Source organism: Nibrella saemangeumensis, assembly GCF_039541915.1.
GTDB lineage: Bacteria > Bacteroidota > Bacteroidia > Cytophagales > Spirosomataceae > Nibrella > Nibrella saemangeumensis.
This window is the reverse complement of the sequence record NZ_BAABHD010000021.1, coordinates 1-115,343: the sequence shown is the minus strand read 5'-3', so window position 1 is coordinate 115,343 and position 115,343 is coordinate 1. Positions and strand designations below refer to the sequence as shown.

Here is a 115,343-nt window from a genome sequence, read left to right as displayed (position 1 = left end):
CATGTCTCCGGCGCAACTGGACCAATATCTGCAATACGAAGCCGATCTGGTCAAAACGCCTTACCTCATCATCGGACTGGTGGTTACGGCGGTTATGGTGCTGTTTCTGTTTACCAAAATGCCGGAGTTCAGGGAGGGGGGGCATACGGGTAGATCGTCGTTGCGGACCGCCTTACGGCATCGGCATCTGAGCCGGGGAGTTCTGGCGCAGTTCTTTTACGTAGGCGCACAGGTATGCGTTACCAGCTTTTTTATCCGGTTTGCGAAATTCACCAGCGATGTGCCTGAGAAGGAAGCGGCTCTCTGGCTGGGTATGTCTATGTTCGGCTTTATGATCGGCCGCTTTGTGGGTACCTTCCTGACCCGCTACATAGCCGCCAACCGGCTGCTGATGATTTATTCGCTTATAAGCATGGGATTACTTGCGGTGGCTTTGACGGTGCAGTCGCAACTGGCCGTATGGGCGCTGTTTGCCGTGCCCTTCTTCGAGTCGATCATGTTCCCAACCATTTTTGCCCTGGCCATCGATAAGGTCGACGAGGACCGTGAACTGGGTTCTTCGCTGTTGGTAATGGCTATTGCGGGCGGAGCGCTGTTCCCCCTGATTATGGGCTGGATTTCTGACCAGAGCAACATCCAGGTGTCGTACATTGTGCCGCTGTTGTGCTTCCTGGTGGTAGCCTATTACGGCTGGAAAGGGTATAAAGTGCAAACCGAAACTGTTCGTTGAGCTATGCGCTATTGCCTGTCCCTTGACCTGAAAGATGATCCGGCCTTGATTGCCGAGTACGAGAAGTACCACGAAAAAATCTGGCCGGAGATTGAAGACAGCATCCGCTCCGCCGGGATTACCAGTATGGAGATCTACCGGATCGGTAACCGGCTTTTTATGATCATGGAAACCACAAACGACTTTTCTTTTGAGCGAAAATCTGAAATGGACGCAGGCAACAGGAGAGTACAGGAGTGGGAGGAACTGATGTGGACCTACCAGCAGGCCCTGCCTCAGGCCAAACCGGGCGAGAAGTGGCTGCTGATGGACCGGATCTTCAAGCTATAACATAAGCCGAAGCGCCTGCGTTGTAGCTATGTTATGAAACATTTTCTATGGCTACTGACGCTGTGGCTGAGCACCGTGTATGCCGCGCAGGCGCAAAAAATCACCGTTCTGACCTACAACATCCACCATGGCGCGAATGAGCAGGGCCGGCTCAATCTGATTCGGGTCGGTCAGCTTATCCGGGAACATAAGCCCGATCTGGTCGCGCTACAGGAACTGGACAGTGCCACTACCCGGTCTTATGGCGGCTACCAGATGCAGCAACTCGCTAACCTGACGGGTATGTATCCGCTTTTTGGCAAAGCAATTGACTTGGAAGCAGGAGCGTACGGGATAGGGATTCTGTCGAAGTATCCTATTCTTGCATCGCAGAACATTCCACTGCCGAATCCGGACTCTACCGAGCAACGGGTGATCCTGTGTGCGTACGTTGAACTGCCGAACCAGAAAACCATCCGGTTCTGTAACACGCACCTCGATCATCAGTCGAGGCTGAACCGGGGTATGCAACTGGCGATGGTCAATCAGATGCTGCGGGTGAGTATTCAGCCGGTCATCTGGGCGGGTGACCTCAACGCCCGGCCCGACGAGCCCGGTATTCAGCCGATCTGGAATGAATGGCAGGATGCGGGTGTCCGGTCAAAGACACCAACCCTGCCTCATGGCAACGCCCGGATTGATTATATTCTGACCAGACGGCAGAGTAAGTTTACCCTGTTGAAGTACGAGGTTCTGAAAGAGCCGGATACCTCAGACCATCAGCCGGTTTTGGCTACTTATTTACTGAAATAACCGTTATCTGACCTTGAAAGTCGCGCTGTTTATACCGTGTTACGTCGATCAGTTCTACCCACAGGTCGGCATGGCTACGCTGCAACTCCTGGAGAAACTCGGCGTGAAAGCGGAGTTTCCGATGCAACAGACCTGCTGCGGCCAGCCGATGGCCAACTCCGGTTGTGAGCAGGAATCGATCCCTGTCTACCATAATTTCGTTAAGACTTTTGCTTCGTACGACTACATCGTGGCACCTTCAGGTAGCTGCGTGTATCATGTCCGCAAGCACTTCAATATCATCGATCAGACACCGGATGTGTTGCATGTGCGGGAGCGGACTTACGAACTGGTGCAGTTTATAACCGACGTGCTGGGCGTTACTGAAATTGAGACGGAGTTTCCGTACCGGGTTGGGTTGCACCTGAGTTGTCACGGACAGCGGGGTATGCGGCTGGCTACCGATTCGGAGCTGACACCGGTGCGGGACGGGCAGATAAGCCGGCTGCTGAAAAAAGTAAAAGGGCTCGAACTGGTTGAACTGGAGCGATACGATGAGTGCTGTGGTTTTGGCGGTTCATTCTGCATAACAGAAGCCGCCGTATCGGCCCGGATGGGTACCGACAGGGTGGATGATCATGTGCGAAATGGCGCTCAGGTGCTGACCGGGGGCGATATGTCGTGCCTGATGCACCTGGAAGGTATTGTCCGTCGGCGGCAACTACCGGTTCGGGTCATGCATGTAGCGGAGATTCTAAACGGAAGTTATTAACCGTTTACTCAATTAAGCTTGTCTTTTTGTAAAGCTTACTTTACTTTTGGTAAAGCAAACTTAATTGATGTATTTATGAAAACGCAATGGTTATTTCCGCACCGCTTCCGGCTGATCGGCTGGCTGATTCTGATTCCGTCTGTAGCCCTCGGACTGGCGTACATGTACGCTGAATTTCATTTTGAATTTTTAACCGTTAGCATCGCTAAAGGTCGGGGCTTTCTAGGCTCAGATCTTACGATTAATTTAACGGATGAAGTAGCCGCGCTGGGTGTTATAGCGGGCCTGCTGATGATTGGTTTCTCGAAAGAGAGTATTGAAGACGAAATGGTGAGCCAGATGCGACTGGAAGCCCTGCAATGGAGCATTTACGTCAATTATATTGTTCTGGCCATAGCCATATTGTTTGTCCACGGCGAGCGGTTCTTCGACGTGCTGATTTACAATATGTTTACGATGCTGATTGTGTTTGTGATCCGGTTCAACATGCTGCTGTACAAGAACAGTCGGGTACTGGCGCTATGAAGAACCGAATTAAGGTAGAACGGGCCGAAAAGAACATATCGCAGGCCGAACTGGCCGACCAGATTGGGGTCAGTCGCCAGACCATTAATTCAATAGAAACGGGACGCTACGTACCTTCGACCATTCTGGCGCTGAAAATGGCCAGGGTGTTTGACAAACGGGTCGAAGAGATATTTCAGCTGGAAGAAACCGATTAGGACATGCCGAATCTGTACATACTAGCGGGTCCAAACGGTGCAGGCAAAACAACAGCCGCGTACACGCTGCTTCCTGAGGTATTGCACTGTTATGAGTTTGTAAACGCCGATGAAATTGCTCGTGGTTTATCCCCGTTTCAGCCGGATACGGTCGCTTTTGAGGCCGGTCGGATTATGCTGCAGCGAATTGACCATCTGTTACAGCAGCGGGTAGATTTCGCGTTTGAGACGACGCTGTCTACCCGCTCGTATGTGCACACTATCCGGCGGGCGAGCGAGTTAGGGTACGACGTCACTCTTTTTTACGTTTGGCTTCAGTCTGTAGAACTGGCGAAGGAACGCGTTGCTATTCGGGTTTCGAAAGGAGGTCATAATATACCTCAGGATGTAATTGAACGACGTTACAAGAGAAGTTTGGAGAACTTAATGTCATTATATTTACCTGTTTGTACGCGAACAATAGTTGTCGATAATTCAGCCACCGAACTACAGCCAATTGCTGAATGTTGGGAAGGAGAATTGAAGCAGGTTTTTGACGAAATAAACTGGCAAAAGCTGATAGGGTATGGCAGATAAAAAATTATCTGTGGAAGGGCAACGATTAGTTGATGGAATGCGTCTGGCGGTCAAGCGGGTTATTGAGCAGGCCAAACGTAACGATGAAGAATTGGTTGTTTGGCGTGATGGTAAAGTTGTGCGTCTGAAAGCAAAAGAACTCTAGTTGATTATGAACCACCCACAAGCCGCCGAGCAATTCAACCGCGACGTTGACCGCACCACCTGGCATGATAAGGCCCTTTGGTTTGTGCGCCAGAAACGCGACCGCGCCGTATATCAGATACCCGAATGGGAGCAGTTACGCGAACTGGCCTCGCAGATTAAGAATCATACGCTGAGCCGGCTTGATGACTATCTGGAGGAGTTCGAGCGGAACGCGCAGCAGAACGGCATTCAGGTGCACTGGGCCGCCAACGCCGAAGAGCATAACCGCATTGTCTTATCCATTCTGCAAAAGCACAAGGCCACACGGATGGTCAAGAGCAAATCCATGCTCACGGAAGAATGTCACCTGAATCCGTTTCTGGAGAAACACGGCATTGAAGTAGTGGATACCGACCTGGGCGAGCGAATTATTCAGTTCAACCACGAGCCGCCGAGCCATATAGTGATGCCGGCTATTCATCTCAAGAAAGAGGATGTAGGACGGATATTCCATGAGCACCTGGGAACCCCTGCCGATGCCAGTGACCCGCAGTTTCTGGCCGAAACGGCACGGCAGCACCTGCGGCAGAAATTCGTAGCGGCCGATATAACGCTGTCCGGTGTAAACTTTGCTATTGCTGAAACCGGTGGCTTTGTCGTCTGCACCAACGAAGGTAACGCCGATCTGGGGGTAACCTTAACGCCGGTGCATATTGCCAGTATGGGTATTGAAAAGATTATTCCTAAACTGGAACACCTGGGCATATTTACCCGGCTGCTGGCCCGCAGCGCCACCGGTCAGCTCGTAACTACCTACACATCGCATTTTCACAAACCCCGGCCGGGTCAGGAACTGCACATTGTCATTGTCGATAATGGCCGCACGGAGCAGCTTGGCCGGCCCGACTTCCGTAACTCCCTGAAATGTATCCGGTGTGGAGCTTGTATGAATACCTGTCCGGTATATCGTCGGAGTGGTGGCCATAGTTACGATTATACCGTACCCGGTCCTATTGGCTCTATTCTGTCGCCCAATACCGACCTGAAAAAGCATAGCACGCTGCCCTTTGCTTCGACGCTCTGTGGCTCCTGCTCAGATGTTTGCCCGGTCAAGATCGATATTCACGTACAGCTGTATAAGTGGCGGCAGATTATCAGCAAGGAGAAGGCGATGCCGGCCAGCAAACGACTTGCCATGAAAGCGCTGGCTAATGTGCTGGCCCGTCCGACGCTCTATGCCCGCCTGGGTCGGATGGCCCGGAAGGCGCTCAGCCTGACTCCGCACGCCATCAGCCATGCCGGTGCTGTTAATCCCTGGGCTATTGCGCGCGAATTACCCGAACCGCCCAAGCAAAGTTTCCGGGATTGGTATGCACAGAACGCGGGTAAATCAGTAGAGACTCCTGTTTCACCGGCACCGGTGGTTGATCCTAACTAATTGTAAATTTTTATGGAGGCCGACCTGAACGTCGGGGGTACGTATGTCGTCGCGAGACCAGATTATTGCTAAAGTGCGGGCAAACAAGCCCCAGCCGCTTCCGTTGCCGGAGATCCCGGATTTTCAGCCGGACCCGGACCAAACCTTTACCCGGTTTGCCGAGGCACTGGCTTTTGTGGGCGGGCAGTTGGTGGAGTTACACACCGGCCAGGCGGTAGCGGATGTGGTACGGGAGCGGTTTCCGGATGCGAAGCGGATTGCTGCGTCGGTGCCACTGGAGGGTATCCACCTTATGCCGGTGAGTGTCAACACTGTTAAGGAGGAGCTCGAACAGGTCGATGTAGCCGTGCTGGCGGGTGTTTTTGCCGTAGGCGAAAATGCGGCTATCTGGGTACCGGAGTCTAATATGCTGCATCGGGCGCTGCCGTTTATTACGCAGCATCTGGTGCTGGTCATTGATCGGAACACCTTAGTGGCAACTATGCACGAAGCGTACCGTCAGATAGAAAAGAAGACGCTGAGTTACGGGGTGTTTATTGCAGGGCCTTCCAAAACGGCTGATATTGAGCAGTCACTGGTGATTGGGGCTCACGGTGCCCGCAGCCTGACCGTAATTGTGCGCTAACAAAATTGTTCATTTGTTGTTTTTCGCTAAAAACTGTTAGTTTTCGCGAAAAACAATTACCCTCCTTTGACTACATTTCAGCTCACTACTTGCCGACTTCGGCCCTGGCGCGAAGGAGACGAGGAGTCTTTGTCCAGGCACGCTAGCAACCGCAATATCTGGAACAACGTCCGGGATTTCTTTCCATACCCGTACACCATTCGCGATGCGCACTCGTGGGTGCGCTCCAACCGATCCTACCAGAACCCCACAAATCTTGCTATTGAGGTTGATGGGGTGGCCGTGGGCAATATCGGGTTTACCGTGAAAGATGATATCTACCGGTTCAACGCCGAAATCGGCTATTGGTTGGGCGAGGAGTACTGGGGGCGGGGCATTATGTCAGAAGCCATTCCGGTGATGGTCGGTTATATTTTTAAAAACTTTCAGGTTAACCGGATCTATGCCTGTGTGTTAGAGGGTAATATCGCGTCGATGCGGGTGTTGGAGCAGACCGGTTTCCGGCCCGAAGCGGTACTCCGGAAAGCGGCAGTAAAGAACAACCAGCCCCTCGACGAACACATCTTTGCCTTGTTGCGCGAGGAATATACCGAACCGGGCCGGTGAGAAGGCCGGGTTGGTTATGCCGCCTTTTTGCTGTTTCTTTGCCGAAATTTTGCCGGGATAGGGTCATGTCGAAGATAGTTGTTGCGATAGATGGGTATTCGAGTTGCGGAAAAAGTACGACCGCCAAAATTGTAGCCGCCCGCATGGGGTATGCGTACATTGACACCGGGGCCATGTACCGGGCCGTCAGTTTGTACTTCTTCCAAAACCATATCTCCCTTACAAATCCCAAAGAGATCCTGGCGGCACTGGAGCGTATTCAGATTTCGTTCAATTTTAACGCTCGTACCGGCAAAAATGAAACCTGCCTCAACGGCCTCAATGTCGAGGAGGAAATCCGGAAGATGTATATCTCCAACATGGTTAGCGAGGTCAGTGCTATACCCGAAGTCCGGCGGGCCATGGTGGCACAGCAGCAGCGGATGGGGCGCAGGAGAGGAGTGGTGATGGACGGTCGTGACATCGGTACCAAAGTTTTTCCGGATGCCGAGGTGAAGGTTTTTATGACCGCCGAAACATTTATCCGCGCCAAGCGCCGTCAGCAGGAGTTGCTCGAAAAAGGGGAACTAATTAATCTGGACGAGATCATCCAGAACATTGAAAAGCGCGACCGGATTGATACCACCCGCGCCGAAAGTCCCCTGGTGCAGGCTCCCGACGCTGAGGTGCTGGATACGTCTTACATGACCATTGAAGAGCAGGTCGACTGGGTCATTGACGTGATCGACCGGCGGGTTTCGGAACTCCACCGGGAGGGCCACTTCAATAAAGAAAATGCATGAACACCGCCGATTTCCTGATTGTCGGGCAGGGGGTAGGCGGGTCGGTGCTGGCCTGGACGCTCGATCGGCTCGGCTGCAAGGTCATTGTCGCCAATGCTGCCGAGTTGCCATCGGCATCGCGGGTAGCGGCCGGCATCGTTAACCCGCTGACGGGTCGTAAGCTGGTTCGTACCTGGAAGGCCGATGACCTGTTTCCGTTTCTCCATCAGTTTTATACCAGCATAGAGCAGCAATTGGGGGCTCATTTCTTCTTCCCGCTGGACATTTACCGACCCTTTCGCTCCATTGAAGAGCAAAATTCTTACCTTGCCCAGACAGCCGAGTCCTCTATTGGTAAGTACGTTCGTGAGCGGGTTAATAATGAGCAATACAAACCGTATATTCACAATCCGTACGGCGGTCTGGAGGTAACGCAGGCCGGCTGGGTTGATCTAATTGATTTTTTGGCGGCAATCCGGCAATATTTTCAAGATAAGAATCAGTTTATCGAGCAGGCCATCCTGCCTCAGGAATTGATGTATCCGGCTAAAGGGGCAATCTGGTATGACTGGCAGGTGCAGCAGGTAATCTTCTGCGACGGGGTGCAGGCGCAGGAGAACGCGCTTTGGTCCTGGTTGCCTTTTGCGCCGGTAAAAGGGCAGGTACTGACGGCCCGGGTGGAGGACTATCCCATCCGGAATGTGGTCAACCAGGGCGTGTTTATTTTACCGGTTGATAATAAGACGCTTAAAATCGGTGCCACTTACACCTGGCACGACCTGAATTGGCAAACATCCGATGATGCCCGTTCGTTCTTAGAGACAAAAGTGAAAGAAATACTGAAGATACCGTATGAGGTGATTCAACAGCAGGCAGGTATCCGGCCGTCAACGAATGACCGGCGGCCGTTTCTCGGCCTTCACCCGGCAAATCCGGCGGTGGGTATCTTTAACGGACTGGGTACAAAGGGTGTATCACTGGCTCCGTATCTGGCGCATGAGTTTGCCCGCTTTCTGTTGTATGGTGAAGAATTAGCGGCCGAAGTGAATATTAACCGGCATCTTTCGTTATATTACCGTATTAGTTCATAGTGTTTTTTCGGGTATCGGTTGGATTATTATGCGTAAGCAATACATTCTTTTCTTCATAGCCTGGCTGGGGGTACTGTCGGGGACTACCGCACAGATTTACCCATCCATGGAACAGTTCGGTAAAAACCGGATTCAGTACCGGCAATTTGACTGGAAGCTGGTCAAGACCGCTAATTTTGAAATCTATTTTTATCAGGACGGAAATCAGTTGGCCAATTTGGCTGCTCAGTATGCCGAGTCGGAGTTCGACCGCATCACCGAACTGCTTGGCTACACACCCTACAACCGGATCAAGGTATTTCTTTTTAACTCTCCGCAGGAATTAGCGCAGAGCAATATCGGGCTCAGCACCCATGGTGATCTCAACGGTCGCGAAATAGATCTGGCAAAATCGCGGCTGGAGATTGCCTTCACCGGCGATCAGATTAGTTTTCGCAGGCAACTTGTCCACGACATAACCATGCTGTTCGTGTACGATATGCTTTACGGTGGCAGTTTAAAAGACGCCTTACAAAGCTCGCTACTGCTAACCCTGCCCGACTGGTTTATGCCCGGCATTGCGGCCTATGCCGCCGAAGGCTGGAGCACCGACCTCGATGACTATATGCGGGATGTGGCTCTGAACCACCCGGTTCGTAAGCCTTCCCTGCTGATGGGCAAAGAAGCCGAGCGGATCGGTCACTCCATCTGGAACTATATCGCTCAGAAATACGGCCGCGATAATATATCGAATATTCTGAACCTAACGCGGATCATCCGCAACGAACAGAGCAGTATTGCCAGCACTCTGGGCGTGCCTTATAACCGGTTTCTGCGGGATTGGCGGGAATATTATGCCGGTATGGCCAAAACGGTTACGCAATCCTATCAGCAGGGGCAGGACGATTTTCGAATCAAGATCGGTTCGGCGGGAGCTCCTTTTCAGCTGAATAACCTTAAGCTGAGCCCGGACAAACAATTTATTGCCTACACGACTGTCCGCGACGGAAAATTCAACGTGGAGGTGGTGAATACGACTACCCGCAAGCGATTGTCGGTTTTAAACGGCGGGTACCGGCAGGACGAGCAGAATCTCCGGCCTACGACTCCGCTGGTAGCCTGGCAGCGAGGCAATAACCTGGTGGTAGTGAGCAATGAAAAAGGAAAATCATACCTATACACCTTTACCGATGTCGATAAACGGCCGAAAATTAAAGACCGGCGGGTGATTCAGGGCTTAACGCAGGTAGTGTCTATGGACGCGTCGGAAGATGGGTCCAGCCTGATTATGAGCGCCGACCGGAAAGGACAGAATGATTTGTATCTCTATAGTATTGGCCGGGGCACGTACCAGCAACTGACCAATGATCTTTACGATGATATGAACCCCGCCTTTGCCGGGCGGACTACTACCCCCATCGTCTTTTCCTCAAACCGTTTGCAGGATACGCTGGGCGTCGATAAAGGCTCGTATAAGACCATCCGCGACCGCATGAGTCTGTTCCTGCACGAAGGTGGTGCACGGGCTGCTTCCGTAACCCGGCTGACGGATTCACTACGCCATGCCGTACAGCCGCTAGCCGCCGGCGAAAACACCATATATTACCTCAGCGATGCCGCTGGTATCCGGAACTTGTACCGGCTAGATACCACAACCAGGCAGGTTCGTCAGCTGACGGCCTTCCCGTACGGAATTCACCTGTACAACCTGAATCCGGCCAATGGGGGCTTCGTATATAGTACCATCCAGAACGGCGATATCTATATCAGCTACCGGAGCAAGCTGGATCTGAACCAGTCGGTGCAAACCACACCCACACAGCGGAATATCAGCCTGGGCTTCACGCCTTCGGCAGAGACAACGCCGGCGCAGCGAGCGGTAAGCCCGACCGATACGACAACCCGGCCGGTAACACAGGTATCTCAGGCTACTCCCAGCGGCCGGTCAGATCTGGAGCCGGGTGAAGTCAATACCGATAATTACCAGTTTGACGAAGACGTGCTGAAAGCCGCCGAATACCGTCAGCGCCGGACGCTGCCCAGTTCGCCGACTAGTATTGCCCCTCCACGCAACCGTCGCCGGGAAAACATCACCATCCGGGGCCCGTTTGACTATCAGGGTTTGTTTATCGCCAACGATGCCAGCTCGGCCTGGCGGGTAGACCCTATCCGGGGCTTTGGCTACACGCAGACCATTACCATGAATGATCTGCTGGAAAACCATATTATTAAGGCCGGTCTGTTTATTACCACCAACCTGCGTAACAGTGATCTGTTTGCCGAGTACAACAACCTGACCCACCGCGTCGACTACGGTGCCAGGGTAGACCGGCAGACCTTATTTTTGGATAACGGTGGGTTAAGTCAGAAATACCGGTATAACCGGGTAGCCGCATCGGCGTCTTATCCCTTGTCGGTTACCAGCCGGTTTACCATATCTCCTTCTTATACCGTTACCCGGTTGCTGGATCTGTCGTTCATCGGCCAGCCAGACCGCACCTCCGAATACGGTGGTCTGCGGGGTGAGTTCGTATACGATAATACCAAAGTGAACGGCATGAACATGCTGGAGGGTACCCGGTTCAAAGCCCGCTACGATGAGTACGTAGGTGTGCGGAACATCAACGAGAGCTTCAACCGGTTTATGTTTGACCTGCGGCATTACCAGAAACTGCACCGCGACCTGATGCTCGCTGTCCGCGTGTCGTATGGGCAATCGGGCGGAGCCGCTCCAAAACAGAGTACACTGGGTGGTATGGAAAACTGGATTGCCCGCCAGTTTGAGCCATCGGCGAGAAACCCGGTGCAGGTACCTAATCCGTTACAGGATACCCGCGACGATTACCGCGACGTATTTTTCCTCGACTTTGCCGCCCCGCTGCGTGGCTTCAGACTGGGTAAGTTGACCGGTAACAGCCATTTGTTGCTAAATACCGAATTTCGAATTCCGCTGGTGCGATACCTCTATCGGGGAACCATTACCTCCAACTTCCTGCGGAACCTGCAATTGGTGGCATTCTCCGACATTGGTACGGCATGGACTGGAAAAGGGCCCTTTAGCCGGCAGAACAGCCTGAATACTGAAGTGGTCGGTGGGGGTAATCTGCCGTTCCGGGCAACGGTTACAAATTTCAAGAATCCATTCCTGATTGGTTACGGAGCAGGCATACGCACCATGCTGTTCGGCTATTATGTCAAATTCGACTATGCCTGGGGGCTGGAAAACAATGTGGTTAGCAAAGCCATTCCTTACCTGACGCTGGGTTATGATTTCTGATAGCAGAATCCTGTAAGGGTAGACAAAGTCCTGACTGTGAAACGAGTCAGGACTTTGTTTTTAGAGGGGCTGGGCTCGACGATCAGGATAATCTTCCTAAGCAGTTTGGTCAATATGATTTTTTTGGCATAATTTTAGCAGTCTCCGACGGACCTCATCTGATTAAAGAAACAGGAAGCGGAGATGGCTAATAGCTGTTGTTCAACATAAAGTTTTTTGGTTGCGCTATCTGTAAGTTGTTCATATATAAGCTTTTGAGGGGTTGTATTTGCTGCCTTATTGTATGACTTCCGGTTTGGCATAGTTTTAGTTAACTTTTAAGAGCCAATAAATGCCTTCCTGGTTCACTTGTTTTTCGCTGAAAATCGAAAGACATACTGGCTGCTTTTCAGCAGCAGGAAGGGGCAGGTCTTATCGAGTATACATCGCAAATCAGTTGCAGATGAAAGAAACTTCTACGCTAACTATTGTCCCTCATCTTACTCTGTCGGCCGGGCCTGGTACCCGTCGGCAGGCGATGAATCTGAAGTCGATACTATTCTGCCTTACAGCGTTTATTGGAACGCTTTTCTCCGTTGGCGCTATGGGACAGGCCGCCACGGCAGATCTGAGTCTTCGTAAGCAGGTTAGCAACAGCCGCCCGCAACTGAACGATGTAATTTCTTATACGTTAGTAGTCCGGAACAGCGGCCCCGGCACGGCCACTAATGTAACCATACGGGATCAGTTGCCAGCGGGCGGAACCCAGTTTGTGTCGAGTAACGCGCTCCGGGGAAGCAATACGTTTAGTTCGGCTACGGGCATGTGGACGGTGGGTACGGTGGCACCCAACGACTCGGCGGTTCTTGTCATCAGTACCCGCGTTCTCGAACGGGGTGTTTGGTTCAATATAGCGGAGGTTATGACAGCCAGCCCGTTGGACACGGATTCGCAGCCGGGCAACGGCAATCTGCTGGAGGATGACTATGCTTCGGTTTGTTTTTCGGTGCCAGTGTTCTGGTATCCCGGCGATGAATTCACCATTTCAATTCCAACCGGATATACGGGTATTCGCTGGTTCCGGAACGGACAGCAGATAGGAACAGCCGCCGTGTCGCCCACGCTCGCTATGATGAACCCCGACAGTTCGCTGCTGATCCGAAGTCCAGGCATCTATACCTTTCAGACGACCCGAAACGGCTGTGTTTCGGGTAACTGCTGTGATATAGAGATTATACAGGGACCGTACGGGTCGATTGGCGACTTTGTATTCAGGGACCTGAACGAAAATGGCTTACAGGATGATGGTCCGAATACCGGTGTTGCCGGTGTTCAGGTTGCGTTATATACGGCTACCGGCACAAACCCACTGCGCACGATTCTTACGGATGCCAATGGCTTTTACCGGTTCGATTCATTGCAGTCCGGTACGTACCGGGTTCGTTTTATTGCGCCATCAGGGCAGCAGTTTACAACCGCGAACGCTGGCGCTAATGATGCCATTGACAGCGATGCCGGGCCAGATGGTTTTACCGGCCCGATTACCATTAATGCTGAACAGCCAGCCAATACCATCGGCCGTACAAACAATACGGTTGATGCCGGTCTCCGGCCGGTTACCGGTCCCTGTAATGTCGAATCACCGCCCATTGTTTGTGTAGTACCGAACATCTGCGTTGGTGGCAGCACACAAATTACGGCTATTGGTTGTGCTAATGGTACTATCCGGTGGTCAGATGGACAAACCGGGTCTACCATAACGGTATCTCCTCAGACAACTACTACTTACTCGGCCAGCTGCGTAATCGGTGCTTGTGTTAGTAATAGCTCCAACCTCATTGTTGTCAATGTGGTAAATCCGCAACCGCCCACTATTGTAGCCAGCTCAACAGCGATCTGCGCCGGTGATTCTGTGCGGTTGACGGCTCTTGGCTGCGAAGGAGGTACTATACAATGGTCTGAAGGCGGACAATCAGGCCGCTCCATTCTGGTGCGTCCGCAGGTAAACACCACGTATACCGCAATTTGCCGGCAGGCTAACTGCCTGAGCACCCCGGCGACAGTGGTCATAAATGTTGGCGCTAATCTGCCCAAGCCGACCGTAGTCTGCAGCCTGACCCAGGTATGTCCGGGCGAACAAGTTACCCTAAGTGTTGTTGGTTGTGACGGTATCCCGTTGTGGAGTACAGGACAGACTACTTCATCGATAACCGTAACGCCCACAGTCGGTAACAATACGTATTATGTAGAATGCCGCCGGGGGAACTGCGTCAGCCCACGTTCCGATAATTTCATTATAAATATTGCTAATCCGACCGTACCAACCATTGCTGTCAGCTCATCTACGATTTGCGTGGGTGGCACCGTATCGCTGACAGCAACCGGCTGTAACGGAACGGTTACCTGGTCAAACGGCATGAGCGGCTCGGTTATTTCTATGTCGCTGAATGCCAGCCAGACATTTACTGCGCAATGCCGGATCGGAAATTGTCTGAGCAATCCATCGGTGGGTGCTACCGTGAATGTGGTTACACCCGCTGCCCCAACGATTACCGTTCAGGGCAGTACGCTGGTCTGTGCGGGTGATGTAGTTAATCTGTCGACAACCAGCAGTTGTCTGGGTGGAACCATCGTCTGGAGCAACGGAGCAACGGGTCAGAATATTAGCCTGGTAGCTTCAGCTACTCAGGACGTCTTCGCCTATTGTCAGATAGGTAGTTGCCGGGGCGCAGAATCCAATCGGATCCGTATTAATGTTACTACTGTAGGTACCCCGCCAACGGTAACGGCTTCATCGCTATCGGTATGTGCCGGTAGCTCCGTAACCTTGACCGCTGCCAATTGCACCGGCAATGTGATCTGGTCGAACGGGCAGACCGGCAGCAGTATCGTGGTGACACCTACAGCGCAGCTGAATCAGTTCTCGGCTGTATGTCGGGTTGGTACATGCGGCAGTCCGGCGTCTAATACCGTAACGATTACCATAACCCCCGGAGCGGTGGCGCCACCAACGGTAACGGCTTCATCGCTGACAGTCTGTGCCGGCAATTCGGTGACGCTGACGGCGGCTAACTGCGCCGGATCAGTGATCTGGTCGAACGGGCAGACCGGCAGCAGTATTGTGGTGACACCAACGGCCCAGCTAAACCAATTCTCTGCTGTATGTCGGGTGGGGACCTGTAATAGTCCAACCTCAAATGTAGTTCAGATAAATCTAGCCAACCCGAATGTTCCGCCGACGGTAACGGCCTCGTCGCTGACCACCTGTGCGGGTAGCTCGGTCACCCTAACGGCGGCTAACTGCGCCGGCACCGTCATGTGGTCCAACGGACAAACGGGAACCAGCATTGTAGTTACCCCGACGGCCCAGCAGAATCAGTACTCCGCCATGTGCCAGGCGGGGGCGGCCTGTACCAGTCCATCGTCTAACACGGTAACTATTACTATAACCCCCGGAGCGGTGGCACCTCCCATAGTGACGGCAACCTCGCCGACAGGTTCAGCCTCCTCGCAGCCGGGTGCCACTTCATCACTAACCGTGTGCGCCGGTACCTCGGTGACTATGACCGCAGCCGGTTGTACCGGCACGGTTGTCTGGTCGAACGGACAGACAGGAGCCAGCATTATTGTGACACCGACTGCTCAGCAGAGCCAATTTACGGCTGTCTGCCAAAGTGCCTGTACGAGTCCGGCCTCAAACCCGATTACGGTTATTGTTGTGCCTGTAGGTACACCGCCGACCATAACGGCCTCGTCGCTGACCACCTGTGCGGGCAGCTCGGTCACCCTGACGGTAGCTAATTGTGCTGGTACGGTGGTATGGTCCAATGGACAGACGGGAGCCAGCATTGTTGTCGCGCCCACCGCCCAGCAGAATCAATACTCGGCCGTGTGCCGCGTAGGCGCATGTTCCAGTCCGCCATCCAATACAGTCCAGATTACCATATTACCTGAACTTCCCAAGCCGACAGTTGTCTGTAGCGCTACGCAGGTTTGTCCGGGTGGAGAACTAACGCTTACAGTAGTGGGATGCGTAGGCACGCCGATCTGGAGCACGGGACAAACAACAACCGATATTATTGTCAGACCCGTTCCGGGTAATAATACGTATTCGGTGGTCTGCCGGCAGGGAGCCTGTACCAGTCCACGTTCTGATAATTACACCATTGACATAGCTAATCCGGTGGTGCCGGCTATTGCCGCCAGTTCCAGTACAATTTGCGTGGGCGGCACGGTATCGCTGACGGCTTCGGGTTGCTCCGGTGCCGTGAGCTGGTCCAATGGACAGACGGGCTCCGTCATTAATGTAACACTCACCGCCAACCAGACCTTCTATGCACAATGCCGGGTCGGAAGCTGTTTGAGCAATCCATCCAATGGAGTGACGGTAAACGTTGCCAATCCGGCAACGCCAACAATTACCGTTCAGGGCAGTACGCTGGTGTGTGCAGGTGATGTGGTCAATCTGTCGACTACCAGTAGTTGTCCGGGCGGAACCATCGTCTGGAGCAATGGCGCTACCGGGCAGAATATCAGTCTTGTCGCATCGGCTACGCAACAGGTATTCGCCCGCTGTCAGGTGGGAGGGTGCCAGAGTGCTGAGTCAAACCGCATTACTATTAACGTAAACAATACCGGCACGCCACCAACCATAACGGCTTCGTCGCTGACCGTATGCAATGGCGGCACCGTTACATTGAATGCCGCCAACTGTGCCGGTACGGTTGTCTGGTCCAATGGACAAACAGGTACCAGTATAACCGTTTCGCCAACTCCGCAACAGAATCAGTTCTCGGCTATTTGTCGGGTAGGCACTAGCTGTGGCAGTCTGCCGTCCAATGTTGTCCAGATTGCCGTCACGACCCGGCCCCGGCCAACGGTTATCTGTAGCGCCGAGTCGGTATGTCCCGGCCAGTTCCTGACGCTGATCGTTCAGAATTGTGATGGTACGCCGGAGTGGAATACCGGGCAGACGACCAGTAGTATCGTTGTGTCGCCTACCACGACCACCACGTATAATGTAGTGTGTCGCAATGGGCAGTGCGTAAGCGACCGGTCACAGGACTACACCATCACTGTAAATCAGACGCCAAGGCCAACTATCACGGCATCGTCTACGCTGGTCACCGCCGGTTCCAGTGTGACGCTGACAGCTACCGGTTGTCCGGGAACAGTAACCTGGTCGAATGGTATGACTGGCAGCTCTATTGTGGTGCCGCTGCAAATAGACCAGAGCTTTGTGGCCTTCTGCCGTTCTCAGGGTTGCCTGGGAGAAGCATCCAGCAGTATCGCCGTATCGGTACGGGGTGGTACCACGCAGCCGCAAAACCAGAGTGCGTCCATTGGGGTAGCGCTGGCGCTGGTGGCCAGGGATCAACTGTCGACCAATACTTACCGACTACGGTACAGGGCTACTGTCCAGAACTTTGGTAATGTGCCGCTGACAGGCGTGCAGATAATGGGCGATCTGGCCAACTCATTTGCTGCTCCAACCTCATTCTCGGTAATAGGAGCGCCGGTTGTTCGGGCGGGTAGTAACCTGGTTGTCAACCCGGCGTTTACCGGCAGGCCGACCGCCGGTACAGAACTGCTGTTACCCGCCAGCCGACTTAATGTGGGTGAACGTGATTCAGTATTCATCGTCGTCAATGTGGTGTTAGCCGGGAATCAGGGACCGTTCTTCAGCAGTGTGCTGGCAACCGGCTATACCGAAAGTCCGGTAACGCTGGTGCAGGATCAGTCGAACAACGGATTTGATCCGAATCCGGTAGGGAACACGCCGACGCCGGTACGCTTTGATGTGCCGACAGCCATGTTAGGTGTGGCCAAAGCGGTTAGTACCCCGGTGCCGGTGCCGGGTAGTCCGGGGGTATATGATCTTACTTATACCATTCGGGTGACCAACCTGGGGACCGAAGACTTGAGCAACGTCCAGGTAAGTGATAACTTAGCCCAGAATTATGGCAGTGGCGTCCTGATTGTCAGCAACCCGATCAGTGTTTCGACGGATGCCGGATTTACACCTAACGCGGGCTTCACGGGTCAGGGGCTACTCATCAATATGCTTAACAGCAACCTGAGTAACCTGCCACGTGGCGCTACCCGGAGTGTACGGTTTACGGTTCGGATCAATGTGAGTAACGCCAACCGGACTACCTTTAATAACACGGCAATTGCCATGGCCCAAACCGCTGGTGGCACTATGGTCAGGGATACATCAACGGCCGGCTCCAATGCTGACCCGGACAACGACCTTGATCCGCGTAACAACAGCCAACCGACACAAATTGTGCTGACTGGCTCACCACTGGAAGCCCGGCTTGGGGTAGCTAAGTCTGTAAAAGATACAGTACGGCAGGCTAACGGCAGTTACGACGTGACCTATCAAATCGTGGTGAAGAACTATGGCTCCGATGAGTTAACACATGTGCAGCTTACCGATAGTCTGAACCGGGTCTTTAATACAGTCAGCGGAGCCACCTTTACGGTAGTTGGACCGCCACAGGCTTCCTCGAATAGTAAACTTATTGTAAACAGTGGCTTCAATGGTAGCTCCGACACACGTCTGGTCATTGGTGAGAGTCTAAGTATACTTGCTGCCGGACAGGCCGATACCGTTCTGTTTAGGATCAATGTGGTGACCGATGGCCGGAGCAATACCTTCCTGAACTCGGTTTATGGGGTGGCCAGGGCGGGTACTACTACGGTAATCGATGTGTCGACCGACGGTCTTGATCCGGACCCGAATGGCAACGAGGACCCGACAGAAGTCACCGAGAGCGAAGCAACACCGCTTTCTTTACCAGCAACGACAACCGGTACGGTATTTGTGCCGGGCGGTTTCTCGCCGAACGGCGACGGTATCAACGACACCTTTGTCATCAGCGGTACCGAAGGCCTGACGGTTAGCCTTGAGGTGTACAACCGGTGGGGACATCTGGTGTACAAGAGTGATGACTACAAAAATGACTGGGATGGCAGGTCAAATACGGGTGTGCAGGTAGGTAACGCTACCGGTGGATTACCTGAGGGAACCTACTATTACGTCGTCAGACTGAGCGACGGGCGAGAATATGTGAAATACCTGACGATTAACCGCTGATAGCACATGGTAAAGAAACGTTTATTAACAATTGGAGCAATTGCGCTGTCGGCTATCCTGGCTGGTAGCGGCCGGGTCCTGGCTCAGCAGGATAAGATGTTCTCGCAATACATGTTCAACATGATGGCGCTGAACCCTGCCTATGCCGGAAGTCGTGATGTGTTGAGTGCAACGGCTCTTTACCGGTCGCAGTGGATGGGTATGGAGGGTGCTCCGCAAACGGCTACGTTTACGGCTGATATGCCGCTGAACCAGGAACGGATTGGCGTTGGACTACAACTTTACAACGACCGCGCTGGTATCGATAATGAAAGTGGTCTTTTTGCATCATACGCTTTTCGCATCAAACTCAGCGAGCGTTCTACGCTGGCGCTGGGCCTGCAGGCCGGCGCTGCCTGGCTGGTTCGTAATTTTATGGGCGTGCAGCTTACACCGGGTAATATGGGCCCGGTTGACCCGGCTTTTTCCACCAATGTCAGCAAGGCATTGCCAAATTTCGGGACAGGGATCTTTCTGAGCAATGACCGGTCTTACATCGGTGTATCGGTGCCACGTTTGATCAAAAACCGACTGAGCGATTACGAATACGGTAATTACCAGTCTGTGCAGCGCCGGCACGCCTATGGTATGGCCGGGTTTGTGGTGGGTGTAAGCCCAAACCTGAAGCTTAAACCTTCTGTACTGGTAAAATATGCGGAAGGCGCTCCGCTCGGGTTCGACGGTAACCTGAACCTCTGGATTGCGGAGCGGGTTGGCATTGGTACTTCCATTCGGAAGAACCAGTTCTCTACCTGGACAAGAGAATCAACGGATGCCATTGTTGGGATGGTTGAACTGCAACTGACCGACCAGTTCCGTATGGGGTATGCCTATGACCGAACGCTGAACCGGCTTGGTCTGGTGGCGCCCAGTTCGCACGAACTGATGGTGCGGTATGAATTCGGGTTTACGAAGAACCGTATCTTGACCCCACGCTATTTCTGATACATTTACCTGAAGATGTAAGGAAAGTAAAGGCCTGTTCCCTCCATGGAGGGAATAGGCCTCACTGTTTACAGAAAACAGGATATTCCGCTCAGCGCACAGCTTGGGCCGCTGCCCGTCCGGCCGTTCGACCGGAGAATATACAGCCTCCCAGAAAAGTGCCTTCCAGCGCCCGGTAGCCGTGCATACCTCCTCCACCAAATCCGGCTGCTTCACCGGCAGCATACAACCCGGCTATTGGCTGCCCATTGCTCCCCAATACGCGACCGGATAAGTCAGTTTCCAGCCCACCCAGGGTCTTGCGGGTGAGAATATGCAGACGTACGGCAATCAGCGGCCCAAAGGCCGGGGCCAGTATCCGATGTGGTCTGGCGGTGCGGATCAGCCGGTCGCCAATGTAGTGTCGCGCGCCGTTAATGGCCGTTATCTGGCCGTCTTTACAGTACGGATTCATGATCTGGCGGTCGCGGGCAACAATCTGGTGTTCCAGGCTGGCCAAATCAATCAGCGGCTCTCCAACCAGGTCGTTCATGCCTTGCACCAGATCAGGCAGGTTATCTTTCACAACAAAATCAACACCTTTTTGCTTGAAGGCTTCAACTGGAGCCGGGGCCCCTTTGCCCACCGCGCGGCCGAGGGTCATTTTCCAGTTTTTGCCGGTGAGGTCGGGATTTTGCTCGGAGCCGGAGAGCGCAAATTCGTGCCGGATGATTTTCTGGGTAAGCACAAACCAGGTATGGTCGTAGCCGGTTTGCCGAATATGCTGGAGCGTGCCCAGGGTATCGAAGCCGGGGTAGAGCGGACCGGGCAGCCGGTTGCCACGGGCATCGAACCAGAGCGACGAAGGACCGGGCAGGATACGGATGCCGTGGCGGCTCCAGATCGGCGCGTAGTTCTGAATGCCTTCGGTATAGTGCCACATACGGTCCCGGTTTATGAGGTTGCCCCCGGCTGCTTCGGTAATGGCCAGCATCCGGCCGTCTACGTGGTCAGGAACACCGGAAATCATAAATTTGGGTGGTACGCCCAGCCGTTGCGGCCAGTTCTGGCGGACCAGGTCATGATTGGCTCCAATACCGCCGGAGGTGATTACTACAGCCTGTGCCTTGAAGGTGAAGTCTTCCAGGACTACTCTGGAACTCTTCTCACCCCGTTGAACCGTGCTGGGCTCCAGAATGTCTCCTTGTATACCATCGACAGTGCCGTTGGTCAGCGTCAGTTCATTGACCCGGTGGCGGAATTTTAGGGTAATCAGGCCGCGCTTTACGGCCTCACGAACGCGATGTTCGAACGGAGCGAGCACACCGGGGCCTGTGCCCCAGGTAACGTGAAAGCGGGGTACCGAATTACCGTGTCCAATGGCTCCGTACCCACCCCGCTCAGCCCAGCCGACAACCGGGAAGAAACGAAGGCCCTGCTGGTAGAGCCAGGAGCGCTTCTCACCGGCTGCGAAAGCAACGTAAGCTTCGGCCCATTGGCGGGGCCACTTATCTTCGGGCCGGTCAAAGCCGGCTGTGCCCATCCAGTCTTCCAGTGCCAGGTCGTAGGAGTCCTGGATGCCCAGCCGTCGCTGCTCCGGTGAGTCGACCAGAAATAAGCCTCCGAAGGACCAATAGGCCTGACCGCCCAGGTTTTGCTCCGGCTCCTGATCGACCAGCAGTACCCGTCTGCCGGCATCAGCGAGTTCGGCCGCTGCTACCAGACCCGCCAGGCCGGCCCCGACAATAATTACATCTGCCTCCGTTTGCATTTCCGTTTATGAAGTTACAGGAGCAGGTAAATTAGAAAATGAATAGAGCTAAACCAAATGGAATGGTTTATGGCAATACAGAAGGCATGAACAAAAAAAGCCGGACAACTTACGTTATCCGGCTCTTAGCGTAGTCATCAAAATCGTTAGCCCTGCTTTATGAGTTGTATCTCACAGTGCAGCTTGATATCATCGCTTACTACAACGCTACCCGCTTCGGTTACCGCGTTCCAGGTCAATCCAAACTCTTTTCGGCTGATTTTGCCGTCTACGGTAAAGCCTGCTTTTGTCTGGCCGTAAGGGTCAACCACCGTACCGGCGGCTTCTACGTTGACAGTAAGTGGTTTGGTGACGCCCCGGATCGTTAAATCACCATGCAGTAGGTAGTCGTCTCCGTCGGGTTCAAAGTGTTTACCGACGAATTTGATCTGAGCGTGGTTTTCCGCATCAAAAAAGTCGGCCGAGCGCAGGTGAGTGTCGCGCTGTTCGTTGTTTGTATTAATGGAGTCCACATCCGCCGTGAACACAATATGGGATGCTTTGGTAAAATCGTCACCCTCCGTTTCAACTTCCAGATTGAACGTCTTGAAGTATCCCGTAACCGTGGTAATCATCAGGTGTTTTACCTTAAACTGGACCTCACTATGTGCCGTATCGATGACCCATTTCGTGGTCGTCGAGGTTGAATAAGCCGTTTCCATAACTTTGTTGAGATTTGTTGCTGGATAAAATATTGTAACTCTATAGTTAAACTATGTTATTTATAAAAAGGTTGAAGGCTGATGCGCTAAACGGATTTACCTATACGTAGGTAGTGAGGAAAGGCCGGCATAAGCAGAAACATGGCCCTAGCCTTCGGCTTCCTCCTCAAGCAGCGGCTCCAGCACCTGCCACACGTTTTTAGCGACAACTTTATGCCCTTCAGGAGTGGGGTGAATGCCATCCGGCAGATTAAGCCGTCGGATACCGCCGACGCCTTCCAACAGAAATGGAATTAGAGCCAGGTTGTTTTCCCTGGCCAGTTCTTTATAGAGTTCACGGAAACGCGAGGTATACTCCGGCCCCATATTGGGCGGAATCTGCATCCCGGCAATCACGATCTTAGCCTCTGGACTTTTAGCCTTTACCGTATCAATGATTGCCTGTAGATTCTGTTTGGTCGCTGTTAGCGGAATACCCCGCAGCCCGTCATTACCGCCCAACTCCAGCACAAAGATAGAAACTGGTTGCCGCAGCACCCAGCCGATCCGGCTTCGGCCGCCGGCGGTCGTTTCTCCGCTAAGTCCAGCATTAACTACTTTGTATTGGTACCCGGCCGAGTCTAGTTTAGCCCCGATGAGGGCAGGAAACGCCTGCGAGGGCTCGATTCCGTAACCAGCGGTGAGGCTATTCCCATAGAACAGAATAATCTTTTCAGTGGTGGGTTGTTCAGCAGGCTTCTGCGTGTTGCTGTTTTCTGCATTGGCCCCTTTCCGTCGCTGACTGGTTTCGGCCTGGTTTTCGCCGGAATCACACCCCCAGAGTGAACCCAGCAGCAGGCTGATCAGCAGGAATGTATAGGCGCGAATGAGGCTTGGTTGGTTCCGCAATTTCATAATCAGATTCATAGTCTCTGTAAAGTACGAATATACCAAATCGGTTATTACCCGCTCAACAGTTTATTATTCCATTTATTAACTTATCCTTGATAATGTAGGGAGTTATGGGTAAACTCAATCTCGGTACAGTCTGTTATACAGAAGGTATTACCGTATAGTTTACCCATTTAAAAACGTTTATATATGGTCGGGGGTTCGTCCGGCATTCTTTTTATACAAGCCTTATGAGTATTCTGCGCGTAGAGAATTTAACAAAAGCCTATCAGAGTGGTGACCGTACCCTGACGGTTCTGGATAATGTGAGTTTTGAGATACAACCCGGCGATACCTTTTCAATTGTCGGACCATCGGGCAGTGGAAAAACAACGCTGCTGGGTCTTTGCGCCGGTCTGGACCGCGCTTCGTCGGGCAGCGTATATCTGAATAATATTAAGCTGGACAACTTAAGTGAAGACCAGCGGGCGGCCGTCCGGAATAAGTATGTAGGATTTATCTTCCAGAATTTTCAGTTGCTGCCGACCCTGACCGCGTTGGAAAACGTAATGGTGCCGCTCGAACTTCGGGGCGAAAAAGGGGCCAGGCGCACTGCTCAGGACTTGCTGGAACGCGTTGGTCTAGGGCAGCGGGGCCATCATTACCCCACTCAGCTTTCCGGAGGTGAACAACAGCGGGTATCGCTGGCGCGGGCCTTTGCCAACCGCCCCAAGATTCTCTTTGCCGACGAGCCCACCGGTAACCTGGATACCGACACCAGCGCCCGCGTTGTCGACCTCATCTTCGATTTGAACCGCGAAGCCGGCACCACGCTGGTTCTGGTTACCCACGACCTGGAACTGGCCTCCCGCACCCAGCGCATCATCCGTATCAAAGGCGGCACCCTCGTCTCCGACACGATCACCGATAACGCAACGATCTTCAAAGGATAAAATTAGTTTCAGGTTCCAGGTTTCATATTAGATAGTGAGTAAACAACTTGAAACCTGGAACCTGAAACTACAATTCTCATGGACAATCCCATCGAAAAAATAAATGTGCCGGCGGCTTCGCTGTTCAGCCCCTGGCTGTGGAAAATGGCCTGGCGCGACAGCCGCAGGAGCCGGCAGCGGCTCCTGCTGTTTATGTCGGCCATTGTGCTGGGCATTGCGGCTCTGGTAGCGATCAACTCCTTTGGCGATAATCTGGCGCGTAGCGTAGAGGATCAGGCGCGTGAACTGTTAGGTGCCGATCTGGTACTAAGCTCCGGGGGAGAGGGTAAACCAAAAACGCAGGAGTTTTTACGGTCCATCGGCAAAGACCGGAGCTATGAAATATCCTTCCCGTCTATGGTATTCTTTCCTTCGTCGGGCGGAGTGCGGCTGGCGCAGGTGAAGGCCCTGGAGGGTAAGTTTCCCTATTATGGCGTGTGGGAGACGCAGCCGGTTGCGGCCGTAAAGGCGTTTCGGAAAGCCGGGGACACCCAGGAACGGGTAGCCCTGGTGGATGATGCCTTACTGGTGCAGTTGGGAGCTCAGCCCGGCGACTCGGTAAAGATCGGAAAGCTCATGTTCCGGGTGGCCGGTCGCGTGATGAAAACTCCGGGACAGGCGGCTATTGCGACCACGGTGGCACCTGCGGTGTTCATTCCGTTGCCACTGCTTAAAGAAACCGGGTTGCTGCAGCGGGGCAGCCGGGCGCAGTATAAATACTATTACCAGTTTGCGCCCAGTTTTGATGTCGACAAATACGTAAAAGGTATTGAGGATCAGCTGGACAAAGCGGGTTTTAACTACGACACCATCTCTGAACGGAAGCGGCAGACCGGACGGGCTTTCGAGGACCTGACTAAATTTCTTAACCTCGTAGCGTTTGTGGCTTTGCTGCTGGGATGTGTAGGCGTAGCCAGTTCGGTACATCTGTACATCAAAGAAAAAGTAGCTTCGGTAGCTGTCCTGCGGTGCATTGGTGCCACAGGCCGGCAGGCGTTTCTGATTTACCTGATTCAGACCTCGCTGATGGGCCTGTTGGGTGCTATTTTGGGCGCTGTGGTGGGCTCAGCAGTACAATTAGTATTGCCAGAAATATTTGGTAGCTTCCTGCCTGTTCAGGTGGCTGTTGCAGTATCGCCGAAGGCCGTGCTACAGGGCGTAAGCACCGGATTGGTGATTGCCGTGCTGTTTGCGCTATTGCCTTTGCTGGTGGTCCGGAAAGTATCACCGCTACGGACACTTCGTACTTCGTATGAGGAGGACGTAACCTCCCGCGATCCGTTCCGGTGGCTGGTGTACGGATTGATCATTGCCTTTATTTTGGGTTTTGCCTACTGGCAGGTCCGTGAGTGGCGGCTGGCGCTGGGCTTTACCGCTGGTTTGCTGGTGGCTTTCGGGGTGCTGACCCTACTGGGTCGTCTGCTGATGTGGGCGGTGCGAACGTTCTTTCCGGTATCCTGGAGTTACGTCTGGCGGCAGAGTCTGGCCAATCTGTACCGACCGCATAACCAAACACTTATTCTGGTAACCTCTATTGGTCTTGGGGCATTTCTGATTGCTACCCTTTACCTGACACAGACGCTTCTGCTGGGACGGGTGCAGCTATCGGCCAGCGGAAGGCAGCCGAACATGGTTTTGTTTGATATACAAAGTGATCAGCGCGAAGGGGTGGAGAAACTTGTGGAGCGGTATAAGTTACCCATTATTCAGCAGGTGCCGATAGTGACCATGCGCCTGGCCGAAATCAACGGCCGGACGGTCGAGGCCATCCAGAAAGATACCAGTGCCAAAGTACCCGATTGGGCGCTGACCCGCGAATACCGCGTGACTTACCGGGATAGCCTGATTGACTCCGAAAAACTAATTGCAGGCGAAGGACCGTACCAGGAAGCCGGCATGGCCAGAATTTCCGTTGAAAAAGATTACCTGAAACGCATGAAACTAAAGCTGGGCGATACGCTGACGTTTAATGTGCAGGGCGCTCTGATCCCAACCATTGTGGGGGGAACCCGTGAGGTAGACTGGAACCGGGTACAGACTAACTTCCTGATTGTATTTCCGAACGGAGTGCTGGAGAAAGCTCCGCAGTTTCATGTGCTGATGACGCGGGTACCTGACACCCAGCAGTCGGCGGCTTTACAGCGCGACCTGGTGGGGCAGTTCCCGAATGTGTCGGCCATTGATCTGGGGTTAATTCTGAAGACGGTAGATGAAATTCTGGCGAAGGTATCTTTTGTCATTCGTTTCATGGCCTTGTTCAGTATCATTACAGGGTTGCTCGTGCTTGGTAGTTCCGTGGTCATCAGCAAATACCAGCGGATGCAGGAGAGCGTTTTGCTCCGGACGCTGGGCGCTAACCGGAAACAAATCCTGCTTATTACGCTAATCGAATACCTGATGCTGGGACTACTGGCGGCTTTTTCCGGCATTTTGCTGTCGCTGGGTGGAACATGGGCGCTGGCACATTATGTATTTGAAGTCATCTTCCGGCCAGATCTCACCCCGCTCCTGGCCGTTATCGGTATCGTAACGGGCCTGACCATTCTGATCGGTTTATTGAATAGCCGGGGGGTACTGGTACGTCCGCCCCTGGAGGTACTGCGGGCCGAGGCATAGCCTTACTTTTCTCCTTTCAGGATAGGAAATCTGGCGAAAACGAACCAATTTGACCGGCGAATTGCTGCATGAACCTATGACATTCGCTGTTCGTTTTCGCCATATCTTACTTTCTCTGATTCTGCTGATTTGCGCTTCCGACCTGTTTGCGCAGAAAGAAGTGCTGTATTCCCAGTACCTGATTAATCCACTGGCTATTAATCCGGCTTATGCCGGCAGCCGGCAGACGATGCACCTGACGGCTATGTTCCGGCGCAAATGGTTTGGGCTGCGGAATGTTCCCATTACCCAAACCCTGGCGATTGACGGGGCCGTGGGTAATGGTCGCCTTGGCCTGGGACTTCAGGCGCTGAACGACCGGATGAGTATTCTGTCGACAACCGGCGTATACGCCAGTATAGCTTATCGGTTTCCGCTGTCCGAGACATCTGACATTGCCATTGGCGGGCAGGGGGGCGTCAATGTCATGCCGGTGTTTGACCCGACCACCCGAATTGGTCTCAATAAGGCAATTGCCAGCGTTGGCGTAGGCATATATTATAATTCCGAATCGTTCTTCGGTGGTATTTCATTGCCGGAACTGGTCAATCGGGGGTATGAGCTTTCCGGTCAGTTTCTGTTCCAGAACACCCGCCCGCTTTTTATCCAGTTAGGCACCCGGCTCGACATCGCCGAAAATGCCGTACTCGTACCCTCGCTGCTGGTTACGCAGGTTACCGGAAAGCCCATCGGCACCGACCTGAACGCAAAGCTGTGGCTGAACGAACGACTTGGGTTGGGGCTTTCGCTGCGCCGGAACAGCCTGGGTTTGGGATCAATTAATTATATACAGGGAATAGGGGAGTATCAATTATCGCAATTCATCCGCGTTGGGTATATCTACAACTCCAGAACACCAGAAGCACCTAACTCATTTGGCAACAGTGTTCATGAATTTATTTTCCGCTGGGCGCCCAATGCCGAAGGGTTCACCTTTTAAAAAAACAGCGCTTATTTGTAGAATCTTAATTTCTGCTTCAGCCCGGAGTACGCCCGGAGGTCCATCTCCATGGCACCCACCATCAGGTCCACTTCTACCTTAACGGGTACTTTATTAGCATCATCGGATACCCAGATGCGGATGGACTCTTCGCCTTTGAACAGTTTATTCGGTGGCATTACCGGATTAAGTTTAATGACATTGATGCGGCCAAATTTCGTCTTTACCACATCTTTTCCCCGGTAACGGACCCGCATGTTATAGAGTTCCTTGTCGAAGAAGGCCGGGACTTCCAGCGTTTGCCCAATCGACAATTTATTAAAATCAACGGTGCGCAGGTAATAGTAACCGCTGATAACGTCCTGCACGTTGTCGGGGACTTTCATGACATTTTTACCCGCGTTCTCCTCCGACCGCACCAGGTTGTTCTGGTGGTCGAAGGTAACGTTCTCTTCCTTGCGGTGATTTCCTTCCTGAATATTGATGTAGAATTTCTGCGGCACAATCGCCGTGGTATCTATGTAAGATCGCCAGGTGTCGCGGATCCGGGTCACCAGGTCAAAGGCACCCACCGTACGGCCATAAACATTCACCCGGTAGCAGGCCCGGTCGTTAACTTTGTACACCGTCGGGCTAACATCTACCGTTGCCTCCGCAGCATTCAGAAAACTATAATGAACCCGGTATTCAATATGTTCGCCCGGCCCGAAGCTGTTGTTAACCACACGCCGGTACGAGTCCAGGCTTGAAAAACCGGATACCAGTAACGCTGAGATGCCGATAGCTGCAAGTATTCTCTTCATGTCGATTCGTCGTTGGACGTTGATCGTCGTTTACAAAGATGGATAGGTTTCTTTCAGATATGAAAAATAACGCTTAAAATCTCCATTAAATCGCTCCTCAAATTCCGTGCGAAACTGGTTCTGCTGCTTCCGGTATGTCAGGTATCCAACAAAATACGCATTGTTGGGTAGTTTTAGTTTGCCGGTCTTTCGCTTTTTCGTTAACGGCTGAATCAGTTTTGGCTGACCGTCGGTGAGTGTGTCCACCGTTTCAACAATCTGCGTAATCATCACCGTTTTCAGCCGTTGTTTCTCCGAAACCGGAGTCTGCTTGCCAAACGTCCGGTACAAACTATCCAGCTTCCGGGTACCCCGCAGAATATGCTCATCGTAGCGTTCATCGTATTCCCGCTCGGCCAGGTAAGACCGGTAGATTTCCGAATCTGTACCATATTTCTGCGCCATGAACCGCAGCGCTCCGTACTCACCCACAAAGTCAGCCAGGTTTTCGTTGTATTCCAGGCTGTTTTTGATAAACAGGGTGCCGTGCGTCAGCTCATGGATTATCAGTTCTGCCAGCCGACCGACGGGGCGATCCAGCATACTCGACAGGATTGGGTCTTTAAAGAAACCCAGCGTCGACCAGGCCGAAACCTCACCGATCCGCGTATCCAGGCCCGCATTTTTTAAGGCAGCTTCTTCGCGGTCGGCCCGTGGCTTTTCAAAAAAGCCTTTGTAGGAAAACAGGCCTAAGATCGGAAATGACCACTGGTACGCGGCCAGCCGATACGGTTCCGACGCGGTAATGACCCAGAGGATAGGCTGCCCATGCTGCTCGTAATACGTAGTGTAACTACCTGAGGGATTTAAACCTATCGAGTCTACAGCAAAACGCTTGATCTCCTGTATGAGTTCAATTTTACGCTTCAGTGAGTCGGGATAGGCCGGGTCCGCCAGTACCTCTTCAACCGGTTGGGTATTCCACAAAATCCTGAGTTGGCCCTTGGCCTGCATCCAGCCGTAGCTGATTAGTTCACGTTGCCAGATCGCAACGACGAAACAAACAACCAGTAAGCCAGCTATGATTTTTTTCCACATGTACTACCTTATTTGACCCAAAAAACAACAAAAGCGTTTAAACGTGTCCAGCTTATTTATAATTAATCTAAATTTGCGCAAGATTATTACTGCCGAACCGTGGACGACTCTTTACGCTGCGCAAATAAAACCATAATTCTGAAACGACTGCTGCTATTAATGTGCCTGTTAGCCGTTGCCTGTCCGCTCTTCGCTCAGACCTCTGTTCTGACGGGGCAAATCCGGCGGGCCGACAACCAGAAGCCGGTCGAAGATGCCGTGGTTACTACCCAGGACGGTCGTTATAACACGGTTACCGACGCCAGCGGGCAGTACCGGCTGAAGCTCCCAACCGGCACCCATATGGTTGTGGCTTTTGCACTGGGACTGGAAACAACTACGCAGACGGTACTAATCGGCACCGAATCCCAGACGCTCAACTTCAATCTGGGCGAATTGGCCAAAACGCTGGATGAAGTAGTGGTGCAGGCGCAGCGGGAGCGCACCTTCGGTATTACGCGGCTGAAATCGGTAGAGGGTACGGCCATCTACGAAGCGAAGAAAAGTGAGGTGGTGGTGCTGCGCGACCTTACCGTCAACAAAGCGACGAATAACGCCCGGCAGGTTTTTGCCAAGGTAACGGGCCTGAACATCTGGGAAAGCGACGGTGCCGGTCTGCAACTCGGCATCGGCGGCCGCGGCCTGAGTCCCAACCGGACGTCTAACTTCAACACCCGCCAGAACGGCTACGATATTTCGGCGGATGCGCTGGGGTATCCGGAGAGCTATTATACACCACCCGTGGAGGCTTTGGAACGCATAGAGGTGGTGCGCGGAGCGGCTTCGCTGCAGTATGGTACGCAGTTTGGCGGGATGCTCAACTTTCGTTTCCAGCGCGGGCCGAAAGATAAGGCCATTGAACTCACCAGCCGTCAGACTGTTGGTTCGTGGGGCTTTTTCGGCTCGTTCAACAGCGTGGGCGGCACAGTGGCCAACGGCAAGTTAAACTATTACGGCTTCTACCAGCGGAAGCTGGGCAACGGCTGGCGACCCAATTCCGATTTTACCAATAACACCGCTTACGGTGCCATGCGGTATCAGGTAGCGCCGAAGCTGACACTGGGCGTCGAATACACGTATATGGATTACCTGGCACAGCAGCCCGGTGGCCTGACCGACGCTCAGTTTGCCCAAAACCCCCGGCAGTCAATCCGCACCCGCAACTGGTTCAAGGTTAACTGGAACCTGATGGCCGTTACGGCCGACTACCAGCTATCGGAGCGGACCCGGCTGAATACCCGTCTGTTTGGGTTGGTAGCGAGCCGGTCGGCGCTGGGTAATCTGGAGCGGATCAACGTGGCCGATCTGGGTGGTAACCGCAACCTGATCGACGGCGGGTTCAACAACATCGGCAACGAAACCCGGTTGCTGACCCGGTATACGGTGGCGGGTCAGCCGGCCACGTTTCTGGCCGGGGTGCGCTGGTACCGGGGCACTACCACGGCCCGACAAGGTGATGCCAACAATAAATCGGGTGCCGATTTTTACTTTCTAAACCCGACTAACCTGGAGGGCTCCGACTACCGCTTTCCGAATAAAAACGACGCCGTTTTTATCGAGAACATTTTCAACCTGAGTTCAAAGCTGAGTGTTACCCCCGGCATCCGGTTTGAAAGCATACGAACGTTCTCGGAAGGCTACTATAAGCTGCGGGTATTTGACTTTGCCGGTAATCTGCTGGTCGATAATCGCATTGAGGACGACCAGGTACGCCGGCGATCGTTTCCCCTGCTGGGCGTAGGGCTTAGTTATAAACCGACCGATAAGCTGGAGGTATACGGCAACGTATCGCAGAACTACCGGGCCATCAACTTCTCCGATCTGCGCATTGCCAACCCGAACTTCGCCGTAGACCCGAACATCAAAGATGAGCGCGGCTATACCGCCGACCTGGGTATTCGCGGCAGTGCCGAAGATTTCTTCACGTTTGACGTAACGGCCTTTTACATCGCCTACAAAGACCGCATCGGTCTGCTGCTAAAAGCCGATCAGCCGCCCCTGTACCTCGACTACCGCCTGCGAACCAACATCGCTGATTCGCGGAATGTCGGTATTGAAGCCTTTGGCGAGATAGATGTTCCGAAGCTGTTCGGCAACCGGGAGGCTTTGACCGGCTGGTCGGTATTCGCCAATGTGTCGATGATTGATGCCCGCTATATCAACACCAACGACAACACCATTCGGAATAAGCAAGTGGAGCAGGTACCGCCGGTCCTGATTCGCACCGGTTCTACCCTACGGCGTACCTTATCCAATGGCGCAGATCTGTCGGCAACGCTGCAATACGCCTATACCGGTGAACACTTTACCGATGCCACCAACGCCCGCCGAACCTCCACGGCCGTCAACGGTGTAATTCCCGCCTACCAGATTGTTGATTTTTCGGCGGCCTGCCGCTGGAAGTGGCTAAGCCTGGAAGGTACCTGCAACAACCTGCTCGATGCGCACTATTTTACCCGCCGGGCCGATGCCTATCCCGGTCCCGGCATCATTCCCGCCGATGGTCGGGCGTTCTACCTGACAGTGGGTGCGAAGTTCTGATTTGTTTATATTTAGCCGCCAAAAGCTTACCCCTTTAACTTTATGAGGCATTATAAACATATAGTCACCGGTAAACACCTGATGTTGGTGGTTATCCTGCTACTACCATTGCGTTCGGTGGCTCAAACCAGGAGTTTGTTCAATGGTAAAGATTTGAGCGGATGGCATGTAGATGTGCCGGCTATGGACAATAATTCGTCGGTAAGAACGCCCTTTATTGTTCGGAACGGCCTGCTGGTTAGTTTAGGGGAGCCCAACGGGCACCTGATTACCGACGCATCCCACCAGAACTACCGGCTTGAAGTCCAGTACCGCTTTGCCGGGAAGCCGGGCAATTGTGGGGTACTGGTGCATGCCTCTACCCCGCGTTCCCTCTACAAGATGTTTCCCAAATCAATCGAAGTGCAGATGATGCATCAGAATGCGGGTGACTTCTGGTGCATTGTCGAGGATATTACCGTGCCTGAAATGGAAAAACGGCGCGGTCCTAAAGAAAACTGGGGTATTACCGAGGGGAAGGAACGGCGCGTTATCAACCTGACCGATGGTTCAGAGAAGCCCCTTGGTGAGTGGAATACCATGGTTGTTGAGTGCCTGAATGATTCTGTTAAAGTCTGGGTCAATAACGATCTGGTTAATTTCGGCTACAATGCTACCGCCCGGCAGGGACAGATTGCATTACAGGCCGAAGGGGCTGAGGTTGAATTCCGGAAAGTAGAATTGACCCCAATTCGGAAATTGACCGAAGGCTAACGCCTGTTACCTGGCTAGCTTAGCTCTCAAGATTGTTTGCTATCTTTAGCGTATATTTCCCTAACCCCAACTCCTATATGCAAAGTTCTGTAAAAACACTACTCGTATTAGCCGGCCTGCTGAGTGGATTCACCAGCCAGGCCCAGCGGCAACTCGTAAAGCTCTGGGAAAGCGACTCCACCCTGGCTATTCCTGAATCCGTTTTACCGGATAAGGATGTGCTGTATGTCTCCCTGATTGATGGGGCTCCCTGGGATACCGATGGCCGGGGAGGGATTGCCAAACTGGATAGAAATGGTAAGATCCTGAATGCTTCGTGGGTAAGCGGGTTGCACGCCCCGAAAGGCATGGGCATCTGGCGAGGTAATCTCTACGTGGCTGATGTTTCGGAAGTGGCGGTGATTAACCTGGCGACGGGCAAAGTGGACACCAAAATACCGGTACAAGCTGCCACAGGCCTGAACGACATTACGATCGACGACCAGGGCACTATCTATGTATCGGACAGTAAAGAAGGAAAGGTGCATCAGATTAAGAACGGTCAGGCAACGCTCTATTTGAGTGATGCAAAAGGGGTCAATGGTCTCAAATCGGTTGGCCGCGACCTGTATGTACTCAGCAAAGAGGTTGTCAAAGTAGGGCCGGATAAAAAGCAAAGCGTAGTCGGTAACCTGGAGTTAGGCGGAGATGGCATTGAGCCAACAGGCAAAGATGAGTTTATCATCTCCAGTTGGGGTGGTGTTGTGTATCACCTGGCAAAGGATGGTAAGGTTCAAACCTTACTGGACACCCGATCACAGAAAAAGAATACGGCCGATATTGGCTACGATGCTCGCCAGGGTATTTTGTATGTACCCACCTTTATGGCCAAATCCGTAGTGGCGTATCAGTTGAAGTGAAACGGGTGTGCTACTAAGGGACAACAGCAAATGGCTACTCAAACTAATCTCATGGAGCCGTGCTTTGGGTAACATTTATCGCGTTGCTGTCAGTGAGGACTTTTTGATTAACTCAATCGCTTTGTCTAACAGTTCATCACGGCCTTCCCGAATTCCCTGAATCGTAGGCTTTATCTCCAGATCGGGTACGATGCCGATGCGCTGGGTTTCCCGGCCGTCGGGATAATAAACGCCGATGCCGGAAATCATGGTCCGTACATTACCCGGCAGCGGAAACGGAGACACATTGCCGTCTGCTCCGGCCGTCTGGCTGCCGATAACCGTCACATTGGGAGCCGCCCGAAACGCCATTGTGGTGTATTCGGCCTGACTCTGCGTTTCTTCATTGATTAATATGACCACTTTACCGGGAAAATGCGGGACGCCCCTGGAGCCAACCTTCAGTTCTTTTGTCCAGCTAAACAGACCGGGGTTGGAGACCTCTCCTTCGGTGAACTTCACAAACGGCGTCGGGCCGGTATGGAAGAAACTGCCAAGCGTGAACACGATAAATTCAGAGGGATAACAGCGTAAATCGACCACAATGCCTTTGGCGTTCCCGAACGCTTTCTGGATGGCGGGTAGCTGACTGTTTTTTATTTTGGCAGGAAAGATGAAGCCAATGGAGTCGGCCAGCATCCGGTAACTGCTATCCTGCGGATAGGTAGCGTAGTCGATGGCTGTATTTCGGGCCAGCTCGTTGCGTGCATAACGCTTTAGCTCGGTTGTAGATGACGTTCCGGTACGGCTTACTTCCAGCATTACGTTTGCCGTATGACCACGCAACAGGTCGCGGGCCATGTCGCGCAGGCGGGTTGGCTGATTGGAGGCCGGGTAGTACCGGCTCCTGGCGGCTACCCATTGGTCCACCGGAAGGCCGTCGAGTTTGGTGATGATGTCTCCCACTTTCAGCCTTGACGCGCGCCCGGCTGAATCATGGTAATAGCCGGTAACTACTGCCTGATTTTCGATGAACCGGACCTGCACTGGTGAGAGGTACGAGCCGCGCCAGCGTTCGAGCTCCGGAGGGTTGTTCCAGATGTTGGCGTGGGTGTCGTGGACGCGGCCGATGAGCTCCAGATTGACGAGCAGGTACTGCTGGAGGTCGGTGCAGCCGGCAAACTTTGGTATAAAATTGGTAAGAACGGCGTTCCAGTCCTCCTGAATCAGGTGCCGGTAGGGAAAGAAGTACGTAATGATGTTCCAGTAGCGGAACAGGCTCAGCAGGCGCAGGCCCCCATCCGGGTAGGCTATGCCCGCATAACCGTCTTCGTTTTTAAATTCAGGATTACCCACGCCCGGTGCCATCGCGACGTAATAATGCGATTTTGCGTTACGGCCCCGGTAGATCTGATGGAGCTGCCGGCCTAACGTGGGGGCCAGCAGAGTCGGGTCGTTCAGCCAACGCAAATCAGGTTTGAGAAAAGCCTGCTTCAGGGATGTGGTATCCGGACGTCGGGCCGTAGGCAGTGGTCCTAACCGGCTGATCCATTGCTCCAATACGGCACTGCGTTCGGCGGTGGTGCGGGTGTCGAGTACCTTAGGGAGGACGCGAAACAATTCGGCATCCCAATTGTAATCGCCTTTGGCAATGGCGGGGTGGTGGTATTTAAGAAAGCCCCATACCCGACCCAGCACGGCAAGGTTGCTGATTTGCTGCGAAGTAAGCTGGGCGAGCGTAATGCCGGAGCCGTTCCGAAACGCGGTGTCGAGCCCGGCTTTGGTGAGTTTTTCCGGTTTCAGTTTGGCGTTATCAAGGTCACTGCCATTGATACGTATGGTCAGGTCATCGAACCAGGCGGTTCCTGAGCCACTCAGCAGGCCACCAAGGACAATGCGCTGTGCGGCATTGGCCAGGTTTAGCTTGATGGAATACCGTGTCCAGTCGGTGGTGCCTTTGACGCCCCGGTTCTCCATATTGTCGAAAGCCAGCGGGAAATCCGGACCATCAATGCGCAGCCAAAGCCCCGCCCAGCCATTAGCAACCTGACTGGTTTTTACATAGCCAGTGAGTTCAATCTGTTTGCCGGCGTATCTGGCTGGAATCGTTAAACCAACCGCTTTAAATGCCTGCCTCTGATAATTTGCACCGGACTGAATCCGGAGTGCGTACCGGCCCTGGTACCTGACACTTGAATCAAGACTCACCGTATAGCCGGCCTCTGCCCCCATCAGAAACCAGTCGGCCGGGAGACGGGAACTTGCATCAGCTCGGTCAAAATTCAGATTAAAAGATGGTTGGCCCAGTGCGATAAACGGGGATAGCCACAGTAGCAAGGGAAGCAGGTGTTTCATCCGGCTGAGAATGGGTAAGGCATTAACAGCCAAAATACGGTTCTTATCCCTGAATCACAACCCTGGCGCAGCTATCTTTTCGTAGATCGGGCGAGCGAGTCGAGGTACTGCCGGAATTCAGCGGTATCGTAATTGAACATGCCTTCCATGCGCTGGGCAATGCGGCCGTCGGGGGCCAGGATCAGCGTGGTGGGTATGGCTTCGGTGGCAAAGTCGCTGGGCATGGGGCCGGCCGGTACGTAAACGGGGAAGGTAAATTTGTTCTGCTCGATATACTTACGGGCCTTCTCCGGACTGTCATCCAGCGACAGCATCACAAACGCTACCTTGTTTTTATCGACCGACTGATACAGCTTCTCAATGGAGGGCATTTCGGCCCGGCAGGGCGGGCACCAGGTCGCCCATTGATTCAGAAAAATTACTTTTCCGGCAAGGCTATTGAACGCTACGGTTTTGCCATCCAGACTGGATAAGGTAAGATGGTACGGTGGTCCAGATGCGGCCGGAGCCGGTTGTTCGGCCGGGCTTACGGTAACGGCCGTTGTCGGCACATCCGGCTCTGGCGCCCGGGCATCTTTAAGCCCGGTTTTCAGAAATACCTGCTGAATGCCTCCGCGAAGGGTGGTACCCAGTTCCGTAAAGAATAAGACCAGGATCAGTACCGCAAACACCCCGTAGGTGATCCAGCTTTTCTTGTTCGCAGGCGTAGTACTCATGGCTCGTTGCGTTTACCGTTTAGCCTATAAACCACCATACCGGGTAATCGGTTCAGGGCAGGGGGCAGTTGGCAGTTAGCAGTGGGGAGGCTTGTGAGGGGCAACTGTCCGGTAAGGACAAGCGGTTTATAGTAGCTGCCGTTGTGGGCGATGTATACCTGCCTCGTCGAGGCCAGCCTTGATAGGGCTTGTGCCTACAGCACAGTGAAGACGCCCACGAACAGGTTTTCTATAACCGTCGGCTCCTGCGGAGCGTGCAACAGAGAACCTGCGGCCGCATTTCTGCCTACTGCTAACTGCCAACTGAGAACTGCCCCCCGTTCCTACCGCTTCAGCACCCGCCGGCGGCTGAGTACGCCTGCCGGAGTCTCCACCTGCAAGAGGTACACGCCCGTGGACAGGTGCCCTACCTCCGCCCGCAGGTGGCCCACACCGGCTACCGGCTCTACCCACCAGCTACCCCGCTGCCGACCCTGCACGTCCACCAGGGTCAACTGCGCCTTACCGCTCAGACCCTGCACCTCCACCACCAGCGTCTGCTCCACCGGGTTGGGTAAAATCACTACCTGCACGCCTTCGGCAGTGGGCTCCAGGCCGCCGGTCTGGCGGGCGTTCTTGCCGTTGGGGTCGTGGATCACAATCGAGCCACCGCCGATCTGGGTGCTGGGGTCGGCCGTGTCGTCGGCTCCGTACTGGTTGTCATACATGGTCTGGTTGCTGCTGGTCTGCCAGATCTTGATGCGGAAGCGGTCGGGGCCTTTGGTTTTGTTGAGGTCACCGTCGGTGGCCGTCAGCATGAAGCCGTAGCCGCTCTGGCCGTTGACGCTGCCCGTGCCCTTGAACTGAGCTTTGCTGCCGGCCACCACCAGCCACTCGTAGGCCGTGCTGCGGAAGTCGAGCCCCCCGGCTTTAAACTTGAACTCGGTGTTGCCCGTGGGCACGGTCCTGCCTTTCTGGTACTTGGACTCAAAGCCGAAGTTGGCCTTGCCACCCACCTGCATAAAGGTGCAGGAGCCGCAGGTGGTGGTACTCACTACGGGCGAATCGATCCAGCCGCCCCCGGTGACAAAGCCCGCCGAAGGGTCATAGACCACCACGTACTGCGGGGGCGACGCGGCCGCACTGCTCAGTCCGCAGTAATTTCCGATGCGCACGGAGATGGTGTAGACGCCCGGCCCGGCATAGGTGTGCCTCTGGGGGGCAGCGGGATTGCTGACGATCTGGTCGGCGGTGGCATCACCCCAGGTGATGGTGGCGGAGGTGACGTTGGTTTCGGTATAGCTGATGGTCAGCGTAACTGGAGTGGTAATAGCAACGGGGGCCAGGGGTGCTTTAACGACCGGCAGCTCGGGGGTGGTGCAGGGCGTACCCTGGAACTCAACAGCCCCCATGTCTATCTGGCCGCCCACGATGCGGGGATTACCGGCCAGGTCGGTAGCCGGTCCACCCACAGCCGTATAACTGGCCAGATCACCGGCGTTGATGGCGGGTGAGCCGGTGGCAAGCTCGACACTGCTGGCAGCGGCAAAGGGGGAGGTGGTGGTGGTCAGGTTGGTAGGGTCAGTGGGATACCCTGTCACCGAGGCCTCCAGCAGGCTGTAGCGCACCGATATACTGGCATTGCCTTCGCTGACAAAGATGTTGGCCGCTCCGTTGTGCCAGAGAACTGAATTGATTAGCACTGGACTAGAGGTGCCGTTCATCCCATAATTGTACATCGCCCCGCCACTGGTCGCCGAATTGTTCTGAAACGAGCAGTTGGTCAGTTGAGGAGTAATGCTGCCTGAAAGGGGGGCAAAATTGTACATCGCTCCGCCATAGACAGAAGCCGAGTTTCCAACAAACGAGCAGTTAGTCAATTGAGGAGTAATGCTGCCAGAACCCCCATTGTATATCGCCCCGCCACCTGAAGCTGAGTTGTTCTGAAACGAGCAGTTGGTCAGTTGTGGGCTACTGCTGCCTGAATTGCCTGCACTATTGTACATCGCCCCGCCACCTGGAGCTGAGTTGTTCTGAAACGAGCAGTTGGTCAGTTGTGGGCTACTGCTGCCTGAATTGTCTGCATAATTGACCATCGCCCCGCCAGCTGAAGCTGAGTTGTACTGAAACAAGCAGTTGGTCAGTTGTGGGCTACTGCTGCCTGAATTGCGTGCATAATTGCCCATTGCACCACCTTGTGCGGAACCTTGTGCGGAAGATCGCGTAGCCGAGTTGTACTGAAACGAGCAGTTACGGAAGCTGGGACTGCACACCTGGCCAGCAGAGGTACTCATGTTGTACACCCCGCCACCAATATTGTCGGGAAAGGCTCCATTGGCGTTGCCACCCGTGATGACAAAGCCATCGAGCACGGCACTGCTGGTCAGTCCCGGTCCATTATAGATGACATGATAACTGTTTTCAGAACGGCTGGCCTCATCGCCCACCACATCATTACCCAGCAAATCGCCACTGAGCGTGGTGCTGCTGGGACTGCCGGGGCGGCCATCCGTGGTTACGGGGTTGATAGCCGGGCGCTCAGCCAGGCTACTTTCGTTGCCCACAAAGCCGCCGTAGATGGCTACGTTGTTCTTCATCTGAAAGCTTACGGTGCGGGCTGTTGTACTGGTGGGCTTGTAGACGCCGGCTGCTACCCAGATTTCGGTCAGGTTCTGGCTACAGGGGTAGTTCAGGGCGCTTTGCAGGTCGGTGAAGGCGTGTTCCCAGTTCTGCCCCGAGTTGTCTCCCGTAGCATTGGCTTTGACGTACAGCCGCGTGGGAGTCTGGCAGGTAATATCGGCGCTCACCTCAGCACTGTTGACGCTGGTGAGGTCGTTGGGGTTGTTGCGCAGGTTCTCAAAAGCCGGGGTAGTATCGTCCATGTGCGCCGGGGTGAAGGTGCGTACTACAAAATAGTGTTTGCCTTCCGGCAGACCCGTCACCCGCAGGCGGTTGGCTGTTTTGCCGCCTGAGTTGGCCGTGGTGCCCAGCGAAACGTAGGGGCCACCCGGTGTTTGCGATGCAAGCACCTCATAGTAACCGCCGTCGGCCTGGTAGGCAATGGGCGTCCATGTGAGGGTAGCGCCATAGGCTCCGCTGGGCGTAACCTTTACGTTGGTGGGGGGTACCGTCTGGGTGTTGCGCCATTCCGGGTCGAGGTCGTCGATGGTGCCGGGCGGAGTGTTCACCACATCGAACTTATTGTAGCGCAGGTAGACCTGGCCGGTGGCGTTGCGGATGTAGTCGGGCAGAACGCCGTCGAGCTGGTTGCCGTTGAGCCATAGGTTTTTGGACGAAGCCCCCGTAACAGGCAGCGGGCCGCTGAGGTTGGTCTGGCTGAGCCGCACGCTGGTGGTGTTGGTGAACGACACCATGCCGGTGGTAACTGGTCCGTTGATTTTGGTGCCCGACAGCGAGATAATGGCGAGATTTGGGGAGCGATCCGGACTGATGTCGTTAGGGAACATGCCGGTGAAGGGACCGGTGATGCCCGGGTTATCATCAAGCCTCAACACGGTTAAAAACTCCACCATGATGCGAGTTGGAGGAGTTGAAATCAACATGGTACTGCTCAACGTTGTAAAGCTGCTCGTTGGGACTGGATCTAAGTAACATTTTGATATGCGGAATGTACTTAACCCGTCTAACCTGTTAAGAATCGGTGGCAGAGGGATAGCGCTTACCTCAGGAGTGTTGTTAAAATTTTTAGTTCCACAAACAAGATCTAGCGCAGTTATCCTGTTTTGAAAGCAAGTGACACCATTCCAGAATTCTTCCGAGTTGCAAGGGCTAACATCGGTAGGCCAATCAAATACCGAGCCCCACCCGAAATTACTACTATTTCTCATTGCATCCATTATGACCAGATCATTACTCTGGGCCTGAGCGGTAGGGCTGCTGAGCCAGAGTAGTAGCAGTAAAGCCAGCGTGGCCCGGCCTACGGAAAGGGTTTGTCGGAGGCTGGACATCAGTAAAGAGTAAGACATAGAGGTACGTTAATTGATAAAGGGTGAAACATTAATACGTGTATTGCCGGGTAATGCGGCCGTTTTCGATGGTATAGATCATACAGACCGGCCGGGGCGATCCCTGGCTGAGCCGGCCCTCGACCACTACATGGTGCTCATAGGCCGCGTAGAGCTGCGTAATTTCCAGATGGTAGCCCCGGTAGGCCGCTACTACCTCGCCGGGGGTTTGCTCTACCTCCTGGTAGCGCGTATGAGGGCCTTTGTAGCGCACGCGTTCGGCGTAGAGTTGGGACACGCCCGCCCAGTCGTGCTGGTTGAGGCCGGCCTGGAGTTGCCGCACCACCCGGATGTTTTGCTGCTGCACCGTTTCGAGGTCGGCAGGTCCGGCTGGCGTGCAGGCTGTAAGCAGACCGGCCAGCACCAGCCCGGCCGGATAGAGCAGGAAGGAATGTTGCATAGCAAACAGCGTTTAGAATCAGCGAAAAGTAGCCCATACCGGCCGGCTGGACTTAGTTTATTGTTTCAGAAACTTGGTCTATTGTGCCAAATACCTGGTCTATTGTTGCCTGGGAGCGGGTGTCGTCGCTAAAGATGGTACAGTTGCCCTGGTTGTTGCGGAAGGTGCAGTGGAACAGGCTGGGGCGGGATAAAAAGAAGCTGGCGATAGCGGCTCCCCTGGCCGCGTTGTCGGTGAAGCGGCAGTTGACCAGCGCCGGGCTGCAGGCGTTGAGGTTATACAGCCCCCCGCCGGCCAGCGCCGTATTGGCCCGGAACTGGCAGTCGGTCAGTCCCGGACTGGCGTTGGTGTTGTTGAACATAGCCCCGCCCAGCCTGGCCGTGTTGGCCGTGAAGCTGCAACCCAGCAGCTCCGGACTGCACGATGAGAGGTTGTACATACCCCCACCGGCAAAAGCCGTATTGGCCGCAAAGCGGCAGTTGATGAGCGAGGGATTGGCGTAGTAGTCGTTGTACATTCCCCCACCGGCACTGGCTGCCGTGTTGCCCACGAACAGACAGTTGACCAGTTCGGGGCTGGAGCCGTGGTTGTACATCCCTCCGCCCAGGTCTGAGTTCACCCCGGTGCTGTCGCCGGCATTACCGCCGGTGATTACAAAACCGTCCAGTATGGCCGTATGGTCGAGACCGGTGCCGTTGGGGTGGTAAAAGACATGGTAGCTATTGCCGGTGGGGGTACCGTCGCCGTCGATATCACCGCTGAGGGTAGTAGAGGAAGGATGGCCCATCAGCGGATCAATCAACGGACGTTCGGTCAGGCTCGTTTCGTGGCCGGCAAAGCCGCCGTAGATGGCTACCTTGTTCTGCATCCGGAAGCCGGCGTTGCGGTCGGTTTGGGTTTGGGTCGGCAGGTAGGTGCCGGCCGCCACCCAGACCTGGCCGCCCCCGGCTGTGGCTACGGCATTGATGGCGTGCTGGAGGTTGTTGGTAGCGCTGGCCCAGCTACGTCCATCGCCCGAACCACCGGGTTTGACGTAGCGGATGGTGGGCGAAGTGCCGGGCTGAGCCATTCCTGGCCAGGCTAGTATAGAAGAACCGAACAGCAGGGGCAGCAGGAGGAAGGTAAGACGTAGCAGCATACTAGTGAGCGGTTTGTGTTTTGCAAACTTCGCCCATAGCCCAAAAAAGCTGTTCGTCTATTGTGCCAATAACTTGGTGTATTGTTCCTGAACTTAGTCTATTGTTCCAAAGAGTTTGTCTATTGTTGCAGGGGGCAGTTAGCAGTGGGCAGTGGGCAGAAAAGCGGCCGCAGGTTCTCTGTTGTACGCTCCGCAGGAGCCGACGGTTATAGAAAACCTGTTCGTGGGCGTCTTCACTGTGCTGTAGGCACAAGCCTATCAAGGCTGGCCTCGACGAGGCAGGTATACATCGCCCACCACGGCAGCTATTATAAACCGCTTGTCCTTACCGGACAACTTCTCCTTACAAACCTGCCTGCTTCAATCTGCCAACCGCCTACTGCCAACTGCCTACCGTAATCCATACCGGCGCAGAATGTCCTGGAATACCGGATCGCGGTGGTAGGGGCGGAAAGGCGGAAACAGCAGCAGGTCTTTGTAGATGTAGCCTTCGTCGGCGGCCTGTTTAAGGGAGCGAAGGCAATTGGCGCGGTCATTCAGGCCGGCATACACCACGGCTTTCAGGTACAGGTTCCGGGCCGGGGTGTCGGGGGTATCGGCCAGGTAAGCGCGGGCGCGGTCGGTCTTGCCCTGCCGGGCTTCGCAGTAGAGCAGAGACGGTACATGGTTGGTGTATTGGGGATTCAGTTGTATCGCGTGCTGCATGGCGGTTTCGCCCAACCGGTAGTCGCTTTTTATCATGGCACAGAGGCCACGGGCGAAGTGGTACAGAAAGGAGTCGTTAAACAGGAGCCGGTTGCTGTCGAGGCATTGGTCGGCCAGGTCGAAGCGCCCGGCATAGGCGCAGTTGAGGGCGTGGCCGGCTGCGATAACCGGCCCGAGTGGGTCAAGTTCGAGGGCTTTGGTGCTGTAGGAGATGGCTTCGGCGGGCCGGCCCAGCGCCCGCAGCAGCAGGCTGTACCAGTAGTTGGCCTGGGCATCGTTGGGGTTATAGCGCAGGGCCTGCCGGAAAGCGGCATCAGCTTGTTGCCACTGGTGCAGGTCGCCATACAGACTGCCGAGCGCTCCGTAGGCCAGGCTATTGGTGCTGTCGAGTTGCAGGGCCTGCCGGGCGTACTGCAACCCCTGCTGGTAGATGGCCTGATCGGTCGTATAGCCCAGATTCCCCAGCAACTCATACCCCGAAGCTTTGTAAGCGTAGGCGTCGGCATAGTCGGGGTCGTGCGTGAGCGCTTCATCCAGTTTTACTAAACTGGCCCGGATGTTAGCTTCGGAACGGGTAGTCAGTAACTGGCGGCCTTGCAACATCGCATTGTAAGCGGCCAGGCTGGTGGTGTGCCGGCGCGGGGTGGCCCGGTTGGTGGGCCGGCTCAGTTGCTGCAGCACCTCCTGATTCATGCGGCTGGTGATCCGGAACAGGTCATTGTAAGCTCCTTCGTAGGTTTTCGACCACAGCCGGATGTCGTCGCGGGTGCGAAGCAGTTCCAGTTTTACCTGCAGCCGATCGCCGTTTTTCAGCACGCTGCCCTTAAGCAGGTGGCCCACCTGCAGTTCGTCGCCGATCTGCCAGACGGTTTTTCTGGCGTCCTTATACTGGTCGGACGAGGTACGGGCAATCACCTTGAGCCCTGCTGCCAGCGACAGTTCGGTGTGCAGGTCGTCCATGATGCCGTCGACCAGGTAGTCGGTATCGGCCGGACCCATGTTCCGGAAGGGCAGCACGGCCACGGAGTTGCGGTTGGCCGTCGAGGGCGCAGCCGCTGGCGGTTGCGCCAGAAACTGGTACACCAGCCATCCGCCCAGTCCGGCCAGCAGCATCAGCCCGGCCCACCAAAACCGGCGGCTGGTTATCCGGCTGGCAAGTGGCTGTTTGGCCGGTAGAACGGGCGTGGCAACAGTTAATATGTCCGAAGCGTGGCCGGCCGGGGTGGGTGTTTCCGGGTCTGGGGATGTATCGGCAATGGTTTCCGGGTTAGCGAAAGACTCAGGAATAGCGTCGGGGCCCTTCCGGCGCAGGCCGGAAGGGCTGATACCGAACTGCTGGGTAAAGTATTTGCTGAAGTTCTGGGGATTATCGAGCCCCACGCGGTCGCCCACTTCGGCAATGCGCAGGTCGGTGGTGGTCAGGAGCTGGTAGGCTTTGTCGAGCCTGATCTTGCGGATAAAGTGGGTTGTCGACAGATCGGTCTGTTCTTTCACCAAGCGGTGAAGCTGGGTACGGCTGACCCCCATCTGGCGGCAGAGCGAATCGATAGACAGCGAGGGGTCTTCGAGGCTCACCTCGATGTAGTGGGTAAGCTTGTCAAGAAAAGCGCGATCAGCACCAATCATACATTGAGTCAGCAGCAGGAGGGAGGGCAAACAGGCCCCGCTTAGGCCTAAAGCAAACCTAAAGATAGGCTTTTTTATAAAAAACAGCACATTTTCGTGACAGGTAGCTACGAAGAAAGTCCAGCACCTTTCTTCTGTGCTCCTTTATTAAAAATATTTGTGCCATTTTTACTACAAAGGCCCTCACACCCTATTTTCGACAACTTGTTTATGTCCGAAAAACTTACCTGCTATCTGATTGATGACGAAGGGAGCGCACACCATATCATGACCAAATACATTGAGCGGGTGCCGTATCTGAGTTTGCTCGGCAAAAGCACGGATCCATTCGATGGCCTCGACAAGGTGCAGGAACTCCGGCCTGATATTTTGTTTCTGGACGTTGAAATGCCTTATATGACGGGTGTTGAGTTTTTGCGGTCGCTGCCACACCCCCACCCGGTTGTGGTTATGGTTACGGCTTCGCCCCAGTTTGCCGCCGAGACCTACGGCTTCGAGTCGGTCGTACACTACCTGCTCAAACCTGCCGGTTTCGATAAGTTTCTGGAGGCCATCAACCGCGTGACCAAACGGCTGGGCTTTGTGGTAGACCCCAGCGCTCCCATACCCACACGTCCGCCTGCCAAACGGCAGTTGATGGAAAATACGGATCCCCGCGAAAACGTACCGTATTTCCTGATCAAGACCGATAAAAAGCTGGTGCGCGTGGCCCCGGCCGATATTGTCTTTGCCGAGGGTATGAAAGATTATATCCGGCTGCAGCTTACCGATCAGTTGCTCATCACCCACATGACCATGAGCAGGCTGGAGGAGATGCTGCCCCCCTCGCAGTTTCTGCGGGTGCACCGGTCGTTTATTGTGCGCATGCAGGCCATCAAAGAAATCGACGGTAACCTGATTACCACCATCGACGGGCAAAAACGCGTACAGATTGGCGTGACCTACCGCGAATCCGTTATTGAGAAGCTGACAAAAAACAGATTGTAAGTTTATAGTACCTCAGGCTACCTGCTTTTGAACGGCCGTGATAACCAGTTCCTGCAGGTTCAGGTTGATGAGGTCCATCAGACTGATGCCGTACAGAGCCGATACCTGCTGTAGCACGCTCAGGGTAAGTTCGGTACGGCCGGTTTCTTTTTTGCTGTAAGCGGCCTGACTCACACCGAGGTGAAAGGCAACATATTCCTGCGGATAGCCGTGAATTTCGCGTAGTTTGCGGAGTTTGAGTGCAATCGGATTCATGTCAGAGCTATTTATCAGATTTGGATCGTTCGACGGGTACAAAAGAAATTGACGCCGGTGCTCCCCAAAACTTATTTCGACCAATGCCCTGTTTTTTTCGACCAATGTCGCAGAATCTATGATTAATAACGTTACGCAACCCCGGCGACTTATCAGGGTCGGTACCCATCTGCTGTTCTGGCTAAGTTTGTACGCCTTTGAACGGTACTATTTCAGCCCAAGTCTGCTAAAAGACAATGAAACCGTTGTTACCTGGGCATCGGTATTGTCTTTTCTGCAAACGATAGCCATTTATTACAGCATCGGTTACGTGGCTTATCCCAAATTCCTGTATCGGAAACGCTACGGCGTGTTTCTGCTGATGCTGGGCGTAATTTTTCTCCTGATCTATCAGACTAATCGCGTTCAGTTTACTTTTTTGGTGACCTTATCGGGCGACTCCCCCATTCGTTCCGATGCATATGTGCCGAAGATAGCAGCGATGCTCACCGAGGCAGGCTGGTTCGGTTGCTTCACCAGCCTGCGCGTTTTTTTCTGGAATTATGCCTACAGTTTTTTTGTGCCTACCATTATTCTGTTCATCAAAGCCGTGAATGATGTCTTCAGGTATCAGCAGCGCCTGCGCATATCCGAACGTGAGCGATACGCGCTGGAATTAAGTTTTCTGAAATCTCAGGTTAACCCCCACTTTCTGTTCAACACCCTCAACAGCGTCTACGGGCGCGTCTTCGAGACGGACGAACAGGCCGCCGATCTGGTACTGCGCCTGTCGGAGCTGATGCGGTACAACCTGTATGAGGCCGATGGGCCACGCATTAGCCTAGAAAAAGAACTGGCCTACATCCAGAATTACCTCGATCTGGAACGCAACCGCCTGCAAGGCGAAGACGTGCTGATTGAGTATGAGCAGGAGGGTGATCCGGCATCATACCAGATTGCGCCCCTGCTGCTGATCGCTTTTGTTGAAAATGCGTTTAAGCACGGCATCAAAGGAGCCAGTGGACCGGCTTTTGTGCAGGTAAGGGCGGCTATTCAGGCCGACACACTCCGGTTTATGGTAGAAAACAGCGTTCCGCTCCAGCGCCGTCGGCCGGATCAGCCGGTGGATAGTAAGCGAAGGGGTGGGGTTGGCTTACTTAACGTAAAACGCCGGTTAGACGCTATATACCTAATGGCGTATGATTTATCGGTCACTGCTGGTGAGTATACCTACCGGATTGAACTGGCCGTAAGGCTGACCAACTGATTCGACCAATACCTGACGACGAAATTGGTCGAAAAAAACAGCTCATTGGTCGGAATACAGGCTGGTGTTTGTCGAAATTAGTTGAATGGCCCCTACCGCAGGGACTATCTTTGATACCATCCATCCAGGGGAAACGTCGTTGGCAACATTCCAGCCAGAGGATCTAAGCCTGTTACAGACTTGAGTTAACCGCACTGACTAGTTAAAACTATTAGTAGACTATGACCAATCTCTTTTCTTCCAAACCATTGTCTGAGCTGACGATTGACGAACTTTATAAAAAGGAGAAATTTCTCAGTACAGCTAAGAAGGTAATGATCGCCGTCATGATACTGGCAACCGTAGGCACTCTCATTCGTATCTACCTGAAAGCCCATTTTCCTGGTGATTCAGGTTTGCTAATTATGTCCTTACTGTTAAGTGCTTTAGTAACGGCTAACCAGAAGAAAGTCACCGACGAGATTAACTCACGCGCTGAGTCAAAAAGTAATTAGTAAAATACATTCTCCCATCATGAAAAAAGATAGCCTTAAAGAGAAGAGTACCGAAGAGCTGCTCAAATTGCAAAAAACGGCTTTAGTAGCAACAAGCGCCTTTGCGGGAGTACTCGCCATGCTTTTTGTGATGATCGTTTATCTGACAGCCAAAGACAAGTTTACGCCCCTGGTGGCTGTACCTTTTGGGTTACTACCCATTCTCGCCTTAAATGTCGTCAGCCTGAAGAAAATCAGACAAGAGCTCAACGCCCGGAAAACATCCCTCTGAAAAGCATATGGCCGGCCAGACCTTATATGCTGCCCGCATTCGGTTGAATAAAGTGACTGGTCTGAGCGCCGACTCCTCAAATCCTGATCCCAAACTCTGTCCAGCCGTCGGCATTGGTTTTGAGCGAGAAGGTGAAACCGTGGTTGAGCAGAATTTCTCGGGTGAGGGTCAGGCCGATGCCCTGGCCGTCGGGTTTGCTGCTGAAGAAGGGGTCGAACAGCTTCATCTCCAGGTCTGGGCTGATGGGTTTGCCGTTGTCGCGGATGATGAGTTGGTGGTCGTTGGAAATGACCTCGATGGTGTTGCCGGGCTGACAGGCTTCAATGGCGTTCTTCAGCACATTGACCAGCACCTGCTCCATCTGCTCGACATCAATGGCTTTTTCAATCGGATAGGCGGCCAGCGAGTACCGCACCGTGAGGCCTCTGGCTTCGGCCTGGGACTGCATCAGCCGGGTTACGTTGCGGGTCAGTTCGTTCAGATCGGCAAAATTCCGCTGGGGAAGAGGCAGGCGTACCACATCGGCAAACCGGCGCATGAAGTGGTTGAGCCGGTCGTTGCGCTCGATGGCAATGTGGAGGGCATCTTTTAATTCCGGATAATCGGTATCCTGCAGATACGACTGCGTAACGTCGAGGATAGAGTTGATGGCCCCGATGGAGTTATTTACCTCGTGGGCCATCATCCGGATTACTTTGCTATAAGCTTTCTTTTCGGTCTCCAGAATTTCGCTGGTCAGCTCTTCGAGCATCAGGAACGAACGCCGGAAACCCCGGTCGATAAAGTGTGATTTGAACACCCGGTAGGTTTCAATACCGCTGATTTTAACTGTCTGGGGGGCGTCGGTGTCCAGACTGGCTAACTGCTCCAGCAGGGGGTGGTTTACCTCCGCCAGTGAGCGGCCTAGCAACTGCTCCGGCCGGAGCCGGAGCAGGTCAACAGCTTTGGAATTCACCTGCGCAACGCGGTCATCAAAATCCTGAATCAGAATGGCAATGGGAGAGGCCTCAATGAGCTTTTCCAGAAAAAACTGCTGCTCCATCTGTTTGGTACGCTCGGTACGTAACTCGTCAATCATGAGATTATACACCTGAATCAGTTCATCCACTTCGCTGTTGCCCGTAGGAACAAACTTGATGGTAAAGTCCTTGTCTTTAATGGCTTCAATACCCGACGAAATAAACTGGGAAGGCTGTCCGAAAGCCCGGTAAATTCGTATAGTAACCAGAATAGATAACAGGACAAAGACTTCCGAAATGATGAATAAGACTTCATTTTCCCCAAGCCATCGGAAGATCAGGTAGATGAGTACCAGGTGAATAAGGGTAATAAACAGAGCGTACTGGATCCGGAGCGGCAGTCTCATGAATTACTGCTTATCGAGGACTACCGTTTCGGTTTCTTCCGGCCCCTGCATCTTCCGGCTTACGACGATGGTCATTACCTTACCATCTTCAGAAACGTTGATCTTGCGATTAAAATAACCGGCATCACCCATTGACCAGTTGATTACCAGGTCGTTGCCATTCCAGTTGGCCGTGCTTTTAATCTGATTCGGTCCCATGCTGTTGGTACTTTCCTGACCATCCAGCGTGTATTTCATGTCCATTTTCTCATCACCGTTCGGGGTACCTACGGTCAACTGCTCAGTGAGGGCCTGGCCCTGCTGATTCAGGACTATGGTAATGTTATCAGGACCGCCACCGGTAAATTTACTCTTGGCCTGGTTCAGCTTCCAGGTGCCATTAACGCTGGGCTTATCCTGTGCCAGGGCCAGCGAGCTGCATACGACAAATGTAATGACCAGAGCAAGTAGCGATTTCTGCATTGACCGGATGGTGTGGAGTGGTGTTGTGTACAGTTTCATAGTTATTGTTTGATTAGGATGGTGAAAGTAAAGAAATGGAATGGACCAGCCATACGAAAGTGTGTAGACGGTCAATCTTCTGCATTGTACGGGATACCAAATTTTTCTAATCGCCGGTACAGCGCAAAACGGGTAATGCCTAAGGCTCGGGCTACTTTCGATACCCGGTTATGATGAAAGTCCATGGCCCGGCGTATCATCTGGTACTCGATCTCCTCCAGCGTCATGGAGCCGACTTCCGGTAAGCGTGACGGATCTTTGGCCGCCGACGATTGGGGAATATGCTTCTGGAAATCGGCTATTTCCAGTTCGTCATTGTTGGATAGCAGTACGGCCCGCTCTACGATGTTCTTCAACTGGCGGATATTGCCCGGTACTGTCAGGTTTTTCAACCACTTCGCTGCGGCTGCACTGATACGCAGGTTCGGACGGCCGTAGATGGTGCGCAGGTTGTTGACAAAATACTCGACCAGCATCGGTATATCACCCGGCCGCTCGCGCAGTGGCGGTAGCTTTACCGTAATCAGGTTGATGCGGTAGAACAGATCCTCCCGGAACGTACCCTTCGCGACCATCTCTTCCAGGTTGCGGTTAGTTGCACAGATAACCCGCACATCCACCGTCTTGCTCTTACTGCTGCCGAGCGGTTCAAACGTCCGGTCCTGCAATACCCGCAGCAGTTTCACCTGACTGGCCGGGTCGAGGTCACCGATCTCGTCCAGAAAGATGCTGCCTTTGTTGGCCAGTTCAAACCGGCCGATGCGGTCTGATTTGGCATCTGTAAATGCTCCCCGCACATGGCCGAACAGTTCGCTCTCAAACAGGGTAGAGGAAATACCGCCCAGGTTTACCTTTACAAAGGCCCGCCCCTTGCGCTTGCTGTTCTGGTGAATAGCCTCGGCGATCAATTCTTTACCCGTGCCGCTTTCGCCGGTGATCAGCACAGGGGCATCGGTGGGTGCTACCCGACCGATGGTTTCCAGAATGTCGAGCAGTTTCGGATCTTCGCCAACGATATGCTCAAACTGATATTGCTGGTCCAGCCGGCGCCGGCTCGGCGACTGCGGCTTTTGCTGCGACAGGTTCAGGATGGTGCGAATCGACTGCAACAGGTACTCATTCTGCCACGGCTTGGTAATAAAATCCTTGGCACCGGCTTTCATCCCCTGCACCGCCAGATCAATGGAACCCCAGCCGGTAATCAGAATCACAGGTGCATCGGGCTGTATTCGCCGGATCGCCGTCAGTGTCCGTAGCCCCTCTTCCCCCGACGTTTCGATGGAGAAGTTCATATCCAGCAGAATCAGTTCCGGCGCTTCCTTATCCAGAATAGCAAATGCCTGGTCTGGAGAGGATGCTGTTTTCACAACAAACCCTTCCCGTCTCAGCAGCAGCGAGAGTGAGGTCTGAACGGCTATATCGTCGTCGATGATGAGAAGCATGGGGCGTGGGGCAGGGGCAGCGTTTTGTTTGTCATGCTGACGTAAGGAAGCATCTCTAATCTGGCTACATCAGAAACGTCTGAGATGCTTCCTTACGTCAGCATGACAAAACATCAGCATGGCAAAATAAAGCATAAAAATCATTCTTCATGCAGCGCCATTGCTGGCTGAATAGTAGCGGCCTGGCGGCTTGGGTACAGGGCGCAGAGGGTAACGATCAGGTAAATGACGACAACAGAAATAGCTATGGCAGTTATGTAGATACCGGCTTCCAGATCGAATACGTTCATCAGCGGAAACTGAATAGCAAAGAGCAGGCCGATCAGCAGGCCGAAGGTGGCCAGTACCCAGATTTCACCGACAAACTGCGTAGAGATGCCCGATTCAGTTGCACCAAGCGCCCGGCGCAGACCGATCTCCGACCGGCGCTTGGCAATGTTGAGGTTCAGAATGCCAAACAGCCCCAGGGCTACGTTGATGAGCAGAAAGCCGCTAACCACCAGAAAGATGATGATGGGGACCAGTGTGAGTTTATGGGCGTTTTTACGCTGGTTTTCCATATACGACACATCAATGTTCCAGCCCTGGGTCATGGTGCCCAGGTCTCTGGTCAGCTGCGCTTCAAAACTGGCATCGGTTCCAGGCTTTACTTTTACCAGCATGGTTCGCTGGTGGGCACGCGACTCGCCCTTCGACAACTGGAACACTCCGGCAATATTCTCCTGGTACTCGCCGTGTGATTTGAAGTTGCCGGTAACACCAATTACCTTCAGATACTCTGGCTTACCGTCTTTATTATCCGGTCCTCCAAAATAGATGAGCTTGCCGAGGGCCTGCCCGTCGCCAAAGAACTTTTGCCGCAACGGCTGGTTAATCACCACTGTCCTGACATCCTTCAGTTCGTCAGATTTATCGAACCAGCGTCCCTCAAGAAGCGGTACGTTTAGCGTACGGGGCATATCAAAGTCACTGGTGAAAATATGCGTCATGGTGCTGGTCTTATCGTAGGTGACATTCGAATTGTGGGTGTTCATCGAATAGGGCGCGTTGCTGCCGAAAAGGGTTACCGACTCAACCTGCGGATAGGTTCTGGCGCGCTCTTTGATCCGCTGCATCATATCGGCCACCAGCGAATCGGGCTGGTCGCGGGCGTTAAAGTCAATGGTCCAGACGTTCTGGTAGTCAAAACCAATAGGCTGCGTATAGTTGCGGAGGTTATAAACGATAAGGCTCGTTACCCCGAACAGAACCAGAAAAGAAGCCAGGATCTCCACAATCAGCAGAGTGTGAGCGCGCTTCTTATTCCACATGAGTCGGAACAAATGCTGTAACATGGTGTGGGAAGGATTGAATGGTTGAATGATAGAATGATTGATTAGCTTGCTTTCAGGGCGTCGACGATGGAGAGTCTTGCCATGCGGAGGGCCGGCGCGACGCCGGAGAGCAGGCCAAAGACTACGCAGACCAGCAGGCTGACGGCGAATACCGAAAAGTTGATGGTCAGGTCCGCTTTGGCAATCCAGCCGCTCTGGTTGATCAGGTAAATAACAATGCAGGCCAGCCCCAGGGCGATACCACCGCCAATGAGGGTAATGAACAGGTTCTCGATGATGAATTGCCAGATCAGCGTTTTCGACGGCGCACCGAAGGCCTTCCGGATACCGATTTCGGAAGCCCGTTCCATGATCCGGCTCACGTTTACATTGACCAGATTGATGGCGGGCAGACCCATAAACAGAAGCATAAATACGGCAATTACAGAGTAGAAAATGCTGCTGGCGGGCCGGTCAAAGAAGTTATGCAGCCAGGCTTCTATGTAGGTATCGGCCGAGGTTTCCAGAATGTAGTATTTAAAGCCGCCGTCTTCCTGTGGCAGCGGGATTTTGGACACTGTCTGGTTGAATTCTTCTTTAATGGCCGGAAAGTCCGCCGGACTTTTCGCTTTCAGCAGCGCCACAAAGTTCCCGTTCATACCGGGCGATTTGTAATTACTCTTCCGGATATTGTACGGGAAGTAGATGTCGGCTGCCGTAATGGGTCGCGTTACCGGTGCACCCCGGACCACCCCAATAACCCGGTACGTTTCGTTATCGACCTCAATGGTCTTGCCCACCACCGGCTGCGTATCAACCTCGAAATACTGCTTCTTTAAGTCATCCGTGATGACCGCTACGTGGTCGTTACTGGCAATATTCTGCTCATTGAACGGTTTGCCTTCCAAGAATTCAAAGTCCGTAACTTCCCAAAAGCCGGCGTCGGTCAATTTCGTTTGCAGGCTAAGCCGCTGACCGTTTACATACGCATTGGCGAAGCTGAACATGCTGGCTACACCCACCTTCTCCGGGGTTTTCAGCGGCAATACGTATTGTTTAATGAAATTGTAGCTTAGTGGCCCCATACGTGTCGACTGCCGCGTTGAGTCCCGCTGGGCCATGCGCTGAATGTACAGTAACTCGTCGCGTCGGTTTTCGGGGTAGTGGCTGCCGACCAGGTGGTCGACAAACGAGGTTAGTACCATCAGGACAGTCAGGGTCAGGCTGATGCCGAAGAGGGTAATGAACGTATAGAAGGGGTGCCGCAGCAGGACCTTCCAGGCTATTTTGATGTAGTTCAGTATCATTGTCGTATGTCTCCGTCAGCATTCCTGCCGGCGATGTGGTGTTTCGGTGAATGGATAGATTAAACGCCGGATTATGGTTACACGCCCGCAGGGATGCCAGCAGAAACGAGGGTATCGGCCACCTGCGTACCGTCGAAAAGGCGGATGAGCCGGTGCGTTCTCTTCGCCATCGCTTCATCATGCGTTACCATCACAATGGTGCTGCCTTCGTCGTTGAGTTGCTGAAGAATGCTCAGGATCTCATTACCCATGGCGCTGTCCAGGTTACCGGTCGGTTCGTCGGCAAGAATAATCTCGGGCTGACCGACAATAGCCCGCGCAATGGCAACCCGCTGTTTCTGACCACCCGATAACTGGCTGGGGAAGTGCTTCATCCGGTTGCTGAGTCCTACCCGCTCCAGGGCTGCTTTCGCCATCTCCCGGCGCGATTTGCCGGCTGACTCACCCGTTCTGTATAAAAGCGGAATCTCCACATTATCCAGCACCGACAAGTCATTAATCAGGTGGAAGCTCTGGAAGATAAAGCCGATTTTCTGGTTCCGCAGCCGGGCCAGTTCTTTGTCTTTGTAGCTCGTTACGGGTTGTCCGTCAATCGTAATGGTGCCCTGCGACGGCTGATCGAGCAGGCCCATGATATTCAGCAGCGTACTTTTGCCGCAGCCCGATGGCCCCATGATGGAAGCAAATTCGCCTTTGCGGATGGTCAGGTTGACGTTGTTCAGCGCCAAGGTTTCGATGGTGCTGGTACGGTAGACTTTCTCAATGTTGGTCAGTTGAATCATGATGTAGGAAAGTTGGTAGTGGTTAATAATTAATTTTCTGGTCTTTTTCGAAATCGTACAAGGTCAGCAGGCGGATGGTATAATACGTCTGCCAATAATCGCGCAGGGCCAGTACGGCATCGCGCTTGGCGCGGTCTTTTTCCTGCATGGCAATACCTAAGTCGGTTACGCTGAGGTCGCCCAGCAGAAAGCGGTTCTGCGCAATCTGGTAGCGGTTCTGGGCAATTCCGTCGGCTTCGGAAGTGAGCTTCACCTGCTTCTGGAGCATTTGCAGCAACGTTACCTGGGTGTAGATTTGCTGCTCAAAGGTCAGCTTGTCCTGCTCTACCGATTGCTTGGCCAGTTCCTGATTGGCGCGGGCCGTTTCGGTGCGGGCCTGCGCCCGGCCCCAGGTCATAATGGGTACCGAAAACTGAACCTCGACAAACTCTCGGTCTTGCGGACGTACATATACATCGCTGAAGCGGGCTCCCCGGTTGGATAAGCCGAAGGCTGCGTTCAAACTGGCGTTCAGGCCGTTTTCCTTCTTTGCTTTGTCAACATCACGCTCGGCTTCGAGCAGCCGGCGCCGGAAGCCAATGGATGCCGAGCGATTGGCAAAAGCTTCATTGATAGCTTTTTGGATGTCTATCTGGAACGGGACGATCTGCGTTGGCAGCGCCAGGTCCAGCCGGCGCTCATCGCGGTAACCCATATAGGTTCTCAGTTTCAGCGAGGATACTTCGGCGGTTTGCTGCGCCGACGCAAAATCCTTTTTGGCCGTCAGGACGCTTAATTCCAACTGGAGTAAGTCGTTCTGTGATATTCGGCCCAACTCCAGTTTTTTAAGCGCGATCTTGTATAGGGTATCGTTGTTCATCAGGTTTTTCTCCGCAATCTGAAGATTTACCTGAGCTACCAGCAGGTCGAAGTAGAAGCCGGTCGCGTTGAGGGCTACTTCCTCCATGGACTCGACAAACTGCTGATTACCTTCGGCATACTTCAGCGGCTCAATCTTCCGGTCCCATTTCATCTGGTTGAAGCGGAAGAGCGGCTGGCTCAGCCCGATGCCAAACGGAATCCCGTTGTACAGCGTGTTGTTGTCCCGGAAGTTGTCGAAGCGCTGAATCTGCTTCTGTACGAAAATACTGCCACCCGTCAGCGGAATGTTCTGGCTCAGCGCCAGCGATACAGTGGAGTTATTGTTCGAGATTGGCTGAAAAGCGATGGTGCCATCGGGCTGAACAACTTCAATAAACGAGCGGGTAAAGCCGGGAAGGATGCCGTTTACGCCCAGTTGCGGTTTGAAATCGGCCAGGAAACTGCGGTATTGCCAGTAGTTGGTACGCTTCTGCGTAGTGGCCTGTTTGGCGGCAATCGATTGCTGCCGGGCAATTGTGACTACATCCTCCAGGGTAACCCGCTCCGTCTGAGCGAAGCTGCTTTGCGCGATTACCAGCAGTGCCGACAGCGAGTAGATCAGATGTGTTTTCATGGTGGTGTGCATGGTGAGTAAGAACCGCTACTTGCTGTTGGCATCAATGGTAAGCTCCTGTAGGTGTTCGTACTGACTAAGGTCGGTAAGGATCACTTTTTCGCCTGGCTGAATGCCGCTTTTGACCTCGACATAATCGAAATTGCTTAGCCCAACCTCTATTTCACGGCGTTTGGCAATTCCGTTTTCCAGCACGAAGACATGTTGCCGGCGCTTGCCTTTAAAAGCAGGGCCATTCGGTACCCGCACCGCTTTAGCTGCGCGCTCGGTAACCACAAACACCTCAACTTTCATCTTTGGCCGAAGTGATGCGTGGCTGTTGTTATCCAGTTGAACCGTGAACTGAATCACGCCATTCTGCACCGACGGCTTTACCTGCGTAATGATACCCCGCAGGGTAGTTTCGTTCACCTTCACCACCACCGGCAGCCCGGCCTTTACCTGATCGGCGTATACGTCGGAGCAGGAGCCCTCAATGCGGAAGCTGGCGAGATCAGCCACTTTGGCGAGCATTTCGCCTTCGTTGACGGCTGACCCGATGTTTTCGTTGACCCAGGTCAGTACGCCGGCGCGGTCGGTCAGGATGTCGGCCTGCTTCAGTTTCCGCTCCATCTCCTGGAGGTTCTTTTCTTCAATTTGGGCCTGCAGGGTTGATTCCCGCACACTGGAGCTCATGGACTGGCGGTTGTAATTGAGGTCGTTTTCGAGCTGTTTCTTTTCCAGTTCGGCAATGCGCAGGGCATTCTCGGCGCGGGTCACGTCTTCCTGCGTTTTACCGCCTACTTTCTGGAGCCGTTTGGTATCTTCCCACTCAGCCCGCAGGCGGTTGATGTTGAGGGATTTGATTTTGTCATTGATCTCAGCATCGTACAGATTTTTGTTCAGCTTCATTTTAAGCTGGTCGATGCCGTTGCGTTTCAGGGCCAGTTGATCCTTCATTTTCTCGTACTCGATCAGCGATAACGATTTGTCGAGTTCGAGAATGGCCTGACCGGGTTTTACCTGGGTACCGGGGGTAAGCAGTACGCGCTGAATGCTGGCCCGGATAGGGGTAGTAATAATCTGCTCGTAAGCCGGAATGACTTCGCCGGTCGCGTTGAGGGTATTTTCGACGCTGCCGACTTCGGCTACTCCCGTTCTGATCTTGGCGCTTTCGACGGAGGTTTTCAGCACGTTGCGGAACATCCAGATAGCCGCAACAAGGGCGGTCAGGGCGATCAGACCCACAAATACGCCTTTGTTACGGCTCTGTCTGGCAATCTCGGGGGCAATTTCTCGGTCCATGGTAGTGGTGTGGATTTGCCTTTTATAAGCCAAATCCTGTGCCAATTGATAAGTAATTGATTAGTAGTTGGTTAAATCGTTTATTGGTTTTTGAAAGTGTGCGAAATCGCACGGGTTGTGCGGGAGGGAACAGGATGATGGGTGGGAATTTTTAAAATGGTAGGAGGCAGGTAAGAATTACAGAAGAGAAATATGTAGATTCAGGGTCCGTGAACCAGCCTGAACATCCATGAAGACGCTGCCCCTGCTGTACTGCCTGCTGCTGACTACCCTTGCCGTTGCTCAACCCCGAACCGCTCCGCAACCGAACCGTCCGGCTACGGCACAAACGGTCATAACCAGCCCGGCAACGGAGCAACTCAAGGCGTTGTTGAAAGCATACCAGCAATTTCAGGAGCAGGAGCTTCCCAGACGGGGTAGTAGCCGGATGAGTACCCCATTAGGTTCTTTCTCGGAAGCCGATCATATCCGGCGGGGTGCTTCGTACGAAAACTTACTGAAGCAGGTAACCGCTATTGATACCCGCTCCCTGACGGCCGATGAGCGGATTACGGCCGAACTGCTACGGTTTGTATTTCAGAATGAAGTGGAGCAGGTGCGGTACAAATCTTACCTGAACCCAATTCTGGTCGATTATGGCTTTCATATCGGATTTGTCGGTAATGCCTCAGCGGCTCCTGCTACTGTAGCAGAGTACGAGAATTACCTGGACAGGTTGAAGGATTTTCCGCGCTACGTGCGGCAGCATACCGACCTGATGCGGAAGGGACTGACGCTGGGCATTGCGCAGCCGGCTGTGATTCTGGAAGGCTATGAAACCACGTATGAGCCGCATATCGTCGACCAGCCCGAGAAAAGCCAGTTCTGGCGGCCGTTCACCCGTATGCCGGCTACTTTCCCGTATGCCGAGCGAAATCGGTTGCTAGCCGAAGGGCGCCGGGCCATTATGGATAGTGTAGTCGCTGGCTTTCGGGCGGTAAAAACGTTCTTTGATACTGAGTACCTGCCGAAGGCCCCAACCAAAATAGGGGTTTCCAACTGGCCCAATGGCCTGGATTACTACGAACAGCGCGTGCGGTACTTTACCACCCTGCCGATGACCGCCCGGCAGGTACATGAACTTGGGTTGAAAGAAGTAGCCCGGATACGGACCGAGATGGACAGCGTCATGCGTAAAACCGGCTTCAAAGGCTCTTTTGCCGAGTTTCTGGCATTCCTGCGTACCGACCCGCAATTCTATCCTAAAACGGCCAAAGACCTGCTGAAGGAAGCTGCCTACATTGCTAAACAGGCCGAAGCGCAACTGCCGGCCTTCTTTGGCAAATTGCCCCGGCAGCCATTTGGCGTGGCACCCGTACCGGATTACTTGGCTCCGAAATATACGGCGGGCCGGTACAGCGGCTCTTCAATTAAAAGCCGGAATCCGGGCTATTACTGGGTAAATACCTACGACTTGAAAAGCCGCACCCTGTACACGCTCGAAGCCTTGACCCTGCACGAGGCTGTACCCGGCCACCACCTGCAATCGGCACTAACGCAGGAGCTAACCAACTTGCCAACGTTTCGCCAGAATTTGTATGTCAACGCCTACGGTGAAGGGTGGGCGCTGTATACCGAGTGGCTGGGCCGTGAAATGGGCTTTTACAAAGACCCCTACAGCGATTTTGGCAGGCTCACCTACGAAATGTGGCGAGCCTGCCGACTGGTGGTCGACACGGGTATCCATGCCTTTGGCTGGTCGAGGGATCAGGCCATGAAGTATCTACAGGATAACACGGCCCTCTCGCTCCTCGAATGCCGCACCGAAACCGACCGTTACATCTCCTGGCCGGGGCAGGCGCTGTCGTACAAAATTGGTGAGCTGACAATCAAAGAACTGCGCCGGAAAGCCGAAGCCGAATTAGGCTCCGCGTTCGACATCCGCGACTTCCACGATCAACTGCTGGCGCAGGGAACAGTAACCATGCCGGTGCTGGAGACGCTGGTAGATGATTTCATCCGGCAGAAGAAGAGTAGCCGAACTCCGGAAGTCAATTCCGGAAAATAACAGCCCGGATTGGGTTGATGGAGCGAATGTTCCCGGTCTTTGTCGGCGACACCCATGATGGAATTACCGTAATTGCAATTACCGGGAATACCTATGGCACAGGAACATCATATCAAAGTAGCACGAACGGCCCGGTACTACACCCTGGGCGAACTCAATGAGCAGACGCGCCATATCTGGTTCGCCCTGCATGGCTACGGACAACTGGCGCAGTTCTTCATCCGCAAATTTGATGTGCTGGACGACGGTCAAACGTACGTAGTCGCGCCGGAAGGCCTTTCCCGGCTTTACCTGGACCCGCAATACAGCCGCATTGGGGCCTCCTGGATGACCCGTGAAGACCGGCATAATGAGATCAGCGATACACTCAATTACCTGAACACACTATATGATGCGGTATTGAAGGAAAAAAATCCCGAAAAGCTCACCATTAACCTGCTGGGTTTTTCGCAAGGGTGCGCGGCCGTATGCCGCTGGTTCAACGCCGGCCATATCCGGTGCGATCGCCTGCTGCTCTGGGCCGGCTTCTTCCCAAATGGCCTAGCTGATGTGATTGACCCGGCCAAACTGGTGGGGGTAGATACTGCCTACGTGTACGGCACCCGCGACGAGTACATTGAGCAGATGGACGATGCGGATGGGTACCTGAACCGGTTAAAACAGGAAGTGCCGGCGCTGCAGGTAATTGCCTACGACGGCACTCATTCGGTGGATCGGGAGGTACTTTCACGTCTGGCGAAGCCGTCCGACCGATAACCTGACTATTTGCGGTGAATAGTCGTGGCAGCCGCCTGGGCTCCAGCCAGAATAGTAATATCGGCAATGGTGACGTGGGCCGGAGCCATTACGGCATATGCAATGGAATCCGCAATATCCTGGGCGGTCAGCGGGTCGAAGCCTTCATAGACTTTGGCGGCCCGTTCCGCGTCGCCTTTGAAGCGAACGACGGAAAATTCGGTCTCCACGGCTCCTGGTGCTACATTCGTGACTTTGATGCCGTGCTGGGTCAGGTCCAGCCGCATCCCTTCGCTGATTGCTTCTACTGCCGCTTTGGAGGCACAATATACCGCCCCATTGGCGTAGGTCTGTTTACCGGCAACCGAACTCAAGTTGACAATATGTCCCCGCTGCCGGGCAACCATACCCGGCATTACAGCCTTCGATACGTAAAGCAATCCCTGAATATTCCCATCAATCATCAGGTCCCAATCTTCCGGGTCTCCATCCTGGATAGGAGACAGGCCATGGGCATTCCCGGCACTATTTACCAGAATATCAATGGCCTGCCACTCCTCCGGCAACGATTGAATGGCAACTTCTACGGCCTGGCGATCCCGGACATCGAATACCAGGGTGGTGACCCGCACCGACTGATTAAGCTGCTTCTGTAAGTCGTTAAGGCGATCCTGCCGGCGGCCGCACAGGATCAGGTCAATGTTGTGTTTGGCGAAAGCTTCGGCCGTGGCCAGACCGATACCCGACGATGCGCCGGTAATCAGAGCGATACGAGACATAGTAACTTAGGGGTAGGTAGCAACATATACGGCCGCAAAAATAGGGTTTTCTGACTTTGCACCACTACCAACCCATACACAATACGCCTTAACAGACTGAGGTTAATCTTCCACATTTGTGTAATAACTCTACGAGCCAGCGCACCAGTTTTAGGCCTGTTTGAGTCAACTTCTGTCGTCGAAAAGGCTCAGAGACAGGCGCTTTGACCGCTTACATATTGCTTGTAACCGAATAATAACCTGCGGGCTCAACGTAATAAAATCCGGCCTCAAATTTGTGATCTAATAGCTAGGAATGATGTTACAATTACAAGCTTTATCTATCGAACAAACTATACCGGATTAATGTCCACACGAGTATGACACCTGACATTACTGTCGTGATACCGACGTATCAACGGCCTGATTTACTGATGAATTGCCTTGACGCGCTGAGCCAGCAACAGCTTCCCAGTGAACAGTTTGAGATTATTGTGGTTGACGACGGCAACGATGAAGCTACGGCCGAAACCGTTACTGAATTTGCCCGTACTACGGGTATTGAAACGCGTTATCTGGCCCAGCCGCAACGCCGGGGCATGGCTGCCGCCCGCAACCGGGGCTGGAAAGCTGCCCGCGGCCGAATCATTGCCTTCACCGAAGATGATTGCCTACCCCAGCCCGACTGGTTGAGCAATGCCTTAGCCATTTTTAAGCGGGGGGCGCAGGTGATCTCCGGACAGGTCCGGGTGCCTATAAAACATCGGACAGCCCATCACGACCGGTCGACTGCTTTTATTGACTCAATCAATTTTGTTACCACCAACTGTTTCTGTCTGCGTTCCATTATTCAGCGGGTTGGCGGTTTTGAGGAGCAATTCGACATTGCCTGGCGCGAAGACAGCGACCTGCAATTCAAACTGCTTCAGTTGGGCGTCACTATCCTGAAATGCCCGGATGTCCGGATCATTCACCCGATTCAGCAGTCGTCGTGGTGGTCCAGCCTGAAAGAGGAGCGGAAGCAGAGCTACGACGCGCTGCTGTATAAGCGTCATCCGGAGCTTTTCAAGCAGCGGATACCGGTGTACCGCAGCCTGGTTGTCCGGTATTATGCCTCGGTGATTAGTGTCTTGATTGGCCTGCTTGCGCTGATGATGGGTAACGTTTTCATGGCCGGAGCTGGTTTTGCGCTGTGGTTTGTGTTATCACTTAGCCTGATCATCAACCGCCTTACTACCTCAGGCGCCGGTGCCGATCTGAAAAACTTTTCGTATGCGGTCCTTACCGGTCTGGCTACACCTTTCCTGTCGGTGTACTGGCGATTGCACGGAGCGGTAAAGTACAAAGTCCTTTATTGGTAATAACGTATATTTATTGCAGTGATGAGTCCGGCAACCTTGCCGGACTCTTTTGTTTATGCCTATATTTGGCTGTGAGGTGCGTTTAAACTTACAATGCGAAAAGTAACAAAGGCGTTTTTGCTTGCCGGGGCGGTGCTTGTCATTGCGTTCCTGTTGTGTGTATTTTATGACCGGCAGTATGGCTTTGGCGATGGATTGATCCGGAACTTCGCCTTTCGGAACGTTTTTTCCTTCATACGTACTGTCTGGCTGGTTTGTTTCCTGTTTGCCCTGGGCTTTGCCTCGCGCTTAAAATGGCTCCAAAACCTCACGCTTCTGCTTTTTACGGCTCTGTTTCTCTTGTTTTTGCTGGAGTTGGCAGCGCAGCTTCTGGTTCGCAGTGGCCTTTTTCCGTCAATCGCTATGTATCCGCGCCGGTATTATATAGAAGGAGGTTTGCAATACCGGAAGCCGCTTATCTGGGGAGATATGAACCCTGCTTCGGGGCGCTGGCGGGTACCCAACCGGGCCGATACCCTTATTACCTGCAGTGGCGATACTTTTGTTCGTCCGACCAACGCCTTCGGAGCTTTGGACAGAGAGCGGTCGCTGGTTAATACTAATCCAGATAAGCCCAGAGTTGTTGTCATAGGGGATTCTTTTTACGAAGGTTATATGGTTCCCGCCAAAGAACGCGTTTCCAGCCGGCTTGAAAATTTGACCGGCATAGAACACCTGAACTTTGCCATCAACGGAACGAGCCCGATCAATTATTACCTGCTGTATAAATCCCTGATTAGCCGCTTTGAGCATGACGTGGTCATAATCGGTTTTCTGCCCGCCAATGACTTTGAGGATTATACGGATAAAGAAGCCTATCGGCTGGTTAACTGGCCTATTTACCGCCCTTACTGGTATGGGCAATACCCGAACTACCAGTTACGCTATTCCTTATCGGATATTACCCAGTCCATCTACCGACCTACGGTGTCTCAGGCTAAGTTGCTTACGGTTATCGATTCAGTGTATGCTCATTTACCGCTACGGCAGCAGTTGAAAGCTGAACTGTTGGCCAATTCGAGCCTGGTTCAGATCCTGAAAACCGTAGCTTCCCGGCGCGGACAGACTAAGACATCGTTTACCAGTTTTGAACAGTTCGACGAAGAAGCATTCCTGTATGCTCAATACTCGCTGGAGCAGCTGTTTAAAGAAGCAAAGGGTAAGCAGATCATTTTGCTGTCCACCCCAATACTCCAGGATATACAGGCAATACGCGATGGTAAACAGAATCGCCTGGATAGTCGGTTGCGGGCCCTTTGTGACCAATACGGCGTAACATTTATACCACTGCTGCCTGAGTTTCTGGCCTACAAAGGCGATGTCAGCGAGATGTATGTAGCCTGTGATGGCCATTGGTCCAGAAAAGGCGAAGCCTTTGTGGCAGATCTGCTCCAAAAGAACTCACTTTATCAGCGGGCTGTGTCTGGTAAATAGCGGTTACGCACCTATTAATGAAAAAGCCGGCCTCTGGAGGCCGGCTTTTTCATTAATAAGCGGGTAGTTGATTAACAAAAATCAGGCTTTAGCTTCATCGCAGAACTCTTCAAACGCCATTTCCAGGTGCTGGGCAATCATCTGCGCCGAACGGCCTTCGATATGGTGACGCTCGATAAAATGCACCAGTTCACCATCTTTAAAGATACCGATCGATGGTGACGATGGCGGATACGGCAGCAGGTACTCCCGCATTTTTGCGGTGGCGTCCTGATCTACACCGGCAAAAACGGTCACCAGTTTGTCTGGTTTTACTTCGCTGCGCTGTAGGGCAGCCAGTACACCCGGACGGGCGGCTCCGGCGGCACAACCACATACCGAGTTTACCACCACCAGTGTAGTGCCTTCGGCATTATCCATGGTGTCTATAACCTGCTCGGCCGTAGCCAGATCTTCAAAACCGGCACTTACCAGTTCTGCTTTCATGGGAGCAACTAATTGAGGAGGATACATAAATTTATTCTTGTTTAGTAGTTAGTCTATTGTAATTACATAAATCCAAGTTCGAGTTTAGCGACCTCCGACATCATTTCGGTGGTATAGGGCGGATCGAACGTAAGCTCAACACTGACGTCATTAACGCCTTCTATTGCCCGCACCTTTTCTTCAATTTCGACCGGAATGGTACCCGCTGAGGGGCAGGAAGGGGAGGTCAGCGTCATCAGGATATAGACGTTGTTGACCGGAAATATTTTGATGTCATAAATAAGTCCCAATTCGTATACGTCTACCGGAATCTCCGGGTCGTATACACCTTTTATAGCCAGTATGACTGCTTCTTTGAGTTGTTCGTCTGTCATGGTAGTACGGTAGCTAGATACCTGAAGGCGTTAGACGCTGGACTGCAGACCAGCGTACACAGCGCCATATTTTTTCATTTGACTGATCATAGAGGACAGACCGCCGGCCCGCCGTGAGGTAACCAGGTTGCTCATACCCACCTTATCGATAAAATAAAGTTCGGCTTTGGCAATGTCCTCTGGATTCTCATCCGATAGGACGCGAATCAACAGGCTGATCAAACCCTTCGAAATCTGAGCGGTCGGCTCACTGTCACCATAAAAGTGCAGCTTATCACCTTGCATTTCGGCTCCCAGCCACACCTGCGACTGGCAGCCCCGAATCAGGTTGTCCTCCTGCTTGTACTGTTCTGGCATCGGAGGCAGTTTCCTGCCCAGGTCGATGATATACTGCGTTTTATCGAGCGGATCATCGAACAAATCAAACTCTTCGATAATCTCGTCCTGCTTCTCGTTTATACTCATGGCTTACAACATCATTTTCCGGACGCGGTGCAGCCCCTGCACCAGCCGGTCAATTTCTTCTCTGGTGTTATAAACCGCAAAAGACGCTCGCGTAGTTCCGGTAATCCCAAACCGACGCATCAGCGGTTGTGTACAGTGGTGACCCGTCCGGACGGCAATACCCTGCTGGTCCAGAATGACGCCGATGTCCTGGTGGTGAATACCGTCCATGACAAACGAGATAACGCTAATCTTGTTTTTGGCCTGACCAACAATCCGCAAGCCGTCAATAGCGATCAACTGTTCGGTGGCGTAGCGAAGCAGGTCGTTTTCGTGAGCAGCCACGTTCGCCTTGCCCAGTGTGTCCAGATACTCCAGGGCCGACTTAACAGCGATTACATCGGCAATGTTCGGGGTGCCGGCTTCAAACTTGTAAGGCAGGTCGTTGTACGTCGTCTTTTCAAAGGTAACTTCCTTGATCATTTCTCCGCCACCCCGGTAGGGCGGCATCGATTCCAGCAGGGCCTTCTTGCCGTACAGGGCTCCCATGCCGGTAGGGCCGTACAGCTTGTGGGCCGAGAAAACATAGAAATCAACGTCCAGTGCCTGCACATCAATATCGATATGCGAGGTAGCCTGGGCACCATCAATCAGTACCACCGCTCCAACGGCATGGGCCTTCTCGATGATGTGCTCAACCGGATTGATGGTACCTAATGCATTGGACACGTGAACGACCGACACAAACTTAGTGCGATCCGACAGCAGTTTCTCGTATTCCTCCAGGATCAGGTCGCCGTTTTCATCCACCGGTATTACCTTCAGCGTACATCCTTTCTCCTCGCATAGCATCTGCCAGGGTACAATGTTGGAATGGTGCTCCAGCGTAGAAATGATAATCTCGTCGCCCTCCTTCAGAAACCGGCGGCCGTAGGTCTGCGCTACCAGATTGATACCGTCAGTGGTACCGTAGGTGAAAATAATTTCTTCCAGATGAGCGGCATTCAGAAACTGCTGAATGGCTTTGCGCGATGCTTCAAAGGCGGCCGTAGCCTTCTCGGCCAGGTGGTGAATACCGCGGTGTATATTGGAGTTGTAACCTTCGTAATAGTTAATAAGGGCATTCAGCACCGGACGCGGCTTTTGCGTGGTAGCCGCATTGTCGAAGTAAACCAACGGCCGGCCATTGATCTGCTGGTCCAGCACCGGAAAGTCTTCACGTATCCGCTGAATGTCTAATAGGTCGGTTGCCGTCTGCATGAAAAGTTAGGTAAGTTGTATACAAATACAACAAGTATGGTGCGGGAAAGGTGCGAAAGGGAGTGATGAGTTAAGAATTAAGAGTAAAGAGTTTTGAATTAAAAACCGTGTGAAATCGGATAGCCGAAGCCACAATAACTCTTCACTCTTAATTCTTAATTATTTAGAAAGTTTCTCCACAACGATCCGCTCCAGATAGTCTTTGATTGGCCCGATCCTTAATTGACTGAGGACGTCTCCGGCGAAGGCATACATCAGCAGCGACTGGGCTTCCGCTTTCGGTATACCGCGCGAGCGCAGGTAGAACAGGGCCTCTTCGTCCAGCTTACCGGTGGTGGTTCCGTGCGAACACTTTACATCGTCGGCAAAGATTTCCAGCTGCGGCTTGGTGTTCATCGACGCGTCGGGCGACAGTACTACGTTTTTACACGACTGGTAAGCATTGGTTTTCTGCGCATCGGGACGCACAAATATTTTTCCGTTGAACACCCCCGTAGAGCGGTCTTTCAGAATGCCCTTGTACAATTCGTTGCTGTACGAGTTTGGTTTGGCATGATCCACCAGGGTATGATTATCAACATGCTGACGACTATCCGGAAGGTAAAGCCCGTACATGAAAGCTTCGCAGTGCTGACCATCCAGGACGATGTTCAGGTTGTTGCGGACAAAGCTGCCGTTCAGGGTGACCGTAACGGAGTAGAAATGGCTGTTGTCGGCCTGGTTTACCTGGGTAGTACCAATGTGGTATGATTTATCCGAATCGTTCTGAACCTTATAGTGCTGAACGCGGGCGTTCTGCGCCAGGACAACTTCCGTCACGGTATTGACAAAACTGGCCCGCTCACCCAGCGTTCGGAACGATTCGGCAACGATCACTTCTGAGTTACGACCGGCCACAATCAGGTTGCGCGGCTGCGCGGCTACGTTCTTCTCGCGGGCGTCGTTGATGTAGCGCAGGATAATTGGCGTATCAACCGTGATGTTATCGGGTACCCGCACCACCACGCCATCATTGGCGAAAGCCGTATTCAGAGCCGTGAACGCATTATCCTGGTAGTCGGCGTAGCGGGCAAAATAACTATTCACCAGTTCGGGATCTGTTTTCACCGCTTCGGCAAAACTCACTATCTGCAATTGGGAGGCAGGACTTACAATCCGTGACAGTTCCGGGTGGTAATTGCCATTGACAAAATACAGGATATTCCCTTCCAGGTTAGGAATCTGCAACTCCTCAAGGGCATCGGCTTCCAGTGTTCCGTCGGCGTTGAAGTCAAAGACCTCTTTGGTGAGTCCGCTTACGTTGGAGTACTTCCACTCTTCGTGCTTGACGGTTGGGAAACCCAGCCGGTCAAACTGCTGGAGAGCCTGCCGGCGTAGCTGATGCAGGGGCGTTTTGCTCTCGCCGTTCATGCGTTCCTCGGCCTCGCGGAACGCCGTCACCAGCCAGTTCTTCAGGTCGTTATAAGATTGATTTGATGGAGTCATGTTTAGTAGGCACTTAGCAGTAGGCAGTGAACAGTATCTTCTGCCCACTGCCTACTGCAAATCTGTTGACTTAAAACGTTTCTTCTACTTCGGCTTTAATCCAGTCGTACCCCTTTTCTTCGAGTTCAAGGGCCAGTTCTTTCGGGCCGGATTTAACAATGCGGCCTTTATAAAGAACATGTACGAAGTCAGGTACGATATAGTCGAGCAGACGCTGGTAGTGCGTAACAACAATGGTCGCCCGCTCCGGAGAGCGCAGTTTATTGACCCCTTCGGCCACAATCCGCAGGGCATCAATGTCCAGACCTGAATCGGTTTCGTCGAGGATCGCCAGCCGGGGTTCCAGCATGGCCATCTGGAAGATTTCGTTCCGCTTCTTTTCGCCACCCGAAAAACCTTCATTGAGGGCCCGGCTGAGCAATGTCTGGTCAATGTTGACCAGCTTCATCTTTTCCTTCATCAGCTTCAGAAACTGGACCGCATCGAGCGGGTCCTGACCCCGGTATTTGCGAATCTCATTCAGCGCGGTGCGCAGGAAATTGGTGGTGCTGACGCCGGGAATCTCGACCGGGTACTGAAATGCCAGGAAGATTCCCTGGGCAGCCCGCTCTTCCGGGGCCATTTCCAGCAGGTCCTTGCCGTCGAAGCGCACACTGCCGTTGGTGATTTCATAATCCTCGCGACCGGCCAGTACGGATGCCAGCGTACTTTTTCCTGAGCCATTTGGACCCATAATGGCGTGAACTTCGCCGGAATTTACTTCCAGGTTAATGCCCTTTAATATTTGCTTATCGCCAATAGAGGCTTGTAAATTGCTGATAGAAAGCATAGTAGGTTAATTGTAACGGCTGTATTGAAGCTGCAAAGTTAACAGATGAATAATTATGTACCTTGTGAGATAACAATAATGACCCTCTAAAAGTTGATGCCGGCCACACTTAATTCCAAAGTAGTTAAGGGGTTCTGTGTTCCGGGCCAGTCTGGTTGGCGGTTACCCGGCGTGGTTTTGTTTTACTTTTCCAATGCCGTACTTTGCAAACCTAATAATTCCTTATCTGTATGCGTAATGGAAAGTTATCTGTTGCCACTCAACCAATCCAAGTTTCGTCGGAAATCGGTACGCTCCGGCGCCTGTTAATTCACAGCCCTGACCGGGGGTTAGGTAAAGTAATCCCGTCTAAAGCCCAGGACTGGCTGTTCGAAGACATCGTGCATATTGACATGATGCGCCGGGATGAATATGATTATTACGTAAAGCTTTTGCTATACTTTCTGGACCCCGATAAGGTGCGGGGCCGCATTGCCGAGCTGGGCCCGACCAAAGACCGGTCGTTTTTCAAGCCCGATCACCCGGAGTATTTCAAGTCGGATAAAGTGATTGATATTCAGTGTCTGCTGTCCGACATTCTGGCCAGTGAACTGATCCGGACAAAACTGATTGCCTCTATCTGTGCGGTAGAACGATCCTCCGTAAAAACCCAGCAACTGCTGCATGAGTTTGATCCGGTTGAACTGGCCAAGATTCTGATTTCGGGTTCGCTGCCGGACCGGACCATGCTGTTTGCGCCACTGCCCAACTTCATCTTTACCCGCGATATCGGTATTGTCATCAACGATCATATCCTGCTCAACAAGCCGGCCAAGCTGGCCCGTACCCGAGAAGCTCTGCTGGCGCAGTATATATTCTTCAATCACCCCATTTTTGCCGACTACAACGACAAGATCATTGAAATTCCCGACAACGAACACGCCTTTCTGATGGCCGACGGCGAGAGCAACAAGGATCTGACCCGCTCGACGCTGGAAGGTGGGGATGTGATGATGATCTCCAAACGGCATCTGATGATTGGCTGTAGTGAACGTACTACGCTCTATGCCGCCCAACAGGTGATGCGAATGGTGTTTGAAAAAAACCTGGTCGATACCGTCACTATTATCAAGATCCCGAAGAAACGGGATTACATGCACATCGATACCATTTTTACGCAGGTGAAGCGTAATGTATGGGTGCTGCTGGCGTCACTGGGCCGGCTCGGCGATGAGGTCAAAAAGCGGGACGTCATTCATTTTTTTGCCCCTAAAGATGTGTCGGAAGACCTTCGGATCCTGCAGTTCATCAAAGGGCTGGAGCATAAACCGATTGAAATGGAAAACCTGGAAGACCTGCTGGCCGACATCAGCAAAAACGATCTGGGTAGTAAAGAGCCGGTTCAGTTTATTTACTCCGGCAACAATGAATTTCCGTTTGGGGCGCGGGAGCAGTGGACCGATTCCTGCAACCTGCTGGCGCTGAAAGATGGCGTGGTGATCGGCTACGACCGCAACGACAAAACCGCCGAAGCCTTCCGCGAAGCGGGTTTCGACGTGGTATCGGCGGCTGATCTGCTCGACCGCTTTGAGCGGGGCGAGTCGTCGCCCGAAACCATCGAAAATACCTTTATTATGCTGCCGTCGGCCGAATTGTCGCGGGCGCGTGGCGGCTCCCACTGCATGAGCCTGCCCCTGCTGCGCGATGAGCTGTAGCCGGAAAGTGCAATTTTTGTCGTAAATTGAGGGCAGTTTTGTTGATTAACCCCCGAACTGTATAGAACGTTATGCAATCACAGGCTACTTCACGCATACTAATGATCCGTCCGGTTTGCTTTGCTTTCAATGAGCAAACCGCGGGTACCAACGCCTTTCAGGATCCGGCCATAGCGGTTCAGACAAAAGACAATGCCCAGGAAGATGCCTTACGCGAATTCGACGAAATGGTGCGGCATCTGAAAGCCCTTGGGGTGGATGTGATTGTTTACGAAGATACCCCGGATCCCTATACCCCGGACTCTATATTTCCCAATAACTGGGTATCGTTTCACGCCAGCGGTACGGTAGTGCTTTACCCCATGCAGGCTGAAAACCGCCGGCTCGAACGGCGCAGCGACATTGTTGAAAATCTCAGCCAGCGTTTCCACGTGGCTAAAGTGGTTGACCTCACCCATTTTGAGCAGGAAGGTAAGTTTCTGGAAGGAACCGGCAGCATGGTGCTGGATCGGATGAACCGCGTGGCGTTTGCCTGTCTGTCGCCCCGCACGCATGAGGATGTGTTGGCAGAGTTCAGCAAACGAACCGGCTACCGGGTGGTGGCGTTCCACGCTTACGATGCCGGTGGGATGCCGGTCTACCACACCAATGTAGTGATGTGTATGGGCGATACCTTTGCTGTTATCTGCCTGCGGGCCATCAATGATCTGGATGAGCGGCTGATGGTACGCCATGAACTGGAGAAACTCGGCAAAACCATTATTGAAATCTCCCTGGAGCAGATGGCCAGCTTTGCCGGCAATATGTTACTGATCACCAATAAAAAGGGCGAGAAACTGCTGGTTATGTCTACGCAGGCGTACAAATCGCTATCGGCCCGCCAGGTCGATACATTAAATGATTTCGCCACTCTCCTGCACTTCGATTTGGGTATCATTGAAGGCAATGGGGGAGGCTCAGCCCGCTGTATGATGGCTGAGGTGCATTTACCGCGCAAGTAAGTACAACGGAATTTTATTCCGTTTCTGATCGTTCCCGAAGGGAATACAACCGTTTCGGCGAACCCATCCCTTTCACACATGAACTACATCATCACCGGGTCGCTAGGCCACACCGGCCGACCCATCACCGAAGGTTTAGTTAACGCCGGACACACGGTTACCGTAATCACCAGTAAAGCCGAAACGGCCAGAGAGATTGAAGCCTTGGGGGCCAACGCTGCCGTAGGCAGTCTGGAAGATGCTGAATTTGTAAAGGAGACGTTTGCCGATGCCGATGCGGTGTATCTGATGATTCCACCAACCTGGAACCCCACCAACTGGCGAGCCTGGCAAAACGCCATTGCCGATACTTATGTCGAGGCTATCAAAGCCAACGACATTCGGTTTGCCGTAGTGCTGAGCAGCATCGGGGCCCACCGGAGCGATGGCGTGGGACCGGTCAAGGGACTACATGATCTGGAGGAGAAGCTGAAAGGCATTAATGCGCTAAATGTCAAATTTCTGCGGCCTGCCTATTTCATGCAGAATTTCATGTCGTTGGTTCCCATGGTGAAGCAGACAGGTATCCTGGGTGGTAACTTCGGTAATCCGGATGAGAAAGTAGCCCTGGCGCATCCTGACGATATTGCGCAGGTGGCCCTCCACGAACTGTTAAACCTGGATTTTACCGGTAAGCGGGTACGCTATGTCGTGGGCGACGAACGGACCGGTGAAGAGATTGCCAGGGTGTTGGGAGCCGCTATCGGAAAGCCGGAGACGCCCTGGGTGGTGTTTTCCGATGAACAGGATCTTCAGGGAATGATGCAGGCCGGTCTTAACCAGGAGATAGCCCGAAATTATAATGAAATGGGCGCTGCCATGCGAACCGGTATCATGCAGGAAGACTATTGGCTGCATCGTACAACGCTCGAAAAAACAAAGCTGGAAGACTTCGCCCGGAACGAGTTTGCTCCGGCGTTTAATACCTGAAAAATAAATGACGGCCAGGAGCCGTCACTATTTTTATCATAAACACTACTGTTCTGTTTAATTAGCGGCCACCCAATGGGATCAGGTAGCCGAGGGAGGCCATAAAGAGTTTAGCTTTGGTCTTCTCCGTATTGTCTTCCTGAGCGTAACCAGCCAGATAATTGTAACGGCCTTCCAGTAGAAGGTCGCCGGGGCCTAATCGTAATGCAAGTCCCAGACCACCTGTAACGCCATAGCCAAAGCGTTTACCAAAGTTTTCACGCTCAATAGGTCCGGATAGACTAAATTCGCGGGAGCCAACACTGACTCTGCCGTTAACCTTACCGTTTATAAAAAACGTACCGTAAGGCCCGGCGTTTAAAAAGAACCGGGCATTTGAGCTGCCAAAAGAAGCTTTCAGGAGAACGGGTACATCAATCATGTTAATGTTCCCCTCCGCAAAGCCGGTATTGGTCGTTTGGTTAATGGAATAGCGAAAGTTATACTGATTGAATAAAATTTCCGGTTGTATTGAAAATACAGGTCCGCCAATATTCATAATAAACCCTCCATGAAAGCCAGGGGCGTATTCTGGCTGGGCACCCGGCAGGTTATCAATATCGGCTCTGCTTACTGTACCCCAGTTTCGCCCCGCCCGCAGACCGATGCTGATACGCCGGTCGGTAATTGCTTGCCTGGTAGTTGGGGCGGGCGGTGATTGGATTGTGGTATTGGCTGCCAGGGTAACCGGATCGTTGTACAGGTTGGCGGGCTTTTGCTGAGCCATCACTAATCCGGGTCCCAGACTTATGAGTAAGAAGCAAAGGGTTTGTTTCATTCAATCAGGCTGATTTGACTTGCTGAACAAAAGTGACGAGAAACGGCGGAATTATCAACTTATGAAGAAGGAAGCGGTTAAGGAAATGAGCAATCGGTAAAAAGACGCAAACAACAAGCCCGATTAACAGATTATAAGTCTATCATCTCAACTCAGCACCCATGAGAACAACCCATCCGAAGACAGCCGTGGTGACCGGATCGAACCGGGGCATCGGCAAAGAAATCGCGCGGCAGCTCTGCCAGTGTGGCTTTGCGGTCTTCATTGCTTCCCGCGATATGCACGACGGTCGGGAGGCTGCCGACGAACTTTGCGCCGAGGGGCATGAAGCCATATTTCTGCACATGGACGTTAATGACCCCCTCAGTATCAAGAACGCCGTTGGCACTTTTTCCCAGAAAGCTGATCATCTCGATGTGCTGGTCAATAACGCCGGTATTCTCGAGAATGCCGACGTACCCATTACCAAAATGAACGTAGAGCAGCTCCAGCGGGCAATGGAAACCAACGTATACGGTCCCATTATTGTTATTCAGGACTTTCTGCCGTATCTGGCAAAAACTCCCGATGGGGCCCGGATCATCAATGTGTCGAGTGGTGCCGGCTCCCTGCAGCGAATGCGTACCTACGCACCCGCCTATAGTATCTCGAAAACAGCCCTTAACGCTGTAACCCGCCAGTTTGCTGCCTCTTTGCAGGACCGGCGCATTGCGGTCAACACCGTAGATCCCGGTTGGGTGCAGACCGACATGGGTGGAGCCCATGCGCCCCGATCAGTCGAAAGCGGTGCCGAAACGATTGTCTGGCTGGCTACGGAAGCCCCACTGACCGAAACCGGTAAATTCTGGAAGGATAAACGGGAGGCAGACTGGTAAGCTTTTGCAACCCATAAAAAAGCCGGCCTGCAACCAAGCAGGCCGGCTTTTTTGCTGAGATTAGTTAATCAGGCTATTTCTTCCTCTTCTATGGTAGATACTTCCGGCGTTGTTTCAATGGTTTTCTTCGACAGGTAGGTGTATACCGCCGGAATAATGTACAGCGTCAGCAGCGTTGAGAACAGCAATCCACCAATCACGGCGATACCCATGGACACCCGGCTTTCTGAACCGGCGCCCAGGGCCAGGGCAATGGGTACCAGGCCTAATACGGTACACAGACTGGTCATCAGGATTGGCCGGAAGCGGGAAACGGCCGCATCCTGCGCGGCTTCGTAGCGGCTTAAGCCCTGTTCCTTGCGCTGGTTGGCGAACTCTACTATCAGAATTCCGTTTTTGGTCACTAGCCCAACCAGCGTAATGATCCCAATCTGGCTGAATACGTTCAGCGTCTGGCTGAAGTCCCAGAGCGAGATCAGGGCTCCGCAAAGCGCCAGCGGTACCGTCAGCAGGATGATGACAGGATCAACAAAGCTTTCGAACTGCGCAGCCAGAATCAGGTAAATGAGCAGCAGCGCCAGGCCAAAGGCCATGTACAGACTGGACGAACTCTCGCGGAATTCCTTGGAGGTACCATCCAGCGCCGTCGAGAACGACGGGTCCAGCACCTCACCGGCAATGCGTTCCATTTCTTCGATACCCTCACCCAGTGTAACCCCTTTGGCTAAACCGGCAGATACCGTAGCGGAGGCATAGCGGTTGTAGCGGTACAACTGCGGAGGGGTACTTTGCTCACTCATTCGCACCAGATTGTCCAGCTGGATGAGTTCTCCCCGTTTGTTTTTAACAAAAAGCGATCGCAGGTCAGTGATGTCGTTGCGGTCGGGGCGGTCGATCTGGCCAATAACCTGGTATTGTTTGCCATCCATGATGAAGTACCCGAACCGCCGGCCCGATAAGCCTAACTGGAGGGTCTGGGCTACATCCTGCACCGATACCCCCATGTTCATGGCTTTCTCCCGGTCAATTTCCAGTTTAATCTCCGGTTTGGTAAATTTCAGGTTGACGTCGGCCGCCGAGAATTTATCCGATGCCTGTACCTTTTTCATGAATTCCGGTACGGCTTTCTGCAGGTCAGCAAACTTGTTGGCCTGGATCACAAACTGAACCGGCAGGCCACCGCCACCGCCTACACGGGCTCCCGTTGTAATCGTCTGCTCCTGAACCACAAATGCACGGGCACCCGGAAACTGCTTAACCACCGGAGTCACTTCATCGACCATTTCCTGCTGGCTTTTGGTACGGGGCGGCTTGTCATTCAGAATGACCCGGAATGCCCCCGTGTTGGTAGCTCCGGAGCCGAAACTGGGCGAGGTAATAGCCGTAACGCCGGTTACCTCGTCCGCAGAAAACATGTTTCTGAGGTGCTGTGCTACCTTATCGGTGTAGTCGAGCATGTACTCGTACGTTGACCCTTCCGGCGCGGTAGCCTGAATGCGGAAGCCACCCCGGTCTTCGAGCGGTGACAGCTCCGATGGTATGGCGTTGGTTGTAAACATTAGGTAGATGAGGCCGAAGAAGCCCGCCATCAGTACCCAGGCCATCCACCGCACCCGCATAAAACTTTTTAGTGAGTTCTCATAACCCGTTACCATCCAGTCAAAGAACGGTTCCGTCACCCGGTACAGCCATGGTTGCTTATGGCGGGTTTTGAGGAGCCTGGCCGACAGCATCGGCGTCAGGGTCAGCGACACAAACGCCGAAATGATGACCGAACCGGCTACCACAATACCAAACTCCCGGAATAGCCGCCCCGTGATACCCTGCAGAAAGATAACCGGCAGGAACACCGCGGCCAGGGTTACCGTAGTTGAGATAACGGCAAAATAAATCTCTTTGGACCCGCTCACGGCCGCCTGGTAGGGCGACATCCCTTCTTCAATCTTGGTATAAATATTTTCCAGCACCACAATAGCGTCATCCACTACCAGACCGATGGCGAGTACGATCCCCAGCAGGGTCAGTACGTTGATAGAGAAGCCAAAGAAGTACATAATGAAGAACGCTCCGATGAGCGACACCGGAATGGCCGTCAGCGGAATAATGGTACTGCGCCAGTCGCGGAGGAAAATAAAGATGATGAGCGCCACAAGCACAAAGGCGATCAGAATCGTTTCCTGTACTTCTTCAATCGAGCGCCGGACATACCGGGTGTAGTCGAAACCCAGCAGCACTTTTACGTCGGGCGGCAGATCGCGTTTAATCTGCTCCAGCTTCTTATAGACGTTATCGACAATCTCAATCTGGTTAGCGCCCGGCTGCGGAATTACCGCTACGGCAATCATGGGTACCCCATCGCGCTTCAGCAGGGTTCGCTCCGCTTCCGGTGCCAGTTCGGCGTACCCAACGTCGCGGAACTTCACAACCTGGTCGTCCTGTTCTTTCAGGATCAGGTTGTTGAAGTCATCCGGGGTAGTCAGACGGCCCAGCGTCCGGACGGTCAGTTCCGTATTTTGCCCTTCCACACTTCCGGATGGCAACTCAATGTTCTGGCGCGCCAGTGCACTGGCAACGTCGATGGCGGTGAGCCGGTACGAAGCCAGTTTAACGGGATCAATCCGCAGGCGCATGGCAAATTTCTTTTCCCCCCAGATTTGGATACCACTCACGCCGGGAATCGTCTGAAACCGCTCCTTAAACTGCCGGACCGCAATATCGTTCACTTCCATCAGCGACCGCTTATCGGATAGCAATTGAAGGAAATAGATGGGGCTGGCATCAGCGTCGGCTTTGGCCACAACCGGCGGGTCAACATCAGGAGGGAGCAGGGCTACGGCCCGTGACACCCGGTCGCGAACATCGTTGGCGGCTGCTTCAATGTCGACGCTAAGTTCAAATTCTACGTTGATCACACTCCGGCCGTCGCGGCTGGAAGACGATAAAGTCCGGATGCCGGCGATTCCGTTGATGGATTCTTCGAGTGGCTCGGTAATCTGCGACTCAACAATATCGGCGTTGGCACCGGTGTAGTTCGTTGTAACGGTAACGACCGGCAGTTCGATACTGGGAAACTCGCGAACCCCCAGGTAATAAAAACCGATGCCGCCGAAAACCATAATCAGCAGCGACATAACCACGGCCAGTACCGGCCGGTTAATACTGGTGGTAGATAAAGTTGCCATTGATTACAGGATGTTCTTGATTGCCACTTCGCTGCCCGGTTTCACCATCTGGATACCGGAGGTAATCAGGGAGTCACCCTGCTGAAGTCCTTTACGAATTTCTACGTTGCGGTCGGTGCGGGTGCCAATCTCTACCGGCACCGATTCTACCTTATGATTCCGAACTACGAATACCTTCTGCCCGGTAACCTCCGGAACAACCGCTTCGGTCGGCACCACAATGGCATTGCCTCTGGAGTTCAGCACCAGTTCTATACGGGCAAAGGCGCCGGGTACCAGTGTCCGGTCCGAATTAGGGCTCACGGCCCGGAGCAGCATCGTCCGGGTGTTGGGGTCCACTTTGGGTTCAACGGCGTAGACGGTACCGGTACGCTGATCGCCCGATCCTTCGACGGTAAACTGAATACGATTGCCTTTACGAACTACAGAAGCATATTTGGCCGGAATAGAAAAGTCTAATTTGGCCGGGTTGGTATTGGTCAGCGTGGCAATGCGGCTGCTGGGCGAGATATAACTGCCGTTGCTGATATACCGCAGACCGATGGTGCCGTTGAACGGGGCCCGAAGCACGGTTTTGGCAATTTGAGCCTTCAGGTTTTCAATATCGGCCAGGATGCTGTTGAGATTCGTCTGGCTGATTTCGTACTCCTGCCGGCTAATAGCTTCTTTCTCCAGCAGCCGCTTCTGGCGGGATTCGTTATCCTCGGCGAGTTTTTTGTTGAAATTCAGTTTCTGGAGCTGAGCCTGCAGGTCGGCATCGTTGATTCGGAGCAATACTGCTCCCTGCTGTACATAGTCACCTTCGCGGAAATAGATGCCGGTTACCCGGCCAGACACTTCGCTCCGGATATCTACTTCTTCGTTCGCAATGATAGTGCCCGTCGTCAATAATTTTTCATCCAGCATATTGGCATTTACCACCATTACCTCAACGGGAGTAGCTACCCCTGCGGCCGGCCCGGCCTGGGCGACCGTCTTCGGCATTGAACCGGCTCCGGCTTGCGCTTCGGCCTTTGGACCCTCCCCGGCAGATTCGCTCTTACTCAGCGATTTTAGTTTAGGGTAAAAGGCCATGCTGATGACCATCAGTATGACGGCAAAAGTTATGATACGCTTGGTAATTTTATTCATATTCAGAGAAACACGTAAGCAGTATTAAAAAAGAAAACAGTACGGAAACTACTGCTAAAATACAGAAAAAGAACCACCTTTCCTGTAGATACACACATTTAGCGCAACAAAAAAGGCCGGTCACCAAGACCGGACTTTTTTGTACAGGAAATTATTGGATTAATACCCCCGTTATGATAATGACGGCCGAGCCTTGCATGCCAGATCTGTCTCAAACTGTGGTAGCTTAGGCCTACTAACAAAAAGGCCCACCCGGTGTGGGCAGGCCTTTTGCAAGGGGCTGATTAACTACGGCCGGATAGTAAAACCGATGCGCTTGTAATTTTCGCTCGGCAGAATATCCTTGCCATTGCCTTCAATCATCAGCACGAGGTTCACTGCCGGTACACTGGCAGCCGCTGTTCCGCGTGGTACCGTAACGGTCACTGTACCAAAGCTGGAGTTCGCCGGAATCACTACGTTACCGCCGTTCGTCAGGGTAAAGTGTGTGCCTTCTACAGCTGTGCTGTTTTCCTTGTCTACCGATACCTTAATGGTTTCGTCGGAAGTCCGCTGCGGGCCAACCAGGTTGATCCGCTGGTTAAGGGTAACGGCGGTAGTTGAATTACCAGCCGAGATCAGCGGGTAGGTACGGCCCACGGCCGGAGTCGACGTGATAGCCGTTTGGAACTCGACTACGGTTTTTTCGTCGTATGTTTTATCTATGTCCTCGAAGCAGGAGGTCATGCCGAACAGCATCAGGAGCGCTACGGCAAAGCCTAAAATATTCTTCATAGTTGTCATTTCTCTGCGATTAGTAACCGAAGTTTTGTCTCAGGTTTGGATTGTTGGTGATTTCCCGAACCGGAATCTGGGCCAGTACCCGGAAGTCGATGTACGGAACAGTAGTGGGGGTCTTTATGATATCAACTCCCCGGCGCTTGAGATCAAACCAGCGGTGGCCTTCAAACGCCAGTTCGATACGACGTTGTCTCAGGATCTCGTTCAGCAGATCGGTACCGGCCAGGGCCGTACGCGCCGGTAAACCTGCGCGGGTCCGGATGGCGTTTACATCAGCCAGGGCCTCTTCTTCCTTACCCAGGAAGTAGTTGGCTTCGGCGCGGTTCAGGTACATCTCTGAGGCCCGGATTACCGGAACGTTGTCCAGGTTGACAGCACCGTTCTTACCAAAGAATTTGGTGCTTTCGATCTCAGCCGTACCCCGGCCGGTCGTACCCAGTTCGTATAGCTGACGGCGAATATCCAGCACCTGGTTGTTGGTTCCTTTTTCGGCATCCAGGGCAGCCAGCAGCGATGCCGATGGAACCAGGTCACCAAAACCACCTGTCCGGGTACGGTCACCCAGCGCTACCAGCGTGGTAAAGGTCGTTTGCAGCGACTCGTTTACCCCGATGTTCTCCGGCGTTGTGTAGGTAACCTCAAAGAATGACTCCGGATGACGGTTGGCCCGCCAGCCACCAAGGTAGCTGTCGCGGTCGAGGAACCGGGCCGGTCCAGCGGCTAAGGCTTCCGTAGCGTATTTTACGGAATTAGCATAATCCTTATTGTACAGGGCTACGCGGGAGAACAGCGCCAGAGCGGCACCTTTGTTGGCGTAGAATTGTCCACGGGTGTTAGTCAGCTTGGCAGATGCTACCGTCAGGTCTTCGTAGATCTGCTTATACACATCAGCTACAGACGCACGGGCCGGGAATTGAATCTGATCAGGTGTCAGTACCCCGGTTACCAACAGCGGAACACCACCCCGGTTGTATTCGGCTACTTCTACCCCCGGATCGTAGGCATACGTCCGCATCAGGTCGAAATACAGCAGCGCCCGCAGGAACTTGGCTTCACCTTCGTAGCGGTCGCGGGTGGCCTGGTCCGTAATGTTCGGCAGGGCCTCCAGTACCAGGTTAGCCTGGTTGATCGCGTAATACGCCACCTGCCAGTTAGCAAAGTGAGCACCTACCTGATTCAGGTATTCGGCGTTCAGACGACCCGATTTATTCGTAGCCCGGCCGTTATCGGAGAGCGCTTCGGGAATGGCTATCAGATCCCGGCCGTACAGACGGGGGCTTTGCAGCCGGTCGTAGATACCGTTCAGAGCCGCATCAATGCCTTCGGGCGTGCTCAGTGCCGTAGACGAGCTGATCGATTGCCGGGGCTGAAGATCCAGCAGATCGTTGCAGGAACTCAGCGAAAGGAGGGCCACCAGCGGCAGCCATTTGGTAAACTGATATTTATAAGTTAGAAACATGATTGTCAATCAAAATTTTAGAAGCCTAACTGAAGACCAACTGTGTACGTACGGGCAATGGGTACAACACCACTGTTACCGGCTCCCAGGTTCAGGAACTCAGCATCGTAGCCGGTCCACTTGCTCCAGGTGATCAGGTTAACGGCCTGAGCGTACAGACGCGCTCTGTTTACGCGTACGCGCTTGGCAAAGGCCGCCGGAATGTTATAACCGAAGTCAATCTGCTTCAGACGGATGTAAGAGGCATCTTCCAGGGTACGGGTACCGGTCAGGTTGCTGGAACCACGAATTTCGGCGTTACCGTTGTACGGGCGGGGAATATCGGTGATATCGCCCGGCTTCTGCCAGCGACGGTTGTATACCTCAGACAGCGTGTTGAACAGACGACCACCGTTTTCCGACATAAAGCTGCCCTGGCTGTTGAATTCTTTCCGACCAAACTCGTACTGGAACAGGACGTTCAGATCAAATCCGGCATACGAGAAGCTGTTGGTCAAACCACCGAATGTAGTCGGGATGTTAGAGCCCATCACTTTGAAATCAGCCGGGTTACGTGGGGCGTAGGTGATATTGCCGTTGGCATCGTACCACATACCCCGACCCGTAGCCGGGTTAACCCCTGCGTAGCGTGAGGTGAAGATGGTACCCAGCGGATAACCGATGATGACGCTCGTATTACCCGGCAGGGCTACCAGACTGTCGGGCGTAGCCAGGGGCGTAATACCGTCGAACAGCTTGGTTACGTTGCTCTTCACAAACGTGTAGTTGAAGCTGGTTGACCATTTGAAACCACCCCGGTCGAAGTTTGTAGTAGTGATTTCAAACTCGATACCCCGGTTTTTAACCTCACCAACATTCTGCGCTACTTCGCTGAAACCATTCACAAACGGAACCGGCTTAAACAGCAGCAGGTCTTTGCTACGGCGTTCGAAAACGTCAACGGCACCGGTAATCCGGTTATTGAAGAAACCAAAATCCAGACCCAGGTTCGTGGTAATGTTCTGCTCCCATTTCAGGTTCGGGTTCGACAACTGAGTCGGGGCCATACCTGCCTGGTTGTTGTACCCGAAACCACCTTCAAACAGACCCAGTGACGGGAAGTTACCAATCTGGTCGTTACCTGTAGATCCGTAGCTGGCGCGCAGTTTCAGGGTGTTCACTACCGGGCTGCCCTTCAGAAAACTTTCTTCTGAGATCAACCACGATGCTGCGGCTGCCGGGAAGAAACCGTACCGGTTCTCACGACCAAAACGCGACGAGCCATCGTACCGGCCAATCAGGTTCAGCACGTATCTGCCGCCGAATTCATACTTCAGGTTGGCAAACAGGGCGTCTTTGCGGAAGCCGGTCCAGAAACCACCCGTAGCGATAGGGTTGGCAGCTGAGTTTGCATAACGGAAGTCAGGCGTCGGCAGGTTTTCAGCCTGGATGCTGATACCCTCACGGACATCACTGCGGTACTCAGCACCGGCCAGAAAGCCTACATTGTGTACCGAGTTGAATGTCTTGTTGTAATTCAGCGTTATGTTGCTGATAAAGTTGGTGATTTCGTCAAACTGGTTCTGTACCCGGCCCCGAACGTTGATTCCATCGGCCGTACGCGGGTCGCTATAATACCGGCCGCGAGTCATACGATAGTCCATACCAACAAACGGCTTTAGCGTCAGGTTGTCTGTAATCCGGTACGTCAAACTCAGGTTACCAACAGCCGAGTTGGTCGAAGCCCGAATGTCATTCAGTTCAGTAACCATCAGCGGGTTCTGGTTCAGAATACCGGCCAGGCCACCAGTAGCCGGCGTACCATAGTAACTGCCATCCGGATTATAAATCGGGTTGACCGGAATGATCAGCGGACCCGCGAACGCAGCCGCGCCCAGGAATGTACCACCGTTCGGAGAACCAAATTGACCCCGCTGGGTGATAGTGCTGAGGTTCAGCTTCTGATCCAGCGTAATCCGGTTGTTGATCTTGTGCGTCAGGTTAATCGTACTGGTACCCCGCTTGAAGTCAACATTCCGCAGGCTGGCATCCTGATCGTTATAAGCGGCCGAAATGAAGAAGGTAGTCTTATCACTACCACCGTTCATTGAGAATTCGTAGTTCTGACCACGACCGCTGCGGATACCTACTTTCTGCCAGTCATAGGTCGGCAGGGCAGCAATTTCGGATTCCGAAAGCTCAGGACTCAGGCGCACTGAGGATAAAACAGCACGGCGGGCCTGCTCAACGGTGTAAGCTGGGTTGGTAGCGGCCGTCTGGTTGAAAACGGCTTCCGTACGCATCTGAAGCCACTGCTGTGTATTCAATACGTCCAGGTATTTAACCGGCTCAACAAACGCATAGTAGGTATTCAGGTTGAACTGCGTCCGACCAGCTTTCCCTTTCTTGGTCGTTACCAGCACAACCCCATTAGCCGCCTGAGAACCATAGATGGAAGCCGCAGCGGCATCTTTCAGGACTTCGATTGACTCGATGTCGTTCGGATTCAGAAACGAGAGCGGGTTGGTACTGGTGAATGATGACGTCCGGTTGCTGTTCAGTTGAACACCGTCGACGATGTAAAGCGGATCGGTACCGGCGGCAATTGAACCGACACCCCGGATACGCACCTGAACAGCTCCTCCCGGAATACCGTTGGCCGACGAAATCTGCACACCAGCCGCCCGACCCTGCAGGGCCCGGTCGAAACTCTGGATCGGCATGTTTTCGATGTCGCTACCCTTAATCTTGGAGATTGAGCCGGTGATTTCGCGTTTGCTAAGTGTTCCGCCGTAACCTGTTACGACAACTTCACTTAATTCAGTGGTGTTACTCTGAAGTGTTACATTGACCGTTGAACGGCCGCCGATTGCCACCTCTTGCGCGTTGAAGCCGATGAAGCTAAATACCAGCCGGGCATTGTCGGCTGCGTTGATCCGGTAGTTACCTTCGGAGTCGGTAGACGTTCCGCGGGTTGTACCTTTTACTTGCACAGTTACACCCGGTAGGGGGGTGCCGTCGTCAGATGAAGTGACTTTACCGATTACGGTACGGTCCTGGGCCAGTGCGGGTAGGGTAAGCACACACAGGAGCCAGAAACCCGATAAAAGTTTTCTCATAGAGCTAGTATAAAGTTTGGTTTAAGTAAGAAAACGGGTGCAAAACTAACGGGAAAGACTTAAAAAGGAAAATTGTATTTAAAGATTATTGGCCTTGATGGGTAGCCTTCGGTAAAATCTTTGATACCATGCTTTAGCAGATTAACTTGTTTTTAATAGGTTTGTGCCCCCATTATTGATTGTCAGGCGTTTTTACTGCAAAAAGAATCCAGCCCAACCTCGTTTCTAATTTTTATTTAAAGTTTTTTTAATGTTTAACGCTCCGCTTAAATGGCAATAAATGATGAATTTATCGTACGGCTACCGCCAAATTAAATTTGGTTGCAGGAGGGCAGGCAGAGCTGGTTTTAACCAGTGGCTTAGCTAGGTCTGCCGGTTGGTACGGGAATTAGCAGGCTACGCTGTTAATGACTGATTTGTGTGCTATCTTTGGTCTGATCATGTACCGATTCAATCTATTATGAAGCATTTCAGATACGCCCTAACCAAGGCTTTTGTCGCCAGCCTGGTTGCTCCTGCTTTATGGGCCCAGCCCCAGGCGCTGAAAAACCGGATGGATAAACTGGCCGAAGGACTGGAGAAAAAAGTAATTACCTGGCGCCGGGAGTTTCACCAGAACCCGGAACTGGGCAATCGGGAGTTTCAGACAGCAGCCAAAATTGCGGCTCACCTGCACTCATTAGGCATAGATGTTAAAACCGGCGTGGCAAAAACCGGCGTGGTCGGTATCCTGAAAGGAGGAAAGCCAGGGCCAGTTGTAGCCTTGCGGGCCGATATGGATGGTCTGCCGGTGACTGAACGAGTTGATCTGCCGTTTAAGTCAACCATTTCAACCGAATTCAATGGTCAGAAAACCGGCGTCATGCACGCCTGCGGGCACGATAGCCATGTGGCCATTCTGATGGGGGTGGCCGAGGTGCTGGCTTCTGTAAAAAGTGATCTGAAAGGAACCGTTAAGTTTATTTTCCAGCCGGCCGAGGAAGGCCCTCCGCAGGGTGAAGAGGGGGGCGCTGAACTGATGGTGAAGGAGGGCGTTCTGGAGAACCCGAAGGTAGACGCCATTTTTGGCCTCCATATTAATTCCCAGACCGAAGTAGGTACCATCAAGTACCGGCCGGGTGCCATTATGGCGGCTGTGGACCAGTACAGCATTAAGGTAAGAGGCAAGCAGACGCACGGAGCCAATCCCTGGTCGGGTGTTGACCCTATCGTGACTTCTTCACAGATCGTGATGGGTTTGCAGACGATTGTCAGCCGTAACCTGCCGCTGACCGATGCCGCTGCCGTTGTAACGGTAGGAGCCATTCATGGCGGAATTCGACAAAACATTATTCCGGAAGAAGTGAATATGATTGGCACTATCCGGTCGTTTACGCCCGATATGCAAAAGACGATTCACCGGCGGATTAATGAGATCGCCGGTAACATTGCCGAAAGTGCCGGTGCCAAAGCCGACGTGAAAATTGATGTGATGTACCCGGTTACCTACAACGACCCCAAGCTGACCGACCAGATGGTGCCGACGCTGGAGGCTGTAGCCGGGAAAGATAAGGTGGTGATTACCCCGGCCTGGACCGGTGCCGAGGATTTCTCGTTCTATCAGCAGAAGGTACCTGGCTTCTTTTACTTCCTGGGCGGAATGACGAAGGGGAAAAAGGTGGAAGATGCCGCCCCGCATCATACGCCGGATTTCCAGATTGACGAAAGCGGATTTACCCTGGGCGTGAAGTCACTCTGCCACCTGACCGTCGACTATATGGAGCAGCGCACCGCCAAGTCGACTGCCAGCACCCGATAAACGCGGTAACTGTCTTACCGTCAAAAGCGTCCCTGAGCCACGCCTGGGGCGCTTTTGCTTTTAGGATTCGGCCGCCCGGCTGCGTACCAGCCGCGACAAAATGGCCGGGAAGAGACGCTTCAGGTAGATGCCCGCAATTTCTTTGCCGCCGATATAGTATTCCTCCTTGCCGTAGGCCACGGCCTGCGCCACCCGGCGGGCAAACACATCTGCCTCCATGCCCTGCGCCTGACTGGTGTTCATGCGGTTGTAGGCCTCTCCTTTTTCGTTGAGGGCGCTTAGGGAAATTGGCGTTTTAATATACCCCGGACAGACAATGGTTACCCGCAGACCCTGATCGTGTATTTCGGCGCGTAATGAGTCGAAGAAGCCGTGCAGGGCGTGTTTGCTGGCGCAATAACCCGAGCGTTGTTTCACCCCGATTTTGCCGGCAACGCTGCTGGTTACCACAAAATGTCCGCTCTGCTGCCGGAGCATGTGGGGCAGTACGGCTTTGGTCAGGGCTACCACCCCAAAAAAGTTGATCTCCATCAGCCGCCGGTATACGTCAAACTCTGTTTCCGCAACGGTGCCCCGCTGGGTGATACCGGCGTTTTGGAAAACATAATCGATGCGGCCGAAGCGCTGCAGCACGACTTGTACCTTGCCGGGAAAGCTGTTAATATCGGTTATATCCATCGGCAACACCAACACCTCTGAGGCCGGTAAACCCGTTTGGCCGGCTACCCGCTGCAACTCGTCTTCCCGACGGGCTGACAAGACCAGCCGGGCACCCTGCCGGGCCAGTTCGAGGGCCAGTGCTTCGCCAATGCCGGAAGAAGCCCCGGTAACCCAAACCACGTTCTGGTGGTATACAGGCATACGTAACGGACGTTAAATGATTGTTTCTGCCCTGGTGAACGATAACACGCCACCTTCGCCTGTTACCTCCAGCATCGCATCGTGCCCAATCGGAAGCGCCAGATTACGGGCTACGTGACCGACCGGAAAATCGTAGCAAACCGGAAAGTCATAATCAGCAACGACCTCCGCGACAATCTCGTACGGCGACTGCTCATAAGGCAGCGATGGGTTGTCTTTCATATCGGTAAACTGACCTACCAGCAGCCCCGCCAGCGTATCCAGACGCCCGGCCCGCCGGAGCTGGCGCAGCATCCGGTCCAGGTTGTGCAGGTACTCTTCAATGTCTTCGATGAACAGAATCTTCCCATTCAGCGATATGTCTGATGACGACCCGATAACGTGGGTGAGCAGGGTCAGATTGCCGCCAACTACCGGGCCGGTGGCCTGACCAGTTCGATTCAGCAGGTGGGGGGGCGTACGGTATGCGCTTATTATCTCGCCGAATACCCATTTCCGCAGCGTCTCAACAGATTCAGCGACTTCTTCGCTGCCGAACAGCTTTGGCATAATGGCATGGAGACTTTCTACGCCTAACTGGTGCAGGTGACAATGCAGCACCGTAATATCACTGAAGCCAATCAGCCACTTAGGGTGTTTCATGAACTGCGTGAAATCCAGTTGGTCGACCAGTCGGGTGCAGCCGTATCCACCACGGGCGGCAAAAATAGCTTTAATAGCGGGGTCGTCGAGCATACGCTGGAGGTCGGCCCGCCGGAGGTCATCGGTACCGGCAAAGGAGCCATGCCGCGCCTTCAGGCTTTCTCCCTCCACTACGGTCAGTTGCCAGTTGTCCTGCAGGATTGTCAGGCCGGGGAGGATGTCTTCGTACAGGAAACGACTGGCCGGAGCTACCACTCCGACGGTATCACCGGCACACAAAAAGGGAGGTTGAGTCATGCAATGTCACCACCAGCATCTCTGCTGGTGCGGCTTAATGGGATCCGCAAATTACGAGTTTAGCGGCACTTCACTGGTATCATCAAATGTATCCATATCCAGCGAATAATTGCCGGAAGTTTTGCTATCAACCATAGAACGGAATTTGCGCCCCCACAATACTTCATCTGCCCGGTACGATGTACGGGCATGAACCATTTGAGAAAAGGTATCATCAACGGCCCGGAGCAGGATCAGAAATTCGGCATCAGATTCCTCTAACTGTTCAGGCGTACACCCGTAGAGCGGGCTGCTCTCGGTTATCGGATGCACCAATGTCCAGTTTGCCGGGAAAAAGTTGACTTTACTGCGTTCCAGTTTCAATAGATAGTAGCGCCGGAACGGTGTGCCGTCGGGTTTAGTTTCCAGTTGGGAGAGCGATACTTCGACTTCCACATCGATCAGTTGATTGGAGCGCTGGTTGATGATGCGAAACATCCAGGCATTTACGTCGAGGTAAGGGCCAAAGACGGCATTCCGGGAAAACCGTACATGGGCTATTGGTCGCGAAAACCGCCCGTACAGCAGACCCGTTGCTAGGGCAAATGCCAGCAAACCAATCATAGATTCAAAAGCAGCAATGGCGCTGGTCAGGTAGCCAGATGGGCTTACGTGCCCGTAGCCTACGGTTGTGAGTGTCTGCGCACTGAAAAAGAAAGCTCCCCAAAACCTATTACCGGTATTACTTTCAGGTAATCCCTTCAGGTATTCCGGACCGGCCAGCAGATATAAGATGGAGAAAATGGCATTTACGGTCATGTATGCGGCAAAAACCAGGAGCAGGAATTTAGGCCACGACATGGTAATCAGCCGATGATATAGGTTGAGCCGATGCCAGAAAGATGCATGTACCCGACTGACGTTGAAACTGCCGTCTTTATTGATGAGTCGTGCGTACGAACTGTTGATTCTGGTGCCGAAGCCCAGATCCTGTCTTTTCTCTTCCTGTTCAACCAGTGTACTGTTGCGGTGGCTGGCCAGCGTCCGTTTACCTGAGGAGAGGCCGCTTTTAGTAGCTGATCCTATGCCGGTTCTTTTAAAGTTCATAGATTATTTGCCGGTTCAGATCTCGTAATTTCCTCTAGCGGGTCAAATAAAGACCACGTCCTTGATAACTTCAGCGCCTATGTCTTTATTGATAAGCTGAATCATCTTATGCTTGGCCGTAACCAGTTCATTACGTAAGGGGGCCGAAGCAATTTCTATATAGAGGACATTGTCGCGTACGTACAGGCGGTTGGTACGGGAAGCAATGGCAGCACCCATCATTTTCCCCCAGAATGCTTCCAGATACGTTTCGTTAAAGCGGCTTTGAAGCTGATACGACTGGAGCATCTGCCCGATGGCATCTTTCAGCGTGGTGATGCCGGCTTTGCGGGCCGTATTTTCTTTATAGGGACGGTAGGTGTTGTTCATATGGGAGGTGTCTTAACACAAAAGTAAGCAACGGCGCGGAAGGAGTAAAGCCCGTTTACACAGTATTTATTTTTAAATGTTATAGGCCAAAATAGCGGTCAATAGTTGCGTTCCCATTGTTTTGATTGTATAATTGCAGCATCAAGTCAATGGCTCCGCCGACCTCGATTGCTGGTCGGAACACGCGTTGATTTATACAGAAGAGGGGAGAGACTGGGCTCCGCGAACCTCTGGCAACCTATCCCGAACGCCTGGGACAAGGTGCTAATTCCCACCTAAAGCAATTTAGGGCATATAAATCGCAATCTCATGCTAACTCTTCCGTACATCCGTCGAAGGAATGGGCGCTTGTTGCGTCTGTTATCACTCATGCTTTACCCTGTCGGGTCCCGTTTGGCAGCTCCCTGCGTTGCCGAGTAATCAGGGGCCTGTTTCCCGACGCATAGGGAGAACTGCCTTCAAGTTGTTTTTCACCTTTTCACCTTTCTACATATCATGGCCGATTCATTGCATTTTGAAACCCTGCAGCTTCATGCCGGGCAGGAAACCGACCCAACGACCAATTCACGGGCTGTACCTATCTATCAGACCACCTCGTATGTATTCAACAGCGCCGAGCATGGTGCCGACCTGTTCGCCCTGCGTCAGTTTGGTAATATCTACACCCGCATCATGAACCCTACCACCGATGTGTTCGAAAAACGCATGGCGGCTCTGGAGGGCGGAGTGGCGGCACTGGCCGTAGCGTCGGGGCAGGCGGCTCAGTTTATCGCGCTGAGCAATATCCTGATGGCCGGCGACAATTTTGTTACGAGTTCATACCTCTATGGGGGGACCTATAACCAATTTAAGGTATCCTTTAAGCGGCTTGGTATTGATGCCCGGTTTGCCGATGGGGATAAAGTGGAAAGCTTCGAACGCCTGATCGACGAAAAAACCAAAGCCATTTATCTGGAAACGATTGGCAATCCCGAATTTAATATTCCTGATTTTGATGCCTTCGCAGCGCTGGCGCAGAAGCATGATATTCCGCTGATTGTTGATAATACATTTGGGGCCGGTGGGTATCTGTTCCGGCCGATCGAGCACGGTGCGGCTGTGGTAGTCGAATCGGCGACCAAGTGGATTGGTGGCCACGGCACAAGCATCGGTGGGGTTATCATCGACAGTGGAAAATACAATTGGGGCAATGGTAAGTTCCCGCAGTTCAGTGAGCCTTCGCCAGGGTATCATGGCATGAAGTTCAGCGATGTGTTCGGCGTTGACGGCCCCTTCGGCAATATTCAGTTTATTATCCGGGCCCGTGTGGAAGGGCTTCGGGACTGGGGCCCATCTATCAGTCCGTTCAACTCATTCCTGTTATTACAAGGGTTAGAAACCCTGTCGCTGCGCGTGGACCGTACCGTGGAGAATGCCCTTGCACTAGCCCGGTGGCTGGAGCAGCACGAGCAGGTCGAGTACGTAAACTACCCCGGCCTGGAAAGCAGTAAATACAACGCCCTGGCGCAGAAATACCTGAAACGCGGATTTGGCGGGGTATTTATGTTTAAGCTGAAAGGTGGTCGTGAGGTTGCCGACCGGTTTGTTAATGGTCTAAACCTGGTTAGTCACCTGGCTAATGTAGGCGATGCGAAAACACTGATCATCCACCCGGCAGCTACCACGCACCAGCAGCTATCGGAGCATGAGCAGGCGAGTGCCGGTGTCGAACCCGGACTGCTACGGATTTCGGCCGGTATAGAGCACATCGAGGATATTAAGGCTGACATTGAACAAGCCTTTGCTAAAATTGCCGAACCGGCGTTAGCGTAGACGGTAGCAGGAAAAGTACGCTGCCCTGCCGAACAGAATCACTTGCTGCTACACGCTAAAAGTGTTGTAGCAGCAAGTGGATTTTTTACACTTTAGCCTTTGGCTGATCCGGTAGGAATGCCGGGATATACAGGAATGGAACTACAGTATTTCAATTATAAGTATACGTATTCTCTGGAAGCGGGAGCCTCGTTACCTGGCTTTCGGCTTGCTTATACCACCCGCGGAACGCTCAATGCTGATCGGTCGAATGTAATCTGGATTTGCCACGCGCTAACAGGGAACGCAGACCCCGGCGACTGGTGGAGCGGTATGGTAGGCCCGGGCCGTTTTTATGATCCGGAGCAATACTTTATTGTCTGTGCCAACATTCTGGGTTCCTGTTATGGTTCTACGGGCCCTTTATCCATCAACCCGGAAACGGGTGCGCCTTATTTTCACGATTTCCCGGTAATTACCATCCGGGATATGGTGGGTGCGATGGACCTGCTGCGTCAGGAACTTGACATCGAGCGGATACACACCTGCATTGGCGGGTCTGTAGGCGGTCAGCAGGCGGTAGAATGGGGCATCATGCAACCCGACTTAATCGAAAACCTGGTTTTGCTGGCATCCAACGCGGTTTTTTCTCCCTGGGGTATTGCTTTTAATGAATCGCAACGCATGGCGATTGAAGCGGATGCAACCTGGCAGGAGCGCCGGCCTGATGCCGGGCAGGCGGGTATGAAGGCAGCCCGGGCGATGGCGCTGGTTTCGTACCGTAACTACGATACCTACGGTTTTACACAGGCGCTGGACAACAACGAGCAGCTAGACGGCTACAAAGCGGCTGGCTACCAGCAGTACCAGGGCGAAAAGCTGGTGCGCCGGTTTAATGCCTTCACCTATTGGACACTGACTAAAGTAATGGATTCTCACAATGTTGGGCGAAATCGAGGCAGTATTCTGAATGCCCTGTCTCAGATCAAAGCCCGTACCTTGTGCGTAGGTATTAAATCGGATATCTTGTTTCCTCCTTCTGAGCAGCAGTTTCTGGCCCGTCACATTCCGGATGCAGTGTATCAGGAAATTGACTCGCTGTATGGGCACGACGGCTTCCTCATTGAGTTTAAGCCGCTCAGTCAGATTATTCGGAAATGGATGGAAGAGCGGGCGGGCAAGGTGCTGGCGTAGGCAGGGCGTGTGGGCTAAGGGATTTGGCGGACAACGGCCATAACCAGTCTGAGTGTTGTTACCGGCTTAGGCTTGTAAAGCTGGGCGTGAGGATGAATGGATAATAGTAGAACGAGAATCATAAGTATAGCTGGAAGAGAGGTTCAGTGACCTGCCACCAAAGATAACACGCAAAATATATCAACAACCCATAACCCAACGGGTACCTCGTCGTACTTACCAACGGCTACCTTGATAATTGTCCACGACAAAAAGCCCCAGATAATTCCCTGCGTAATGGAGTAGCTGAACGGAATCAGCACCAGCGCCAGAAACGCCGGTATGGCTTCATCCAGTTTACCCCAGTTGATTTTCGTCACCGGCCGCATCATAAACGACCCTACCAGAACCAGCGCCGGGGCGGTAGCAATAGCCGGGATAACGGATAGTAAAGGGGATAAAAACAGAAACGGCAGAAACAGTGATCCGGCTACGATGGCGGTCAGCCCCGTGCGGCCACCCTGCTCGATTCCCACCGCCGATTCAATATAGGCAGTACCGGGGCTGGTGCCTAATACACCGGCTAGCGTGGTAGCCACGGCATCCGTCAGCAGTGACTGCTTGACGTTGCGGGGCTCACCGGTTTCGTCGTACAGGTTGGCAGCTTCGGCTACGCCTACGAAGGTAGACAGGCTGTCGAACAGGTCGGTAAAGGCGAAGGCGAAAATCACCGGCCAGAGCGACCATTGCAACGCTCCCAGTAGGTCCAGGCTGCCGATCAGACTAAAATCGGGAGCCGCAAAAAGTCCCTGAAAATTGACCAGCGTTTTCTGTCCGGAATTGACGGCAGTCGCATCGCCCCAGAGCCGGCCTATTGGTATTGCCGCGAAGGTCGTGAGCATAATGCCCACAATAATTGCTCCTGTCACTCGCCGAACTATAAGCACAGCGGTTAGCAGCAACCCGAAAATAAATGTCAGGATAATCGGGTCGCTGATGTTGGCGAGGCTGACCAGCGTAGCGGGATTGGCTACAATAAAGCGGGCGTTTTCAAATCCGATCAACGTAATAAACAGACCTATACCAGCAGAAACAGCATAACGTAGCGGCTTGGGAATGGCATGAACAATGGCTGTACGGATGTTGGCCAGTGACAAAAGAAGAAACAGAATGCCGGCCCAGAACACGGCCCCCAAGGCTACCGATGGACTAATATCCATACCCTTGACCGCTGAAAAGGTGAAAAAGGCGTTCAGCCCCATGCCCGGTGCTACTACAATAGGGTTACGGGCGTAAAGTCCCATCATCAGGCTGGAAAAGAACGACAGCAGCACTGTGGCCGTCAGCACTCCACTAAACGGCAGCCCCGACTGACTCAGAATAGCCGGGTTGACTACAATGATATACATCGTCGCCAGAAAGGTAGAAATGCCGGCCAGTACTTCAATGCGTCGGGAGGGGGCCGGTTTGTCGGGTATGCTTTGAATCATAACATAATGTACCAGTTAACCACTACCTCCCCTAAAGGAGACTTAATCGTAGTCAATAAGCCCCCTTTAGGGGATGTAGTGGTATTTAAGCTAAAGCTGAGTGCCGGCTTCTGCGTCGAGCCAGACGTGGGCGCTGGGGTGCTGTTGGATGATACTGGCCGGTAAATCCTCTGTTACCGGACCCTGCAGCGCGTGGCGGATCACGGCCGCCTTGCGGGAGCCACTCGCCATCAGAATCACTTCGCGGGCTTCCATCAGGTGCCGGAGCCCCAGGGTAATGCCTTTAGACAGGGGCGTAGCCTGCGTGAAATATTTCTGCCCTACCTGCACAGTCACTTCTGCTAACTCACTTACGTGAGCGTACAGATTAAAGGAGGTGCCGGGTTCATTAAGCGCAATATGGCCGTTCATCCCAATACCGACCAGAATGAGGTCGAGACCGCCCCGCTCGGCAATAGCGGCATCGGTGCGCAGGCATTCCGCAGGCAGATCGATGGATTTGGCGTTGAAGTAGTGAATCTGATTCGGGTTAATGTTCAACGGGCCAAACAAGTCGCGGAAGAGGTAATAGGCGCAACTGCCTTCATCTTCTGGTCCAAACCCCACCCATTCGTCGAGGCCGATAAATGTACACTGGCTGAAGTCAACCTGTCCGGTCTGCGCCAGCGTCACCAGATGATGAAAGGTGCTGATGGGTGTTTCGCCGGACGCCAGGCAAAGAGTAGCCGTGGGTTTTTGCCGAACCCGGTTAGCAATATGTTCGGCGGTGTGCTGGGAAAGATCTTCGTAGGAGGCAAAGGTTTGAACCTGCATAAAGGCTTGGATAAGTGCTCTGATAGTATTAGTCGCAAATATCGGCGTCTTTTTTGACTACCAACCACTTACCGTAAATCTTTGGTTTTTTCCTTTTTTCTTGGCCTGTTTCCCCGAAAATCTTCGTACCTTTATATCCCGTAACGACCAAAACAGGTTTCAGACATGGCTTCATCCGGTCAGAAAACCGCAAAGTACATTTTTGTTACGGGCGGTGTGACATCTTCTCTCGGCAAGGGCATCATTGCCTCTTCGCTGGCCAAATTGCTTCAATCACGGGGTTTATCGGTGACGATCCAGAAATTCGATCCGTACATCAATATTGACCCCGGAACTCTTAATCCTTACGAACACGGCGAGTGCTACGTTACCGACGATGGGGCCGAAACGGACCTGGACCTCGGCCATTATGAGCGCTTTCTGAATATCCCAACCTCGCAGGCGAATAACATCACCACGGGACGTATCTACTATAACGTGATCACCCGTGAGCGCCGGGGCGATTTTCTGGGGAAGACCGTTCAGGTAGTCCCGCACATTACCGACGAAATCAAGCGGAACATCCGGTTGCTGGGCGAGACTGGTGAATATGACATCATTATTACCGAGGTGGGTGGCTGCGTCGGTGATATTGAATCGCTGCCATTTATTGAGGCTATCCGTCAATTGAAGTTTGAACTGGGTGAAAACGACACCCTGTTTGTGCACCTGACGCTGGTACCTTACCTGCAGTCGGCGGGAGAATTAAAAACCAAGCCTACCCAGCATTCAGTTCGGCAACTGCTGGAGGCAGGGGTACAGCCGGATATTATCGTATGTCGGACCGAACACCCGCTGCCGCCGGATATCCGCCGGAAAATTGCGCTTTTCTGTAACGTGCAGGTCAACTCCGTAATCGAGGCTATTGATGCCGAGACGATCTATGACGTGCCGCTGCTGATGAAGAAGGAGAAGCTGGATCAGCGGGCGTTGTATATGCTGGACCTCTACAACGATCAGGATGCTGATCTGGATGTCTGGAAAACGTTTCTGGGCCGGCTGAAGAATCCGACCGATGCCGTCACCATTGGCCTGGTGGGTAAGTACGTAGAATTGCATGATGCGTACAAATCGATTGCCGAAGCTTTTATACATGCCGGTTCGCAAAACGAATGCAAGGTTAAGCTGGAGTGGATTCAGTCGGAGACGCTGGCCGATTATGAGAGCTGTGAGCATCGGCTCCGCGAACTGGATGGGCTGCTGGTAGCCCCCGGCTTTGGCGAGCGCGGTATTGAGGGTAAAATTAATGCGATTCGTTACGCCCGCGAAAACGGGGTACCTTTCTTCGGTATCTGCCTGGGAATGCAGTGTGCGGTCATTGAGTTTGCCCGCAACGTATTAGAGATGGAAGAAGCCCATTCTACCGAAATGAATCCGGATACTCCGAATCCGGTTATCGATATGATGGAGGACCAGAAGGCGGTGACCAACAAAGGGGGAACCATGCGGCTTGGGGCTTACCCCTGCAAGCTCAAAAAAGATTCTATGGTTCACCACATCTATGGTAAGCTGCAAATCAGTGAGCGACACCGGCATCGGTATGAATTCAATAACGCCTTCCTGGATCGATATGAGAAAGCGGGTATGCGGGCAACGGGAATTAACCCGGAGACCGGGCTGGTTGAGATCATCGAATTACGTGATCATCCGTGGTTTGTGGGTGTGCAGTTTCACCCGGAACTGAAAAGTACGGTGATGAATCCGCAGCCCCTGTTCGTTCATTTTGTAAAAGCGGCCCTGGATTATGCGCAACGGAAGCGTTCAGAAGCAGAACCGTCCGTTGAAACAGCTTCTGTGCCGCTCCCCACTATAGTTGGTTAAGCAGCTAATTCATTGTACCTTTGCACCCAAAAAACGGCCGTCCTCCGACGGCCTGTTTTGTCAGAAATTAGTTTATACGTCAGGTTTCAGGTTGAGAGAACCATTCGGGACCTGGAAATATAAACTTGAAACCGTTTTATAATGGATCGTAATCAGATTATTGGAATTGTGCTGATTCTGGCGATGCTGGTAGGCTACCAACTGCTGGTGCCTAAACCGGCTCCCGAAAAGGCACCCGCTCAACAGACGCAAACCACTAAGCCAACAACCGCTGCCGCCACCAATGCCCCGGCGCAGGCAGCTACGCCAACACTCGACTCGGCAGCCGCCCGGGCTATGTATGGTGATTTTGCTGCGGCCGGTACCGGTCAGGAGCAGGCTATCGTAGTCGAAAATAAAGACATGCGCGTGACGTTCAGCACCCTGGGTGGCCGGGTTAAAGAAGTAGTGCTGAAAAATTACAAGGCCTATGATGGTAAGCCACTCCTGCTGGTTGATCCGCAGACAACACAAACGACGCTTGAACTGCCAACTAACCGGGGCAAAGTTGACCTGCACAAACTCTATTTCCAGACCGATGCTCAGGCCGGCGCGGTTGGCAACCAGGCTCGCCGGCTGAGCTTCCGGGTTGAGGTAGCACCGGGTCAGTCCGTAGAGCAGGTATATACCTTTCCAGCCGAAGGGTTCGTCATCGATTATGACCTGCGCCTGAATGGCCTTACCAACGTAGGTAACGACAATATCCGGTTTGTGTGGCTGGACAAGATGCGGCAGTACGAAAACGATTTAAGTGAGAACCGGAAATCTGCTACCATCAATTACCTGACGGCCGACGAGAATTTCGATAACCTGTCGCTGGACGCCAGTGGCAATCATGAAACCACGCTGCAAGAGCCGTTGCAGTGGTACACCATCAAGCATAAGTACTTTCTGGCGGGCTTTATTGCCAAAAATAGTCCGTTGCAGAATGCTTCACTGAAGACCCTGGTAGACCCGAACGATACCCAGTTTGTTAAAACCGCCGTTGCCGATGTGACGTTGCCAATGGCCGACGTAAAGCAGGGCAAGGGGAACTACCGGTTTTTTTATGGGCCTAACGACTACCAGATTGTGGATGGCGTAGCGCCGGAGTTTGACCAGAACGTATACCTGGGTTACGCGATTCTTAAGCCGGTCAACAAATACTTCTTTGTACCGGTATTCAACCTGCTGGAGAAGGTTATTTCCAACTATGGTATTCTGATTATCTGTCTGGTGGTATTCGTGAAACTGGTGCTGACTCCGCTGACCTACAAATCGTATGTAAGTATGGCAAAAATGCGGGTACTGCAACCGGAGATCAATGAGATTCGGGAGAAGGTGGGCGACGACATGGCCAAGATGCAGTCGGAGCAGATGAAGCTGTACCAGCAGGTAGGCGTAAGTCCGCTCAGCGGCTGTATTCCGGTATTGGCGACCATGCCGATCCTGATGGCCCTGTTCTTTCTGTTTCCCAACCTGATCGAACTGCGCCAGAAGCCGTTTCTGTGGGCCGATGACCTGTCTACGTACGATGCCTTCCTGCGGTTCCCGGTGACCATTCCGTTCCTGGGCAGCCATTTGAGCTTATTTACCGTATTGATGACTGCATCTAGTATCGCTTATGCCTGGTACAACAACCAGATGACACCGACGCAGCCGGGTCCGATCAACATGAAGGCGATGAGCTACATCTTCCCCCTGATGTTTATGTTCGTGCTGAACTCCTTTCCGGCTGGTCTGACCTTCTATTATTTTGTCTCCAACGTGGTAACTATTGCGCAGCAGCAACTGATCCGTCGGTTTGTCGACGAAGATAAAATTAAAGCCGTGCTGGAAGAGAACCGGAAGAAATTTGAGAAGGGAGAGGGCAAAAAGTCGAAGTTCCAGTCGATTCTGCAACGGTCACTGAATGCGGCCGAAGAAGCCCGCAAGCAGGCGGAAGAAGCCAAGCGGAACGCAGAGCAGCGGTCTAAGCAGAAGAAATAAGAAGCAAACCAATGCTTACCAGTCAATTTGTCTGAACCGAATAAAGCTGGTTGTCAGGTTTTTCAATTGATTACTTTATTCTACGATACCAACAAAGAGCAACGTCCGGACGTTGCTCTTTGTGTGTTAAGTGTATTGTTAGTTGATTTGCTATATGAAAATTCTCCGTGACCGGCACCGGCTATCTGTCGGACTACTAGTCTTCCTGCTCTGGCAGACCTCGTACGGGCAAACGTCCGGCGATGCCAACGAACGACGATATAAAGCGGCCGTCCGACAGGTGCAGTCCGGCCAGTATGACCAGGCTAAAAAAGAGTTGCAGTCCATGATGGACCGCAGCAACCGATTGGCCCCCTACGCGCATTATTACTATGCGGTGGCTGCCTTCCGGCAGCGTAACTATAACCAGGCTCGCACCACACTAAAGCAGTTGATAGACCGCTTTCCGGATTGGCGGAAGATGGAGGATGCGTACTATCTCTATGCCAGTGCTTCCATGGAAGCCGGTCAGTATGAGGATGCGCTGACATACCTGAGCCGAATCAGCGATGCTTCGCTCCGAAGCGCTGTTGACAAGCTGGAGCGGCATTTCTTCGGGCAACTATCGGATCTGCGGCAGTTGAAGCAACTACAGCGGGAGTTTCCGGAAAACCGGAACCTGGCGCTTGCTTTGGTCTCTCTGATCCAGCGTACTTCCTCTGACAAAGCGGATCTGGAGCTTTCGGACCGGCTGACCAACCGGTTTGGCGCGCCGGGCACCGCAAGCTCAGGCCAAACCACGGCAGTTACCGCTTCCCGTACCGAACGCAACCGGAATAAAGGATATTACAACGTGGCCGTTCTGTTCCCGTTCCGGATTGACGATTTTGATGCAAACCGGCGGGCACGCAACAATCAATACGCCATTGACCTGTACAATGGTATTCAAATGGCTAAAGCTAAGCTACAGGCGGAGGGGGTTACGGTTAATGTCTTTGCTTACGATCTGGACAATGATGTAGAGAAAGCCCGTGAGATCGTCAGCAATCCGGGCTTTGCCCAAACGGACTTGATTTTTGGTCCGCTGTATGCCGAGCCGAATAAGCTGGTCACCAGCTTTGCCAGTGAGAATAATATGGTGCTGGTAAACCCGTTGGCCACGAGTAGTGACCTGATTCAGGAGCAGCCGCTGGCATTCCTTGCCCAGCCGTCGCTGGAGCGACAAGCTGACAAGACGCTGGCGTTTGTGCGGTCGCTGGGCGTATCCAGAAAGGCAGCTATCTATTATGGCAACTCCCGGAAGGACTCTACGCTGGCGGCCGTGTACGAAGCTAAACTTAAAGAAGCCGGTTTTCAGGTAATCGACCGGAAAAAACTAAGCGGCACGTCTGAGGCAATGGCTACCGGCATGCGTATTTCGGATCTGAATAAGCCGGATCATGTCTTTATATCCACCAGTAGTGACGAAGACGGCCCGCGTTTTCTGGCGGCTCTCAGCCGGTTACGTATTACGGCTCCGGTGGTCATTACTGCGTCGGCGTTTGATATGTACAAAAGTTCGTCCGGAACCTTCAACCGGCGGGAACTGTACCTGTTGTATCCGGATTTTGTTGATTTTACCCGTGAAGAGGTTGATCAGTTTCAGGAAAATTACCTGAGCCGGCGAAACATCATTCCTTCGGTATTTACGTTTCAGGGATACGATATGATGCTGTTTTTTGGCCGGCAATTGGCCAAAAATGGCCCTCAGGTCCAGCGTCGGTCAACTTTGCGGGCCGAGGGTGATGATTACCTGCTTTCCGGTTTCGATTACCGGAATTCAAACGAAAATGAAACTGTTCCCATCGTTAAATTTACCGACGGGCGGTTTATCAAAGTAAATTAGTGACTACCGTACATGACAACCAGCGAACAACTTTTCGAGAAAGCCAAAACACTTATTCCCGGTGGTGTTAATTCACCCGTCCGTGCATTTCGGGCAGTGGGAGGAACGCCCCTGTTTATCAAATCAGCCAAAGGCCCATATATCTATGATGAAGACGGCAATCGCTATATCGAGCTGATTAACTCCTGGGGGCCGATGATTCTCGGTCATGCTTTCGAACCGGTAGAAGAAGCAGTTCGGGAGGCTATTCAGCATTCATTCTCGTTCGGTGCGCCAACCCGCAAGGAAGTGGAAATGGCCGAGTTGATTGTGGAGATGGTGCCGTCGGTGGAGAAAGTGCGCATGGTCAATTCCGGCACTGAAGCAACCATGGCGGCTATCCGGGTTGCGCGGGGTTTTACTGGTCGCGATAAAATCATCAAGTTTGAGGGCTGCTACCACGGCCACGGCGACTCATTTCTGATTGCCGCCGGCAGTGGTGCCATGACGATGGGAAGCCCGGATAGTCCAGGGGTAACCCGTGCTACGGCTCATGATACGTTGCTGGCTCCGTATAATAATCTGGCGGCCGTTGAGCAACTGATTGAGGCTAATCCGAACCAGATTGCCGCTATTATTCTAGAGCCGGTTGTCGGTAACATGGGCTGCGTACTGCCCCAGCCGGGTTTTCTGGAGGGACTACGGGACTTGTGCGACCGGCACGACATCCTGCTCATCTTTGACGAGGTAATGACTGGCTTCCGGCTGGCAAAAGGCGGAGCACAGGAGCACTTTACTATCCGTCCGGACCTGACAACGATGGGAAAAATCATTGGCGGAGGGATGCCCGTTGGGGCTTACGGCGGCCGCGCTGATATCATGAACATAGTATCGCCGGCCGGGCCGGTATACCAGGCCGGCACGCTATCAGGGAATCCTATAGCTATGTCAGCTGGTTTGGCCATGCTACGTTACCTGAACGAGCATCCGGAGGTGTACACGCGGCTGGATGCCATTGGTGATCGGCTGACGGCTGGTTTCCGGAGCAGTCTGGAGAAGCTGGGGTTAAACTTCACCATCAATCACATCAGCTCCATGTTTACACTGTTTATGACGGACAGGGTAGTGACCGATTATAGCACCGCTAAATCCTGCGATACGGCGCTGTTTGGCCGGTATTTCCAGGCCATGCTGAAACGAGGTGTGTACCTGGCTCCGGCACAGTTTGAAAGCCTGTTTTTGTCTACAGCGCTGACAGATGAATTGGTGGATGAAGTCATTCGGGCGAATGAGGAGGCTTTGCGGGAAATAGTGTAACAGGTAGAGAAACGCTCTTTTTGTACGTACTTGGTACTTTTAAAATTGGCGAGGTGGGGGATAGGCCACGGAATTGTGGCCGGGACTATCGCTGGACTGATAGCCGGGTTAGTCTTTATTTTCTCAAACGGTGGTCCTCCTCCGGCTCACGCCGTTTTGTTTTGGTTAGTAACAGGAGCTGTTATTGGGGCTGGGCTTGGTATTCCGGGTGGGGTAGTCTTTGGTGTTATTGGCGGCCTTATCAATCGAAAGGCCGGATGGATACTGGCTGGCGCGGCTGCTGGTTTAATTTCAGCATCAACTATTTTCCTTGGATACCGAATTATCGATATTCTTTGGCGGGAGCCGCTTGTTTATGGGGCTCTTATTGGGGGCGGGCTTTACGGTGCCGCAGCTGCTTATACTAACCAGCAAGTATGGAGCCGCCGTTTATCCGAGGTACAAACCATTCTTTCTGTTCTACCCCAAAAACAGAAGTACCGAAAACGCTGGCTTTCCATTATATCCTTATTAGGTATCCTGTATTGTGTTAGGTGTCCAGTTCATTATACATACCAATTACCTGGTAATTATGCTGGTATTAATGCTCAACGAGCGGCTTTACAGAAGATAGACAATAGCTTCTCGTACTGTGTATGTACGCGCAAACTAACAATCCGTCTCCCTCAAAGAGCTTTGCTATATTACACACCGCATAAAAGCCTGCTGGAGTATGAAGCAGACCCGGGAAGTGGCATATCTGATCGCTGGAAAGTTGATTTACCGAAGATTCAACAACTAGCTCGATCCGGTAAGACGTTTAAGTCTTTGGAGCCTTATCGTACTTTTGGATTTTCTGAACCTTGATCATGCAGCCGTTGCGTTACTCCGTCATTATCCCCGTTTACAATCGCCCTGACGAATTGCGTGAACTGCTGGACAGCCTGACCCGGCAAACGCTGAAACCGTATGAAGTGTTGGTGATTGAAGACGGCTCCAGAATTAAAGCGGATACAGTAGCTGCACAGTTCAGTGAACAACTTAACGTCCATTACTTCTTCAAGGAGAATACCGGTCAGGGCTTTGCCCGCAATTACGGCTTTGAGCGGGCTACGGGGGATTATTTCGTAATCTTTGACTCCGATGCGCTGGTGCCTCCTCATTATTTTGAAACCGTAGAGAAGCACCTAGCCACCGAATGGCTTGACGCCTATGGCGGTCCCGATGCCGCACACCCCGATTTTACCCCTATCCAGAAGGCCATCAGCTACTCGATGACGTCGCCCTTTACTACGGGCGGTATTCGGGGCAGTAAAAAGAATCTGGGGGGGCAGTTTCATCCGCGAAGTTTCAATATGGGATTATCCCGGAAAGTTTGGGAGACAATCGGCGGCTACCGCATCAGCAGGATGGGCGAGGATATTGAGTTTGCAATTCGAATAATCGAGAATGGCTTCACAACTGGATTAATACACTCCGCGTTTATCTACCATAAACGCCGGACAGACTTTGTCCAGTTCTTCCGGCAGTTGCGGTTCTTTGGCCGTGCCCGGATTAACATTTCCCGGTTCTACCCGTCTCAGCTAAAACTGGTTCATACATTTCCGGCCCTGTTTACCCTATTTATGCTGTCAGTTCCGGTTTTGGCGCTGATTAGTCCCTTGTTATTCTGGCTGGCAGTGGGTATATTGGTCCTTTTCTCGGTGTTGATACTGATTGATGCTACCCGGAAGGAAAAAAGTCTACAGGTAGGTTTATTGAGTGTTGGTGCGGCTTTTGTCCAGTTGGCCGGCTATGGAATTGGCTTCCTGAGCGAAGGATGGAAACGGATACGGGAGCCCAAAACACACCGGGAAACTGGCGTCAACATGGAGTATCCCTCGTAGGCAACAGAATGAATTAGGATAATAAGGTATAGACGTTTATTCTTGTAAATACCGTTTTAAACTTAACTAATGGCAAACCCCGCAAAACCACCTGGTCGTAAACTGCTAAAGCGCATGAGCACTCGTACGAAGTGGCTCCTGCTGGCACCTTTCAGTCTGATGCTGATTGGCTACGGTCTGTGTGTGTTTAGCGGAGCCGCGCAGGCTATGCATTCCGGACAGCCGTTTTCGCGGTGGTTTATCCTGGGTACCTACAGCCTGATCCTGATCAACGGTGGTCTATCGTTGTTTGGTCATGCGGTGCGGTTACGGGTGATGATGGATACGCGGCAGTTTATCCGGCGTCAGTTGAAGAAAGAATTGAAAGGCCGCCAAAAACGAAAAACCTCGTTCGGTAACCGGAACGAGGCTTAGTTGGTATAATCGTTGATTGGTTGTCTGGTTAATTAGTTAATTAGTTTTCCATCAACTAGCAAACTAATTAACTAATTAACTAATTAACTAATTAACTAATTAACTAATTAACTAATTAACTATTCTTCTTCTCGGCAAAGGAAGCCTTGATGGCTTCAACATCTACATTCCGGATTTCCGGTCTGCTCGTCAGTTGCTTGATGCGGCTAGTGGCGTTGTTTGCTCTGGCGCGATTCTTCCGGCCTTTCCGCTTTAGTTCCGTTACTCCCATGATAATCTATGTTCTTTAGTCGTTTCTCAAAATGGAACGCAAAATTAATGCTTTTACACTGAAATTGTAAATGTTATCGCCAAAATTTCCGGAGGTAGGGTTAATTTTGCGCCATCAATTGAAACGTACATGCAGAAACCGAGTATTCCGAAGGGAACACGCGACTTTGGGCCGGAGCAGATGAGCAAACGGCTCTTTATTTTTGATACCATCCGGCAGACGTTCCGGCGATACGGTTTCCAACCGCTTGAGACTCCCGCCATGGAAAACCTGTCGGTGCTGATGGGAAAATACGGGGAAGAGGGCGATCAACTGCTGTTTAAGATCCTGAATTCCGGTGATTTTGCCGGCGGCTTGACCGAAACCGACTGGCAATCCGGAGCGAAGAAACTCACCCAGAAAATTTCCGAAAAAGGCTTACGCTACGACCTGACGGTTCCATTTGCCCGGTACGTGGTGATGAACCGTCACGCCTTGCCGATGCCGTTCAAGCGGTACCAGATGCAGCCGGTCTGGCGGGCCGATCGTCCCCAAAAAGGGCGCTATCGGGAATTCTACCAGTGCGACGCCGATGTGGTCGGTACGGACTCGCTGTTGTGTGAAGCGGAAATCGTGCTGATGGTGCATGAAGTGCTGCGTAATCTGGGTATTCAGGACTTTACGCTGAAGATTAACAACCGGAAGATTCTGGCGGGTATTGCCGAAGCTATTGGTATGCCGGGGCAGGAGGGAGCGCTGGCCGTTGCTATTGATAAACTGGACAAGATTGGTCAGGAAAAAGTTATCGATGAACTCCGCGAGCGGGGCTTCTCCGACGAATCGCTTAGTCGTTTGCAACCCATTTTTGGCTTTAGCGGAGAAGCTGCAGAAATGCTACAGAGCCTGAAAGGCTGGTTGTCCTCTTCCGAGACCGCGCAGACAGGTATTGCCGAACTGGAGGAAGTGTGGCAACTAGTAAGCCAATATGGCCTGGTTGACTCGCAACTGGAGTTGGATGTCACACTGGCCCGGGGACTCTCGTATTATACCGGTGCTATTTTTGAAGTAAAAGCCAACGGGGTACAGATCGGCAGTATCAGCGGGGGCGGTCGCTATGATAATTTGACCGGTGCTTTCGGGCAACCGGGCTTATCAGGTGTGGGTATATCGTTCGGTGTAGACCGCATTTATGATGTGATGGAGGAGTTGAACCTGTTCCCGGCCGGTTCCCAGCAGAGTACGCAGGTGCTTATCGTGCATTTTGATACCGATGCGAGGGCGGTAGGTTTACCGTTGCTAAGCCGTCTTCGGCAGGAGGGCGTTATGGCCGAAGCTTATCCAGATATTACCAAGCTCAAAAAGCAGCTCGACTACGCCAATCAGAAGAACATTCCGTACGTGGTGCTGATCGGCTCCGAAGAAGTACAGACCGGGCAGCTATCAGTTAAAAACATGGTAACCGGTGAGCAGCAGAAGCAAACGGTCGAGGAACTGATTGCTCGCTTCTCACAACTGTAACAGCATTTTCCGGCTCTCCCGGCCGTCACCCGTGCGCAGAACTGCGTAATAGGTGCCGGCCGGGAAGTTTTCTGCCTGAAAAATAATGGTGTGCTCGCCCGCTTTCTGCTTTTCCTCAACCAGCGTGGATACTTCCCATCCGTAGGAGTTCATCACCGTCAGGACCACAAAGCCATCCTGAGGCACCCGATACCGGATACGGCTCTGAATCTGAATAAGGTTGGTCGCACTCTGTTTAAGCCTGGTCTGGATAATGAGCGGCTCATTGCCGGCAATTGTAGCCAGGGCGGGCTGCGACGTCACCACATTCGAAGCCGGGCTCTCGTTATGCAGCCGGTCCAGGGCGGTGACTACGTACCGATACGCGTGTCCCACCTCCACTGTATGGTCCACGAAGGCAGTGGTATCTGTAGGGGTAATGCTCAGAATCGCTTCACTTTTCTCCAGATTTACGGGCTCATCTTCATCAAACCGGTACACCACATACTGGCGAATCCGGTTTAGCTCACCGGCCTTTGTTTTGGGCCGCTGCCAGTGTAAGGCGATACCCTGCGGATGTGCCGCTGCCAGGAGTTTTGCAGGAGCAGGCGGTGGTACATTGTCCTTCCACGGCATACTGGGCCGCAGGGCCGGATAGGCATAAAAATCAGTTTCCAGCGAATCACGAATACCCAGCGGATTGCGAAGCAACGATTTGGTGTTATACCAGATGCTGCCCTGAATGGTAGCAAACTGGCGGTTCAGTCGCAGTTGATTCGGCTTCTGCGATGGGTTTCGCCAGTTACGGTCACCATTTGGATTGAGCCGGTAAACCCCTTGCCCGATGTACAGGTGCCGCCCGAAGGTATTGTTGGCCCACCACGGCAGAATAACGCTGTAGTCGGCAGGAGCGTGGCCAATATGCCAGTAAAGCTGCGGAGCAATGTAATCAATCCAGCCCTGCTGTATCCATTTTCGGGAATCGGCGTAGAGCGTGCTGTAACTTTGCAGGCCGCGTGTTTCACTACCAAGCGGCTGCGTCGGTGACCAGTTTTGCCAGACACCGCAGGGAGAAATACCAAATTTAACCCAGGGTTTAAGCCTTTTGATGCTGTCTGAAACTGCCTTGACCAGCAGGTCTACATTATCGCGTCGCCAGTCGGGCCGACTGGTAAAGCCACGGTTATACAGAGCGAATGTTGAATCGTCATCAAATGCGGCACCGGCCTGGGGGTAAGGATAAAAGTAATCGTCAAAATGAATACCATCAACATCGTAGCGCCGGAGAACATCCATAATCACCCGGGTAACGTGCGACCGTACTTCCGGCAAACCAGGGTCGAGGAGTCGTAAGTTTCCCTGGCTCAGCAGCCATTCGGGGTGCCTGTTTGCTACATGCATCGAGTCCAGATTGGCTCGCTGGATGTTGCTGACCGCCCGGTAAGGATTAAACCACGCGTGGAATTCGATACCACGCCGGTGCGATTCGGTAATCATGAACTGCAGCGGGTCGTAATAGGGCTGGGGAGCCAGGCCCTGTTGCCCGGTGAGCACTTCCGACCAGGGTTCGTAGGCGCTGGGGTATATGGCATCGGCTACGCTACGTACCTGCACCACCACCGCGTTTATACCGGTTTGCTGAAACTGGTCAAGGATGTGGATGAATTCGGCCTGCTGTTGGTGAGAAGGCAAACCTTTGGCCGAGGGCCAGTCAATGTTGGCGACGGTGGCAACCCAGGCTCCTCTGAACTCCCGTTTGGGGGGCTGTTGCGCAGAAGTGCAGGTATTAACAAGGGCAAAAAGAAAAGGTAAGAACCAAAGGTGTTTACGCATAGACTGTCGGGCTGACCTACGTCGGAGCCAAACTATAAAAAATGGCCCAAATAACGCCTATTAAGAACGTATTTGGGCCACCTTATCTTATCGACTAGTCCTTTTAGCTCCGCATTTGAGCCTGGTTAACAACTTCTGCAGCTACTTGTGCTCCTAATCGGGCCACTTCACCTACCACAATGATGGCCGGTGAACTAATGGGCGTGCCAATGCGTCCGCTCTCCGCTACCCGGTCTGCCATATCACTAACCTGTCCAACCAGCACCCGCTGCTCTGATAGCGTACCGTTCTGAATAATGGCTACTGGCGTGTTCTCTTTACCGTACTCGCCGAAAAGCTGCATGATCTCCGTCAGCTTGTGCATTCCCATCAGGATAACTACCGTGGCTGTTGACTGAGCCGCCAGCGGCAAATCAGTCGACAGGCTGCCCGATTTGGTCGTACCCGTTACCACCCAGAAGCTTTCGCTGATGCCGCGTGTGGTCAGGGGAATACCCGCCATGGCCGGCACGGTATAACTGCTCGACAGGCCCGGAATTACCTCGGCCTCAATACCATGCTGCCGGGCATATTCCATTTCCTCGTAACCACGCCCAAAGACAAACGGATCACCGCCTTTCAGCCGGACCACGTGCCCGTAATTGCGGGCGTAGTGAACGATGAGGGGGTTTATTTCTTCCTGCGTGCAGGAGTACTCGTTCAGCCGCTTGCCAACGTATACCTTCAGGGCATCGGGCCGGCAGTAGCCGAGTAAGTCAGGGTGTACCAGCGCGTCATACATGACCACATCGGCCTGTTGCAACGCCTTTACACCTTTAAGTGATATAAGTTCCGGGTCACCGGGACCCGCTCCAACGAGGGTTAATTTCATAGCTGTTGTTGGGGGCAGTATCCTGCTGCTCTTAACTGTCATGCGCCTGCGTAAGCTCCTGCAAATGCGGTACGCCTTCGAGAAGAAGCTGTTGCTCGCGGTAGGCTTTTACCGATTCGAGGAAGGAAGCGGCCAGGCCGACAAACTCGCGGGCGTAGACTTCTTCCGGTTCGTTTTTATTGATTGAGAATACCACCGTTTTAAATTCACCTTCTGTCAGGTGAAACCCAGCCTCACCAGCGAAATGCTTATCGAAGTCGCTGACGATGCCGTGCTGCGTATTGGTCGGTACGTCTTTGGTCATCAAAGCGGCTTTGGCTCCCGTAATAAAGGTGTTGTAAGCGTGGTATATGGCGTCGGCCCAGTTTCTGCCGGCCAGGGTATCAAACGCCCAGTTCAGTTTTTCGTCGGCTTCATACAGCGTAGTGGCAACAAGATCGATCATGACACCGGCACATTCGCCAACACCCACTTCCGTTACAAACTGCTCGGTATGATCCCAGTCGATGTAGTCGCTGTTTTGGAGCGTTTTCAGGTCGGCCAGCGGCTTGAGCAGTTGATAGAAATAGTTTTTACCCTGACGACCGTAGTAATCGCTGTAGTACTCGCCTTCATAGGCGTTAGCCTCGTAGTCATTCAACAGCAAACGCAGGCTTTCAGGACCTCGTTTGGCGGGTACTTTGATCACCTTATCGGCAATCAATCCTTCGCCCTTGCCGTTGAAGCCGCCACCCAGCAGCACTTGCAGGGCCGGTAATACTAAAGCACCATTTTTCAACGAACTGCCGTGGTAGCCAATATTGCCGATGGAATGCTGACCGCAACCATTCATACAACCCGAGATCTTAATTTTGATGTCGTTGTTATAAATGGTCTCCGGAAACTCCTCCTTCATCATTTGTTCCAGTGCCCGCGTTATGCCGTAACTGCTCGAAATGGCCAGGTTACACGTATCTGTACCGGGGCAGGTCGTAATATCGGCGGTGGTATCAAAGCCGGGATCGGCTAAGCCCAAGTCGTTTAATTCGTGGTAGAGAGCCTCCAGATCTTCCGGACGAACATACCGGAGAATATACCCCTGATTTACCGTCACGCGAATATCATCAGCCGCGTAGCGCTTCACCACTGCCGCTAGTTTACGGGCGGTATCGGATGGCATATCGCCCAGCAACACGCGTAACTGAACCGCGTACCAGCCCTTTTGCTTCTGCTCAAACACATTGGTTTTGAACCACGCATTCAGGCGGGCATCTGCCGTTTCCAACAGGTAGCCAGTTACCTCCGGCCGTTCCGGTTGTACCTCAACAGTGGTATCCTCAATTTGGTAGGTCTTATTTTTCAGCGCGGGAGTTTCGTCTGCCACCCGCTTCAGGAACTCTTCCAAACCGATATCGTTCAGCAGGTATTTCATCCGGGCCTTGTGACGTTTGGTACGCTCACCGTAGCGATCGAATACCCGGATAACGGCTTCGATAAACGGAATAGCTTTTTCCTCAGGCAAAAACTCAGAGGCTGTTTGTGCCGGGAACGGCTGGGCACCCAAACCGCCACCGACCAGCACTTTGAAACCGCGCTTGCCGTCCTGGATGCGGGGAATCAGACCTACGTCGTGCATATAGCCGAAGGCGGAATCTTTCTCGCTGGACGAAACGGATATTTTGAACTTCCGGCCCATCTCCTGGCAGATCGGATTACGCAGGAAATAGTCGAAGATAGAGTAGGCGTAAGGCGTAATGTCAAACGGCTCATCGGGGTCGATGCCGGCTTTTGCTGAGCCCGTTACGTTCCGGACTGTGTTACCACAGGCCTCCTTGATGGTAATATTAGCATCCTCTAACTCGGCCCAGAGCTGAGGGGTATTCGCCAGCTTGACAAAGTGAAGCTGGATATCCTGCCGGGTAGTTGCGTGGAGGTTACCAGTGGCGTATTTATCGGAAATATCGGCAATCCGAATGAGTTGATCAGCAGTGATGCGACCGTGTGGCAGCTTGATCCGAACCATCTGCACACCCGGCTGGCGCTGACCGTATACCCCGCGGGCCAGACGAAATTTGCGGAAATGCTCGTCGGTCATCTCCCCAGTGGTGAACGCGCTGATCTTCTTTTCAAGATCCAGAATGTCGCGCCGGGCGGCTGCGCTAACCTTTTCGGTGAATTGCACTGACATATTATACTAAAGTCTATAGAGTTAAAAGACTATTTTTTTGTGCAAAACGCCGGTCGGTCCGGCGTTGTAAATGGGTATTTATTAGACAAATATAGGACCGAAACCGTTCCCAATTTCTCCAATTCCTGATTACTTTTCGTTATGGACAATAACCAGTTGTTATACTGAATATGGAAATTTATGAGATCAGGCGTAATAAAGCCAAAAGCTTCCTTTTTGACAATGTCTTTGTTGTCAAAAAGGAAGCTTTTGGCTTTATTAACCGAGGCCTATTTCGGCGTTACCTGCTGCTGGTTAAACTGCGGGATAATGTCATCGCGGTCGGCAGCCTGTTTGGCGGTAAGGTACTTTATGGTGTTGCCTTGTCCTTTGACAAGGTATGGGAATTTTTCGGCGATATCCGGCTTCGCACCTTTATAGGTCCGAGATTTTAAATAATTAACCGTGGGGTTAAATGACATAAACGGCTCGTTTTTAATGAATAATTCATCAAGGTAACGAAATAATATTAAGTATTTATATTTTTTCTGGAAAATTAGCCATTGATCCCAAAAATATTTGTAAAATTCCGCGCCGTAGCTAGTACCAGATGCTACGCGATAACGTATTCAACGATACGCAACGCCATGCCCAGTCCGCTTTGGCTCTCATAGCGCCGGGCAATTTTTCCTCCCATTGACTCCGGTATCTTCAGGCTCGAAACATTGCGTTCGTCAGCCGGGTAAATCAACTGGTCATAGAGGAGGTGCTCCACTGCCCATTCCTTCAACGCATATATAGCCTCACGACCCAGCCCGAAGCCATGCGCTGACCGGCGTAGCCAGATCCCAAACTCCGGCTCAGACGTGTCGATTTTGTGCAGACCGGCGCAGCCCAGAAACGCACCCGTGGCTTTGTCCGTAAGCACAACGGTCAGGCTGGTGCGTTCCGTATTCTCCTGCATGGCTGCCAGAATAAACGCTTCGGTTTCGGTGCGGATAGTGGCTGGCCTCGGGTACATATATCGGGCAATCTCCGGCGTAAATTCCCGAAAAATATCGTCGGTGTAGGAAAGCTGAATGGCTTTCAGGTGCATGCGTGCCGTCTCCAGAACCAGGTTATTGAGGTCAACAGCCCCATGGATTCGTATTGCCATGGCAGAAAACAGATTGGTACTACCTCCAATATAGTAAAAAGCCCGTTCCAGGTGACATGAGTAGGAAGGCAACACCCAAAAGCTAAATTACCCATATACACCGTCTGACAATGAAACGGTATATATGGGTAATTGCCCAATTGGGCGGCTGGTAGGGGATCAATCCGGGCGGGCTTCCAAGAAGCTCAATACCTTACGACGTTTTCTTCTTCTTTCCTTTAGCGGGTACAGGAGGAACCATCGCCTGATAATCGGTGATTCCTTTCTGAATGGCATCTTTAAAGAATGGGAAAGCGGGGTCATTAGATGTTTGTCCGATTGACATGGCCCGCTGAGCCAGGGTTACCGCTTCGGCAGCTTTACCCATTTTGGCCATAATCTGCGCCTTGGTCCATACGTTCCGGAACGTTTCTTTCAGGCCAATGGATTTATCTGTCCAGGCCAGGGCCTGCTCCAGGTTACGGCCCTGCGCCAGGTTCCAGGCGGCAGCGGCCTGCAGTACGGCCGGATCTTCCGGTTTATCGGCTACCGCCCGCTCCACATTAGCCTGCGCGTTGGTTTTTACGTCAACCCGCAGGTCGGCGGCTGCTTTTACGTTAGCCCACATAAAGTTCAGCTTGGCGGTACTGTCGGTCACGTCGGTGAAGTGAATCGTGAAACTTTCGGTGCGGTCGCTGGTCTGTTGCGGTTGCATGCGTACCCGCAGGGCGTCTTCTTCCTGCTTGTAGGCGTCGGCGCTGGCACCGGTGTTCTTATTCAGAACCAATGTCCACTCGTTCTGCGCCGGAATGGTAAATACCGAGTAGGTACCTGCCGGCAGCCGCTGACCGTTGATGAACAGGTCGGTAGTAGCGGCTAAGGTAGTAGCGGCATTGGCGCCCGTGCGCCAGAGTTGACCATAAGGTACTAGGGTGCCAAAGATTTCGCGGCCGCGCATGGCCGGGCGGGAGTACTTAACAGTTACGTCAGTAGTGCCAATAGTTTGGACAACGGTAGCGCCAGGGCTGGGTTGGGGCAGGCGGATCTGGGCGGTAGCCAATTGCGCTACCAGACAGAAAGCCACCACGTTCAGCATGATTTTGTTCATGGTTTTGTCTGGATTAAGTGTTTTTGTCAATATCGCAGCGAAATTGCGGGTTTTTAACCAGAAAGAAAAGATTAACCTACTTTGTTCTATACTATGCACCGTCAGCCGCTTCTCAACCTGCTGAAAAACTATACGCCCGCCGACGCCAATGAAACAGCGATGTGGCACCACACGCTGTCTTTTGTGCAGGCGCATCCCGACTGCTTTGAGCGTTCTCTGTCGATTGGTCATATAACCGGCTCTGCCTGGATTATAAGTCCGGACCACCGGCAGGCCGTGCTGATTCATCACCGCAAACTGGATCGGTGGTTTCAGCCGGGTGGCCATGCCGACGGAGATGCTGATGTTGCGCGGGTAGCACTACGTGAAGCCGAAGAGGAGGTAGGCCTTTCGTCACTACGCCTGGTGAGTCCGGCCATCTTTGATATTGATGTTCATTCGATTCCGGCGAAAGGCTACGAGCCTGAACATCTTCATTATGATATTCGTTTTCTGATTGAAGCAGACCCAAACGAGGCTTTTACTCATTCTTCCGAGACAAACGACATTAAATGGGTGTCGTTGGCCAGAATTGAGAGTTATACCTCCTCTGAGTCTATTATTCGTATGGTAAGGAAGATAAATAACTATAACTAATTTTATAGGTATTGATTTTCGTTTATTTTTGCATCAACACAACAAAACCACAGTTACAATCATGAAAAGTCTAAGGCTGGCGATGGTCGGTCTGTTATGCATAGCTTTAGCCGGTACTGTGCTGGCTCAGGAGGAAACCAAGCTACGGCGTGACGTGACCTACTCGACGCGAAACTATAAGCATCCGAATAAGGCGGCTGTGGCTCGTCAGTGGGAGCCTGAAGCTTCGGTATCTTTCCGGAAGCGGGGTAACCGGCGCGTAACGATTGGTGATTATAAGCGGACAACAACATCACGCGATGCCCGTATGGCGCGTATGGGTTTGTCGGCACCAACGGTACCGGTGGCTGAGCGAAATTATAAGGCACAGAATTTCCGGCGCAAGGCTACTGCCAGGGAGAAGGAACAACCTGTAGTGAACATGGAACAGCAGGTGGTTGTGGAGCCCTCAGGTAACTAAAGAGATTGTAAAAATAAAGCAAAAGCCCTCCAACAGGAGGGCTTTTGCTTTATGCATAGCCTGCTTTAGCGAGTCGATTTCGATAGAGGCTGAGGTTTTCAAGGTCGAAACAGACAAACAAGACAGAGGCAGGCGGGTTGTGTATCGCCAGGAAGTTAATGACACCCTGTACCGCTATTTCACAGGCCTGGTCTTTGGGATAACCATAAACACCGGTGCTGATATTCGGGAAGGCTACACTATTCAGCATGTAATCATTGGCCAGTTCCAGCGACCGTTGGTAGCAACTCGCCAGCAATTCAGGCTCGTTGGCTGCACCACCCTGCCAAACCGGACCTACCGTATGAATTACATAATGAGCGGGGAGTCGGTACCCTTTGGTTATTTTGGCATCGCCGGTAGCGCAGCCGCCGAGGGTTTGGCATTCGGCCAGCAGTTCGGGACCAGCAGCCCGGTGAATTGCGCCATCGACACCCCCTCCGCCCAGCAGACTTGAGTTAGCCGCATTGACGATGGCATCTACTGCCAGTTTCGTAATGTCGCCCTGGATGACCTGTAAGGTAAACATTTTATTGCTTCACAACCTTTATCGTACGTTTTAAGTCAGAGGTCGACACTGTGAGAAAATACATACCTGGCCTAAGGCGCATGCCTTCTGCAAGAAAAGTTTGTTCAATGTTATTAGTAAAACGCTGCTGCCAGACCAAGCGGCCAGAAATATCGTAAAGCATAGCGTCAATAGGGATACCTTTTGCAGCTTCTATCCATTGAAAAAATAATCGATCATCTTCTGTAAATGGATTGGGGAAAGCCCAAAGCGGGTAGTTGGCAGATGCAAAATGGGCATATTTATTGGCAGCTATAAATGAAGCACGCTCAAAATTAGGTATACCATAGCCTAGTTCAGAATCTGGATTTTTATACTGACTACCAGACAGACGCAGACAATCTATAACTTGGGTGGCAGTTAACCAAGGGTAAGCCTGCCAAAAACCAGCCACTAAACCTGTTATTAATGGAGCTGCAAACGAGGTGCCACTTGATAACGTAATATTGCCGTTGGATGAGCCTATGACTACTCCTAGTCCTAAAGCCGCTAAGTCCGGTTTAATACGCCCGTCCGCAGCCGGGCCAAATGAACTAAAGGGGACACGAATACCTTGGGGGTTAACAGCTGCAATTGCTAAAACCTGCTCTGCATCAGCAGGCAGCGAGACGTACCGCCAAGGGTCATCACCTTCGTTACCTGCCGATGTAACCACAACTATACCGGCCTCGGCAGCCCATTGGGCGGCCCGACTGACCAGAGCAGTACGGCCATTTAATGCATTGTAGGTGTAACCAACTCCGTTGTCGAATACAGTATACCCTAAAGAAGAGTTGATGATATCGGCTCCGGTACTGTCAGCATACTCGGCACCGAACAGCCAGTTGGCTTCCTCGACACGGGTTTCACTGCGGCCATCCTCTGTCCGCAGCAGCAGAAAAGAGGATTTGAAGGCGGTACCGTACAGCATGTTCTCTGAGGTGCCGGCTATGGTAGACAGCACCGATAACCCGTGGGAGTCATCTTCATACACACTGTATTCTTTAGCGACGAAATCGTAGGTACCTACGATGCGATTCTCCTGAAACAACGGCTTTAGAAAAAATACGCTGTCGGCGTTACGATAGCCATCATCTAATAAAGCAATCAGCATTCCTTCACCCCGGTATCCTTTCAGGTGCATCTGGTCGGCTCCCAGTTGGGTAATCTGAGTCAGCGATGTGCCGTATGCTAAAGGTGTGATTTCTTTGGATTTCTCAGTAAAAGCCTGTTGATGGGTAGCGGTTGACACTGAGTAAAGAGATGCCGTCGCTAAGTCACTATTAACTTTAATTCGGGCGTTGGCCAGGGGGGCGTTAAACTCCAGCCCTTTAACAAAGGACAGACCCTGCACCGCCCTCAACTGTGGGTCGGTAGCCTCGATAAGGACGGCGTTCAGCCAG

95 protein-coding genes and 1 riboswitch (1 of these 96 running past the window's edge) are annotated in these 115,343 nt (G+C 52.8%); of the genes, 47 read left to right on the top strand and 48 right to left on the bottom strand.

Annotation, left to right across the window (positions count from 1 at the left end):
• The 16 genes from fucP to ABD949_RS07185 all read left to right on the top strand — a co-directional run.
• Positions 1-730, top strand: the 3' portion of a protein-coding gene (fucP, locus tag ABD949_RS07260; protein WP_345242041.1) for an L-fucose:H+ symporter permease. 557 nt of this gene lie to the left of the window's left edge; the window shows 730 of its 1,287 coding nt (coding positions 558-1,287); its start codon lies beyond the left edge, outside the window; its stop codon occupies positions 728-730.
• A gap of 3 nt (positions 731-733) precedes the next feature.
• The gene (locus tag ABD949_RS07255; protein WP_345242039.1) at positions 734-1,060 is read left to right on the top strand and encodes an L-rhamnose mutarotase; all 327 of its coding nucleotides are present in this window, start codon (positions 734-736) and stop codon (positions 1,058-1,060) included.
• Positions 1,061-1,093: 33 nt separating this feature from the next.
• Positions 1,094-1,852 carry an endonuclease/exonuclease/phosphatase family protein gene (locus ABD949_RS07250; RefSeq protein ID WP_345242037.1) on the top strand — a complete coding sequence of 253 codons (759 nt, stop codon included), beginning with the start codon at positions 1,094-1,096 and terminating at the stop codon, positions 1,850-1,852.
• Positions 1,853-1,865: 13 nt separating this feature from the next.
• Entirely contained in the window at positions 1,866-2,603 is a 738-nt protein-coding gene (locus ABD949_RS07245; RefSeq protein ID WP_345242035.1) for a (Fe-S)-binding protein, read from the top strand.
• Positions 2,604-2,678: 75 nt separating this feature from the next.
• The gene (locus tag ABD949_RS07240) at positions 2,679-3,128 is read left to right on the top strand and encodes a hypothetical protein (protein ID WP_345242033.1); all 450 of its coding nucleotides are present in this window, start codon (positions 2,679-2,681) and stop codon (positions 3,126-3,128) included.
• A complete protein-coding gene (locus ABD949_RS07235) occupies positions 3,125-3,325 on the top strand; it encodes a helix-turn-helix transcriptional regulator (RefSeq protein WP_345242031.1) in 201 nt (66 codons plus the stop codon). Before ABD949_RS07240 ends, ABD949_RS07235 begins: the two co-directional genes overlap by 4 nt.
• A gap of 3 nt (positions 3,326-3,328) precedes the next feature.
• Entirely contained in the window at positions 3,329-3,901 is a 573-nt protein-coding gene (locus tag ABD949_RS07230; protein WP_345242029.1) for an ATPase, read from the top strand.
• Positions 3,891-4,046 (top strand): hypothetical protein, encoded by a 156-nt coding sequence (locus ABD949_RS07225; RefSeq protein ID WP_345242027.1) that lies wholly within the window; start codon positions 3,891-3,893, stop codon positions 4,044-4,046. The genes ABD949_RS07230 and ABD949_RS07225 overlap by 11 nt, the downstream gene beginning before the upstream one ends.
• A 6-nt stretch (positions 4,047-4,052) precedes the next feature.
• Positions 4,053-5,465, top strand: a complete 1,413-nt coding sequence (locus ABD949_RS07220) for a lactate utilization protein B (protein ID WP_345242025.1) — start codon at positions 4,053-4,055, stop codon at positions 5,463-5,465.
• Between the two features lie 43 nt (positions 5,466-5,508).
• Positions 5,509-6,090, top strand: a complete 582-nt coding sequence (locus tag ABD949_RS07215; protein WP_345242023.1) for a LutC/YkgG family protein — start codon at positions 5,509-5,511, stop codon at positions 6,088-6,090.
• Positions 6,091-6,156: 66 nt separating this feature from the next.
• Positions 6,157-6,696 carry a GNAT family N-acetyltransferase gene (locus tag ABD949_RS07210; protein WP_345242021.1) on the top strand — a complete coding sequence of 180 codons (540 nt, stop codon included), beginning with the start codon at positions 6,157-6,159 and terminating at the stop codon, positions 6,694-6,696.
• 65 nt (positions 6,697-6,761) lie between these two features.
• Positions 6,762-7,478 carry a (d)CMP kinase gene (gene cmk, locus ABD949_RS07205; protein WP_345242019.1) on the top strand — a complete coding sequence of 239 codons (717 nt, stop codon included), beginning with the start codon at positions 6,762-6,764 and terminating at the stop codon, positions 7,476-7,478.
• The gene (locus ABD949_RS07200; protein WP_345242017.1) at positions 7,475-8,548 is read left to right on the top strand and encodes an NAD(P)/FAD-dependent oxidoreductase; all 1,074 of its coding nucleotides are present in this window, start codon (positions 7,475-7,477) and stop codon (positions 8,546-8,548) included. The genes cmk and ABD949_RS07200 overlap by 4 nt, the downstream gene beginning before the upstream one ends.
• Positions 8,549-8,576: 28 nt before the next feature.
• Positions 8,577-11,804, top strand: coding sequence for a hypothetical protein (locus ABD949_RS07195; RefSeq protein WP_345242015.1), 3,228 nt, complete (start codon positions 8,577-8,579; stop codon positions 11,802-11,804).
• Positions 11,805-12,246: 442 nt separating this feature from the next.
• Positions 12,247-18,885, top strand: a complete 6,639-nt coding sequence (locus ABD949_RS07190) for an SdrD B-like domain-containing protein (protein WP_345242013.1) — start codon at positions 12,247-12,249, stop codon at positions 18,883-18,885.
• 6 nt (positions 18,886-18,891) lie between these two features.
• Positions 18,892-19,869 carry a PorP/SprF family type IX secretion system membrane protein gene (locus ABD949_RS07185; RefSeq protein WP_345242011.1) on the top strand — a complete coding sequence of 326 codons (978 nt, stop codon included), beginning with the start codon at positions 18,892-18,894 and terminating at the stop codon, positions 19,867-19,869.
• A 91-nt stretch (positions 19,870-19,960) separates the two neighbouring features.
• Here the strand turns inward: ABD949_RS07185 and ABD949_RS07180 are convergent, their stop codons facing one another.
• The 3 genes from ABD949_RS07180 to ABD949_RS07170 all read right to left on the bottom strand — a co-directional run bounded on the left by ABD949_RS07180 (position 19,961) and on the right by ABD949_RS07170 (position 23,214).
• Positions 19,961-21,619: an FAD-binding dehydrogenase gene (locus tag ABD949_RS07180; protein ID WP_345242009.1), complete on the bottom strand. Its 1,659-nt coding sequence runs from the start codon at positions 21,617-21,619 to the stop codon at positions 19,961-19,963.
• 146 nt (positions 21,620-21,765) lie between these two features.
• Positions 21,766-22,320 (bottom strand): YceI family protein, encoded by a 555-nt coding sequence (locus ABD949_RS07175; RefSeq protein WP_345242007.1) that lies wholly within the window; start codon positions 22,318-22,320, stop codon positions 21,766-21,768.
• A gap of 147 nt (positions 22,321-22,467) precedes the next feature.
• Complete coding sequence (locus ABD949_RS07170; RefSeq protein ID WP_345242005.1) at positions 22,468-23,214, bottom strand: arylesterase; 747 nt, start codon at positions 23,212-23,214, stop codon at positions 22,468-22,470.
• Positions 23,215-23,441: 227 nt separating this feature from the next.
• On the opposite strand from ABD949_RS07170, the gene ABD949_RS07165 reads away from it, so the two are divergent.
• The 3 genes from ABD949_RS07165 (at position 23,442) to ABD949_RS07155 (ending at position 27,777) form a co-directional block, all read left to right on the top strand.
• Positions 23,442-24,143 carry an ABC transporter ATP-binding protein gene (locus ABD949_RS07165; protein ID WP_345242003.1) on the top strand — a complete coding sequence of 234 codons (702 nt, stop codon included), beginning with the start codon at positions 23,442-23,444 and terminating at the stop codon, positions 24,141-24,143.
• 144 nt (positions 24,144-24,287) lie between these two features.
• Positions 24,288-26,798 carry an ABC transporter permease gene (locus ABD949_RS07160; protein ID WP_345242341.1) on the top strand — a complete coding sequence of 837 codons (2,511 nt, stop codon included), beginning with the start codon at positions 24,288-24,290 and terminating at the stop codon, positions 26,796-26,798.
• Positions 26,799-26,874: 76 nt separating this feature from the next.
• Entirely contained in the window at positions 26,875-27,777 is a 903-nt protein-coding gene (locus ABD949_RS07155; protein WP_345242001.1) for a PorP/SprF family type IX secretion system membrane protein, read from the top strand.
• Positions 27,778-27,788: 11 nt separating this feature from the next.
• On the opposite strand, the gene ABD949_RS07150 is transcribed toward ABD949_RS07155, so the two are convergent.
• Positions 27,789-28,580 carry a DUF3108 domain-containing protein gene (locus ABD949_RS07150; RefSeq protein WP_345241999.1) on the bottom strand — a complete coding sequence of 264 codons (792 nt, stop codon included), beginning with the start codon at positions 28,578-28,580 and terminating at the stop codon, positions 27,789-27,791.
• Between the two features lie 30 nt (positions 28,581-28,610).
• Positions 28,611-29,657, bottom strand: coding sequence for an aminopeptidase (locus tag ABD949_RS07145; RefSeq protein WP_345241997.1), 1,047 nt, complete (start codon positions 29,655-29,657; stop codon positions 28,611-28,613).
• A gap of 159 nt (positions 29,658-29,816) precedes the next feature.
• Here ABD949_RS07145 and ABD949_RS07140 point away from each other — a divergent pair, with 159 nt between their 5' ends.
• From ABD949_RS07140 to ABD949_RS07130, 3 genes are all read left to right on the top strand, one after another.
• Positions 29,817-32,237: a TonB-dependent receptor domain-containing protein gene (locus tag ABD949_RS07140; RefSeq protein WP_345241995.1), complete on the top strand. Its 2,421-nt coding sequence runs from the start codon at positions 29,817-29,819 to the stop codon at positions 32,235-32,237.
• Between the two features lie 81 nt (positions 32,238-32,318).
• Positions 32,319-32,990, top strand: a complete 672-nt coding sequence (locus ABD949_RS07135; RefSeq protein WP_345242339.1) for a 3-keto-disaccharide hydrolase — start codon at positions 32,319-32,321, stop codon at positions 32,988-32,990.
• Positions 32,991-33,067: 77 nt separating this feature from the next.
• Positions 33,068-33,889 (top strand): SMP-30/gluconolactonase/LRE family protein, encoded by an 822-nt coding sequence (locus ABD949_RS07130; protein ID WP_345241993.1) that lies wholly within the window; start codon positions 33,068-33,070, stop codon positions 33,887-33,889.
• 75 nt (positions 33,890-33,964) lie between these two features.
• Here ABD949_RS07130 and ABD949_RS07125 read toward each other — a convergent pair whose 3' ends face one another.
• The 6 genes from ABD949_RS07125 to ABD949_RS07100 form a co-directional block, all read right to left on the bottom strand.
• On the bottom strand, positions 33,965-36,223 hold the full coding sequence (locus tag ABD949_RS07125) for a S41 family peptidase (protein ID WP_345241991.1): 2,259 nt from the start codon (positions 36,221-36,223) through the stop codon (positions 33,965-33,967).
• A 71-nt stretch (positions 36,224-36,294) separates the two neighbouring features.
• Entirely contained in the window at positions 36,295-36,939 is a 645-nt protein-coding gene (locus ABD949_RS07120) for a TlpA family protein disulfide reductase (RefSeq protein WP_345241989.1), read from the bottom strand.
• 323 nt (positions 36,940-37,262) lie between these two features.
• Positions 37,263-40,481 (bottom strand): choice-of-anchor Q domain-containing protein, encoded by a 3,219-nt coding sequence (locus ABD949_RS07115; protein ID WP_345241988.1) that lies wholly within the window; start codon positions 40,479-40,481, stop codon positions 37,263-37,265.
• 454 nt (positions 40,482-40,935) lie between these two features.
• The gene (locus tag ABD949_RS07110) at positions 40,936-41,343 is read right to left on the bottom strand and encodes a nuclear transport factor 2 family protein (protein WP_345241986.1); all 408 of its coding nucleotides are present in this window, start codon (positions 41,341-41,343) and stop codon (positions 40,936-40,938) included.
• A gap of 52 nt (positions 41,344-41,395) precedes the next feature.
• Positions 41,396-42,481 (bottom strand): right-handed parallel beta-helix repeat-containing protein, encoded by a 1,086-nt coding sequence (locus ABD949_RS07105; protein WP_345241984.1) that lies wholly within the window; start codon positions 42,479-42,481, stop codon positions 41,396-41,398.
• Between the two features lie 390 nt (positions 42,482-42,871).
• Positions 42,872-44,812, bottom strand: coding sequence for a helix-turn-helix domain-containing protein (locus ABD949_RS07100; RefSeq protein ID WP_345241982.1), 1,941 nt, complete (start codon positions 44,810-44,812; stop codon positions 42,872-42,874).
• A gap of 210 nt (positions 44,813-45,022) precedes the next feature.
• Here ABD949_RS07100 and ABD949_RS07095 point away from each other — a divergent pair, with 210 nt between their 5' ends.
• Positions 45,023-45,799 carry a LytR/AlgR family response regulator transcription factor gene (locus tag ABD949_RS07095; protein WP_345241980.1) on the top strand — a complete coding sequence of 259 codons (777 nt, stop codon included), beginning with the start codon at positions 45,023-45,025 and terminating at the stop codon, positions 45,797-45,799.
• A gap of 12 nt (positions 45,800-45,811) precedes the next feature.
• Here the strand turns inward: ABD949_RS07095 and ABD949_RS07090 are convergent, their stop codons facing one another.
• The gene (locus ABD949_RS07090) at positions 45,812-46,054 is read right to left on the bottom strand and encodes a helix-turn-helix domain-containing protein (RefSeq protein WP_345241978.1); all 243 of its coding nucleotides are present in this window, start codon (positions 46,052-46,054) and stop codon (positions 45,812-45,814) included.
• 118 nt (positions 46,055-46,172) lie between these two features.
• Here ABD949_RS07090 and ABD949_RS07085 point away from each other — a divergent pair, with 118 nt between their 5' ends.
• From ABD949_RS07085 to ABD949_RS07075, 3 genes are all read left to right on the top strand, one after another.
• Positions 46,173-47,300, top strand: coding sequence for a sensor histidine kinase (locus ABD949_RS07085; RefSeq protein WP_345241975.1), 1,128 nt, complete (start codon positions 46,173-46,175; stop codon positions 47,298-47,300).
• A 221-nt stretch (positions 47,301-47,521) separates the two neighbouring features.
• Positions 47,522-47,794 carry a hypothetical protein gene (locus ABD949_RS07080; RefSeq protein WP_345241973.1) on the top strand — a complete coding sequence of 91 codons (273 nt, stop codon included), beginning with the start codon at positions 47,522-47,524 and terminating at the stop codon, positions 47,792-47,794.
• A gap of 19 nt (positions 47,795-47,813) precedes the next feature.
• Positions 47,814-48,065 (top strand): redox-active disulfide protein 2, encoded by a 252-nt coding sequence (locus tag ABD949_RS07075; protein WP_345241971.1) that lies wholly within the window; start codon positions 47,814-47,816, stop codon positions 48,063-48,065.
• 76 nt (positions 48,066-48,141) lie between these two features.
• Here the strand turns inward: ABD949_RS07075 and ABD949_RS07070 are convergent, their stop codons facing one another.
• From ABD949_RS07070 to ABD949_RS07035, 8 genes are all read right to left on the bottom strand, one after another.
• The gene (locus tag ABD949_RS07070) at positions 48,142-49,431 is read right to left on the bottom strand and encodes a sensor histidine kinase (RefSeq protein WP_345241970.1); all 1,290 of its coding nucleotides are present in this window, start codon (positions 49,429-49,431) and stop codon (positions 48,142-48,144) included.
• A 3-nt stretch (positions 49,432-49,434) separates the two neighbouring features.
• Complete coding sequence (locus ABD949_RS07065; protein WP_345241968.1) at positions 49,435-49,932, bottom strand: hypothetical protein; 498 nt, start codon at positions 49,930-49,932, stop codon at positions 49,435-49,437.
• 71 nt (positions 49,933-50,003) lie between these two features.
• Positions 50,004-51,374 (bottom strand): sigma-54-dependent transcriptional regulator, encoded by a 1,371-nt coding sequence (locus ABD949_RS07060; protein ID WP_345241966.1) that lies wholly within the window; start codon positions 51,372-51,374, stop codon positions 50,004-50,006.
• A gap of 140 nt (positions 51,375-51,514) precedes the next feature.
• Complete coding sequence (locus tag ABD949_RS07055; RefSeq protein ID WP_345241965.1) at positions 51,515-52,684, bottom strand: ABC transporter permease; 1,170 nt, start codon at positions 52,682-52,684, stop codon at positions 51,515-51,517.
• 65 nt (positions 52,685-52,749) lie between these two features.
• The gene (locus ABD949_RS07050; protein ID WP_345241963.1) at positions 52,750-53,994 is read right to left on the bottom strand and encodes an ABC transporter permease; all 1,245 of its coding nucleotides are present in this window, start codon (positions 53,992-53,994) and stop codon (positions 52,750-52,752) included.
• A 77-nt stretch (positions 53,995-54,071) separates the two neighbouring features.
• Positions 54,072-54,776: an ABC transporter ATP-binding protein gene (locus ABD949_RS07045; RefSeq protein ID WP_345241961.1), complete on the bottom strand. Its 705-nt coding sequence runs from the start codon at positions 54,774-54,776 to the stop codon at positions 54,072-54,074.
• Between the two features lie 22 nt (positions 54,777-54,798).
• Positions 54,799-56,250, bottom strand: a complete 1,452-nt coding sequence (locus ABD949_RS07040; RefSeq protein ID WP_345241959.1) for a TolC family protein — start codon at positions 56,248-56,250, stop codon at positions 54,799-54,801.
• A 27-nt stretch (positions 56,251-56,277) separates the two neighbouring features.
• Entirely contained in the window at positions 56,278-57,534 is a 1,257-nt protein-coding gene (locus ABD949_RS07035; protein ID WP_345241956.1) for an efflux RND transporter periplasmic adaptor subunit, read from the bottom strand.
• Positions 57,535-57,763: 229 nt separating this feature from the next.
• Between ABD949_RS07035 and ABD949_RS07030 the strand changes: the two genes are divergently transcribed.
• The gene (locus ABD949_RS07030; protein ID WP_345241953.1) at positions 57,764-59,581 is read left to right on the top strand and encodes a DUF885 domain-containing protein; all 1,818 of its coding nucleotides are present in this window, start codon (positions 57,764-57,766) and stop codon (positions 59,579-59,581) included.
• A gap of 93 nt (positions 59,582-59,674) precedes the next feature.
• A complete protein-coding gene (locus ABD949_RS07025) occupies positions 59,675-60,337 on the top strand; it encodes an alpha/beta hydrolase (RefSeq protein WP_345241951.1) in 663 nt (220 codons plus the stop codon).
• A 5-nt stretch (positions 60,338-60,342) separates the two neighbouring features.
• Here ABD949_RS07025 and ABD949_RS07020 read toward each other — a convergent pair whose 3' ends face one another.
• Complete coding sequence (locus ABD949_RS07020; protein ID WP_345241950.1) at positions 60,343-61,095, bottom strand: SDR family NAD(P)-dependent oxidoreductase; 753 nt, start codon at positions 61,093-61,095, stop codon at positions 60,343-60,345.
• Positions 61,096-61,454: 359 nt separating this feature from the next.
• Between ABD949_RS07020 and ABD949_RS07015 the strand changes: the two genes are divergently transcribed.
• Both ABD949_RS07015 and ABD949_RS07010 read left to right on the top strand, forming a co-directional pair.
• Positions 61,455-62,435: a glycosyltransferase family 2 protein gene (locus tag ABD949_RS07015; protein ID WP_345241949.1), complete on the top strand. Its 981-nt coding sequence runs from the start codon at positions 61,455-61,457 to the stop codon at positions 62,433-62,435.
• 93 nt (positions 62,436-62,528) lie between these two features.
• Positions 62,529-63,908, top strand: coding sequence for an SGNH/GDSL hydrolase family protein (locus tag ABD949_RS07010; protein ID WP_345241947.1), 1,380 nt, complete (start codon positions 62,529-62,531; stop codon positions 63,906-63,908).
• Positions 63,909-63,989: 81 nt separating this feature from the next.
• Here the strand turns inward: ABD949_RS07010 and ABD949_RS07005 are convergent, their stop codons facing one another.
• The 6 genes from ABD949_RS07005 to sufC all read right to left on the bottom strand — a co-directional run bounded on the left by ABD949_RS07005 (position 63,990) and on the right by sufC (position 68,786).
• A complete protein-coding gene (locus ABD949_RS07005) occupies positions 63,990-64,421 on the bottom strand; it encodes a BrxA/BrxB family bacilliredoxin (protein ID WP_345241946.1) in 432 nt (143 codons plus the stop codon).
• Between the two features lie 35 nt (positions 64,422-64,456).
• Positions 64,457-64,768, bottom strand: a complete 312-nt coding sequence (locus ABD949_RS07000) for a DUF59 domain-containing protein (RefSeq protein WP_345241945.1) — start codon at positions 64,766-64,768, stop codon at positions 64,457-64,459.
• 30 nt (positions 64,769-64,798) lie between these two features.
• The gene (locus ABD949_RS06995) at positions 64,799-65,233 is read right to left on the bottom strand and encodes a SufE family protein (protein ID WP_345241944.1); all 435 of its coding nucleotides are present in this window, start codon (positions 65,231-65,233) and stop codon (positions 64,799-64,801) included.
• 3 nt (positions 65,234-65,236) lie between these two features.
• A complete protein-coding gene (locus ABD949_RS06990) occupies positions 65,237-66,472 on the bottom strand; it encodes a SufS family cysteine desulfurase (RefSeq protein WP_345241943.1) in 1,236 nt (411 codons plus the stop codon).
• Between the two features lie 159 nt (positions 66,473-66,631).
• Entirely contained in the window at positions 66,632-67,957 is a 1,326-nt protein-coding gene (gene sufD, locus ABD949_RS06985; protein WP_345241941.1) for a Fe-S cluster assembly protein SufD, read from the bottom strand.
• Between the two features lie 70 nt (positions 67,958-68,027).
• On the bottom strand, positions 68,028-68,786 hold the full coding sequence (gene sufC, locus ABD949_RS06980) for a Fe-S cluster assembly ATPase SufC (protein ID WP_345241940.1): 759 nt from the start codon (positions 68,784-68,786) through the stop codon (positions 68,028-68,030).
• A gap of 230 nt (positions 68,787-69,016) precedes the next feature.
• Between sufC and ABD949_RS06975 the strand changes: the two genes are divergently transcribed.
• From ABD949_RS06975 to ABD949_RS06965, 3 genes are all read left to right on the top strand, one after another.
• Positions 69,017-70,480: an arginine deiminase family protein gene (locus ABD949_RS06975; protein WP_345241938.1), complete on the top strand. Its 1,464-nt coding sequence runs from the start codon at positions 69,017-69,019 to the stop codon at positions 70,478-70,480.
• A gap of 71 nt (positions 70,481-70,551) precedes the next feature.
• Complete coding sequence (ctlX, locus tag ABD949_RS06970; RefSeq protein WP_345241936.1) at positions 70,552-71,481, top strand: citrulline utilization hydrolase CtlX; 930 nt, start codon at positions 70,552-70,554, stop codon at positions 71,479-71,481.
• A gap of 78 nt (positions 71,482-71,559) precedes the next feature.
• A complete protein-coding gene (locus tag ABD949_RS06965; protein WP_345241934.1) occupies positions 71,560-72,450 on the top strand; it encodes an NmrA family NAD(P)-binding protein in 891 nt (296 codons plus the stop codon).
• A 61-nt stretch (positions 72,451-72,511) separates the two neighbouring features.
• Here ABD949_RS06965 and ABD949_RS06960 read toward each other — a convergent pair whose 3' ends face one another.
• The gene (locus tag ABD949_RS06960) at positions 72,512-73,267 is read right to left on the bottom strand and encodes a porin family protein (protein ID WP_345241932.1); all 756 of its coding nucleotides are present in this window, start codon (positions 73,265-73,267) and stop codon (positions 72,512-72,514) included.
• Between the two features lie 161 nt (positions 73,268-73,428).
• Here ABD949_RS06960 and ABD949_RS06955 point away from each other — a divergent pair, with 161 nt between their 5' ends.
• A complete protein-coding gene (locus ABD949_RS06955) occupies positions 73,429-74,142 on the top strand; it encodes an SDR family oxidoreductase (protein ID WP_345241931.1) in 714 nt (237 codons plus the stop codon).
• A 68-nt stretch (positions 74,143-74,210) separates the two neighbouring features.
• On the opposite strand, the gene ABD949_RS06950 is transcribed toward ABD949_RS06955, so the two are convergent.
• The 5 genes from ABD949_RS06950 to ABD949_RS06930 all read right to left on the bottom strand — a co-directional run bounded on the left by ABD949_RS06950 (position 74,211) and on the right by ABD949_RS06930 (position 83,792).
• Positions 74,211-77,324, bottom strand: coding sequence for an efflux RND transporter permease subunit (locus ABD949_RS06950; protein ID WP_345241928.1), 3,114 nt, complete (start codon positions 77,322-77,324; stop codon positions 74,211-74,213).
• 3 nt (positions 77,325-77,327) lie between these two features.
• A complete protein-coding gene (locus ABD949_RS06945; protein ID WP_345241926.1) occupies positions 77,328-78,455 on the bottom strand; it encodes an efflux RND transporter periplasmic adaptor subunit in 1,128 nt (375 codons plus the stop codon).
• A gap of 288 nt (positions 78,456-78,743) precedes the next feature.
• On the bottom strand, positions 78,744-79,229 hold the full coding sequence (locus tag ABD949_RS06940) for a DUF4843 domain-containing protein (protein WP_345241924.1): 486 nt from the start codon (positions 79,227-79,229) through the stop codon (positions 78,744-78,746).
• A gap of 19 nt (positions 79,230-79,248) precedes the next feature.
• The gene (locus tag ABD949_RS06935) at positions 79,249-80,694 is read right to left on the bottom strand and encodes a RagB/SusD family nutrient uptake outer membrane protein (protein WP_345241922.1); all 1,446 of its coding nucleotides are present in this window, start codon (positions 80,692-80,694) and stop codon (positions 79,249-79,251) included.
• A 17-nt stretch (positions 80,695-80,711) separates the two neighbouring features.
• A complete protein-coding gene (locus ABD949_RS06930) occupies positions 80,712-83,792 on the bottom strand; it encodes a SusC/RagA family TonB-linked outer membrane protein (protein WP_345241921.1) in 3,081 nt (1,026 codons plus the stop codon).
• A 460-nt stretch (positions 83,793-84,252) separates the two neighbouring features.
• On the opposite strand from ABD949_RS06930, the gene ABD949_RS06925 reads away from it, so the two are divergent.
• Positions 84,253-85,590 carry an amidohydrolase gene (locus ABD949_RS06925; RefSeq protein WP_345241919.1) on the top strand — a complete coding sequence of 446 codons (1,338 nt, stop codon included), beginning with the start codon at positions 84,253-84,255 and terminating at the stop codon, positions 85,588-85,590.
• A gap of 60 nt (positions 85,591-85,650) precedes the next feature.
• Here ABD949_RS06925 and ABD949_RS06920 read toward each other — a convergent pair whose 3' ends face one another.
• The 4 genes from ABD949_RS06920 to ABD949_RS06905 are packed head-to-tail and all read right to left on the bottom strand — an operon-like array spanning position 85,651 to position 88,845.
• Entirely contained in the window at positions 85,651-86,451 is an 801-nt protein-coding gene (locus tag ABD949_RS06920) for an SDR family oxidoreductase (protein WP_345241917.1), read from the bottom strand.
• Positions 86,452-86,463: 12 nt separating this feature from the next.
• Positions 86,464-87,390, bottom strand: coding sequence for a S66 peptidase family protein (locus ABD949_RS06915; RefSeq protein WP_345241915.1), 927 nt, complete (start codon positions 87,388-87,390; stop codon positions 86,464-86,466).
• A 51-nt stretch (positions 87,391-87,441) separates the two neighbouring features.
• Complete coding sequence (locus ABD949_RS06910) at positions 87,442-88,476, bottom strand: ion channel (RefSeq protein ID WP_345241913.1); 1,035 nt, start codon at positions 88,474-88,476, stop codon at positions 87,442-87,444.
• A 42-nt stretch (positions 88,477-88,518) separates the two neighbouring features.
• A complete protein-coding gene (locus tag ABD949_RS06905; RefSeq protein ID WP_345241911.1) occupies positions 88,519-88,845 on the bottom strand; it encodes a DciA family protein in 327 nt (108 codons plus the stop codon).
• Between the two features lie 189 nt (positions 88,846-89,034).
• A riboswitch (SAM riboswitch) is annotated at positions 89,035-89,146 on the top strand.
• Positions 89,147-89,340: 194 nt separating this feature from the next.
• Between ABD949_RS06905 and ABD949_RS06900 the strand changes: the two genes are divergently transcribed.
• Together ABD949_RS06900 and ABD949_RS06895 are read left to right on the top strand one after the other, a co-directional pair.
• Positions 89,341-90,657, top strand: a complete 1,317-nt coding sequence (locus ABD949_RS06900; protein ID WP_345241910.1) for an O-acetylhomoserine aminocarboxypropyltransferase/cysteine synthase family protein — start codon at positions 89,341-89,343, stop codon at positions 90,655-90,657.
• Between the two features lie 135 nt (positions 90,658-90,792).
• Positions 90,793-91,830 carry a homoserine O-acetyltransferase family protein gene (locus tag ABD949_RS06895; RefSeq protein ID WP_345241909.1) on the top strand — a complete coding sequence of 346 codons (1,038 nt, stop codon included), beginning with the start codon at positions 90,793-90,795 and terminating at the stop codon, positions 91,828-91,830.
• A 143-nt stretch (positions 91,831-91,973) separates the two neighbouring features.
• On the opposite strand, the gene ABD949_RS06890 is transcribed toward ABD949_RS06895, so the two are convergent.
• Positions 91,974-93,299, bottom strand: coding sequence for an NCS2 family permease (locus tag ABD949_RS06890; protein WP_345241907.1), 1,326 nt, complete (start codon positions 93,297-93,299; stop codon positions 91,974-91,976).
• A gap of 90 nt (positions 93,300-93,389) precedes the next feature.
• The gene (locus ABD949_RS06885; RefSeq protein ID WP_345241906.1) at positions 93,390-94,112 is read right to left on the bottom strand and encodes a 6-phosphogluconolactonase; all 723 of its coding nucleotides are present in this window, start codon (positions 94,110-94,112) and stop codon (positions 93,390-93,392) included.
• A 165-nt stretch (positions 94,113-94,277) separates the two neighbouring features.
• Between ABD949_RS06885 and pyrG the strand changes: the two genes are divergently transcribed.
• The 7 genes from pyrG (at position 94,278) to ABD949_RS06850 (ending at position 103,418) form a co-directional block, all read left to right on the top strand.
• On the top strand, positions 94,278-95,972 hold the full coding sequence (gene pyrG / locus ABD949_RS06880) for a CTP synthase (RefSeq protein WP_345241905.1): 1,695 nt from the start codon (positions 94,278-94,280) through the stop codon (positions 95,970-95,972).
• Between the two features lie 141 nt (positions 95,973-96,113).
• A complete protein-coding gene (gene yidC, locus ABD949_RS06875; RefSeq protein WP_345241904.1) occupies positions 96,114-97,979 on the top strand; it encodes a membrane protein insertase YidC in 1,866 nt (621 codons plus the stop codon).
• Positions 97,980-98,133: 154 nt separating this feature from the next.
• Complete coding sequence (locus ABD949_RS06870; protein ID WP_345241902.1) at positions 98,134-99,843, top strand: tetratricopeptide repeat protein; 1,710 nt, start codon at positions 98,134-98,136, stop codon at positions 99,841-99,843.
• A 12-nt stretch (positions 99,844-99,855) separates the two neighbouring features.
• The gene (hemL, locus tag ABD949_RS06865; protein ID WP_345241900.1) at positions 99,856-101,139 is read left to right on the top strand and encodes a glutamate-1-semialdehyde 2,1-aminomutase; all 1,284 of its coding nucleotides are present in this window, start codon (positions 99,856-99,858) and stop codon (positions 101,137-101,139) included.
• Positions 101,140-101,169: 30 nt separating this feature from the next.
• Complete coding sequence (locus ABD949_RS06860) at positions 101,170-101,985, top strand: hypothetical protein (RefSeq protein ID WP_345241898.1); 816 nt, start codon at positions 101,170-101,172, stop codon at positions 101,983-101,985.
• A gap of 11 nt (positions 101,986-101,996) precedes the next feature.
• Positions 101,997-103,004, top strand: a complete 1,008-nt coding sequence (locus ABD949_RS06855; RefSeq protein ID WP_345242337.1) for a glycosyltransferase family 2 protein — start codon at positions 101,997-101,999, stop codon at positions 103,002-103,004.
• Positions 103,005-103,073: 69 nt separating this feature from the next.
• Complete coding sequence (locus ABD949_RS06850; RefSeq protein WP_345241897.1) at positions 103,074-103,418, top strand: hypothetical protein; 345 nt, start codon at positions 103,074-103,076, stop codon at positions 103,416-103,418.
• A 115-nt stretch (positions 103,419-103,533) separates the two neighbouring features.
• On the opposite strand, the gene ABD949_RS06845 is transcribed toward ABD949_RS06850, so the two are convergent.
• Positions 103,534-103,689, bottom strand: a complete 156-nt coding sequence (locus ABD949_RS06845; RefSeq protein WP_345241895.1) for a hypothetical protein — start codon at positions 103,687-103,689, stop codon at positions 103,534-103,536.
• A gap of 129 nt (positions 103,690-103,818) precedes the next feature.
• Here ABD949_RS06845 and hisS point away from each other — a divergent pair, with 129 nt between their 5' ends.
• On the top strand, positions 103,819-105,186 hold the full coding sequence (gene hisS / locus ABD949_RS06840; RefSeq protein ID WP_345241893.1) for a histidine--tRNA ligase: 1,368 nt from the start codon (positions 103,819-103,821) through the stop codon (positions 105,184-105,186).
• Here the strand turns inward: hisS and ABD949_RS06835 are convergent.
• The 6 genes from ABD949_RS06835 to ABD949_RS06810 all read right to left on the bottom strand — a co-directional run bounded on the left by ABD949_RS06835 (position 105,175) and on the right by ABD949_RS06810 (position 112,258).
• A complete protein-coding gene (locus ABD949_RS06835) occupies positions 105,175-106,998 on the bottom strand; it encodes a glycoside hydrolase family 10-like protein (RefSeq protein WP_345241891.1) in 1,824 nt (607 codons plus the stop codon). The genes hisS and ABD949_RS06835 overlap by 12 nt on opposite strands.
• Positions 106,999-107,101: 103 nt before the next feature.
• Positions 107,102-107,869 (bottom strand): uroporphyrinogen-III C-methyltransferase, encoded by a 768-nt coding sequence (cobA, locus tag ABD949_RS06830; RefSeq protein WP_345241889.1) that lies wholly within the window; start codon positions 107,867-107,869, stop codon positions 107,102-107,104.
• 31 nt (positions 107,870-107,900) lie between these two features.
• Positions 107,901-110,036 (bottom strand): nitrite/sulfite reductase, encoded by a 2,136-nt coding sequence (locus tag ABD949_RS06825; protein ID WP_345241887.1) that lies wholly within the window; start codon positions 110,034-110,036, stop codon positions 107,901-107,903.
• Between the two features lie 269 nt (positions 110,037-110,305).
• Positions 110,306-110,497: a hypothetical protein gene (locus tag ABD949_RS06820; protein WP_345241885.1), complete on the bottom strand. Its 192-nt coding sequence runs from the start codon at positions 110,495-110,497 to the stop codon at positions 110,306-110,308.
• A gap of 131 nt (positions 110,498-110,628) precedes the next feature.
• Entirely contained in the window at positions 110,629-111,171 is a 543-nt protein-coding gene (locus tag ABD949_RS06815) for a GNAT family N-acetyltransferase (RefSeq protein WP_345241883.1), read from the bottom strand.
• Between the two features lie 193 nt (positions 111,172-111,364).
• On the bottom strand, positions 111,365-112,258 hold the full coding sequence (locus ABD949_RS06810) for a DUF2911 domain-containing protein (RefSeq protein WP_345241881.1): 894 nt from the start codon (positions 112,256-112,258) through the stop codon (positions 111,365-111,367).
• Between the two features lie 93 nt (positions 112,259-112,351).
• On the opposite strand from ABD949_RS06810, the gene ABD949_RS06805 reads away from it, so the two are divergent.
• Positions 112,352-112,894 (top strand): NUDIX hydrolase, encoded by a 543-nt coding sequence (locus ABD949_RS06805; protein WP_345241880.1) that lies wholly within the window; start codon positions 112,352-112,354, stop codon positions 112,892-112,894.
• Between the two features lie 61 nt (positions 112,895-112,955).
• On the top strand, positions 112,956-113,354 hold the full coding sequence (locus tag ABD949_RS06800; RefSeq protein WP_345241878.1) for a hypothetical protein: 399 nt from the start codon (positions 112,956-112,958) through the stop codon (positions 113,352-113,354).
• Positions 113,355-113,403: 49 nt separating this feature from the next.
• On the opposite strand, the gene ABD949_RS06795 is transcribed toward ABD949_RS06800, so the two are convergent.
• Entirely contained in the window at positions 113,404-113,922 is a 519-nt protein-coding gene (locus tag ABD949_RS06795; RefSeq protein ID WP_345241876.1) for an O-acetyl-ADP-ribose deacetylase, read from the bottom strand.
• 1 nt (position 113,923) lies between these two features.
• Positions 113,924-115,343: S8 family peptidase (locus tag ABD949_RS06790; protein WP_345241874.1), on the bottom strand; the 1,420-nt coding region annotated here is incomplete at its 5' end.

Bases quoted from the DNA above. Each gene is read 5' to 3' on its own strand.
- ABD949_RS07220 (WP_345242025.1), top strand. From the start codon at position 4,053: ATGAACCACCCACAAGCCGCCGAGCAATTCAACCGCGACGTTGACCGC.
- ABD949_RS06960 (WP_345241932.1), bottom strand. From the start codon at position 73,267: ATGAAACAAACCCTTTGCTTCTTACTCATAAGTCTGGGACCCGGATTA.
- ABD949_RS06905 (WP_345241911.1), bottom strand. From the start codon at position 88,845: ATGAACAACACCTACCGTCCCTATAAAGAAAATACGGCCCGCAAAGCC.
- ABD949_RS07200 (WP_345242017.1), top strand. From the start codon at position 7,475: ATGAACACCGCCGATTTCCTGATTGTCGGGCAGGGGGTAGGCGGGTCG.
- ABD949_RS06920 (WP_345241917.1), bottom strand. From the start codon at position 86,451: ATGCCTGTATACCACCAGAACGTGGTTTGGGTTACCGGGGCTTCTTCC.
- ABD949_RS07230 (WP_345242029.1), top strand. From the start codon at position 3,329: ATGCCGAATCTGTACATACTAGCGGGTCCAAACGGTGCAGGCAAAACA.
- ABD949_RS07035 (WP_345241956.1), bottom strand. From the start codon at position 57,534: ATGGACCGAGAAATTGCCCCCGAGATTGCCAGACAGAGCCGTAACAAA.
- ABD949_RS06900 (WP_345241910.1), top strand. From the start codon at position 89,341: ATGGCCGATTCATTGCATTTTGAAACCCTGCAGCTTCATGCCGGGCAG.
- ABD949_RS06825 (WP_345241887.1), bottom strand. From the start codon at position 110,036: ATGTCAGTGCAATTCACCGAAAAGGTTAGCGCAGCCGCCCGGCGCGAC.
- cobA (WP_345241889.1), bottom strand. From the start codon at position 107,869: ATGAAATTAACCCTCGTTGGAGCGGGTCCCGGTGACCCGGAACTTATA.
- ABD949_RS07235 (WP_345242031.1), top strand. From the start codon at position 3,125: ATGAAGAACCGAATTAAGGTAGAACGGGCCGAAAAGAACATATCGCAG.
- ABD949_RS07095 (WP_345241980.1), top strand. From the start codon at position 45,023: ATGTCCGAAAAACTTACCTGCTATCTGATTGATGACGAAGGGAGCGCA.
- ABD949_RS07000 (WP_345241945.1), bottom strand. From the start codon at position 64,768: ATGACAGACGAACAACTCAAAGAAGCAGTCATACTGGCTATAAAAGGT.
- ABD949_RS06870 (WP_345241902.1), top strand. From the start codon at position 98,134: ATGAAAATTCTCCGTGACCGGCACCGGCTATCTGTCGGACTACTAGTC.
- ABD949_RS06975 (WP_345241938.1), top strand. From the start codon at position 69,017: ATGCGTAATGGAAAGTTATCTGTTGCCACTCAACCAATCCAAGTTTCG.
- ABD949_RS07250 (WP_345242037.1), top strand. From the start codon at position 1,094: ATGAAACATTTTCTATGGCTACTGACGCTGTGGCTGAGCACCGTGTAT.
- ABD949_RS06995 (WP_345241944.1), bottom strand. From the start codon at position 65,233: ATGAGTATAAACGAGAAGCAGGACGAGATTATCGAAGAGTTTGATTTG.
- ABD949_RS06935 (WP_345241922.1), bottom strand. From the start codon at position 80,694: ATGTTTCTAACTTATAAATATCAGTTTACCAAATGGCTGCCGCTGGTG.
- ABD949_RS07010 (WP_345241947.1), top strand. From the start codon at position 62,529: ATGCGAAAAGTAACAAAGGCGTTTTTGCTTGCCGGGGCGGTGCTTGTC.
- ABD949_RS07100 (WP_345241982.1), bottom strand. From the start codon at position 44,812: ATGATTGGTGCTGATCGCGCTTTTCTTGACAAGCTTACCCACTACATC.
- ABD949_RS07175 (WP_345242007.1), bottom strand. From the start codon at position 22,320: ATGGAAACGGCTTATTCAACCTCGACGACCACGAAATGGGTCATCGAT.
- ABD949_RS07170 (WP_345242005.1), bottom strand. From the start codon at position 23,214: ATGAAATTGCGGAACCAACCAAGCCTCATTCGCGCCTATACATTCCTG.
- ABD949_RS07225 (WP_345242027.1), top strand. From the start codon at position 3,891: ATGGCAGATAAAAAATTATCTGTGGAAGGGCAACGATTAGTTGATGGA.
- ABD949_RS07045 (WP_345241961.1), bottom strand. From the start codon at position 54,776: ATGATTCAACTGACCAACATTGAGAAAGTCTACCGTACCAGCACCATC.
- ABD949_RS07180 (WP_345242009.1), bottom strand. From the start codon at position 21,619: ATGCAAACGGAGGCAGATGTAATTATTGTCGGGGCCGGCCTGGCGGGT.
- ABD949_RS06815 (WP_345241883.1), bottom strand. From the start codon at position 111,171: ATGGCAATACGAATCCATGGGGCTGTTGACCTCAATAACCTGGTTCTG.
- ABD949_RS07065 (WP_345241968.1), bottom strand. From the start codon at position 49,932: ATGAAACTGTACACAACACCACTCCACACCATCCGGTCAATGCAGAAA.
- ABD949_RS06850 (WP_345241897.1), top strand. From the start codon at position 103,074: ATGGCAAACCCCGCAAAACCACCTGGTCGTAAACTGCTAAAGCGCATG.
- ABD949_RS06800 (WP_345241878.1), top strand. From the start codon at position 112,956: ATGAAAAGTCTAAGGCTGGCGATGGTCGGTCTGTTATGCATAGCTTTA.
- ABD949_RS07110 (WP_345241986.1), bottom strand. From the start codon at position 41,343: ATGCAACATTCCTTCCTGCTCTATCCGGCCGGGCTGGTGCTGGCCGGT.
- ABD949_RS07125 (WP_345241991.1), bottom strand. From the start codon at position 36,223: ATGAAACACCTGCTTCCCTTGCTACTGTGGCTATCCCCGTTTATCGCA.
- ABD949_RS06925 (WP_345241919.1), top strand. From the start codon at position 84,253: ATGAAGCATTTCAGATACGCCCTAACCAAGGCTTTTGTCGCCAGCCTG.
- ABD949_RS07130 (WP_345241993.1), top strand. From the start codon at position 33,068: ATGCAAAGTTCTGTAAAAACACTACTCGTATTAGCCGGCCTGCTGAGT.
- ABD949_RS07060 (WP_345241966.1), bottom strand. From the start codon at position 51,374: ATGCTTCTCATCATCGACGACGATATAGCCGTTCAGACCTCACTCTCG.
- ABD949_RS07050 (WP_345241963.1), bottom strand. From the start codon at position 53,994: ATGATACTGAACTACATCAAAATAGCCTGGAAGGTCCTGCTGCGGCAC.
- yidC (WP_345241904.1), top strand. From the start codon at position 96,114: ATGGATCGTAATCAGATTATTGGAATTGTGCTGATTCTGGCGATGCTG.
- ABD949_RS07040 (WP_345241959.1), bottom strand. From the start codon at position 56,250: ATGAAAACACATCTGATCTACTCGCTGTCGGCACTGCTGGTAATCGCG.
- ABD949_RS06805 (WP_345241880.1), top strand. From the start codon at position 112,352: ATGCACCGTCAGCCGCTTCTCAACCTGCTGAAAAACTATACGCCCGCC.
- ABD949_RS06945 (WP_345241926.1), bottom strand. From the start codon at position 78,455: ATGAATAAAATTACCAAGCGTATCATAACTTTTGCCGTCATACTGATG.
- ABD949_RS07140 (WP_345241995.1), top strand. From the start codon at position 29,817: ATGTGCCTGTTAGCCGTTGCCTGTCCGCTCTTCGCTCAGACCTCTGTT.
- ABD949_RS07030 (WP_345241953.1), top strand. From the start codon at position 57,764: ATGAAGACGCTGCCCCTGCTGTACTGCCTGCTGCTGACTACCCTTGCC.
- ABD949_RS07155 (WP_345242001.1), top strand. From the start codon at position 26,875: ATGACATTCGCTGTTCGTTTTCGCCATATCTTACTTTCTCTGATTCTG.
- ABD949_RS06890 (WP_345241907.1), bottom strand. From the start codon at position 93,299: ATGATTCAAAGCATACCCGACAAACCGGCCCCCTCCCGACGCATTGAA.
- ABD949_RS07195 (WP_345242015.1), top strand. From the start codon at position 8,577: ATGCGTAAGCAATACATTCTTTTCTTCATAGCCTGGCTGGGGGTACTG.
- ABD949_RS06835 (WP_345241891.1), bottom strand. From the start codon at position 106,998: ATGCGTAAACACCTTTGGTTCTTACCTTTTCTTTTTGCCCTTGTTAAT.
- ABD949_RS07150 (WP_345241999.1), bottom strand. From the start codon at position 28,580: ATGAAGAGAATACTTGCAGCTATCGGCATCTCAGCGTTACTGGTATCC.
- ABD949_RS07145 (WP_345241997.1), bottom strand. From the start codon at position 29,657: ATGTGGAAAAAAATCATAGCTGGCTTACTGGTTGTTTGTTTCGTCGTT.
- ABD949_RS06885 (WP_345241906.1), bottom strand. From the start codon at position 94,112: ATGCAGGTTCAAACCTTTGCCTCCTACGAAGATCTTTCCCAGCACACC.
- hisS (WP_345241893.1), top strand. From the start codon at position 103,819: ATGCAGAAACCGAGTATTCCGAAGGGAACACGCGACTTTGGGCCGGAG.
- ABD949_RS06810 (WP_345241881.1), bottom strand. From the start codon at position 112,258: ATGAACAAAATCATGCTGAACGTGGTGGCTTTCTGTCTGGTAGCGCAA.
- ABD949_RS06845 (WP_345241895.1), bottom strand. From the start codon at position 103,689: ATGGGAGTAACGGAACTAAAGCGGAAAGGCCGGAAGAATCGCGCCAGA.
- ABD949_RS07055 (WP_345241965.1), bottom strand. From the start codon at position 52,684: ATGTGGAATAAGAAGCGCGCTCACACTCTGCTGATTGTGGAGATCCTG.
- cmk (WP_345242019.1), top strand. From the start codon at position 6,762: ATGTCGAAGATAGTTGTTGCGATAGATGGGTATTCGAGTTGCGGAAAA.
- ABD949_RS06795 (WP_345241876.1), bottom strand. From the start codon at position 113,922: ATGTTTACCTTACAGGTCATCCAGGGCGACATTACGAAACTGGCAGTA.
- pyrG (WP_345241905.1), top strand. From the start codon at position 94,278: ATGGCTTCATCCGGTCAGAAAACCGCAAAGTACATTTTTGTTACGGGC.
- ABD949_RS07005 (WP_345241946.1), bottom strand. From the start codon at position 64,421: ATGTATCCTCCTCAATTAGTTGCTCCCATGAAAGCAGAACTGGTAAGT.
- ABD949_RS07090 (WP_345241978.1), bottom strand. From the start codon at position 46,054: ATGAATCCGATTGCACTCAAACTCCGCAAACTACGCGAAATTCACGGC.
- ABD949_RS06955 (WP_345241931.1), top strand. From the start codon at position 73,429: ATGAGAACAACCCATCCGAAGACAGCCGTGGTGACCGGATCGAACCGG.
- ABD949_RS07015 (WP_345241949.1), top strand. From the start codon at position 61,455: ATGACACCTGACATTACTGTCGTGATACCGACGTATCAACGGCCTGAT.
- ABD949_RS06895 (WP_345241909.1), top strand. From the start codon at position 90,793: ATGGAACTACAGTATTTCAATTATAAGTATACGTATTCTCTGGAAGCG.
- ABD949_RS06930 (WP_345241921.1), bottom strand. From the start codon at position 83,792: ATGAGAAAACTTTTATCGGGTTTCTGGCTCCTGTGTGTGCTTACCCTA.
- ABD949_RS07075 (WP_345241971.1), top strand. From the start codon at position 47,814: ATGAAAAAAGATAGCCTTAAAGAGAAGAGTACCGAAGAGCTGCTCAAA.
- ABD949_RS07215 (WP_345242023.1), top strand. From the start codon at position 5,509: ATGTCGTCGCGAGACCAGATTATTGCTAAAGTGCGGGCAAACAAGCCC.
- ABD949_RS07115 (WP_345241988.1), bottom strand. From the start codon at position 40,481: ATGTTGATTTCAACTCCTCCAACTCGCATCATGGTGGAGTTTTTAACC.
- ABD949_RS07080 (WP_345241973.1), top strand. From the start codon at position 47,522: ATGACCAATCTCTTTTCTTCCAAACCATTGTCTGAGCTGACGATTGAC.
- ABD949_RS07240 (WP_345242033.1), top strand. From the start codon at position 2,679: ATGAAAACGCAATGGTTATTTCCGCACCGCTTCCGGCTGATCGGCTGG.
- ABD949_RS07070 (WP_345241970.1), bottom strand. From the start codon at position 49,431: ATGAGACTGCCGCTCCGGATCCAGTACGCTCTGTTTATTACCCTTATT.
- ABD949_RS07025 (WP_345241951.1), top strand. From the start codon at position 59,675: ATGGCACAGGAACATCATATCAAAGTAGCACGAACGGCCCGGTACTAC.
- ABD949_RS07185 (WP_345242011.1), top strand. From the start codon at position 18,892: ATGGTAAAGAAACGTTTATTAACAATTGGAGCAATTGCGCTGTCGGCT.
- ABD949_RS07190 (WP_345242013.1), top strand. From the start codon at position 12,247: ATGAAAGAAACTTCTACGCTAACTATTGTCCCTCATCTTACTCTGTCG.
- ABD949_RS06820 (WP_345241885.1), bottom strand. From the start codon at position 110,497: ATGTCATTTAACCCCACGGTTAATTATTTAAAATCTCGGACCTATAAA.
- ABD949_RS06965 (WP_345241934.1), top strand. From the start codon at position 71,560: ATGAACTACATCATCACCGGGTCGCTAGGCCACACCGGCCGACCCATC.
- ABD949_RS07020 (WP_345241950.1), bottom strand. From the start codon at position 61,095: ATGTCTCGTATCGCTCTGATTACCGGCGCATCGTCGGGTATCGGTCTG.
- ABD949_RS07165 (WP_345242003.1), top strand. From the start codon at position 23,442: ATGAGTATTCTGCGCGTAGAGAATTTAACAAAAGCCTATCAGAGTGGT.
- ABD949_RS06940 (WP_345241924.1), bottom strand. From the start codon at position 79,229: ATGAAGAATATTTTAGGCTTTGCCGTAGCGCTCCTGATGCTGTTCGGC.
- ABD949_RS07255 (WP_345242039.1), top strand. From the start codon at position 734: ATGCGCTATTGCCTGTCCCTTGACCTGAAAGATGATCCGGCCTTGATT.
- ABD949_RS07085 (WP_345241975.1), top strand. From the start codon at position 46,173: ATGATTAATAACGTTACGCAACCCCGGCGACTTATCAGGGTCGGTACC.
- ABD949_RS06910 (WP_345241913.1), bottom strand. From the start codon at position 88,476: ATGAACTTTAAAAGAACCGGCATAGGATCAGCTACTAAAAGCGGCCTC.
- hemL (WP_345241900.1), top strand. From the start codon at position 99,856: ATGACAACCAGCGAACAACTTTTCGAGAAAGCCAAAACACTTATTCCC.
- ABD949_RS06950 (WP_345241928.1), bottom strand. From the start codon at position 77,324: ATGGCAACTTTATCTACCACCAGTATTAACCGGCCGGTACTGGCCGTG.
- ABD949_RS07135 (WP_345242339.1), top strand. From the start codon at position 32,319: ATGTTGGTGGTTATCCTGCTACTACCATTGCGTTCGGTGGCTCAAACC.
- ABD949_RS06915 (WP_345241915.1), bottom strand. From the start codon at position 87,390: ATGACTCAACCTCCCTTTTTGTGTGCCGGTGATACCGTCGGAGTGGTA.
- ctlX (WP_345241936.1), top strand. From the start codon at position 70,552: ATGCAATCACAGGCTACTTCACGCATACTAATGATCCGTCCGGTTTGC.
- ABD949_RS07120 (WP_345241989.1), bottom strand. From the start codon at position 36,939: ATGAGTACTACGCCTGCGAACAAGAAAAGCTGGATCACCTACGGGGTG.
- ABD949_RS06990 (WP_345241943.1), bottom strand. From the start codon at position 66,472: ATGCAGACGGCAACCGACCTATTAGACATTCAGCGGATACGTGAAGAC.
- ABD949_RS07160 (WP_345242341.1), top strand. From the start codon at position 24,288: ATGGCCTGGCGCGACAGCCGCAGGAGCCGGCAGCGGCTCCTGCTGTTT.
- sufC (WP_345241940.1), bottom strand. From the start codon at position 68,786: ATGCTTTCTATCAGCAATTTACAAGCCTCTATTGGCGATAAGCAAATA.
- sufD (WP_345241941.1), bottom strand. From the start codon at position 67,957: ATGACTCCATCAAATCAATCTTATAACGACCTGAAGAACTGGCTGGTG.
- ABD949_RS07105 (WP_345241984.1), bottom strand. From the start codon at position 42,481: ATGCTGCTACGTCTTACCTTCCTCCTGCTGCCCCTGCTGTTCGGTTCT.